The following is a 113,117-nucleotide window of genomic DNA, read 5'->3' on the forward strand; positions in this document are numbered from 1 at the left end:
GGCCCCCCCCCCCCCCCCCCCCCCCCCCCGGGGGGGGGGGGGGGTTTTGGGGGGGGGGGGGGGGGGGGGGGCGGGGGGGGGGGGGCGGGCCCCCCCCCCCCCCCCAGGAACAGCACCCCCCACCCACCCGCACAGAACCCCCGCCCCCCCCTCACAGCAGCGGTATCGCCTCACCCAAGCCCCCCACCCCCCACCCCGCCAACGGCTGAAACCCCTGATGCCCGCACTCCCCGAAAACAGCCACCGGCCCCCCGCCGGACAACGCCGCCAGCTTCCACAGCCCGGGCCGCCCCACCGCCCCCCGGACGACCGGAAGCGCCACTCCCGCCTTCCCCTCGACCAGTTGCCACCCCTCACCCACCGGCACCGGCACCACCCCCTCCAACGTCACCGGCACGGACTCCAGCCACGGGTCCTCCCGCAGCGCCCGCCCGTACGCCTCGACCGCCTCCGTCACCCCGCCGCCCCGCGGCAGCGCACCCCCCGCGTGCGGAGCCCCGAACCGCTCGCCGAGCGTGGCCCTCAACTGCCCCGCCCCGCCGTGCGGCAGCACCTCCGCGTCGACGGCCAGCCCGACGGGCAGCGCGATCTCGGGCGCCCGTCCCGCCGCCCCGAAGGACAGCACCAGCACGGTGCGGCCCGTGCCCTGCCCGTGCAGCCAGATCCGGCGCGTGGTGACCTTCCCGTCGGACTGGTCGTACTGGGCGAGGACCAGCCAGCTGTCGTGCACCGCGGGGCCGGCCGGTGCGGACGGCAGGCCGACCCTCGTCCGTACCGTCGTCGCCAGTTCGGCGGGCAGCCGGTCGCGGCCCAGCCACGCCCCGTCGAGCAGGTGCAACAGCGCGCACTCCTCCAGCAGGCGCGACGGCCAGCCGGGACCCGAGGCCGGTATCGACCCCAACTCCCGCACCCGCGCGGCCAGTGCGGGGGCCTGGGCGTCCACCATGCGGGCCGCCGTCTCCTCCCAGTACCCGTACCCCTCGCGCTCCGCCGAGGCCAGGCCCTCCCGCAGCAGGTCGGCGAGGCGCTGCTCCAGCTCGGATGCGCCCGACGCGATCCGGGCCGCCCGGCGTTCGGCCCGGCGGCGGGCCGCCTCCGGGTCGGCGGTCTTCTCCGCAGGGGACTCTCCCGTCTCCGCGGACGTCTCCCCCTTCTGCGCCCCGGCCCGCTCCCGGCGGCCCCGGAGCCACTCCCCGGCCCACTCGGCGGGCTCCGCCCCCGCCGTCACGACCGGGTCCTCGGCCGCCCAGAGCAGCAGCAGCCCCAGCGCGTGCTTGCAGGGGAACTTCCGGCTCGGGCAACTGCACGTGGAGGCCGCGCCCGCGCCCGCCAGGTCCACCGCCGTCCGGTACGGCCTGCTGCCGCTGCCCTTGCACAGTCCCCACAGCGCACCCGCGCCGTCGCACCCCGCCTCCGACCACGGCCCGGCCGTGCCGAGCCTGCTTCCCGCTTTGCGTGAGGCGGCGTCAGGAGCCAGTGCCAGCACCTGATCCGCCGTCCAGCGCACCCCCAGCTGATTCATGTCTCCGACGGTAGAGGCCACCACTGACAATCGCTCTGACCTGCGGTCCCGCCCAAGATCCGCTTGACTTTACCTTCTCTTTGCGATTGGGTGCGGGCTCCTGCTCCATCGATCCGGGGGACCTCTCGATGAACCGCACCACCCGCACCGCCCTGTGTACCGCCGCCGTCACCGGCCTCGTCTTCGGCCTCGGCGCCTGCTCCGAGGTGAAGGAGGCGGCCAAGTCCGCCGCCTCCGAGGGCTCGGAGAAGGCCGTCGACCAGGTCGACAAGAGCATCAACGAGACCTACGAGGTCACCTACGAGGTCACGGGCAAGGACATCGAGTCCATCGAGTTCCACGCGGGCGGCGGCACCGCGATGCAGCCCAAGCTGGAGTCGGCCAAGAAGCCCGCCTCGCCGTGGACCAAGACGGTCACGCTGAAGGGGATCATGCCGGCGGCCGTCAACCCGATCTCCGTGACCGGCGTCGCCGACCTGAAGTGCAAGGTCACCTACCAGGGCAAGGTCATCGCCGAGGCGGCGGGCGAGAAGGCCATGGCGGGCGGCTGCGTCGCCGCGTCGCCGATCGCGAAGTAGCCCGCCGGGGCCGCCAATTGGGCCCCTGACCTGCGCAGACGCTTGATTGTCAGTGGCATGGTGCACCGTGGGAACCACATCCGGGAAATCTGGAGGGGGATTCCATGACCACGCCTGCCACCGACCTGAATTCCGCCGCGGGGGCGGACTCCGCCGAGGCCCTGCGGCCGCACGCGGAGGACGCGTTCGCGCACGAACTCAAGGCGCTGGCCGCGGCCGACGACCGGCCGCGGCCCGCCCGCTGGAAGCTCTCGCCGTGGGCCGTCGCCACCTACCTGCTCGGCGGCATGCTGCCCGACGGCACGGTGATCACCCCGAAGTACGTCGGCCCGCGCCGCATCGTCGAGGTCGCCGTCACCACGCTCGCCACCGACCGCGCCCTGCTCCTCCTCGGCGTCCCCGGCACCGCCAAGACCTGGGTCTCCGAGCACCTGGCCGCCGCCGTCAGCGGCGACTCCACCCTCCTCGTCCAGGGCACGGCGGGCACCCCCGAGGAAGCCATCCGCTACGGGTGGAACTACGCGCAGTTGCTCGCCCACGGGCCCAGCCGCGACGCCCTCGTGCCCAGCCCCGTCATGCGGGCCATGGCCGACGGCATGACCGCCCGCGTCGAGGAGCTGACCCGCATCCCGGCGGACGTCCAGGACACCCTGATCACGATCCTGTCCGAGAAGACCCTGCCGATACCCGAGCTGGGCCAGGAGTGCCAGGCCGTCTCCGGCTTCAACCTCATCGCCACCGCCAACGACCGCGACCGGGGCGTCAACGACCTCTCCAGCGCGCTCCGCCGCCGGTTCAACACGGTCGTGCTGCCGCTGCCCGCCACGGCCGAGGACGAGGTCGACATCGTCTCCCGGCGCGTCGACCAGCTGGGCCGCTCCCTCGACCTGCCGGGCGGCGCGGACGCCATCGACGAGATCCGCCGCGTCGTCACCGTCTTCCGCGAGCTGCGCTCCGGGGTCACCGCCGACGGCCGCACGAAGCTCAAGTCGCCCTCCGGGACGCTCTCCACGGCCGAGGCGATCTCCGTCGTCACGAGCGGCCTCGCCCTCGCCGCCCACTTCGGCGACGGCGTGCTGCGCTCCGGCGACGTCGCCGCCGGAATCCTCGGCGCGGTCGTCCGCGACCCGGCGGCCGACCGTGTCATCTGGCAGGAGTACCTGGAGGCGGTCGTCCGCGAGCGCGACGGCTGGAAGGACTTCTACCGCGCCTGCCGCGAGGTGACTGCATGACGATCACCATGTCCCCGCCGGGCCTCGACCCGGCCGCCCCAGTCCCGCAGGCCAACACCCCCGTCCCGCGCGGGCCCTGGCTGCTCGGGGTGCGGCACCACGGGCCCGGGTCGGCACGGGCCGTGCGGGCCGCGCTCGACGCGGCGCGGCCCCGGGCCGTACTGATCGAGGGGCCGCCGGAGGCCGACACACTGCTGCCGCTCGCCGCCGACCCGCAGATGCGGCCGCCCGTCGCCCTGCTCGCACACGTCACGGACGACCCCGGGCGGGCGGCGTTCTGGCCGTTCGCCGAGTTCTCCCCGGAATGGGTCGCGGTCCGGTGGGCGCTGGCCAACGGGGCGGAGGTCCGCTTCATCGACCTCCCCGCCGCACACTCCCTGGCGGTACGGGAGGAGAGCACCGCCCTCGCCGAGGGGGACGCCCCGGCCCCCGCATCCGCCGACGCCGGCGCCGACCCCGCATCCGCCGACATCGACCCCGGCGACGGCCCCGCGCCCGCCGACGTCGACGCCCTCGCCGTCGACCCGCTGGCCGTGCTCGCCGAGGCCGCCGGGTACGACGACCCCGAGCGCTGGTGGGAGGACGTCGTCGAGCACCGCGGCGACCGGGGGGCGGACCCGTTCGCCCCCTTCGACGCGCTCGCCGACGCCATGGGGGCACTGAGGGAGGAGTACGGGCACGGGGGGCACGCCCGCGACCTGGTGCGCGAGGCGCACATGCGCATCCAACTCCGTGCCGCGAAGAAGGAGTTCGGCGAGGAGGTCGCCGTCGTCTGCGGCGCCTGGCACGTCCCCGCGCTCGCCGGGAGGCCGCCCACGCTCACCGCCGACCGCGCCCTCCTCAAGGGCCTGCCCAAGGTGAAGGCCGAGCTGACCTGGGTGCCCTGGACGCACCGCAGGCTCGCCCGGCACAGCGGATACGGGGCGGGCATCGACTCGCCGGGCTGGTACGGGCACCTGTTCGGCGCGCCGGACCGCCCCGTCGCACGCTGGATGACCAAGGTCGCGGGCCTGCTGCGGGGCGAGGACCGCCTCGTCTCCTCGGCCCACGTGATCGAGGCCGTCCGGCTCGCCGAGACCCTCGCCGTGATGCGCGGCCGCCCGCTGGCCGGGCTCACCGAGACGACCGACGCGATCCGGGCCGTGATGTGCGACGGCTCCGACGTGCCGCTCTCGCTCGTGCAGGACCGGCTGATCGTCGGAGACGTCCTCGGCGAGGTCCCGGACAGCGCCCCCGTCGTCCCCCTGCAACGTGACCTCACCCGCCGGCAGCGCACCCTGCGGATGAAACCGGAGGCGGCGGAACGGGAGTTGGAGCTCGACCTCCGCAAGGACAACGACGCCGCCCGCAGCCGCCTCCTGCACCGGCTGCGCCTGCTCGGCGTCGGCTGGGGCGAACCGGCCGAGTTCCGGGGCAGCACCGGCACCTTCCGCGAGGGCTGGCGGCTGCGCTGGGAGCCCGAACTGTCGGTGAAGGTCGCCGAGGCCGGTATCTGGGGCACCACGGTCCTGGCCGCCGCCACCGCCAAAGCGGAATCCGAGGCCGTGTCCGCCACCGCGCTCTCCGCCGTCACCGCCCTCGCCGAACAGTGCCTGCTGGCCGAACTGCCCGACGCCCTCCCGGTGGTGATGAGCGCCCTCGCCGACCGCGCCGCCCTGGACAGCGACGTCGGCCACCTCGCCCAGGCCCTCCCCGCCCTCGCCCGCACCCTGCGCTACGGCGACGTGCGCTCCACCGACACCGCCGCCCTCGCCGAGGTCGCCGCCGGCCTCTCGATGCGGATCTGCGTCGGACTGCCCCCGGCCTGCACCGGCCTGGACGACGACGGCGCCACCGGGATGCGCCGCCACGTCGACGCCGTGCACACCTCCATCGCCCTGCTGACCCGGCCGTCCGGTACCACGGGGGACACCGCCGACCCCCACGACCTGTCCGGCCGCTGGGCCAGGGTCCTGCGCACCCTCGCCGACCGGGACACCGTCGCGGGCGTCGTCCGGGGCCGGGCGGTACGCCTCCTCCTGGACGACGGACGCCTCGACGAGGACGACGCGGCCCGCCTGATGGGCCTGGCCCTCTCGCCCGGCACCCCGCCCGGCGACGCCGCCACCTGGATCGAGGGCTTCGTCGGCGGCGCGTCCGGCTCCGGCATGCTCCTGGTCCACGACGAGCGCCTCCTCGGCCTGGTCGACGCCTGGCTCACCGGCGTCGCGCCGGACGCCTTCACCGACGTACTGCCGCTGCTGCGGCGCACGTTCGCGGCGTACGAACCAGGAGTGCGCCGCACCCTCGGCGAACTGGTCAGGCGCGGTCCGACCCCACCCGGCGGCACCCCGTCCGCGCCCGGCGGCCCGGCCGCCGAAGCCGGTGCCCCCGGCTTCGGCCCCAGCCTCGACCAGGCCCGCGCCGACGCCGTACTCCCGCTGCTGCACCTGCTCCTGGGCACACCACCCGCACCACCCGCACCATCCGCACAGGCGCACCATGACCCCACGGAGGTGACCCCCCGATGACCACGACCACGACAACAACCGCGACAACAACCACGGACCCGACCCGCACGGCGGCCGAGGAGCGGCTGCGCCGCTGGCGGCTGGTGCTCGGCGGGGACTCCGCCGACGGCACGGGCCACCAGCTCACCGGCCAGGACGCCGGCATGGACGGCGCCCTCACCGCCCTCTACGGCGGAGAGAAGTCCAGCGGCAGCCCCCGCAACGGGCGGAACACCGACCGCTCCGCCGGGCTCGGCGCCTCCGCGCCCTCCGTCGCCCGCTGGCTCGGCGACATCCGGACGTACTTCCCCACCTCCGTCGTCCAGGTCATGCAGCGCGACGCCATCGAGCGGCTCGGGCTCTCCGCGCTGCTCCTGGAGCCGGAGATGCTGGACGCCGTCGAGGCCGACGTCCACCTCGTCGGCACCCTGCTCTCCCTCAACAAGGCCATGCCGGAGACAACCAAGGAGACCGCCCGCGCCGTCGTCCGCAAGGTCGTCGAGGACCTGGAGAAGCGCCTCGCCACCCGCACCCGGGCCACCCTCACCGGCGCCCTCGACCGCAGCGCCCGCATCCACCGGCCCCGGCACCGCGACATCGACTGGGACCGCACGATCCGCGCCAACCTGAAGAACTACCTGCCCGAGCAGGGCACGATCGTCCCCGAGCGGCTCATCGGCTACGGACGCGCCTCCCAGTCCGTGAAGAAGGAGGTCGTGCTCTGCATCGACCAGTCCGGGTCGATGGCCGCGTCCGTCGTCTACGCCTCGGTCTTCGGCGCGGTGCTCGCCTCGATGCGCTCCATCCAGACCCGGCTCGTCGTGTTCGACACGGCGGTCGTCGACCTCACCGACCAGCTGGACGACCCCGTCGACGTCCTGTTCGGCACCCAGCTCGGCGGGGGCACCGACATCAACCGGGCCCTCGCCTACTGCCAGTCGCAGATCACCCGGCCCGCCGACACCGTCGTGGTGCTGATCAGCGACCTGTACGAGGGAGGCATCCGCAACGAGATGCTCAAGCGGGTCGCCGCGATGAAGGCCTCCGGCGTGCAGTTCGTCACCCTGCTCGCGCTCTCCGACGAGGGAGCCCCGGCCTACGACCGCGACCACGCGGCCGCACTGGCCGCCCTCGGCGCCCCCGCCTTCGCCTGCACCCCGGACCTCTTCCCGGAGGTCATGGCCGCCGCGATCGAGAAGAGGCCGCTCCCGATACCGGATGCGGGCTGACCTGGGCCGCCCTGTATCCGGCCGGGGGTCCGGGGGGTGTCCCCCGGGAGATGCAGCCCGGAGGTCATGACGGCGGCGATCGAGAAACGCCCCCTCCCGATACCGGACCCCGCATGATCGGACACTCAGTGACACCGATCATGGCCGCGGACGGCACTCTGTGACAGGTATCACCGTTCAGGTGTGACCTGCGATTTAGGGACCAACGTCCCTCGGGGATAACCTGCGAGACGGACATGCCGCGTACCGGACACCGTGTACGCCTCCCTTGTGACAGCGCCGTCACGTTGCCTTCGCGGCACGCCCATCGCATTGAACGCAACGCGATCACCAGAACCCGCGATCTTCAGAAAAGGGACGGACGCGCGTGGACCTGTTCGAGTACCAGGCGAGGGACCTCTTCGCCAAGCACGGTGTACCGGTGCTGGCCGGTGAAGTCATCGACACGCCTGAGGCGGCGCGCGAAGCCACCGAGCGACTGGGCGGCAAGTCGGTCGTCAAGGCGCAGGTGAAGGTCGGCGGCCGCGGCAAGGCCGGTGGCGTCAAGCTGGCCGGCGACGCCGACGAGGCGGTGGCCCGCGCCACCGACATCCTCGGCATGGACATCAAGGGCCACACGGTCCACAAGGTGATGATCGCCGAGCTGTCCCCCGAGATCGAGGCCGAGTACTACGTCTCGTACCTCCTCGACCGCACCAACCGCACCTTCCTGGCCATGGCCTCGGTGCAGGGCGGCATGGACATCGAGGAGGTCGCGGAGAAGACCCCCGAGGCCCTCGCGAAGGTCCCGGTCAACGCCGTGGACGGCGTCGACATCGAGAAGGCCCGCGAGATCGTGGCCCTGGCGAAGTTCCCGGCCGACGTGGCCGAGGGCGTCGCCGAGGCCCTGGTCACCCTGTGGGACACCTTCGTCGCCGAGGACGCCCTCCTCGTCGAGGTGAACCCGCTGGTCAAGACCAAGGACGGGCGCATCCTGGCGCTGGACGGCAAGGTCTCGCTGGACGAGAACGCCGACTTCCGCCAGCCCGACCACGAGGCGCTCGAGGACAAGGCCGCGGCCAACCCCCTCGAAGCCGCCGCGAAGGCCAAGAACCTCAACTACGTCAAGCTCGACGGCGAGGTCGGCATCATCGGCAACGGCGCGGGTCTCGTCATGAGCACCCTGGACGTCGTCGCGTACGCCGGTGAGAACCACGGCAACGTGAAGCCCGCCAACTTCCTCGACATCGGTGGCGGCGCCTCCGCCGAGGTCATGGCGAACGGCCTGGAGATCATCCTCGGCGACCCGGACGTCAAGTCCGTGTTCGTCAACGTCTTCGGTGGCATCACCGCCTGTGACGAGGTCGCCAACGGCATCGTCCAGGCCCTGGAGCTGCTGAAGAGCAAGGGCGAGGCTGTCACCAAGCCCCTCGTTGTCCGTCTCGACGGCAACAACGCCGAGCTGGGTCGCAAGATCCTCTCGGACGCCAACCACCCGCTGGTCCAGCGCGTGGACACCATGGACGGTGCGGCCGACAAGGCCGCCGAGCTCGCCGCAGCTGCGAAGTAAGGAAGAGGGACTCCAAACACCATGGCTATCTTCCTCACCAAGGACAGCAAGGTCATCGTCCAGGGCATGACCGGTGCCACGGGCATGAAGCACACCAAGCTCATGCTGGCCGACGGCACCAACATCGTCGGTGGCGTGAACCCGCGCAAGGCCGGCACGACCGTCGACTTCGACGGCACCGAGGTCCCCGTCTTCGGCTCCGTCGCCGAGGCCATGGAGAAGACCGGCGCCGACGTGTCCGTCCTCTTCGTGCCGCCGGCGTTCGCCAAGGCCGCCGTCGTCGAGGCGATCGACGCGGAGATCCCCCTCGCCGTCGTCATCACCGAGGGCATCGCCGTCCACGACTCGGCCGCCTTCTGGGCGTACGCGACGGCCAAGGGCAACAAGACCCGCATCATCGGCCCGAACTGCCCCGGTCTCATCACCCCGGGCCAGTCCAACGCCGGCATCATCCCGGGCGACATCACCAAGCCCGGCAAGATCGGCCTGGTCTCGAAGTCCGGCACGCTGACGTACCAGATGATGTACGAGCTCCGTGACATCGGCTTCACCTCCGCCGTCGGCATCGGTGGCGACCCGGTCATCGGCACCACGCACATCGACGCCCTCGCGGCGTTCGAGGCGGACCCGGAGACCGAGCTCATCGTCATGATCGGCGAGATCGGCGGCGACGCCGAGGAGCGTGCGGCCGACTACATCGCGAAGAACGTGACCAAGCCGGTCGTCGGCTACGTCGCGGGCTTCACCGCCCCCGAGGGCAAGACGATGGGTCACGCCGGCGCGATCGTGTCGGGTTCGTCCGGCACCGCCCAGGCGAAGAAGGAGGCCCTTGAGGCCGCCGGCGTCAAGGTCGGCAAGACGCCGACCGAGACGGCGAAGCTGGCGCGCGCGATCCTCGCGGGCTGATCACAGCTTCTGATACGTCGAAGGCCCGCACCCCGGACTCGGGGTGCGGGCCTTCGCGCTGCCCGGGGCGTGGGTCTCAGCGGCCCTGCGGGAGCAGGCGCTGCGGGCCGCTCTCCGGCACGGAGCGGAGCTTGGCGCGGAGCTGCTTGTCGTGCGCGTCCAGGCGCTGGGGGCCGTTGTTCGCCGGCACGCCGCCGACCCGCTCGCCCGACGGGAGCGGGGCCTCGTACCGGGTCGGGGCCGTGGCCAGGGTGAAGCTCGTCGCGCCGATGATCAGCGTGGTGAACGCGATGGCCGCCCGCGTCCAGAACCGGGTCTTGCGCTCGCTCCGGCTGCGCATCTCGCTGCCCGTCGGCAGGGCGTCCACCGGCTGGGCCGAGGCCAGGGTGATGAGACGTTCCTGCACCAGGGCGGACTGCTCGGCGGGGGTGCGGGCCTCGGCCAGTTCCGGGAGCTTCTGGGCGACGACCGTACGGGCGTGCTCCAGGCGGTTGGCGGCGGCCGGGGTGGTGGCCTCGGTCTCGGCGGCGGTCTCGGGGAGGTCGAGGCCGAGGCCGTCGTAGAGGACGAGGGTGCGGCGGTAGGGGGGCGGGAGCTGGAGGAGGGCTTCGAGGAGCGGCTCCTGCGGGGCCGGGGCGTCCGCCGTCTCCGCCGTCTCCGGGGGCTGCGGGGGGTCGATGTGCTTGTGGGACGGGCGGAGGCGCTGCCACGGGGACATCGCGTACTCGTACGCCGCCGCGCGGACCCAGCCCGCCGGGTCGCCGTCCGTGGCGACCTCGGGCCAGCGCTGCCAGGCGAGGTGGAAGGCGCGCTCCACGGACTCGTGGGAGAGGCGGTGGCGGCCGGTGAGGAGGTAGGCCTGGCGGAGGAGGGAGGGGGCGGTGTGGGAGTAGAGGTGGTCGAAGGCTTCGGCGGGGGAGGCGGCTGTGGCTGTGACGGTGGCTTCGGAGGGTGCCTCGGTCGTGGCCTCCGCCGGGGTGGGGGCCTTTTCGGGTGCGGTACGGGGACGGAGACGCTTCTGGGGAGCGGTGGGCTTGGCTGCACCGGGCGCGGGGGGTGTCGGGGCGGGCCGGGGGGTGCGGGGCTTTGCGGGGCGGGTGGGTGTGGCGGTGCGGCGGGCCGGGGCGGGGGCGGGCTGGGCCTGGGCGGCAGCGGGCTGAGCCGGGGTCGGGGGTTCGGCTCTGCCGGGCTGGGCCGGAGTGGGGGGTTCGGCTCTGCCGGGGGCCGCCCCCTTGCCCGCCCGTTCCGCCCCCGGGGGGCGGCCCCGCCGCCCAAGGGGGCTGCCGGTGGAGGGGGTGCCGTCCCGCTGCCCAAGGGGGCTGCCGGAATCGGGGCGGTTGGGCTTGGTGAGGGGGTTGCCGGAGTCGGGGCGGTTCGGCCCGGTGAGAGGGCTGGTGGAATCTGGGCTGGCCGGGGTGGTGGCCGGAGGTGTGGGCGTGGTCGCGGGGGAGGTGCGGACCGGGGTGGCTTGGCCGGTGGTGGTGAGTTCGGTGGTGATGGTGGCGAGGAGGCGGGCGTAGAGGTCGCGTTTGCGGCCGCGGGGGGAGGTGCGGCCGAGTTCCCAGGAGCGGACCGTTTCGCGGGTGACGCCCACGATCTCCGCCACCTGCGCCTGTGACAGCGCCTTCGCCTCGCGCAGTCTGCGGCGTTCCTTCGGGGACGGCAGGTCGACCGAGGGGGTCGCCGGGGCGGTCCCGGTGTTCCTGGTCATCGACGGACCACCCTCCCCGGAGTTCCCGTGACAGCACGGCGGGCGAAAAAGTACATAAACGTATATTGGGCGACACGTCGGCCATTCGCCCGTTACGCGAAGATGGCGCGTGTCGTGGGCAGCATGGCCGCGTGAACCCGAATCCGGTGACCGAGCAGCCGCTGCCGCACCCCCCGCAGCAGGAGCAGCAGCACGAGAAGCAGTACGAGAAGCACGAGCGGCACGAACAGCACGAGGTGCAGGGCGGGGCGGTCGGGCGGCGCGCCGTCCGGGCCGCGTGCGTGGTGCGGGGCGGGCTGGCCGCCGGGCTGGGGCTCGGGGCGTTCGCGGTGCTGGTCATGGTGCTGTGGATCAGCTCGCCGTACCCGGACGCGGGGGCCGGGGCCGCGCTGCACGTCGCCGCCGGGCTCTGGCTGCTCGCGCACGGCGCGGACCTCGTCCGTACCGACACGCTCGGCACGCTGGGCGGTGTCGCCGCGCCCGTCGGGCTGACCCCGCTGCTGTGCTCCGTACTGCCCCTGTGGCTGGCCCACCGCACCGCGCGGGACGCGTGCGAGGAGGACGAGGACGGCGAGGAGGGCGAGGAGCCGCGTGACGCCGCCTCCGGGTGGGAGGCGTTCGGGGGCGTGACGCTCGGATATCTGCTGGTGGGAGCGCTGGCGGCGCTGTACGCCGCCGGTGGCCCGCTGCCCGCGACGGCCGGGAGCGTGGCGCTGCATCTGCCGCTCGTGGTGGGGATCGCCGCCGCAGCCGGGGTGTGGACCGCGTTCGGGCGCCCGCACGGGCCGCTGCCGCACTGGGTCCCGGCAGGCGTGCGGCGCGGACTCTCGCGCCCCCGGTTCGCCGTGGCGGCGCGCGCGGCGGGCGCGGGAACGGCGGTGCTCGTGGGCGGCGGGGCGCTCGTCGTCGGTATCTCGCTGGGGTGGCACGCGGACCTGGCCCAAGAGTCGTTCGTACGGCTCGCGGGGGAGTGGTCGGGGCGCTTCGGGGTGCTGCTGCTGGCGCTCGCGCTGGTCCCGAACGCGGCGCTGTGGGGCGCCTGTTACGGGATCGGGGCGGGCTTCGAGGTCGGCGCGGGCGCGACGGTGAGCCCGTTGGGCGCGGTGGGCGCGAGTGCGGCCCCGCCCTTCCCGCTGCTGGCCGCGCTGCCCGGCGAGGGGCGCGGGACGGCCCTCAACTGGGCGGCGGCGGGCGTGCCGTTGGCCGCCGCCGTGGTGGTGGCCTTGATGGTCGTACGGGTGGCCGCGCCCGCCTATGCGGTACGGGAGGAGGCCTGGGGGAGGCGGCGGACGGCCGGGGTGGTGGTCCTGGCGGGAGTGGCGTGCGGGGCGCTGACGGCGGTGCTCGCGGCGGCGTCGGGCGGGCCGCTCGGCGTTGAACGGCTGGCCGTGTTCGGGCCGGTGGGGTGGGTGGCGGGCCTGGGCGCACTGGGGTGGGTGGTGCTGGTGGGGGTGCCGGTGGCCCTGGGAGTGAGGGCGTGGCGGGTGCGGGAGAGGCAGGGGTGGCGGAGATTGCCGGTCCCCGCGGGGCGAGGGCGGAGAGCTCCGGTGCAGGCGCCTCCCGCGCATGTGCCTCCTGTACAGGCAGCTCCCGTACAAGCAGCTCCCGTACAAGCGACTCCCGTACAAGCGACTCCCGTACAGGCAGCTCCCGTACAGGCAGCTCCCGTACAGGCAACTCCCGTACCGGAAGCGTCTCTTCCCGCGACCCCGTCGCACGTGCCGGAGCCCGCAGTGGCTCCGCCGCCGCCTCCGGTCGTGCCGCCCGGGCAGGGTTCCTGGCACGACAGTGGTGCGCGGGAAGTGCGGTGGGCGGCGTTGCGGGAGGGGTCCGGGGGGCTCATGGCGGAGGTGTGGGAAGAGGGGGAGGGGTTCCCGCCTTCGGCCGGTGACGGCCACTCCCCGCCCCTTCCCTGAACCCTGCGGGGGGTTGCCGTACACACCGCGAAGCGGTGCACACCGCGCCCCCCGCGCACGGGTGTTACTCCTTCACCCCGAAGACCGGCACCAGCGACTTCGGCAGTTCCTCGTTGCAGGAGACCTGGGCCGACTTCGTCAGGGAGTCCGCCACGCACGTGTAGTAGTCCCGGTACACCATCTGCACCGTGAACGTCGCCACCACGATCGCCAGCGCCAGCCCCGCCGTCACCAGGCCGCTCACCGCCGCCGTCGTCTGCGGACGCGTACTGGTCGCGGGGTCCACCTTCGCCCGGTTGCGCAGCGAACTGATGCCCCAGTACAGGGCCAGCGCGCCCAGCAGCAGTGCGATCTCCCGCTGGGTGAACACCGCGAAGAAGAACGCCCACATGCCCGCGAGCAGCGCGTACCGCGCCCGCCGCTGGACCGGGTCCGTCGGGTCCCAGCGCAGACCCGAACCCGGGCCGCCGTCCTGGCCGTCCGGCCCGTTCTGACCGCGCCCGGGGGACGGCGGGCCGCCGAAGCCGCCGTCGCCGCGGCCCGGCTGACGGTTGCTCCACTGACCGCCCCAGCCGCCCGAGCCCGAAGACGCACCCGACCCCGAGCCCGAGGACGAGTCCTCCGAAGACCCCGCGGGCTTGCGCGGCTGCCACGGCTTGTCCGGCGTCCCCTCCGGCGGCGGCGCGAACGGATTGTCGTCCTGGGCCGAGGGGGCCGAGGGGGCCGAAGGGGCCGATGGCGTCGATGGGGCCGAGGGCGTGGCAGGAGACGTGCCCGGCGCGGCGCCCGTCTCCCCGCCGCCCTTGCGCTCCCGCAGCAGGAGCCCCCCGCCGGCCGAGGGCTGCGGCAGCGGGAACGGGAACGGGTGGCGGCTCGGGGCCGCGTCGCGGCGTCGGTCCGTCATCTGGTGAACGTCTTCCCCTCGGACCTTCCGTCGCCCCCCGGAGCGTTGTGCCCCGTGGTGCGGAAGGTCGTGTGTCGTGTGGTGCTCCGCCCGGCGGCGGTCCGGCGCGACGCCGGGGCCCGTGACGGGATGCGAGTCCTGCCCTGACGCTACCTGGCGCCGGTGCACCCGTCCCGTGGGGGCGGGCCGGTGTGCCGGTATCGTTGCTGACGTTCGGCGCCTTCGTAGGGTTCCCCGTATAGCGGGCTGCGATTCCTTCGTACGACCCCACAAAGCCCGTTCGATCCCCAGAACCCGCACGTGCCGCGAGAAAGAGACCCGCCGTGGCCTCCCTGCCCCCCTCCGCACCTCCCCTCCCGCACCCCTCCGGACGCCCCGCCCGTCTGGTGGTCCTGGTCTCCGGCTCCGGTACGAACCTCCAAGCGCTGCTCGACGTCATCGAGGCGGTCCCGAACTACGGAGCGGAGATCGTCGCGGTCGGCGCTGACCGGGAGAACATCGTCGGCCTGGAGCGGGCCCGGGGCGCGGGCATCCCCACCTTCGTCTGCCGGGTCAAGGACCACGGGACGCGCGAGGAGTGGGACGCGGCGCTGACGGACGCGACCGCCTCCTACGAGCCGGACCTGGTCGTCTCGGCCGGGTTCATGAAGATCGTGGGCAAGGAGTTCCTGGCCCGGTTCGGCGGGCGGGTGGTCAACACGCACCCCGCCCTGCTGCCCAGTTTTCCCGGTGCGCACGGCGTCCGTGACGCTCTGGCGTACGGCGCGAAGGTCACCGGGTGCACCGTCCACTTCGTCGACGACGGCGTCGACACCGGCCCGATCATCGCCCAGGGCGTGGTCGAGGTCCGGGACGAAGACGACGAAGCCGCTCTGCACGAGCGGATCAAGGAAGTCGAGCGCCTGCTGCTCGTCGAGGTCGTGGGGCGTCTCGCCCGCAACGGCTACCGCATAGAGGGACGAAAGGTTCATGTCGGTGAACTCCGCTAACCCGGCCAACTCCAACTCCATCAACAAGAAGCCCATCAAGCGCGCTCTTGTCAGCGTCTACGACAAGACCGGTCTGGAGGAGCTGGCCCAGGGCCTGCACGAGGCCGGCGTCGAGCTGGTGTCGACCGGCTCCACCGCCGCGAAGATCGCCGCCGCCGGTGTCCCGGTCACCCGGGTCGAGGAGCTGACCGGCTTCCCCGAGTGCCTGGACGGCCGGGTCAAGACCCTGCACCCGCGCGTGCACGCGGGCATCCTGGCGGACCTGCGCCTGGAGGACCACCGCAACCAGCTCGCCGAGCTGGGCGTCGAGCCCTTCGACCTCGTCGTCGTGAACCTCTACCCGTTCACGCAGACCGTCGCCTCGGGCGCGAGCCCCGACGAGTGCGTCGAGCAGATCGACATCGGCGGCCCGTCCATGGTCCGCGCCGCCGCCAAGAACCACCCCTCGGTCGCGGTCGTCACCAGCCCCGAGCGGTACGCGGACGTCCTCGCGGCGGCCAAGGACGGCGGCTTCGACCTGCGTGCCCGCAAGCGCCTGGCGGCCGAGGCCTTCCAGCACACCGCTGCGTACGACGTGGCCGTGGCCGCCTGGTTCGCCGACGACTACGCGGCCGCCGACGACAGCGGCTTCCCGGACTTCATCGGCCAGACCTACACCCGCAAGAACGTCCTGCGCTACGGCGAGAACCCGCACCAGGGCGCCGCCCGCTACGTCGACGGCACCGGCGGCCTCGCCGAGGCGGAGCAGCTGCACGGCAAGGAGATGTCGTACAACAACTTCACCGACACCGACGCCGCCCGCCGTGCCGCGTACGACCACGCCGAGCCCTGCGTCGCGATCATCAAGCACGCCAACCCGTGCGGCATCGCCATCGGTGACGACGTCGCCGAGGCCCACCGCAAGGCCCACGCCTGCGACCCGCTCTCCGCGTTCGGCGGCGTGATCGCCGTCAACCGTCCGGTGAGCGTCGCGATGGCCGAGCAGGTCGCGGAGATCTTCACCGAGGTCATCGTCGCCCCGGCGTACGAGGACGGGGCCGTCGAGGTCCTGGCCCGCAAGAAGAACATCCGCGTGCTGCGCTGCGAGGGCGCGCCCTCCGCGAAGGTCGAGGTCAAGCCGATCGACGGCGGCGCCCTCCTCCAGGTCACCGACCGCCTCCAGGCCGACGGCGACGACCCGAAGAACTGGACGCTGGCCACCGGCGAGGCCCTGTCCGAGGACGAGCTGAAGGAACTCTCCTTCGCCTGGAAGGCCTCCCGCGCCGTCAAGTCGAACGCCATCCTGCTCGCCAAGGACGGCGCGTCCGTCGGCGTCGGCATGGGCCAGGTCAACCGCGTCGACTCCGCGAAGCTCGCGGTCGAGCGGGCGGGCGAGGAGCGGGCCCGCGGCTCGTACGCCGCGTCCGACGCGTTCTTCCCCTTCCCCGACGGCCTGGAGATCCTGCTCGACGCGGGGGTCAAGGCCGTGGTCCAGCCCGGCGGTTCGGTCCGCGACGAGCTGGTCGTGGAGGCCGCGAAGAAGGTGGGCGTGACCATGTACTTCACGGGCACGCGCCACTTCTTCCACTGATACGAGAAGAAGGCCGCCGACTCCCCCCGGCCGGGGGGAGTCGGCGGCCTTCGCCGTGCAGCAGCGATGCCTACTTCTTGATGACGATGGTGCCGCCGGCGCGGTCGTGCCAGCCCTGGAGCTTGCCCGAGTTGTCGAAGAAGGGGGAGAGGTAGACCAGCAGCGTGCCGAGGCCGCAGAAGAGCGAACCGACCATCGGGATGATGTAGCGGATGAAGCCCGCACCCAGGCCGGGGGCCTGACCGGTGTTCTCCTTGACGACCTTGACGCCCAGGACCATCTTGCCGAGCGTGGCGCCCCAGATGGAGACCATCAGCCATTCGTAGAGCAGGGCGATGAGCGCGAACAGGGCGATTGCGCCGAAGAAGCCCGCCAGGATGCCGACGCTGGCGTTGGCGTTGTCGTTCATGCAGGAGCTGTAGTTCGCGGCCATCGGGTCGCAGTCCTGGATGGACGACGAGGCGCCGACGAGGCTCGCCATGCCGATTGCGGTGAAGATCGCGTAGAGGATGCCGTACGCGACGGCGTCCAGCGCACGTGCGCCCAGGCGGCGGCCCATCGTGGCCAGTTCGACGGTGCCCAGGCCCGCGACGTTGATGTAGCCGTTGTTGGCCTGGAGGGTGCCGCCCGGCTGCTGGGGCGGGTAGCCGTAGCCCTGCTGCGGCGGAACGCCCTGCGGGGCCTGCTGCGGGTAGCCGTAACCGGGCTGGCCCTGGGGCTGCTGGGGGTAGCCGTAACCGGGCTGACCCTGCGGCGGCTGCTGCGGCTGGCCCTGCGGCTGGCCGTACGGGTTGTTGGGGTCGCCGAAGCTCACGTGCGATTCCTCCGTTGTCGTGCTGGGGACGGTGCGGTCCGGGCGGAGGAACGTGTGTGGATACGAGCGGTTTGCCCCCCTGCGCTACCGCGAACTGCGCGCCACATCGTCGTATTAGCGACTTGTTTTTGTCCAGCCGATAGAGAGAGGTGTTGTGCAAGTGCAACGTTTGATTCCAGCCGGTGACAATCCCGGTGACCAAGGGCACCCCGGCCGGAACGGGCACTGATTGGAACCTCTTCCCCGCATCCGCGAGGATGGGGGCATGACCGCCCAGATTCTCGACGGCAAGGCCACCGCAGCCGCGATCAAGTCCGAACTCACCGGCCGCGTGGCGGCCCTGAAGAGCCGGGGAATCACTCCCGGGCTCGGCACCCTGCTGGTCGGCGACGACCCCGGCTCGAAGTGGTACGTCGCGGGCAAGCACCGCGACTGCGCCCAGGTCGGCATCGCCTCCATCCAGCGCGAACTGCCCGAGACCGCCACCCAGGAGGAGATCGAGGCCGTCGTACGGGAGCTCAACGAGGACCCCGCCTGCACCGGCTACATCGTCCAACTCCCGCTTCCCCGGGGCATCGACACCAACCGGGTCCTGGAGCTGATGGACCCGGCCAAGGACGCCGACGGCCTGCACCCGATGAGCCTGGGCCGCCTCGTCATCGGCGAGACGGGCCCGCTGCCCTGCACCCCGTACGGCATCGTGCAGCTGCTGCGCCACCACAACGTCGAGATCAAGGGCGCCCACGTGGTCGTCGTCGGCCGGGGCATCACCATCGGCCGTCCGATGCCGCTGGTCCTCACCCGCAAGTCCGAGAACGCCACGGTCACCCAGTGCCACACCGGCACCAGGGACCTCTCCCACCACCTGCGCCAGGCCGACATCATCGTGGCCGCCGCCGGTGTCCCGCACCTGATCAAGCCCGAGGACGTCAAGCCGGGTGCGGCGATCCTGGACGTCGGCGTCAGCCGCGACGAGAACGGCAAGATCGTCGGCGACGTGCACCCCGGTGTCGCCGAGGTCGCGGGCTGGGTCGCCCCCAACCCGGGTGGCGTGGGCCCGATGACCCGTGCCCAGCTGCTGGTCAACGTCGTTGAGGCGGCCGAGCGCGCAGCCGGTGTCGACGCGGGCTGAGCCGGAACCGTACGGGACGAAGAGGGAGCGAAGCCATGGGCGGGCAGGCCGACGACCACAACGAGCCGAACGGCAAGGCCGCACCGGCCGGGACGGCTCGGCCCGAGGATGAGGCGACCGGGCCCGCCGGGTCCGAACCCGAGCCCGCAGAGACCGGGACCACGGCCGGGACCGGGCCCGGCGAGCCCGGCGAGCCCGCGGCCAAGGGCGTCGTCAGCGCTCCCGGCCCCGAGGGCCCGGTGCGCACCACCCGGCGCTTCCCGCTCCTGACCCGGGACACCGCCCGCCCCGAGGGCGGCGGCCGGGCCGCCGACGGGGACGCCCCGGCGCCGGTGCGGCAGTGGCCGCTGATCACGGTGCTGGGCCTGACCGGGATCGGGCTGCTGCTGGTCGCCGTCGACGCGTTCGACATGGGCTTCCGGCTGGGCACGGTGCTGATCGGGGTCGCGCTGGTGACCGGGGCGGTCTTCCGCTGGGTGCTGCCGAGCGTGGGCATGCTGGCGGTCCGCTCCCGGTTCACGGACATCGTGACGTACGGACTCCTGGGCGTGGTGATCATGCTGCTGGCGATGATGACGCAGCCCGACCCGTGGCTGAAGGTGCCGATCCTGGAGGAAGCGGTGCGCTTCACGGTGCGCTGATCCCTGCACGCACACGACGGTGGCCCGTTCCTCCCCCCGAGGAACGGGCCACCGTCGTGTGTGTGCGCTCAGCGGCAGCTCGGGCTGTTGCGGATGTTGATCGCGTACGGCTTCCAGCCCGCCCGGACGCCGTACACCCGGCGCGGCTTCGCGCACTCCCAGTGCTTGCCGGTGCCGTTGTGGCGCATGAGGTAGATGCGGGCGCCGTCGTCGTAGCGGGAGTTGACGATGACGTTCGCGGACCGGGCGCGGGAGCCGAGCTGCTGGTAGCCCCCGTCCTTGTACGCGGCCTTGTAGGTGTTGCCCCGGTAGAAGCAGACGCGCGGCCAGGCGCAGCGCCGGGCCTGGGCCTGGACGCCGGCGGTGTTCACGGTGGTGACGGCCGCGGCCGCCTTCGCCGGCGTGGCCGCCGCCGCGGTCCCCGTCCCGGCGGCGAAGAGCCCGCCGAGGGTCAGTGCGGCGGTGGCCAGCGCGACGGCGCGTTCGGGAGCGTGCATGGTGGTGTTCCTCCCCGTTGTCGTACGGTCCGCTCCGGTTCGGGGCGGGGTACGGGACCGACTGTGCGCCGCCGTTTCCGGTCGCCGCCACAGCCCCGCGCCCGTACGGGAAGGCGTGGGACGTCCCACGCCGTGGCCTGCGGTTTCGCCCCGTCCCACGAGGCGTCGCGGGGACGGTGGGGACGCCGGGGGAGCGCCGGAAGGTGGCCAAAAGACGTTCCGCCGTCACCGGGGCGGGGAACCCGTGCGGGGGGCCCTCGCATCATGAGGAGGGACTGCCGGGGGTAGGACTCCCCGGGTCGGGGGTCCGGGGTCCGCCCCGGAAGAGTGGACACGCGTACGGGGTGAAGCATGGCGCGCTGGAAGACACTGCCGCCTCAGCTGGGCGAACGCGACCGTCAACTGGTCGTCCAGCTGCGGAGGCTGAAGGACCACAGCGGCCTGAGCCTGGCCGCCCTGGAGACGAAGACGGGCAGCAGCCGCTCCTCCTGGGAGCGCTACCTCAACGGCCGCACCCCGCCGCCGAGAGAGGCGGTCGAGGAAATGGCCCGGGTCTGCGGCAGCGACCCCACCCGCCTCCTCGTCCTGTACGACGTCGCCGCCCGCGACCGGGGCGGTGCCCCCGGCGACGGGCCGCGCCGGCACCCGGACGTGGAGCCGCAGGAACCGCCCCGCCCCGTCCGCCGCCCGCGCCCCCTCCTGCTGGTGGCCGCCGGGTGCGCCCTCCTGGTCGCCTTCGCCGCCGGGTACGCGGTCGCGTCGGTCACCGGCGAGGACCCCTATACGTACGAGGAGGGCCGGACGTACCCCTGCGCGGACGCCCGCAAGGACGGCGGCCGGTACGCCGGGCACAGCGTCACCCGGGAGAGCCTGCTGATGCCCAACACCCGGGGCCGGGACGTGGTCGAGGCACAGTGCCTGCTGAAGCGGCACGGCTTCGACGCGGGCGCGGTCGACGGACTCTACGGCCCGGCCGCCAAGGACGCCGCCCGTGCCTTCCAGCGCGGGCACGGGCTGGTGCCCGACGGCCTGGTCGGCGAGAACACCTGGCGGGAGCTGCGCCGATGAGGAGTGAAGAAGCGGCACCGGTTCCGGGCGGGGACCGTGCCCAGCTGGCGGCGGAATTGCGCGAGTTGAGGGTCGGTACGGGGCTGAGCCTGGCGGCGCTGGCCGGGCGCACCCCGTACAGCAAGTCCTCCTGGGAGCGTTATCTCAACGGCAAGAAGCCGGTGCCGAGGCAGGCCGTGGAGGCGCTGTGCACGGTCGCGGGCGAGCCGCCCGCCCGGCTGCTGGCCCTGTGGGAGCTGGCGGACGCCTCCTGGAGCGGCCGCTCGGCGGCGCAGGAGGCGTCCGTGCCCGAGGAGCCGGTGCACGGGGCCGGCCGTGCGCCCGACACCGTACGGACGAAGAAGTGGCGGCCGTACGCCCTGCTGGCCGGCGGGGCGCTGGTCGGGGCGGCGGCCGCGGTGGCCGGGGTCGTGGCGCTCGGGGCGGGCGGTGCACCCGGTGCCGGGGCGTCGCCGCAGGCGAGCCGGGCGAACGCGGTGGAGGCGGGGTGCCTGGGCGCGCAGTGCGTGGGGCGCACGCCCAAGGGGATGGGGTGCGGGCAGTCGGGGGCGGCGAATTCGCTGGTGGACCGCACCGCGAAGGGCGGGCAGCGGCTGGAGATCCGGTACAGCAGCGTGTGCCGGTCGGTGTGGGTGCGGGCGTCGTTCCTGAAGGTGGGGGACCGGGTCGCGCTCTATCCGGCGCTGGCCGACGAGACCGACGTACAGGACGAAACACCAGCAACCACCCCAAAGGTCATGCGGGCGGAGGCCGTCGATGTGGGGGATGCCACAGATTGGGTCGTCACGCCGATGCTTGCGCCGCGTGATCCGTCCGGTGTGCGCGCCTGCCTGGAGCCCAGGTCGGGGGGTGCGCCGGAGTGTTTCACCGGCTGATCCGGGAAAGATCGACATGCACAACTGGAGGGAACCATTCCGATGTTGGGCGTCGTCTTGAGATCCGGTGTCCCGAGAGGGATCACCGAAAAGATCTTGTTTCGGGGGAAGATGTTGCACAACAGTTGAAGAACGGACTTGTCTGGACATAGTGGACCGTCACGCGGGAAGGCCAGGGCTCAGGCAATCCGCACACAGCATCGATGGGACACTGGTACGGGCGATCGGAACGGGAGCGCGCAATGGGGTGCGCCGGAGTTCCGATTTGCTCCCGTGCGCTCCCGCCCCAGGAACTGACATCCTGGCTCTGCGCATCCCTCTGGGTACGCCAGGATCGAAGGGGCAAGAGCAGGGGGCTGGAACAAGAGCGCGGGGCACATCAGGAACGTACGGGGGGACAAGGGGGAAGCTATGCCTCGTTGGAAAGCGCTGCCGGAGGGACTCGACCCGCAGGTCAGGGAGTTCGCGAACCAGCTGCGTCGACTCGTCGACCGCAGCGGTCTGAGCGTGGCCGCGGTCGCGGACCGCACCGGGTACAGCAAGACGTCCTGGGAGCGCTATCTCAATGGACGGCTGCTCGCACCCAAGGGCGCGGTCGTCGCGCTCTCCGAGGTGACCGGGACCAATCCCGTGCACCTCACCACCATGTGGGAGCTCGCGGAGCGTGCCTGGAGCCGCTCCGAGATGCGCCACGACATGACGATGGAGGCCATCCGGATCTCCCAGGCGCGGGCCGCCCTGGGTGAGTTCGGCGCGCCCGTCGCCCAGAACGCCAAGTCGCGCAAGGCGGGCACCACCTCGCTCCCGCCCGGGCAGCCGGCGCCCCGCCGCCTCCCGGACCCGTCGCTGACCGACACCGGTCAGCAGCGCCGGGCCGCCCGCCCGAACACCGACGCGTTCGACATGACGACGAACCTGAAGATCCCGAGCGAGCTCAAGGCGCGCACCGGGGCCGTTCCGTCGGCGCGCCCCGGCCAGGGCCCCTCGGCCTCCGCGCGCACCGCGCCGAGCCGTCCCGCCCCGGGCCGCCCGGAGTCCGAGCGCGGCTACGCGAGCGACTTCGAGCGCGGCTTCAGCCAGGGCCAGAGCTACAACAGCCCGTCGGCGTCCTCCTCGTCCTCGTCCTCTTCGGCGTCTTCCGCTTCGGGCGGTTACGACCGTCCCGCCGGGCCGCCCGGTTCCGCGCGTCCCGGACCGCCGCCGCCGAACTCGGCGCCGGACCGCCAGCGCCAGCGCCGCAAGCTGACGATGTTCCTGGCGGGCGTCGTCGGCGCGCTGCTGGTCATCGTGGCCGCGGTGCTGCTGACCGGCGGCGACGACGAGAAGGACAAGAAGCCGACCGCGGGCAACCCCCCGGCGACCTCGGAGTCCAAGTCGAAGGCGCCGAAGCTGCCCGCGGGCGTGAAGTGCAACGGCAAGGCCTGCGACGGCAAGGACCCCGAGCAGATGGGCTGCGGCGGCGAGTACGCCGTCACGTCCGCGCGCGGCACGGTCGGCGCAGCCCGCATCGAGGTCCGCTACAGCAAGACCTGCGGTGCGGCCTGGGCCCGTATCACCGGTGCGGGCGGCGGCGACAAGGTGACGGTCTCCTCCGACACCTCGGCGGCCGGCCGCAACGGCCTGGTCGGCGCGACCGCCACCGACGCCTACACGGCGATGGTCGAGGCGGCCACGGCGGACGAGGCGCGGGCCTGCGCGACGCTGAAGAGCGGCAAGAAGGGCTGCACGACGGCCGGATAGAAGAATCTTGAAACCGGGGTGCATGCCCGCCGCCGATCAGGGCAGGCGGATGTCACCCCCCACGGGTGACGCCACCCGAGACGGCCGTTCGCGCTTCCCCCCCCCTCTGCGCGGACGGCCGTCGGCGTTCCCCCTGTCGTGGGTGTGCGCAATGAGGGTGTACGTAATGAGGGCGTACGCAAGGGGGGTGTGCGCGACAGGGTGTGCGCCGTCCCACACGGACCCGGGGGTTCGGCCCGCCCGGGGCGCGATAGCCTGGCGCCGGACATCTCTCCACATCGAGATATCCCGCACACAAGGGGCAGGGACCCCCGCCACTTCGCTTGTCTTACGGAGATCGCCATGACCCGCACTCCCGTGAATGTCACCGTCACCGGCGCGGCCGGACAGATCGGCTACGCGCTGCTCTTCCGCATCGCCTCCGGTCACCTGCTCGGCCAGGACGTGCCGGTCAAGCTGCGTCTCCTGGAGATCCCGCAGGGCCTGAAGGCCGCTGAGGGCACCGCCATGGAGCTCGACGACTGCGCCTTCCCGCTGCTCCAGGGCATCGAGATCACGGACGACCCGAACGTCGGCTTCGACGGCGCCAACGTCGCCCTCCTCGTCGGCGCCCGCCCCCGCACCAAGGGCATGGAGCGCGGCGACCTGCTCTCGGCCAACGGCGGCATCTTCAAGCCGCAGGGCAAGGCCATCAACGACAACGCCGCGGACGACATCCGCGTCCTGGTCGTCGGCAACCCGGCCAACACCAACGCGCTCATCGCGCAGGCCGCCGCCCCGGACGTCCCGGCGGAGCGCTTCACCGCGATGACCCGCCTGGACCACAACCGCGCGCTCTCGCAGCTCTCGAAGAAGACCGGCACCCCGGTCTCCGAGCTGAAGAAGCTCACGATCTGGGGCAACCACTCGGCCACCCAGTACCCGGACATCTTCCACGCGGAGGTCGCGGGGAAGAACGCCGCCGAGGTCGTCAACGACGAGCAGTGGCTGGCCGACACCTTCATCCCGACCGTCGCCAAGCGCGGCGCGGCGATCATCGAGGCCCGTGGCGCGTCCTCGGCCGCCTCGGCCGCCAACGCCGCCATCGACCACGTGTACACGTGGGTCAACGGCACGGCCGCCGGCGACTGGACCTCGATGGGCATCCCCTCGGACGGCTCCTACGGCGTCCCCGAGGGCCTCATCTCGTCCTTCCCCGTCACCTGCAAGGACGGCAAGTACGAGATCGTCCAGGGCCTGGAGATCAACGACTTCTCCCGCACGCGGATCGACGCGTCGGTCCAGGAGCTCAAGGAAGAGCGCGACGCGGTGCGCGAGCTCGGCCTGATCTGACTCCCTTTGGTCTGATCCGCTTCACGCAAAGCCCCCGGCAGTTCGACTGCCGGGGGCTTTTGCATGCCCAAAACCGTTGTGCACCTACTCTCAAATGTAGTACTTCTTATACATGAGCGAGCAGGTGCACAACAGATTGGCCGTCGTGCGGGCCGAGCGGAAAGTCTCCCGCCAGGCCCTCGCCGAAGCGGTCGGCGTCCACTACCAGACCATCGGCTACATCGAGCGCGGGCAGTACAACCCCAGCCTCGACCTGGCCCTGAGGGTCGCGGCGTTCTTCGAGCTGCCGGTGGAGGCGCTGTTCTCGCTGGAGCCGTTCGGCTCGCTCACGGAAGAGATCTACGGGAGGAAGGCACAGCCATGAACACCGCCACGCCGACGCGCTACGACCGCCGCATGCAGGCCCTGATGAACGACCCGAAGACGCACGTCCTGCACGCCACCAAGGGCCGCCGCCGCGCCGCCGTCGCCGCGCACATCGCGCTGACCGGTGCCTTCGTCGCCTGCCTCACGGTGCTGTACGCCGCCGACCAACTGTGGGCGGCCTTCGCGCTGCTGGCCCTGCTCGTGCCGTACGTCGTCACCACCGGCATCCTCAACGCCGCCACCCGCGGCCTGGTCGAGCTGCGCAGCCGGGTCCTGGACGAGCGCCAGCTCGCCGAGCGGGAGCGGGCCCGCGCCGTCGCGCACCGGATGACCGGCGCGCTGATCCTGGGCGCGGCCGTCGGCCTGTGGCTGGCCGCGTGGTGCACGGACGGCCAACTGACCCGGGCGTACGCCGCCCCGCTGCTCGGCGGCGTGTTCGTGCTGCACTGGCTGATGCCGCTGTGGGTGGCGGCCCTCCAGGTCAAGGACGTGCCGGTCGAGGACCTGGAAGCCGACCTGTACTAGAAAGAACCATCCCCCCGGACCCGTGACCGAGGGTTACGGGAGGCCCCCCTGCCGCCCTACGATGTTCCCCCTTCCCCACGGCACCACCTTGGGAAGACGGGGGACACCGATGACGTACACACGCGGCGGAGACCCTTCTCGGCTCACCGGCAGACCGCCGGTCGATCCGGCCGTCAGCGAGGCGTCCCGCCTGCTCTGCGCGGGGACATACCTGGACGGCGCGTACCGCGACGCGGTCCTGGACGAGCTGTACATCCACGAGGAACGCATTCCCGCACCCTCCTACGGCTTCGACGCGACCCGCGTCCTCGCACACGCCCTGCGCGCCCGGAGGTTCGAACTCGCCTGGGCCTGGGGCATGTTGGCGCTCTGGGTGCTGGCCTTCCCGCTCACCGGCGGCCTTGTCCTGCTGCTCCTGATCCCCTTCCTGACCCTCGCGGTCGCCCGGTGGATCAGGGGCCGGGCGCCCAACCCGCCGTGGCCCCGGCGCCTGCTCGCCTTCCTGGTGCGGCTGTACGGGCGCCTGGTGCTGGCCCTGTCCCTGTTCGGCCTGGTGCTGACGGCGGCGTCCGGCGCGCAGTGGTCGGCGGACCTGGTCCGTTGGGTGGTGAACGCGCTGCTGCCGGACGTGATCGCCACGGTGCCCCCGACGGGGAGCGTCGGCGGCGGGGCGGGCCGGGCCTGGGGCGTGCTGGCCGTGTTCGCGCTGATCGCGGCGGCGGTGGGGCTCCAGCGCGGGCAGTTCGCGCGGGTCATGGCGGGCGAGCTGTCGCCGCGCAGGTTCGCGGACCGTGCGGCGGACCCGGCGGAGCAGTCGACCGGGGTGCGGTTCGCGCGGCTGCGGCGGCGGATCGCGGTCGAGCAGCACTCGCCGCTGATCATGTACCGGTCCGGCGACCCGTTCTGCGGCGCCGGGTACTCCTTCCAGCCGTGGGCGCTCGCGGTGGAGCTGAAGCCCCGCAAGGACCGCAAGGAGCCGCCGGAGACGGTCTCCAACACGGAGGTGCTGCGGCGGGTGTGGCCGCTGGTGGCGGAGCTGCGCGTCCCCTCCGGCGAACCGGTGCGGGCGGCGGCGGTGCGCGACCGGCTGCGGGAGCTGGTGCTCGACGAGTGCGTGTTCCTGCCGGTCACCGGGCTGCCGAGGCGTGAGCTGGCACCGTACGGCCACCCCGACTACGAGCGGCACCGGGCGGGTTCGGTCGAGGAGGGCGGCGAGACGCGCCGGCACTTCCTGCGGATCCGGGTGGGCGGCTGGAACGAGGAGGTCGTCACCACGGTGTTCGTACGGGTGCACACGCAGGGCGGGATGCTGATGCTGGAGGTCGCCCCGCACGTGCTGCTGCCGGTACGGAGGCTGTTCCAGGAGGCGGACCGGATCGCGCACCAGTACCGGCACAACAGCTGGTTCGGCAAGGCCGTCTGGGCGTGCGCACACACCCCCGCCTCGCCCGGGGTGGCGCTGGTCTCGCTGTGGCGGGGCGCGGTCGGCGTGTGGAAGCTGCTCACCGGCGGCCACGGCGGCGCGATGCCGGACGGACCGTCGTACTCCGTACGGGAGTTGGCCTCGGACGGCGATGCGTCGCTCTTCCAGGAGATGGACTTCGACCGCTACCTCAAGAGCATCCAGGACCGGGTGGCGGGCGGGGTGAAGGCGGCGCTGCGGGACGCGGGCTGGCAGACGGAGGAGTTCGCGCAGCAGGTGGTCAACGTGGTCAACAAGTCGCTGCACATCGGCTCCGTGCACAACAGCGCGTTCGCCGTCGGCGACGACAACAGGATCAGCAACCAGGGCGACAAGGGGGGCGGCGGCCATGGCACGTCGGCAGGCACAGGATGACGACGCGGGCAGGGAGACGGGCCCGGGGCGCAGCGAGATCAGCTTCGGGACGGTCTCGGACAGCGCGTTCGCGATCGGCGACCACAACAAGGTGAGCAGCACGCACCACGGGTCCACCGACGTCGCCCCGCGCGACGAGCAGCAGGCCGAACTCCTCCTCGCGGTACGGAACCTGCGGGAGGACCTCGCGCGTTGTACGCGTACGGGACCCGTGGAGGTGCTCGACGCCGAACTCGTCGCCACCGAGGACGACATCACCGCCACGGGTGAGGCCGCCCCCTCCCGGCTGGCCCGGCTGCGTGCGGCGCTGACCACCGCCGAGGGCGTGACCGCGATGCTCGCCTCCGGTGCGGCCGTCGGGCAGGCGGTCGGCGGGCTCCTGGGGGGCTGAGCGGTGTCACCCGCCAAGGGCCGCGACGATTCGTTCTGGAACGAGGAGACGCAGAGCTGGGACACCCGGGGACAGGGCCGCGGCCAGGACCGCAGAGGACGCACGGAGCCGCCGGTGGCCCCGCCGTCGCCGCCGCCCGTGCCGCCCTCGCCCGCACCGCCTGCGCCGCCCTCGTACGTGTCGGAGCCCGAGGCCTCCGCTCCTCCCGGCCCGTACCCACCGAGGCCGTACTCCCCGGAGCCCGAGGCGCCCGCACCCTCGGACCCGTACGTCCCGGACTCCTACACCCCGGACGCGTACACCCCGGACCCGTACGCCGCCGATCCGCATCGCGATCCGCATCGTGATCCGACCCCCCTGTACCCGTACCGGGAGCCGTCGCCGGAGGGGTCGTCCTTGCCGCCGCTCCCCCCGTCGTCCCCCGGCGGGACGCGGGGCCTGCCGGTCGGGCCCGCCGGGTTCGGGCGGGGCCGGGGACAGCGGGTGCGGCTCTGGGCGCTGGTGGTGGTGCTCGGGCTGGTGGTCGGCGGGGGCACGGCCTGGCTCCTGCAACGGGACACGGACAAGTCCCCCGTGGTGACCGCCAGTCTGAGCGGCCGGCCCGCCTCCGCGAGCGGTGCGCCGTCCGACGTGCCGCCCCCGTCCGCCCCGGAGACCGCCGGGGCCACGGACGAAGCGACCGGGAGCACCGGGAGCACCGGGACCTCCGCCGGTACCGAGGTGCCTGCCGAACCCACCGCCCCCGCCGACCCGGCACTGCCCGCCGGGTTCGTCCGGGTCGAGGACAGTACGGGTGTGGTCCTCGCCGTGCCCGAGGACTGGCGGCGCAGCGAGCGTGGGCTGAAGGTCGTCTTCTACACGCCGCCCAACGAGCCTCCTGCGTCGGAAGCACAGCGCTACCTCCAGTTCTGGCCGGTCCTGGAGCCGGGCTACGACTCCATGGACGCCCTCCGCCGGACCGTCAAGGACCACCAGGGCTCCAGGAACTACCAACAGCTCTTCCTGGGTGCCAAGGCCGATCCCCGCCTGGCCGAGAGTGCCGAGCTGGTCTACACGTACGAGCGGGACAACGGCGTGCGCGCGCGGGTGGTGGAGCGTGCGTTCCGCGCCCCCGACGGTCAGCTCTACGCGTTCCTGGTCTTCTCCCCGGCCGACGAGGCCCAGGAGCAGTACCGCGTCCTCACCGTCGCCCTGGCCCACTTCGACCTCGCCGACACGCCCTGATCGGGCCTGGCCCGCAGGGCGATCACGGACCTACCATGTCCCCCCGCTCGTAAGGGAGTTCATCGGCACGGGGCGGGGGTGGAGGGGGAGCGGGCCATGGCGCACCATGACGACCTCGCGCACACGGGTCCGGCGGAGGACGGAGCGGGGGAGCACCCTCGCTCGCCGTTCAGCACGGGCAAACCGGGCCGGCGCTTCCGCTTCACCCCGGCGAACGTACTCCTCGTCGCCCTCGGCCTGCTGATCGGCATCGGTACGGCCTGGCTGGTCCAGGACCGCCCCACCGACCCCCCTCAACCCCTCGCGGCCCCACCGAAGTCCACCCGGGCGGCCAAACCCCTCCCCCCAAACCCCAGCTCACCTCCTCCCACCCCCACCCCCACCCCCACCCGCACCGCATCCCCCACCCTCCCCGACAACTTCGCCGTGATCCGGGACGCCTCCGACGTCACCCTCGCCGTCCCCAGCGGCTGGCGGCGCGACGAGGCCGCCTCCGTCTACTACCGGTCCCCCAAGTACCCGTACAGCCGCTTCCTCCAGTTCTGGCCCCTCGCCGAGTCCCGGATGAGCGCGACCCGCGCCCTGCGCGTCACGGTCGCCACCCACCGCCACTACCCCGGCTTCGAACTCCAGGCCCTGCACCCCACCACCAAGGGCGCCGCCGAACTCGTCTACTCGTACGACAGCACCCGCACCGGCCGCCGCCTCACCCTCATCCAGCGCGTCTTCCCCACCCCCGACGGCAGGCGCTACGCCCTCGCGGTGGTCGGCCCGGCCGAGGAGTGGCCCCGCCAGCGCAACACCCTGGAGACGGCCCTGCGTTACTTCCAGCCGGTGGAGGACCGGCCGACGCCCGCTGGCTAGGGTGACGCGTCACGGCGTACGGGGGACGGGGGCGGAACATGTCGCGGGGTGAACGGCCGGCACAACTGGGCCACTACGAGGTGGACGAACTGCTCGGCGCGGGCGGCATGGGCGAGGTCTACCTCGCGCACTCGCCGTCCGGGCGGGCGGTCGCGGTCAAGGTCATCCGCCCGGACCTGGCGAACACCCCCGGCTTCCGGGAGCGTTTCGCCCGCGAGGTGCAGGCGGCGCGGCAGGTCAGCGGGGCGTTCACGGCACCGCTGCTGGACGCGGACACGGAGGCGGACACCCCGTGGATGGCGACCCAGTACGTGGCGGGGCGCACGCTCGCGGAGACGGTGAAGGAGGACGGCCCGCTGCCCGCCGACGAGGTCTGGCGGCTGGCCTCGGGCCTGTGCGAGGCGCTGCGCGACATCCACCGGGCGGGCCTGGTCCACCGGGACTTCAAGCCGGGCAACATCCTGCTCGCGGAGGACGGGCCGAGGGTCATCGACTTCGGGATCTCCCGGGTCGCCGACACGACCGCGCTCACGCAGAGCGGGCAGGTGATGGGAACACCGCCGTTCATGGCCCCGGAACAATTCCTGGACGCGAAGTCGGCGGACGCCCCGGCGGACGTCTTCGCCCTGGGCTCCGTCCTCGTGTACGCGGCCACCGGCCACGGCCCCTTCGACGCGGACACCCCGTACGCGATCGCCTGGAAGGCGGTCCACGACGCCCCGGACCTGACGGGCCTGCCCGCCACGCTCCTCCCGGTGGTGGAACCCTGCCTCACGAAGTCCCCACCCCTGCGCCCCACCCCGGAGACCCTGCTGGGCCTCCTCTCCTCCCGCCGCGAGAGACGCACTCACCGGAGCGCCGCAAGGGAAGCGGCCCGCCGCTGCACCCGGCGACGCAGGGCGGGCCTGGCAGCGGCCGCGCTGGTGACCGCCGGGGCGCTCGCCGGGGTGTGGGCGTGGGGGCCCTGGGCCCATGAGGGTCGACCCCCTGCCCAGGGGGCGGAGACCCGGAAGAAGGCACCGGCTCAGGCACCCGTCCGGCTGGCGGGGTGGAAGCCGTGGACATCATCCGTGGTGCAGACGGACTATCGGGGTCCGGACAGTCATCTGACTTGTGTGTACGAGCGGTCGTCGCTGTGGTGTTCCGGTTCAGGAGTTCTGCTGACCCGTCTCGACCCGCTGACCGGGAGGGTGCTGTGGCAGCAGAAGGGCTCCATGAGCATTGCCCCGGACGGGCCCGTTCTGGACGGGGAGAGGGTGTACGTCACCGGGGTGGCCGGGGCGGAGGAAGGGGTCGTTCACACCTGGGTGTTCAACGCGGAGTCGGGAAAGCTCATCGACCAGGGCGTCGTGTCCGGCACGGAGGGGTGCAGCCTTGCCGAGGAGTTGCTCGCCTGCCGGAAGGACGGCCGGATCCGGGCCCGGTCCTTGCAGGAATCACGTTGGATGTGGAGCGCTGCCCCCGGCTGGGAGCCCTACACCGTGCCCTTCTGGTCGGAGAGCAGCAACAATTTCCTGGTGCGACGGACCAGCGGCGCGGGACAGGTCCGACTCGGCGAGATCAGCCGTGTGGACGGGCGCTTCACGTGGACATGGGACGTTCCTCAGGGACAGAACGTGCGCTCCGTCACCGGCGACCACATCTACCTGGAGGCCACGACTCAGGGGCTGGCGACGAAGGTGACCCGGGTGGACCGGCGAACCGGTAAGGCCGCCATCGTTGAACTTGCGACCCCGGAGGAGGTGTTGACCGTCCGTGGTGATGTCCTCTACACCCGCCGCTACTCCGGGGTGATCACCGCATACGACATGAACAAGCGTGCACGCCTCTGGACCGCTGTCCTGTCGGGCGACTTCGTTTCTCAGCCGGTCGTCGAGGGCGAGTACGTGCTCTTCACCACGGACGATGCGAAGGTCGTCGCTCTGGACCGGAGGAACGGCGGCATCCGCTGGCAGTACAGGACCCCGCGACCCCCGCAGCCTGTTCGGCGTGGCAGAGACGACGGGCACTTCTCCAGGGAGGCCCCGATGCCGATCGTGCTGGGTGACATCGTGTTCGCTCCCATCACCGAATTCCGGGTGCACTCCTTCCTCATTTCTCAGGCCGAGGCCGCCGCACAGCGCTCGCACTCGTAGGCCAGCAGCTCACCCGCACCGCCGATGAACCGCCCCACCAGGAGCGGCGTGCCCGCGAGCTTCCGGCGGCAGCGGCAGCACTCGTCCTCACCGTCGGCGAGAAGGTACGTGTTCAACTCGGCGCGCGCGGCGGAGGGTTGACGACCCCCCGTGGCCAGGTGCGCCCACACCGACTTGCCCCCGCCCACACGCGGCGTGATGCCGATGCGCGCGGCAAGGGCGGCGACCAGCGGAAGCCCGCGCCCGGACAGGGCGAGCGGGTCGACGGCGAGGCCCCCGGCGGGGAGCGCGGGTGCGGCGGGGCAGTCGTCGCCGACCTCGATGAGCAGGGTGTGGGGCTGGCGCTCGACATACAGGCGGTAGCTGGGGGAGTCGGTGTGCTGCACATTCCCCACGAGCTCGCTGGTGATGAGCGCGGCGTCATCGGCGAACCGGTCCAGCTCCCAGCAGGAGAGGAGCGAGCTGAGGATGCGGCGGAGGTGGGTCAGGTGGGAGGGGTCGTAGGGGAGCGTGAGGGTGAGGTGGCTGGTGGTCATGGCAGACCTCTCGGGTCGGTCAACAGGCCGCTCGGCGAGCACAGTTGAGATTCCGTGAGGATGAGCGTGCACCTGGATCGATGCTTGGGCAAGATATTCCCCGGTGATGAATCGGTACGGGTGAACATTGACCAAACCGCTTGAGCGACAAGCCGTGGAGGGTCATCATGCGGCCATGGCTGAACGTGACATGCCGACGATGCGCAGTCGGCGCCTGGGCAATGAACTACGCAGGCTGCGGATGGAGGCGGGGCTCAAAGTCACGGATGTGGCCGAAATCCTGGAGTGCGGGCAGCCCAAGATCAGCCAGATCGAGAACGGCAAGCGGGGGATTCGTCAGCTGGACCTGACGATGTTGCTCAACGCGTTCGGCGTTGAGGACGAGGGGTACCGGGCCGGCCTCAAGCGGCTGGCCCGAGAGGTTCACAAGGTGGACTGGTGGACCTCGGAAGGACCTTTGCTTCACGACGCCTTGCGGGACTTCTTGACGCTCGAGGTCGACTCGGACGTGCTCCGCACCTATGAACCGACGCTGATTCCCGGGCTACTCCAGACCGAAGGACAGATGCGTGCCATCTTCGACACCGGTCATCTCGCACACCGGGCGGACGCCTTGGTCGAGGCGCGGTTGCGGCGGCGGGAAATACTGCTGAATCCAACGGAGTTCGACCTCCGGGTGGTGATCGACCTGCACGCCATCCAGCGGCTCCAGGGTGGGCGCGACCTGGTCGTCGAGCAGCTTGAGCACTTGCTCAGGGAGATGGAGAGGCCGAACGTGACGGTTCAGCTGTTGCCGTACGATGCGGCCGTCCGTCCCGCACAGTACGTGCCGTTCTGCCTGTTCACGTTGCGTGGTGAGCCTGCGTCAGACGTCGTCTGGTTGGAGCACCTGACCGGAGGTAGCTTGCTGGAGCAGCGTAAGGACGTACAGGTCTACGCTCGCGCATGGAACGAGCTGACGGCAGCGGCAATGACCCCATCGAGGTCGCGCCAGTACCTACAAGACGTGATCAAGGAAACTCGTACGTGAAATCCTCTTCTGCGAACTGGTTCAAGAGCAGCTACAGCGGTGGCGACAACGCGTGCGTCGAGTGTGCAACCCTCCAGCCCGTCTCGCACGCCATCGCGGTCCGGGACTCCAAGGACCCCGCTCGCGGCACGCTTCACTTCACGGCCGCCGCCTGGCGAACCTTCCTCCAGGAGCAGGCGAACGCCCCCGCCAACAAATGAGTTCTGCCCATGCCCACCCGAACCGGTCGGCCGCTCTCAGAGCGCACCAACAACACCCACCCCCGGCAGCGCCCCCGCCTCTCCAGAGTGGGACATTCAGGCGCGAAAGTGTCCCACTTCTGAGACACCCCTCCCTGCCCCTGATGGCGGAAGCCTGGATTCCGGGGACTGGATGGCCTTATGTGCGCCGAACGTATATGTCCCAGCACGGCCACCTCCCTGAAATCCACCCACCCACACCAGCAACCAGCTTGAGCACCAACCCCACGACGGCCCGCACCCGCAAAGCCCAGCCCAGCAGCCCCATTCAGGTCGGCGCACCCCCACCGGCAGCCATCAGACGCATGCACCCGCCACCACGAGCCGACACCCCACCCACACACCCGCCGCCCGGCAACGGCGTACGACAACTTCCCGGACCTTCTCCGGGGCCATTTTTCGGCCGTCCTCCGCACAACGAAACCTGCGCTGGAGGGGAGCCCGTCAAGGGTGGAGCGCATGCGACATCGGCGAAGCCGACGCGACGTAGGAGCGCCCTTGACGGGCTCCCCGTAAGCGCCACACTCCGGTCCAGAGGACGGCCCCACCAACACCCGATCCGGGCCAATCAGCCACCACCCCCCTCGCCCCCCCCCGGAGGAGGACGCACGGCTGGACACGGCGGCGGCGGAGTACCTGCGCCGCCGCACGACCGAACAGAAACGCAAGAAGGCCGCGAAGTCGAAGAGGGCCGCACAGGAGCGAGAGGGACCGACCCCGCCCGGTCCCTCAGAAAATGATCAAGTTCGGATTGCCGGACGGCCAGTCGTGGAAGCAGCCCAGTGACCGTTCCACTCCACGACAACGGGGGCACTCCCATGGCCGGCCTCTTCACCAAGCGCAACCCCAACCCCAACCTCAACGTCATCGCCCTCAGCGACCGCGACACCCTCCTCGCCCTGCTCCAGAACACCCTCGACGCCACCACCGCCGACGACACCGAGCGCCCGGGACTGGAGCGCGCCGTCGCGATCCTCACCGACGCCCCCACAGCCCCACAGGCCGAGCTCCGCGGACGCTGGGCCCGGGAACGTATCGAAGCCGCCGGAGTGAAGGTCGAGGCCGACTCCGTGCAGGCGATCAAGGCGCTGCGCAAGGCCGAACCCGGGCTCGGGCTGTACGAGGCCGTCGTCATGACGAAGGAGGCGGCGGCCCTCGACGGGGACGGGCGGTGAGCATCCGCCCCGATCAGGTCTTTTGTCCCCACGGAAAGTGACTCATGGCACTTTCGGCCACGTAAACGGCATGCTTTCGGTCCGTGGGGGGAGGGGTTCCGCCGCCAGTGCTCCTGGACTGGCAGGGACCAGCCCCCTGGTCCTTTCGGTAACGGAAGGCAAAAGCGACGTGTCGGCAGAAAAGACCATCCATGTGGGCGGGGAGTGGCGGGCAGCCCTCTCCGGCTCCACGCGCGAGATCCTCGACCCCGCGGACGCGAAGCCGTTCGCCGTGGTCGCCGAGGGCGGCGCGGAGGACGTCGACGCAGCAGTCGCCGCCGCGAGCGAGGCCTTCGCGGGCGGGCAGGGCGTCTGGCCGCAGACGCCCACCGCCGAGCGCGCCGCGCTGCTGCGCCGTGTCGCCGACCTCCTCCAGCGCGACCGCGAGGAGCTGGGGCGGCTGGAGGCGCAGGACGCCGGAAAGACCGTGGAGGAAGGGCGCGTCGACATCGACTGCGTGACCGACGCCTTCCGCTACTTCGCCGACCTGGTGATCGGGGAAGGCGCCGGGCGGGTCGTCGACGCGGGGTCGGCGGACATCCACAGCGTCGTGGTGCACGAGCCGGTCGGCGTGTGCGCGCTGATCACACCGTGGAACTACCCGCTCCTCCAGGCGAGTTGGAAGATCGCACCCGCGCTGGCCGCCGGTAACACGTTTGTGGTCAAGCCCAGTGAGATCACGCCCATGACGACCGTCGCGCTCATCGCGCTGCTGGTCGAGGCGGGCCTGCCGGAGGGTGTGGCGAACGTTGTCACCGGGCCCGGCGCCTCGGTGGGTGCGCGGATGTCCGAGCACCCGGACGTCGACCTCGTGTCGTTCACGGGGGGACTCCTCAGCGGTACGAAGGTGATGCAGGCCGCCGCCGAGACCGTCAAGAAGGTCGCACTGGAGCTGGGCGGCAAGAACCCCAACGTCGTCTTCGCGGATGCGTGCGCGACGGAGGAGGGGTTCGACACCGCCGTCGACCAGGCGCTGAACGCCGCCTTCATACACAGCGGTCAGGTCTGCTCGGCCGGATCGCGGCTCATCGTGGAGGAGTCGGTACGGGAGCGGTTCGTCGCCGAACTGGCCCGCCGGGCCGAGAAGATCCGGATCGGGCGGGGGACCGAGAAGGGCGTCGAGTGCGGACCGCTCGTGTCCGCGTCGCAGTTGGAGAAGACGGAGTACTACGTCGCTGCGGCGCTGGAGGAGGGTGCTGTGCTGCGGGCCGGTGGCTCGCGGCCCGAAGGGCCCGGCTACGAGGGCTACTTCTACCGGCCGACCGTGCTGGACGGCTGCCACCGGGAGATGCGGGTCGTCCGCGAGGAGACCTTCGGGCCGATCCTGACGGTCGAGAGCTTCGGTACGGAGGCGGAGGCGATCGCCCTCGCCAACGACACCGAGTACGGGCTCGCGGGCGGGGTCTGGTCCGCCGATCCGGGGCGGGCGCGGCGCGTCGCGGCGAAGCTGCGGCACGGGACGGTGTGGATCAACGACTTCCACCCGTATCTGCCGCAGGCGGAGTGGGGCGGCTTCGGGAAGTCCGGTGTGGGGCGGGAGCTGGGGCCGGCGGGGCTGGCCGAGTACCGGGAGTCCAAGCACATCTACCAGAACCTGAACCCCACCCCGGTCCGCTGGTTCTCGGGCTGACCCCCACTCCCGGTGACCTCCGGGACCCCGCTTTCCCCAGCCCCCTCGGGCTCGGCCCCCAGTCCCCTTGGGCGGCGGGGCCGCCCCCCCCCGGGGGCGGAACGGGCGGGCAAGGGGGCGGCCCCTCCCGCTCCCGGCCCACCCGGGTGCCGCCCCTGGCCCAGCCCCTGCGCCGGACGCGCGTCCCGAGGGGCCCCGGGCCAGGGCCCTACACCGGACGCCCGTCCAGAAGGAGGCCGGCACGTTCCGTACCGGAAAGGCAGGTCCCCAACCCCGCCCCTTCACCTAAACCCGCGGGGCAATTGCACGGTTCCCGTGCAGGCGCGTCGTGGCTGGTCGCGCAGTTCCCCGCGCCCCTGAAGGGGCACGGATGAGCAGCCCGGCACAGGACGGTCGCGCCCGCGCGGCGGAGCCGCACGTGCAACACAGCCCCGCGCCCCTGACGGGGCACGGCCCCCTACGTACCCCAACCCCATTACGCGACAGAACCTTCGCCAGAAGAGGAGCAGCACCACATGCCCGAGCCCATCCACGACTACGACTACGTCGTCATCGGCGGCGGCACCGCCGGTTCCGTGATCGCCTCCCGGCTGACCGAGGACCCCGACATCCGCGTCGCCGTCATCGAGGGCGGCCCCTCCGACGTGGACCGGCCCGACGTCCTCACCCTGCGCCGCTGGATGGGTCTCCTCGGCGGCGAGCTGGACTACGACTACCCCACCACCGAGCAGCCCCGCGGCAACTCGCACATCCGGCACAGCCGCGCCCGTGTCCTCGGCGGGTGTTCGTCCCACAACACGCTGATCGCCTTCAAGCCGCTGCCGAGCGACTGGGACGAGTGGGAGGCGAACGGCGCCGAGGGCTGGGGGTCCGCCGCCATGGACCCGTACTTCGGCAAGCTGCGCAACAACATCGTTCCGGTCGACGAGAAGGACCGCAACGCCATCGCCCGCGACTTCGTCGACGCCGCGCAGAGCGCGCTCGGCGTCCCCCGCGTCGAGGGGTTCAACCAGAAGCCCTTCGAGGACGGCGTCGGCTTCTTCGACCTCGCCTACCACCCGGAGAACAACAAGCGTTCGTCCGCGTCGGTCGCGTACCTCCACCCCTTCCTCGACCGCCCGAACCTCCACATCATGCTGGAGACCTGGGCGTACGAACTGGAGCTCGACGGCACCCGGGCGCGCGGCGTCCGGGTCCGTACGAAGGACGGCGAGGAGGTCCTCGTACGGGCCACCCGTGAAGTCCTCGTCTGCGCGGGCGCGGTGGACACCCCCCGCCTGCTGATGCACTCCGGGATAGGCCCGGCCGCCGACCTCGAGGCCCTCGGCATACCCGTCGCCGTCGACCTCCCCGGCGTCGGCGAGAACCTCCTCGACCACCCCGAGTCCGTCATCGTCTGGGAGACGAACGGGCCGATCCCCGAGAACTCGGCCATGGACTCGGACGCGGGCCTGTTCGTGAAGCGGGACCCGGAGCACGCGGGCCCCGACCTGATGTTCCACTTCTACCAAATCCCGTTCACCGACAACCCGGAGCGCCTCGGGTACGAACGCCCCGCGCACGGCGTGTCGATGACCCCCAACATCCCCAAGCCGCGCAGCCGCGGCCGCCTCTACCTCACCAGCGCCGACCCGGCCGTCAAGCCCGCCCTCGACTTCCGGTACTTCACCGACGAGGACGACTACGACGGCCGCACCCTCGTCGACGGGATCAGGATCGCCCGCGAGATCGCCGCGTCGGCTCCGCTCGCCGGATGGCTGAAGCGGGAGGTCTGCCCGGGTCCTGAGGTCACCTCCGACGAGGAGCTGAGCGCGTACGCGCGCAAGGTCGCGCACACCGTGTACCACCCGGCGGGTACCTGCAAGATGGGCGCCCCGGACGACGAACTCGCCGTGGTCACCCCCGACTTGAGGATCAAGGGACTCGACGGCATCCGCATCGCCGACGCGTCCGTCTTCCCGACCATGACCGCCGTCAACCCGATGATCGGTGTCCTGATGGTCGGCGAGAAGTGCGCAGAACTGCTGGCCGAGGCCGCTCAGCAGCAACCGACCATCTCCGGAGGTGCCGCGTAATGAGTACGACTCCCGCCACGAAGGCCGCCGAGCCCCGCAAGGACGCCGCCGAGCCCGTCTTCTCCGTACGCAACCTCTGGAAGGTCTTCGGACCCAAGGCCGACAAGGTCCCCGGCGACCCGGACCTCACCGGTCTCTCCGTCGCCGAACTGCGCGAGCGCACCGGCTGCACGGCCGCCGTCCGCGACGTGTCCTTCGACGTGAAGAAGGGCGAGGTCTTTGTTGTCATGGGGCTGTCCGGCTCCGGAAAGTCGACCCTGGTCCGCTGTCTGACCCGGCTCATCGAGCCGACCTCCGGCTCCCTCGCCATCGACGGCGAGGACGTCCTGTCCATGGACAAGAGCCGCCTGCGCGAACTGCGCCGCCACCGTGCCGCCATGGTCTTCCAGCACTTCGGCCTGCTCCCGCACCGCACCGTCCTCGACAACGTCGCGTACGGGCTCGAAGTGCAGGGCATGGGCAAGGCCGAACGGCGCGCCAAGGCCGCCGAGGTCGTCAGCAAGGTGGGTCTCGACGGGCTGGAGAGCCGCCGCCCCGGCCAGCTCTCCGGCGGCCAGCAGCAGCGCGTCGGCCTGGCCCGCGCGCTCGCCGTCGACCCCGAAGTCCTGCTCTTCGACGAGCCGTTCAGCGCCCTGGACCCCCTCATCCGGCGCGACATGCAGGAAGAGGTCATCCGCCTCCACCAGGAGGAGGGCCGCACGATGGTCTTCATCACCCACGATCTCAACGAGGCCCTGCGCCTGGGCGACCGCATCGCCCTGATGCGCGACGGCGAGATCGTCCAGCTCGGCACGCCGGAGGAGATCGTCGGCTCCCCGGCGAACGACTACGTACGGGACTTCGTCCGCGACGTCCCCCGCGAGCAGGTCCTCACCGTCGCCTCCGCGATGCGCACCCCCGAGGCGGGCGACGCCGAATCCGGCCCGGCCGTCTCCCCGGAAGCCCCCGTGTCGGAGGCGATCGAGGCCCTGGTCCGCACCGGTGAGCCCACGGCCCGTGTCATGTCCGAGGGGCGTCTGCTCGGCATCGTCGACCGCGCCTGCCTGCTGTCGGTCGTCGCCGGAACCCTGGCGGTGACTGCCTGATGAGGTACGTCAGTAGCGCCTTCCGGTTGGGTGGGGTGAGCGCGTGAGTGCCGTGACCACCACCTCCGCAACGCCGAAGTCCCGTACGCAGGAGGGTGGTTGGCGGGAGAAGATCACCCGTCGGCCCGGCCTGCTCAAGCTCGGTGTGCTTCTTGTCGTGGCCGCCGTCGCGATTCCCGTCCTGCACACCCGCTGGGCGTCCGGCAGCTGGCCCGCCCCCCTCACCGTCGACCTCACCGAACCCCTCGGCAAGGTCAGCGACTGGATCATCGACAACCGCGACGGCCACCCGCTCTTCCTCTACTTCTTCGGCCACATCTCCAACGCGGTCGTCCTCTCCGTGCGGGCCGTCTACCTCGTCCTGCTCGCCCTCGGCTGGGCCGGCACCACCGCCCTCGCCGCGCTGATCGCCTGGCGGGCGGCCGGGGTGAAGCTGGCCGCTGGGACCGCCGTGTCGCTGGCCGCCTGCGGGCTGCTCGGCATGTGGGTGCCGACGATGCAGACCCTGGCGCTGATGGCCGTCGCCGTCGCCGCGTCGGTGATCCTGGGCGCGTTCCTGGGACTTGCCGCCGGGCTTTCGGACCGTACGTTCCGCATCCTGCGGCCGGTGCTGGACACCATGCAGGTGCTCCCGGCGTTCGCGTACCTCCTGCCCGTCGTGCTGATCTTCGGCATCGGCGTCCCGGCGGCGGTCCTGGCGACCGTCGTGTACGCGGCCCCGCCGATGGCCCGCCTCACCGCGCTCGGTCTGCGCGAGGCCGACAAGGGCGTCCTCGAAGCCGTCGCGTCCCTCGGTGCGACCGCCCGGCAGCGGCTCGTCACGGCCCGCCTGCCGCTGGCCCGCAAGCAGCTCCTGCTCGGCCTCAACCAGACGATCATGATGGCGCTGTCCATGGCCGTCATCGCGTCCGTCATCGGTGCCGCCGGTCTCGGCGACCGCGTCTACCAGGCGCTCGCCTCCGTCGACGTGGGCCAGGCCCTCGCCGCCGGACTCCCCATCGTGCTGATGGCGATCGTCCTCGACCGGGTCACCGCGGCCGCCGGCTCCGGCGACCGCGAACACGGCCGGTCCTGGGTTCCCGCGCTGGTCGGCGTCGTGGCCGTCGCCGCCGTCGCGGTCGCCACCCGCCTCGCCGGGGCGCTCCTGTGGCCCGAGTCCTGGTCGGTCCAGATCGCCCCGACCGTCAACAAGGCCGTCGGCTGGATGACCGACCACCTCTACTCCGGCGTGCCCGTCGTCGGCGGCACCGCCGACTGGGCCGGCCACTTCACCTCCTGGGTCCTGGACCCGATCCGCTCGGGCCTGACCTCGCTGCCCTGGTACGCGGTCCTGCTCCTGGTCGCCGCGCTCGCCTGGCTGATCGGCACCTGGAAGTCGGCGCTCACCGCCGTGCTGGCCATGGCCGCGATCGGTGTGCTCGGCGTGTGGAAGCCGTCCATGGACACGCTGTCCCAGGTGCTCGCCGCCGTGGCCGTCACCCTGGTCATCGGCTTCGCGATCGGTATCGCCGCCTCCCGCAGCAGCCGCCTGGAGCGCGTCCTGCGCCCGGTGCTGGACGTGATGCAGACGATGCCGCAGTTCGTGTACCTGATCCCGGTCGTCGCCCTGTTCGGCGTCGGCCGCGCCCCGGCCGCCGCGGCCGCCGTCGTCTACGCGCTCCCGGCCGTCGTACGCATCACCACCCAGGGCCTCCAGCAGGTCTCCCCGGCGGCCCTGGAATCCGCCCGCTCGCTCGGCGCGACCAGCGGCCAGCAGCTCCGTCAGGTCCAACTGCCGCTCGCCCGGCCCTCGTTGCTCCTCGCCGTCAACCAGGGCGTCGTCCTGGTCCTCGCCGTCGTCATCATCGGCGGCCTGGTCGGCGGTGGCGCACTCGGCTACGACGTCGTCTTCGGCCTCGCGCAGGGCGACCTGGCCACCGGCCTCAAGGCGGGCGCGGCCATCGTCTGCCTCGGCCTGATGCTCGACCGGGTGACCCAGCCCTCGCGGGCCGCCCGCAAGGAGGACGCGTGAACATCTCTCGTCGTACGGCGTTCAAGGCGACCGCACTCGGCCTCGGGGCGTTGCTCCTCACCGGCTGCGGCGCCGCCGACATGACCCAGCAGGCGTCCCCGTACGCGAACGCGGCGGGCGCGAAGACGGTCACTCTCTCCGTCCAGTCCTGGGTCGGCGCCCAGGCGGACGTCGCCGTCGCCAAGCTCATCCTGGAACGCGAACTCGGCTACCGCGTCGACACCGTCCAGGTCGACGAGGTCCCCGCGTGGGACGCCCTGAGCCAGGGCCGCGTCGACATGATCATGGAGGACTGGGGGCACCCCGAGCAGGAACAGCGCTACGTCAAGGACAAGAAGACCATCGTCCCGGCGGGCGAGGTCGGCGTGATCGGCCACATCGGCTGGTGGGTCCCGAAGTACTTCGCCGACAAGCACCCGGACGTCACCGACTGGCGCAACCTCAACAAGTACGCGGACCAGTTCAAGACGCCGGAGAGCGGCGGCAAGGGCCAGCTCCTGGACGGCTCCCCGTCCTACGTCACCAACGACAAGCCCCTGGTCGACAACCTCAAGCTCAACTACCAGGTGGTCTTCTCGGGCTCCGAGGCCGCGCAGATCACGCAGATCCAGCGCTTCGCGAAGTCGAAGAAGCCCTTCCTCACCTACTGGTACAAGCCGCAGTGGCTGTTCGAGCAGGTGCCGATGGTGGAGGTGAAGCTGCCGAAGTACTCCGACGCGTGCGCGGCGAAGGCGCCCGAGGACATCGACTGCGAGTACCCGACGACCCCGCTCGCGAAGTACATGAACGCGAACTTCGCGAAGAAGGGCGGCAAGGCGGCCCAGTTCCTGAAGAACTTCAAGTGGAACGCCGACCAGCAGAACGCCGTGTCGCTGATGATCGCCGACCAGAAGCTCTCGCCGGACGAGGCGGCGCGCAAGTGGGTCGCGGACAACGAGTCGGTGTGGCGGGCGTGGCTCCCGAAGGAATAAGCACGCGACGTCGGGTGGGGGCCGTGGCAGGATCGCGGGATGCTGCGACTGACTGATTTCATCATCGACTGCCCGGACACGATGAAGCTGGCCGCCTTCTACTCCGAGGTGACGGGCCGCCCGGTCAAGGAGTCCTCCTCGGAGGACTGGGCGGGCATCACGTTCGGCGAGATCGAGCTGGCGTTCATCCGGGTGGACGACTATCGGGCTCCGCAGTGGCCGGACGGTGGGCACCCCAAGCAGTTCCACCTCGACTTCGAGGTGGACGACATCGAGGCCGAGCAGCGTCGCGTTCTCGACCTGGGCGCGACGCTGCGGCAGGACTTCATCGGGCCGGAGGGGTACGGCTGGCGGGTCTACACCGACCCGATCGGCCATCCCTTCTGCCTGTGCCGCAACAAGGGTGTCGTCTGGACGGACGGGGGGCCGACCTGGCCGGGACGCGACTGAGCATCCCACCCGCCACCGCCCTCTCCGGGGAGACCACCGCACCCCCATCGCGAACTGCCGCCCCGGCCCCCTCGGGCGCCCCGGCCCCCTCGGGCGCCCCGGCCCCCTCGGGCGGCGGGGCCGCCCCCCTTCCCCCTAGCCCCTTTGGGCTGCGGGGCCGCCCTCCTGCCTCTTCCCCTCGCCCCCTTGGGCGGCGGGGCCGCCCCCCGGGGGCGGGACGGGCGGGCAAGGGGGCGGCCCCTCCCGCTCCCGGCCCACCCGGGTGCCGCCCCTGGCCCAGCACCTGCGCCGGACGCGCGTCCAAAGGGGCCCGGCCCGCCCCCGTACCGGACGCGTCAGCCCGTGTCGCTCGGGCAGGAGAGGCCCCGGACCCGCCCCTTTCCCTAAAGCGCTCGCCGCGCGGCGATTGCACGGGTCCGTGCGGGTGAGTGGGTGGCTGGTCGCGCAGTTCCCCGCGCCCCTGACGGGGCGCCCAGCGCGGCGGAGTCGCACGTGCAGCACAGCCCCGCGTCCCTGGAGGGCGCGTGCGCCCCGCGTCCCGGGGGGTCAGTGCTTGATGGAGCCCGCCACATAGTGCCCCGGCACCATCCGCGTCGACACCGCGAACCTGTTCCACACATTGATCGTGTTGATCGCCGCGATCAGATGCGCCAGCTCCACCTCGTCGAAGTGCTTCGCCGCCCTCTCGTACACCTCGTCCGGCACGAACCCGTCCGTCACCACCGTGATCGCCTCGGTCAGCTCGATCGCCGCGATCTCCTTCGCCGTGTAGAAGTGCTGCGACTCCTCCCACGCCGAGAGCTGCACGATCCGCTCCACCCGCTCCCCGGCGGCCAGCGCGTCCTTGGTGTGCATGTCCAGGCAGAACGCGCAGTGGTTGATCTGCGAGGCGCGGATCTTCACCAGTTCCGCGACCACCGGGTCGAGGTGCTTGCGGGTGGCCTTCTCCAGCTGGAGCATCGCCTTGAAGACCTCGGGCGCGTGCTCGGACCAGTTCATGCGGGGGGTGTGCTCGGGGACGTTCACCGGGGTGTTCTCGTTCGTTGTCGTCATGCGTCCGACGTTACGCCCGGGACGGCCCACGGCTATGGTCCATTCCCATGGCAGATTCCTGGGCCACTTACCGGGCCGAACTCGGCAAGGACCTCCACCTCGACCTGTCCGCCCCGGGTGCCGGTTCCGGCCTGCGCACGCGCCTGCGCGACGCCCTGCGCGAAGCCGCCCGCACCGGCCGCCTGGCCCCCGGCACCCGCCTGCCCTCCTCCCGCAGCCTCGCCGCCGACCTGGGCATCGCCCGCAACACCGTCGCCGACGCCTACGCGGAACTCGTCGCCGAGGGCTGGCTCACCGCCCGCCAGGGCTCCGGCACCCGCATCGCCGGACGCGCCCGCCCCGCCGTCCCGCGCAAGCAGCCCCTTTCCGCGCGGTCGGCCCCGGCGCGTACCACTCCCGCCTTCAACCTGATGCCCGGCGCCCCCGACGTCTCCACCTTCCCCCGCGCCGACTGGCTGAAGGCCTCCCGCAAGGCCCTGACCGCCGCCCCCAACGAGGCCTTCGGTTACGGGGACCCCCGCGGCCGCATCGAGCTGCGCACCGTCCTCGCCGACTACCTGGCCCGCGCCCGCGGCGTGCACGCCGACCCCGAACGCCTCGTCATCCGTTCCGGTTACGTCAACGCGCTGACCTTCCTGGCCGCCGCCCTGCGCCACCGCTCGCCCACGACCAAGGCGGTCGCCACCGAGTCGTACGGACTGCCCTTCCACCGCGACTGCTTCACCGCGGCGGGCCTGCGCACCCCCGCCCTCGGCCTCGACGAACTCGGCTCCCGGACCGATGAGCTGACGGGGCTGTCCGGTGTGGGCGCGGCGCTGCTCACCGCCGCCCACCAGTTCCCCACCGGCGTCGCCCTGCACCCCGACCGGCGGGCCGCCGCCGTCGACTGGGCGCGCGGCACCGGCGGGCTGATCCTCGAAGACGACTACGACGGCGAGTTCCGCTACGACCGCCAGCCCGTCGGCGCCCTCCAGGGCCTCGACCCGGACCGCGTGGTCTACCTCGGCACCACCAGCAAGGCCCTCGCCCCCGGCCTGCGCCTGTCCTGGGCGGTCCTCACCCCCGACCTCCTCCCGCACCTCTCCCCGTACGACAACACCTCCAGCGCGCTGGAACAGCTCACCCTCGCCGAGTTCCTCTCCTCCGGGGCGTACGACCGGCACGTCCGCGCCAAGCGGCTGCGCTACCGGCGTCGGCGTGACGACCTGGTGGCGGCGCTGGCCGCGCACGCCCCGCACGTCCGCGTCAGCGGAATCGCGGCGGGCCTGCACGCCATCCTGGAACTCCCCGAGGGCACGGAACGCGCGGTGCTGCGCGCCGCCCACTGGCAGGGCCTCGCCCTGGAGGGCCTCTCCACCTACCGCCACCCCCGGGCCCCCGGCACCCCCCGCGACGGCCTGATCGTCGCCTACGCCACCCCACCGGACAGCGCCTGGCCCGGCGCCCTGGAAGCCCTGGTCCGGGCGTTGGGGTGAGTCGGGGTGAGCCTCCGCGCAGCCCACAACAGCGACCGGCCCCCGCCCCGCGCGGCAGCACCGCACGGGCCCGGGGGCCGGAAAAGCCGGTCAGTCGACCGGAACGGTCACCTCAGGGCCTCCTCCATCAGGAGCTTCCCGCTCCGACTGGCCCGAAGCAGCCGTTTCACCGCCGCCGAGGCGGCCGCCAGAATCAGCCTCCGGCCGCCCCGCCGCCAGGCGAGCAGCGCGTTCAGGAAGCCGGAGTCGCAGAACGTCACCCGTGACGCGTCGACCACCAGTCGGGTGTGCCCGAACGCCGCCGCCGACGTGAGCAGCGCGCTCAGCGGGGCAGCCGTGAAGTGGTCGATCTCGCCCTGCACGGCGATGCTCAGGGTGCTGCCCTCGGCGCGGCACGCGGCCACGACGCCGGGCAGCGGACGCCTGGTGACGCCACGGCCGGTACGGATCGGGATCGGCAGTATGTGAGAGGGGCTTGCAGTGGTGTTCACGCCGTCTGCAACGAGGCCCGGCCCCCGGGGGCACCGTCGCGGCCCGAGGATCACCCGGCCGCGCGAAAGAAACGCACCGGGGGTGAAGGGGAGGCGACGGGGAAGAGAAGCCCCGGCCGGACGGGGGAGACCGGCCGGGGCGGCATGGGGAGGCGGGGTGAAGATCCCGCACATAGGTGAAGGGTAAACCATCCTGGAGTTTCCGTATCACCCCCCACCCTCACCGGGGCAAAACCCCCCGGTCCGGGCTCTGGCGTTCCTCACGGGCCCGCAGCCCTCTAGTGTGTCGACGGTCCAGAGTCAGTTCAGGTGGAGAGCGAACGCGGGGGAGTGGGCCGGGCATGGCAGCGGCAGGGCGACGGCGACGACTGAGGTCCAGCACGGTGGTGCTCGGCGGCATGGGAATGCTCGCCCTCACCCTCACCTCCTGCGGCGACGAACCGGACCGGCGCTGCGTCGACCCGGTCACCCAGGAAGAGCTGCCCAGCTACGAGTGCGACGACGACGATGACGGCGGCAGCAGCAGCGGCAGTAGCGGCAGCTCCTCCGCCCACCACGGCGCCTACTACTACGGCGGCAACGTCAGCAACAAGCGCGTCTCCGGCGGCAGCTTCGACAAGCAGGCCGTCGACCGGGGCGGCTTCGGCTGCTCCGGCTCCGGCGGCGGCTGACCCTCCGCCCCTCCCCGCCGCCCCGCACCGCGCCCCCGCCGAAGGCCCCGCCATGAAGCGCCACACCACCACCCCCCGCCCCGACTGGCAGCGCATCGTCGAGGAGCAGGGCGTCATCTACCCCCTGACCCGCTACCCCGACGACACCCTCCGCCCGTACTGGGACGAGAGCGCCTACTACTCCTTCACCCTCCCCGAGGTCGAAGTCCTCGAAGAGGTCGTGGAGGAGCTGCACACCATGTGCCTGGCCGCCGCCGCCCACATCGTCGAGCACGACCGCTTCGCCGACCTCGGCATCACCGACCCCAAGCTGGCCCGGCTGATCACCGAGTCCTGGCAGCGCCGCGCCGAACTCCCCTCCCTCTACGGCCGCTTCGACCTCCGCTACGACGGCACCGGCCCGGCGAAGATGCTGGAGTACAACGCCGACACCCCCACCTCCCTGGTCGAGGCCGCGAGCCCGCAGTGGTTCTGGATGGAGGAGCTGTTCCCCGGTGCCGACCAGTGGAACTCCCTGCACGAACGCCTGGTCGACGCCTGGAAGCGGCAGTCGGCGCTCCTGCCGCCCGGCCCCCTGCACTTCGCCCACTCCGACGGCGACGAGCTCGGCGAGGACCTGATGACCGTCGCCTACCTGCGCGAGACCGCCGAACAGGCCGGCATCCGCACCGAGGCGATCTCCGTCGAACGGATCGGCTGGGATCGCCTCTCCCGCCGCTTCGTCGACGAGAAACTCCGCTTCATCCGCAGCTGCTTCAAGCTCTACCCGTGGGAGTGGCTGGCCACCGACCGCTTCGGCCCGCACGTGCTGTCCACCCTCGACAACGGCGGCGGCACCGGCACCACCTGCTGGATCGAACCCGCCTGGAAGATGCTCCTGTCCAACAAGGCCCTCCTCGCCGTCCTCTGGGAGCTCTACCCCGGCCACCCCAACCTGCTCGCCGCCTACCTCGACGGCCCCCGCGAGCTGGCGGACACGAAGGGGTACGTCGCCAAGCCCCTCCTCGGCCGCGAGGGCGCCGGAGTCACCGTCCACGCCCCCGGCTCCGAGCCGCCCGCGCCCACCGAAGAGGCCGTCTGCTACCAGGAGTTGGCCCCGCTGCCCGACTTCGACGGCAACCGCACCGTGCTCGGCGCCTGGGTGATCGAGGACGAGGCGGCGGGGCTCGGCATCCGGGAGTCCGCGGGGCTGGTCACGGACGAGTACGCCCGCTTCCTGCCCCACGTCATCCTCTAACGACCCCGGTCGTCACACCTCCAGCACGGCCCGGAGCTGGTCCAGCCCCCAGTCCAGTTCCTCCTTGCTGATCACCAGCGGCGGGGCGATCCGGATCGTCGACCCGTGGGTGTCCTTCACCAGCACCCCCCGCTCCATCAACTGCTCGGAGATCTCCCGGCCGGTGCCGCGCGCCGGGTCGATGTCCACCCCGGCCCACAGCCCGCGCCCGCGCACCGCCCGCACCGCGCCCTGGCCGACCAGCAGGTTCAGCTCGCTGTGCAGATGGTCGCCCAGCTCGGCGGCCCGCTGCTGGAACTCGCCGCCGCGCAGCATCGCGATCACTTCCAGCGCCACCGCGCAGGCCAGGGGATTCCCGCCGAACGTCGACCCGTGCTCGCCCGCCTTGAACACCCCCAGCACCTCGGCCGACGACACCACCGCCGACACCGGCACCACCCCGCCGCCGAGCGCCTTGCCCAGCACGTACATGTCGGGCACCACGCCCTCGTGCTCACAGGCGAAGGTCTTCCCGGTCCGGCCCAGACCCGACTGGATCTCGTCCGCGATGAACAACACGTTCCGCGCGGTCGTCAACTCCCGCACCCCCGCCAGATATCCGGGCGGCGGCACCAGCACCCCCGCCTCGCCCTGGATGGGCTCCAGCAGCACCGCCACCGTGTCGTCGGTGACCGCCGCGGCCAGCGCCTCCAGGTCCCCGTACGGCACGACGTCAAAGCCGGGGGTGTACGGCCCGTAGTCCGCCCGGGCCTCCGGGTCCGTGGAGAAGCTGACGATCGTCGTCGTACGGCCGTGGAAGTTGTCCGAGGCCACGATGATCCTGGCCCGCCCGTCCGGTACGCCCTTGACCCGGTAGCCCCACTTGCGGGCGGTCTTCACGGCCGTCTCCACGGCCTCCGCCCCCGTGTTCATCGGCAGCACCATCTCCATGCCGCACAGGGCCGCCAACTCGTCGCAGAACGCGGCGAACCGGTCGTGGTAGAAGGCCCGCGAGGTCAGCGTCACTCTCTCCAGCTGCGCCTTCGCCGCGTCGATCAACCGGCGGTTGCCGTGCCCGAAGTTGAGCGCCGAGTACCCGGCGAGCATGTCGAGGAAGCGGCGGCCCTCGACGTCGGTCATCCAGGCGCCCTCGGCCGAGGCGACGACGACGGGGAGCGGGTGGTAGTTGTGCGCGCTGTGCGCCTCCGCCGATGCGATGGCCTCCGCGGTGGTGGCCGTGGCGTCCGTGGTGGCGTCGGTGGTGTTCGTGGTGGCCTCCGTTGTCGACACGGGAACTCCGATCGTCAGGTGCGGGATACGGCCGTCCTGCGCAAGGTGCGGACGGCGCCCCTTTCTATCGTCGGTCACGGGGAGGGCGCGGAAACCTTGCCGCCCGGAGCACATCTTCCGCCCGAACCGCCGTTCACAGGTCGATGAGTTGACCCCGCTGCCCCGGCGGGTCCGCCTCCCTCGATCCGCCCTCCCGGTCCGTGCGCCACCGCAGGAACAGCGCCGCCGCCAGGGCCCCGGCGGTCAGTCCGGGTAGCGACCACCACCAGTTGTCCGTTGCGTGCCTCACCCCGGGGGCCGCGACGGGCGACGGGACGGGCGACGGCACCTCGTCCGTGACCCCGGGGGCGCGGGCCGCACGGTCCAGCTCGGCACGCCGCTCGTACCAGGAAGGGGGCGGCCCGTGCGTCGGCCACGAGGGCACCACGGCCTCCTCGGTGGGGGGTGCCGTCAGCCCCCACCGCTTCAACAGGGCCGACAGGGGCTTCGGGTCGCCCGCCCTGTGCCAGGAACCCTCGTTGTCCGTCGGGCCGTCGGAGGCGGTGTGTATCCACACGGTCCGGCCGTCGTCCCGCACGTACACCTGCTGGGTGCGCCAGGCGACGGTGTCGTTGACCAGCCAGGTCACATTGATCTCGTCGGCATCCATCCCCACCTCCAGCGGAGGCCTCTCCGCCCGCCCGGCCTGCTTCGCGGGCGGCGGCTCCAGCAGTTCCAGCAGATACCGGTAGTCCAGGTCGGAGGCATACCGGGCGGCGGTCTTCCCGTTGACCGGACAGGCCAGCAGTACGCTCGTCGGGCCCCCGGCCTGCGCCGCCGTGCTCTGCGCCCAGGCCAGGCCCAACACCACGAGCAGCAGGGCCAGCCGGTGCAGAGGCCGGTGCGGGGGTCGGTGCGGAGGGCGGTGCAGAGCGCGAAGCCGGTGCCGGATGCGTCGCATGAGTGCCATGAGTGCCATGAGTCCCCCCAGCCGTCCAGGTGTCTTGCTCCGTTGCCTCTGATACACCGCCCGGACCGCCCGGGTTCCCCCTCCCGCCGGGTCAGTTTCCGACCGGCCCGTTCCCGGCGGACGCGGCGACCCGGACCGCCCTCGCCCTCGGGGCGACCCCCTCCAGCCGCATGGTCAGCGTGTCGTCCGGCTGCCAGACCAGGGTCGGCGCCGCCGTCCTGACCACCGGGGCGAACGGCTGCCCGGCCGCGTCCTGGAGCCGCAGCGTCAGCCGGTGCGGCACCGGGAACCAGAGCGCCGTGTTCCTCCCGACCTCCGTCCACTCCGGCTCCCCGGAAACGGTCTTGTAGAACAGCGGGTCCAGCGCCGCCCGGAACACGTCCAGCCGCACCGGCCCACCGCCCGCACCACCCCCACCGCCCCCGCCCGCCCAGCACACCGACAGCACCCGCCCGTCCGCCGACACCGAAGCCCCGCCCGGCCTCCCGAGCGCCTCCGGCAGCCGCACCGCGAACCCCGCCCGCCGCTCGGCCGCCGCGAGCGTCAGCGCACCCGGGCAGCCCGGCACCGGGTCCGGGGACGGTGTCGCCCGCCCCGGTTCGTACCGCACCCGGACCCCGCCGAAGCCGAACCAGTCCGCCACCGCCGCCCGCACCGGCGGGGTCAGCGCCAGCACCACCAGCAGCCCGGACAGCCCCGCCGCCAGCGCCCGCCACCGCCGCCGCAGCCACGCCCGCAGCCGGGTCCGGCGTGACACCGGAGGAGGAGGCGTCGGCGCGGGCGCCGGGACGCCCTCCGCGAGCAACTGCGCCAGCACCCGCTCGGCCATCGAATCCCCGACGCCCTCCGGCACCCGGATCGCCTGCCCCAACTCCCGCAGCTCGTCAGGCAGTTCGCCGCCCGCGCCCACGCACTCCACCCCCTTCCCGCAGCTCGTCCGCCAGCTCCGCAGGCAGCATCCGCTCCAGCTTGCGCAGCCCCCGGTTCAGCCGGGACTTCACCGTCCCCCTCGGCCAGCCCAGGGCCTGCGCGGTCTCCGCCTCGTCCAGCTCCAGCAGGTACCGGCACGTGATCACCTGCCGGTGCTCCTCGCTCAGCTCCGCCAGCGCGGCGGCCAGCACCGACTGCCGCTCGCGCCGCACCGCGGCCACCGCCGGGTCCGCCGACTCCGGTATCAGCGGGAGGGGCCCGGTCAGTGCGGCCTCCCGGCCCACGGCGGAGCGCAGCCGGGACGCCGCCCGCACTGTGTTCCTGGTCTCATTGACCACGATCCGTATCAGCCACGGCCGGAAGGCCGAACCCTCCCGGAAGCCGCCCAGCGCCTGGTACGCCTTCACCCAGGCCGTCTGCACCACGTCCTCGGCGTCCGCCCCCGCCCCGAGCGCCACGGCCGCCCGCAGCGCGGTGCCCGTGTGGGCCCGCACCAGCTCCGCGTACGCCTCGGTCTCCCCGGACAGCACGCGTGCGATCACCGCGGCTTCATCGACGACGACGCCGCCCCCTCTCAGGGTCCCCTCCAGCGTTCTCACGTACGTGATACACCGGAGGCGGTCCTTCGGTTCCCCACCTGAGAGCATCCCGTTGCGCACCTGAGAGAATGATGAACATGGCCTCTCGACCCCGTGTGCTCTCCGGCATCCAGCCCACCGCAGGCTCGTTCCACCTCGGCAACTACCTCGGCGCCGTGCGCCAGTGGGTGGCTCTGCAAGAGACGCACGACGCCTTCTACATGGTCGTGGACCTGCACGCGATCACGATCCCGCAGGACCCCGCCGAGCTGCGCGCCAACACCCGCCTGGCCGCCGCCCAGCTGCTGGCCGCGGGCCTGGACCCGGACCGCTGCACCCTCTTCATCCAGAGCCACGTGCCCGAGCACGCCCAGCTCGGCTGGGTGATGAACTGCCTCACCGGCTTCGGCGAGGCCTCCCGGATGACCCAGTTCAAGGACAAGTCCGCCAAGCAGGGCTCCGACCGCACCACCGTCGGCCTCTTCACCTACCCGGTCCTCCAGGTCGCCGACATCCTGCTCTACCAGGCCCACCAGGTCCCCGTCGGCGAGGACCAGCGCCAGCACATCGAGCTGACCCGCGACCTCGCGGAGCGCTTCAACGCGCGCCTCGGCGAGACCTTCACCGTCCCGGAGCCGTACATCCTCAAGGAGACGGCGAAGATCTACGACCTCCAGGACCCCAGCATCAAGATGAGCAAGTCGGCGTCCACGCCGAAGGGCCTCATCAACCTCCTGGACGAGCCGAAGACCACCGCGAAGAAGGTCAAGAGCGCGGTCACCGACACCGACACGGTGATCCGCTTCGACCCCGTCGAGAAGCCCGGCGTCTCCAACCTCCTCACCATCTCCTCCACCCTCACCGGCAAGTCCGTCGCCGAGCTGGAGAAGGAGTACGAGGGCAAGATGTACGGCGCGCTCAAGACGGACCTCGCCGAGCAGATGGTGGAGTTCGTGACCCCCTTCAGGGAGCGCACCCAGGCCTACCTGGACGACCCGGAGACCCTGGACGCGATCCTCGCCAAGGGCGCCGAGAAGGCCCGCGCGGTCGCCGCCGAGACCCTCGCCCAGGCCTACGACCGGATCGGCTTCCTGCCCGCCAAGCACTGACCCGTACGGCGTGCAGCGGTGGCGGACGCACGTCCCGCAGGCCCCGGACCTTGGACTCTGGCCCCGAGGCCCCTGCGCCCGCCACACTGCACTGCGACAGCTTCATCCACCCACCCGCAGTGACGACGAGGAGAACGACGTGGGGACCGTAACGCTCGGCGTTTCGATCGCGGTCCCGGAGCCGTACGGCAGCCTGCTCCAGGAGCGGCGCGCGGCCTTCGGGGACCCTGCCGCACACGGCATCCCTACCCACGTCACGCTGCTGCCGCCGACGGAGATCGACGCGGATCTCCTGCCGGCGGTCGAGGCGCACCTGGCGGCGGTCGCCGCGTCCGTGCAGCCGTTCCCGATGCGCCTCGCGGGCACGGGCACCTTCCGGCCGCTGTCGCCGGTGGTCTTCGTGAAGGTCGTCGAGGGCGCGTCCGCGTGCGCGTGGCTGCAGAAGCGGGTACGGGACGCTTCGGGGCCGCTGGTGCGTGAGCTCCAGTTCCCGTACCACCCGCACGTGACGGTCGCCCACGGGATCGCGGAGGAGGGCATGGACCGGGCGTACGAGGAGCTCTCCACGTACGCCGCCGAGTGGTCCTGCGAATCCTTCGCCCTGTACGAGCAGGGGGCCGACGGGGTGTGGCGCAAGCTGTGCGACTACGCGTTCGGGGGCGGGGCGCAGGGCGATCTGCCGCCGCAGGGGCTGCCGTACGACGCGCCCGCGCTGCACTGAGTGCGGGGTCCGTGCGGGTGCGGCGGCGGTGAGCGGGGGGTTTCCGCGCGGGCCCGTTGTGGCTGGTCGCGCCCACGCGGCGGAGCCGCACATTGACACAGCCCCGCGCCCCTGGGGTGTTCCCCCCGCCCGGCGACGTAGCAGTTCACGCCCGTGAGCGCGCCCTTACACCGGCAGGCGTCGGAACAAGGGCCTCGGGACGTGGCGCAGGGCCGACATCACCGCGCGCAGCGCTCCCGGTACCCACACCACCTCCGCGCGCCTGCGCAGGCCCGCCTCGATGGCCTCGGCAACGGCCTCCGGCGTCGTCGCGAGCGGCGCTTCCTCCATGCCCTCCGTCATCTTCGTCCGTACGAATCCGGGGCGTACGACCATGACGTGCACCCCCGTCCCGTGCAGCGCGTCCCCCAGACCCTGCGTGAACGCGTCCAGGCCCGCCTTGCTGGAGCCGTAGATGAAGTTCGCCCGGCGGGCCCGCTCGCCCGCGACCGAGGACAGCACGACCAGCGAGCCGTGGCCCTGGCCCTGGAGGGCGTTCGCGCAGACCAGGCCCGCCGAGACCGCGCCCGTGTAGTTCGTCTGGGCGACCCGGACGGCGGCCATCGGCTCGGCCTCGTCGCGGGCCTGGTCGCCGAGCAGCCCGAAGGCGATCAGCACCATGTCGATGTCGCCCTCCGCGAAGACCTTGCCCAGCACCTCCTCGTGCGAGGCGCTGTCCAGGGCGTCGAAGGCCAGCGTGCGGACCTCCGCCCCCAGGTCGCGGAGCTGGCCCGCCGCCGCGTCCAGGGCGGGCGAGGGGCGGCCCGCCAGCCACACCGTGCGGGTGCGGCGGGCGACCAGGCGGCGGGCGGTGGCGAGCCCGATCTCGGACGTGCCGCCGAGGACGAGCAGGGACTGCGGGGTGCCGAAGGCGTCCTTCATGAGCGTGAACTCCAGGGGGTCAGAGGGAGAGGCGGCGGGAGAGGTCCGAGGTGAAGACCCCGTGCGGGTCGAGCTGGGCGCGCAGGGCCCGGAAGTCGGCCAGCTTCGGGTACATCGCGGCGAGCGTCTCGGGACGCACCCGTGAGTCCTTCGCCAGGTAGAGGCGCCCGTCGGCGGCACAGACCTCCGCGTCGAGCTCGTCCAGGAAGGCGCCCAGGCGGGGCATGTTCGCCGGGATGTCCAGGGCGAGCGTCCAGCCGGGCACCGGGAAGGACAGCCACCCCGGGTCGCCGTCGCCGAACCGCTTGAGGACGGCCAGGAAGGACGGGCAGCCGCGCCGGGAGATCCGGCCGACGATCCGGCGCAGGGCCTCCTCCTGCCCGTACGGGACGACGAACTGGTACTGGACGAAGCCGCTGCGGCCGTAGATCCGGTTCCAGTGCGGAACACCGTCCAGGGGGTGGAAGAAGGTCGAGATCTTCTGGAGCTCGCCGACCCGGGAGCGCGGGGCCCGCCGGTACCAGAGCTCGTTGAAGAGGCCGACGGACCTGCGGCCCAGCAGCCCCTCGGGCACGAAGGACGGTGCGCCCGGGAACTGTCCGGGGCGGAAGGCCAGCGGGTGGCGGCGGGCGCGCGCGGGCAGCACGTCCAGCGGGGCGTGGTCGCCCCGGGTGAGGACGGCGCGGCCCATGGCGGCCCCGCGGGCGAGGAGGTCGATCCAGGCGACGGAGTACCGGTAGAGGTGGTCGGTCTCGGTGAGGCGGGTCATCAGGTCGTCGAGGTCGGTGGCGCGCTCGGTGTCCACCGACATCAACGAGGTCTCCACGGGCAGCAGTTGGACCGTCGCGGAGAGGATGACACCGGTCAGCCCCATGCCCCCGGCGGTCGCGTCGAAGAGGTCGGTGCCGGGGAGGACCTCGCGCACCTCGCCGTCCGCGAGCAGCAGGCGGAGCGAGCGCACGTGCCGGGAGAAGCCCCCCGACACATGGTGGTTCTTGCCGTGGATGTCCGCGCCGATCGCCCCGCCGACGGTGACGTAGCGGGTGCCCGGGGTCACCGGCACGAACCAGCCGAGCGGCAGCAGCACTTCCATCAGCCGGTGCAGGCTCACCCCGGCGTCGCACACCACGACCCCCGCGTCCGCGTCGACGCTGCGGATGCGGTCCAGGCCCGTCATGTCCAGGACCGAGCCGCCCGCGTTCTGCGCGGCGTCGCCGTACGCCCGGCCCAGCCCCCGGGCGATCGAGCCGCGCGTCCCGCAGCTTCGTACCGCCGCCGCTGCCTCCTCGTACGTCCGCGGACGCACCACCAGGGCGGTCGTCGGGGCGGTGCGGCCCCAGCCGGTCACGGAGGCGAAGGAGTCGGCGTCGAGGTCGGCGGGGAGCGTGGTGTTGTCAGCCATGGGCGTGACCGTATCGCCCCATACACGGGTAATTGCTGAGAACTGCGACGTTTCGGCGGAATGGGTGGTTGATCGAGTGTCATAACGAAATGTCATGAATATTGGCATTTTCCCGACAAGAGTCTCCCCTGATGTGCGCCCCTCCGGGCCACGCACACCGAAATCCCAAGGGAAGACAGATGCGAGAAGTGGACCACCGTCTGCTGTCCGCGATGCGCGACTGCGGTGCGGACCCCAAGGTGGCCGCAGCCGCCCGAGCCCTCTCCTTCAGTGGTGAGCACGGCGCGCTGTGGCTGGCGGCCGGACTGCTCGGCGCGGCCGCCGACTGCGAGCGGCGCGGCGCGTGGCTGCGCGGTACGGCACTGATCGGCGCGGCCCACCTGGCGAGCATGGGCGTCAAGCGCGTCGTGCGCCGCCCCCGCCCCCAACTCCCCGACCGCCGGCCCCTGGTGAAGACCCTGGGCCGGCACTCCTTCCCCAGCTCGCACGCCACCTCCGCCGCCGCGGCCGCGGTCGCCCTCGGCACGCTCGGCCCCTTCGGCCGGCAGGTCGTCCCGCCGCTGGCCGCCGCGATGTGCGTCTCCCGGCTGGTCGTCGGCGTGCACTACCCGAGCGACGTCGCCGCCGGTGCGGCCCTCGGCGGGATCACCGCGGGCCTCGGCGCGACGTGGCTCCGGCGCAGGGAGGCCTCCCGTGTCTGACCGCACCGTCATCCCCCTGCTGGAGAAGCAGCAGGACCGCCGCGCCACCACCCCCGGCGGCCCCACCCTCCCGCCGCAGCGCGGCACCCTGCGCCCGCTCGGCCTCCCGCTGGGCCTGCTGCGCACCGCCCGCCCCCGCCAGTGGATCAAGAACAGCCTGGTGGTGGCCGCCCCCGCCGCCGCGGGCCAGCTCTTCTCCGTCCACTCCGCCGTCCAACTGGGCATCGTCTTCGCCCTGTTCACGGCCGCCGCGTCCGCCGTCTACCTGATCAACGACGCCCTCGACGCCGAGGCCGACCGCGCCCACCCCACCAAGTGCCGCCGCCCCGTCGCCGCCGGCCAGGTCCCCGTCTCCGTCGCGCACGCCACCGGGGCGCTGCTGGCGATCCTCGCGCCGACCGCCGCCGCCTTCCTCTGCAACCCGCTCACCGCGGGCCTGCTCACCGGCTACGTCGTGATGCAGATGGCGTACTGCCTGCGCCTCAAGCACGTCCTGGTCATCGACCTCGTCGTCGTCACCACCGGCTTCCTGATGCGCGCCATGATCGGCGGCATCGCGCTCGGCATCCCGCTGTCCCGCTGGTTCCTCATCACCACCGGCTTCGGCGCCCTGTTCATGGTCGCCGCCAAGCGCTACTCCGAAGCCGCCCAGATGGCCGACAGCCCCCTCAAGGGCAAGACCCGCGCCCTGCTCAGCGAATACACCACCGGCTACCTGCGCTTCGTCTGGCAGCTCGCCGCAGGCGTCACCCTGCTCGGCTACTGCCTGTGGGCCATGGAACGCGGCGGCGCCACCGACGGCGGCATCCTCCCCTGGCGCGAACTCTCCATGATCGCCTACATCGTCGGCATCCTCCGCTACGCCGTCTTCGCCGACCGCGGCACCGCCGGAGCCCCCGAGGACGTCGTCCTGCGCGACCGCGGCCTGCTCCTGATCGGCCTGGTCTGGATGGCGATGTACGCGCTGGCGGTCGCCGACCTGTGAGCGCCCGAAAGCCGAACCTCTCCGAGCTCGGCTCCTTCGCCGCCGTCGGCGTCTGCGCCTACCTCGCCGACCTCGCCCTCTTCGTCTGGCTGCGCGGCCCCCTCGACTGGGCCCCGCTCTCCGCGAAGGCCGTCGCCTTCCTCGCCGGATGCACCGTCGCGTACGCCGGGAACGCCCTGGGCACGTACAAGAACCAGACGGCGCAGGTCTCGCGCCTGCGCCAGTACGGCGTCTTCTTCGCCGTCAACGTGGCGGGCGCCCTGGTCCAGTTGCTCTGCCTGGCGGTCTCGCACTACGGCCTCGGCCTGACCTCGCCGCGCGCCGACACCGTCTCCGGTTCACTCGTCGGCATGGCGCTGGCGACCTGCCTGCGGTTTTGGGGTACCCGCACATTGGTTTTCCGTAACTGAGAGCAGGCGGGTACACAAAGATCATGGACTGGCTGAAGAACCTCCCGGTGATCGGGCCCTGGATCACGCGTCTGATGGGCACCCACATCTGGCGCACGTACGAGACCCTGGACCGGGCGAAGTGGAGCAGGCTCGCCGCGGCGATCACCTTCATCAGCTTCCTCGCGCTGTTCCCGCTGATCACGGTGGGCGCGGCGATCAGCGCGGCGGTGCTCAGCAAGGACCAGGTCGCCGAGATCAAGAAGAGCATCGCCGAGCAGGTCCCCGGCATCTCCGACCAGCTGAACATCGACGCCCTGATCGACAACGCCGGAACCGTCGGCCTCGTCGCCGGTGCGCTCCTGCTGTTCACCGGCATCGGCTGGGTCGGCTCGATGCGCGAATGCCTGCGCGCCGTGTGGGACCTGGAGGACGTCGACGAGGGCAACCCGATCCTGCGCAAGGCCAAGGACGCCGTGGTCCTCGCGGGCCTCGGCCTCGCCGGGCTCGGCTCGATGGTCGCCTCCACCGTCGGGTCGTCCGCGGTCGGCTGGACCGCCCGCGCCGTGGGCATCCCGGAGGACGGCGCGGGCGGTGTCCTGCTGCGGATCGCCGCCCTCGCGGTCGCCGTCGCGGCGGACTTCCTGCTCCTGCTGTACGTACTGACCCTGCTGCCCGGCGTGCAGCCGGAGCGCCGCCGGCTCCTGGTCGCGGCGCTCATCGGCGCGGTCGGCTTCGAGCTCCTGAAGATGCTGCTGGGCGGCTACATGAGCGGAGTCGCCTCCAAGAGCATGTACGGGGCCTTCGGCGTCCCCGTCGCCCTGCTGCTGTGGATCAACTTCACCGCGAAGCTGATGCTGTGCTGCGCCGCCTGGACGGCGGCGCCCCACGCGGACGGCCCCGCCAGGAGCGGAGTCGAGGACGCTACTCCTGGCGGCGACGCGCCAGCGCCGGAACCGGCCACCTCCGGTTGACCAGGAACACCGCACCGGCCAGCACCATCAGCGCCCCGCCCGCCACCGCGAGCGCGATCCCGACCCCGCTGGAGGAGTCCTCGGCGGCGGCCAGTTGGGTCGGCGCCTGCGTCTGCTTGGCCTTCGGGGCCGGGGGTGCGGGCTTCGCGGCGCTGGTGTCGACGTTCTTCGGCGCGACCAGCTCACCGACCGGCTTGATCTTCGCGGCCGCCGCCTGGAAGCCCCAGTCGAACAGCTTGGCCGTCTCCTTGTAGACCGCCTGGCTCTCGTCGGACTGCGGGTTCATCACGGTGACCAGCAGGACCCGGTCGTTGCGCTGGGCGACACCGGTGAAGGTCGCCCCGGCGTGACTGGTGTTGCCGTTCTTGACGCCCGCGATGCCCGGGTACCGGGCGACGCCGTCCGCGCCGGTCATCAGCCGGTTGGTGTTCTGGATCTCGAAGGACTCCCGTTGGCCGCCGGGCTTCTCCTCGTCGGGGAACTTGGCGGTCGCCGTCGCCGCGTACTCCCGGAAGTCCTTCTTCTGCATGCCGGACCGGGCGATGAGGGTCAGGTCGTACGCACTCGACACCTGCCGCGGCGCGTCGTAGCCGTCCGGGGAGACGACCGTGGTGTCGACGGCCTGGAGGTCGTGGGCGTGCGCGTTCATGTCGGCGACGGTCTTGGGGACGCCGCCGTTCAGGGCGGACAGCACGTGCACCGCGTCGTTGCCGGAGTTCAGGAACACCCCGAGCCACAGGTCGCGCACCGAGTACGAGGAGTTCTCCTTGATCCCGACCGTGCTGCTGCCCTCGCCCACGTCCGCCAGGTCCGCGGGCTTCACCTTGTAGACCTGCTCCTTGGGGAGCTTCGGCAGCACCGTGTCCGCGAAGAGCATCTTCAGGGTCGAGGCCGGGGCAAGCCGCCAGTGCGCGTTGTGCGAGGCCAGCACCTCGCCGCTCTCCGCGTCCGCGACGATCCAGGACCGGCCGGACAGCCCCTGGGGCAGCACCGGCACCCCGGGACCGAGGTTGACCTGGGTGCCTGCCTTGCCCAGCCGCTCGCCGCCGACCGAGGACATCCGGGCCGGGGGCTTCGGCTTGTCGTCGGACTTCGGGTCCGGGGCGGCATGGGCCGCCGGAGCGAGGAGCAGCGTGGGGGCCAGCAGGGCGGCGGAGGCGACCGCGACGGCGGTCCTTTTCACGGCAGACACGGACGTGAACGTACAGGGCGCGTCTGTGGATACGGTCACCGCGTGCCGGACCCGCCGCAAGCTCCGCCGGGACAGCCCAGCACCCCGCGCTCGGCGGGAGGCGACCGACGGCAATACTGGACCCATGAAGCTCAACCGCACCCTCTCCTGGTTCCTGCTCGCCTTCGGGGTGTGGAGCTGGTTCATCTGGATCACTTTCGTCAAGAATCTCGTCGCGGACGGGAGCGGTCTCGCCTTCGACGACGCGGGTGACCCGACGGCGTACTTCTGGGTCCACCTGCTGCTCGCCGTGACGTCCTTCCTTCTGGGGACGGGCATCGGCGTGATCGGGTTCCGCTCGGTGCGGGCACTGCGGCGGGAAAGCGCCACCGGCGCCTAGGGCTCACCGGCGCACAGGGCTCACCGGCACACGGCGCTCACCGGTGCGCCGGGCTCAGCCGAACACCCGCACGTCCGCCGTGTCGTAGCCCGGCAGGTCGCCGCGCCCCTGCTCGACGCTGCCCGGGACGACGACGGCCGGGGAGGGGCGGCGCAGCAGGACGACGCCCCGGGACTCGTACGCGACGACGTATCCGGCCTTCCGGAGCAGCAGCAGCCGGTCCTTCTGCGCCTGTGCGTCGGGGAACGGGAACGCCTTCTTCGTCGTGTCCAGCAGCACCCATTCCGCATGGCGCGGCAGGACGTCCAGGATCATCACCCGGGTGCGCCGGGTCAGGCGCGGGGCGAGATTGTTGTCGGCCTCGACGGTCACTCCGTCGGGTATTTTCCGTACGGCCGTGAGTGCGGCCTCCTGATGGGCGTCACGCTGCCAGTGGCTGGGCAGCACGATGTGCCAGGAACCGGATATCAGCACGCCGAAGAGGGTGATTCCGGCGGCGAACACCGCAGCGCCTTTTGCCGCTCTCTCCGCCCTTCTCCGCTCCCACCGGCGGGCGATCCTCCCCGTCGTCTCGACCGACGCGGCGACCAGGATCGGCCAGACGAAAGCACCGTAGTGGTGCAGGGCCTGCCAGTGGTTCCCGTTGTCCGAGAAGAGCCGCTCGGCGAGCAGCGGCAGCGCGCACAGGGTGAGCGCGGAACGCAGCGGCAGGAAGAGCAGCGACCCGAAGGTCCACAGCAGGAGCAGCGCCTTCGCCGACGGGGTGAGCGCCGCCCGCAGGGTGTCCAGGGGATGCAGGACCACATGCACGAGGGCCTCGCTCGCGCTCGCGCCCAGCTCGCTGTACTGCCAGTAGAACTGTGCGTCCCCGCCCATCCACGGCACGAACAGGACGATCGCCGCCAGCGAGGCGAACGGTCCGAGCACCAGCAGCACCCCGCCCGTCCGCACCCCGCGCCGGTCCCCGGCCCGCCGCGACCGCAGCGCGAGCACCGCGCCGAAGATCCCGACGGACAGCCCGAGGTCCTCCTTCGTCAGGCACAGCAGCAGGGCGACCACCACCGCCTGCCCGTACGCCCGTGCCCTCGCCCGCTCGAAGAGGAGCAGGAACAGCGGTACGGCGAAGGCGACTTCGTGGAATCCGGCACGGCTCGCGTAGAGGAGGGCGGCCCCGCATCCGTACACCAGGCAGAAGGCGAGGGTGAGGCGGGACAGGGCGCGAGGGGCGAGTGCGGAGCCGCATTCCCTGCGGACCAGACGCGCCACGACCGGCACGCCCGCGCCGAACAGCAGGGACTGTACGAGGAGGAGTGTGCGGGGGTCGTCCCACACCCAGTAGAAGGGGGCGGCGAGCGCGAGTATCGGCGAGAAGTGATCCCCCAGCAGGGAGAATTCGGGGGGGAATCCGTGGTGCACGCTCTTGATGAGTGAGCGGGGCAGTTCGAAACGGGAATAGGCCCTTATTCCCTGGTCGAACAACCCCAGGTCGAATCCGCCGAGTTGGAGCTGCCGGAAGCGCTGGAGGCCGATCAGCAGGCAGACGACGGCACAGGCGGCGGCGACGGCCGCGACCCGTATTCGCTCCCGCTGCCGCCCGGCGGGCACCGCCTCGTCGGGGCGCACCGAAGGGCGGAGTGTGAACGTGGTCAAGGTGCGGTCCCATGATCGCGCGGTGGCAGGAGAAGCCGATTCTTCCCCATGCGCCTCAGGGATGTCCTGACCTTTCGCGCCGATGCGCGGGACCTGGGACGCACCGGGCGGGCGCGGCCGTCAGTTCAGCAGGAGCGCCGCCTGCCAGGACAGTTCGCCGTGCGGGGCCCGGGGGGCCCGCGCATGGTGCAGGGCGAGGGCCGCGCCCGCCGCGCCGTCGAGGAACCCCGGGCGGTGCACGGGTGTGCCCTCGCCCGGGGCCGCCGCGGGCCAGAGGTAGGGGTGCGCCGGGTCGGCCGCGGCGGCGAGGGCGTCCGTCAGGCGGGGGAGGAGCGGGGTCAGTTCGCCGCCGCCGGGCTCCTGGGACATGAGGGTGACGATCGTGGTGAGCCCGGCCAGACCGTGGCAGAGGGTGGGGTCCGGGAAGTCGTCGCGCGCGCAGGCGGCGGCGACCGAGGCCACCGCCTCCTCGTTCCAGCGCGGTTCCTTCAGCGCCAGCGACGCCAGTTGGAGGGCGCGGGCGACTCCCGGGGTCCCGTAGCACCAGCCGGTACGGGCCTCGGCCAGCACGGGAGCGGAACCCGACGCGGCCGCCAGCTCCGCGTCCAGCGGCACGATGTTGGGCCAGCCGGTGCCCGACGGGCTGCGGCGGGCGAGCAGCCACTCGGCGACGGTACGGATCGCCTGCTCCTGGCCGGGCACCCGCACCCCCGCCCGGTGCGCGAGGGAGAGCAGGGCGAGCGGGCCGGGGACGCCGTGCGCGAGGCCGACGTTGAAGTGCCCGCCGGGGACCCCTTCGGGTTCGCTGAACAGGACCGGGTCGGCGGTCCACCAGCCGGGCACCTTCTCGCCGCCCGGCGCGGTGACCGGGCGGGTGAGCGCGACGAGGTGGGCCAGTACGCGTTCGGTGGTCCCCCGGTGGCCGGGCCCCGCCGCCAGGAGGAGCCTGCCGAGCCCGGACAGGCCCGCCACCACGTCGTACCCGAGCATGTGGGCCCCGGCGGTCCCCGCCGCCACCCGGTCGGTGTCCTCCGCGACCAGCCGGAGGGCGAGCCGGGCGACCTCGCCGTCCAGTCTGGTGAGCAGGGATGCGTACTCGCCGGGGCGGGTGACGGCCGTACGGGCGGCGAACGCGACGGCGGGCAGCCCCGCGTACAGACCCTCGCGGGCGGGGCGCCGCACCGAGGTGACCGCCGCCTTCAGATGGGCGTGCGCGGCCTGCGCGTGGCCGGGGTCGGTGTGCGCGAGCGCCGCGAAGAGCAGCGCGACTCCGGCGTGGCCGTCCGCGAGGGACTGGGGGTGCCACAGGGACCGGGTCTCGGCCGTCCCGGCGGTCTGTGCGGCGGTGACCTGCGCGGCGAGGGCGGCCGGGTCGGCGAGGCGGGTGGCGAGCAGGGAGACGTGGGTGTCGGTCATGCGGGGTTCCCTTCTCGGCGGGCCTGCGCCCGCTCGCGGTCGAGCTGTGCCTGCACGGCGCCCCGGACCACCGCCAGGGTCTGCGCCTCGGCCGTGCGGTTCGTGCCGAGACGCCGGTTGCAGTGCATGTGCAGGAGGGAGGCGAGCACCGCGTCCGGGGACACGGACAGCTCGCCCCGGCCCTCGGCGGCCCGGACGCGGCCCCCGAAGCGCTCGGCCGCCGCTTCGTGGGCGTCGTCCGCGTGAGGAGGTGCCGCAAGGAGCGCCAGTGCCTCCTTCCTGCGTGCCGCGAACGCCGTGTGGTGCCGCTCCCGCTTGGGGTGGACGCGGGTGAACCAGCGCCGCCAGTCCCCGCCGTACCCCCGGTGGAAGGCCGAGGTCAGGGCGGCCACGTCGAGTGCGGTGGACAGGACGCGGTCGTCCGCCGGGGTGCGCAGGCGTTCCAGTACGAGTCGGCTGTCCGCGTGGAAGACCTCCTCGGCCGCGCTCAGCAGGGCCGGGCCGCCGTAGCGTTCGGTCTCGGGGGCGTAGCTGTCGAGCCGCAGCCCCCGGGCGAGCCCCGCCGTCCCCAACTCCGCGGCCAGGTCGTGGAGTCGGGGCAGCAGGACACCGTTGAGCAGGGCCGCGTCGCCGTGCAGCCGCAGCCGCAGATGCGGGTCCGGGTCGGCGTACCGGATGAAGAACCACCGGTCGACGCCGCCCGGCCCGGCGGGCAGCGCGGTGAGGAAGCGGGCCAGCGGACCGGCCAGCAGCTCGTCCTGGCGCTCGGCGGAGGCGTACAGCGTCGCGTACAGCCAGGGCCCCCCGGGCGGGATCTCGCCGGTGCCGCGCCGGGCGGCCACCGGCGGCGGGGTGCGCCGGGCACGTACGGCGTCCGAGGGCCGGGGGAGAGGTGTCAGGGTCACGACGGCCTCCGCCTCGTGGGCGCCCTGCGGACCGTGCAGCCAGCCGCCGTCGGGGTCCTGGCCGCACGGCGGTTCGTGCACCACGGCCACCTTCTTCCGCTCGCACTCGCGGCGCAGGATCTCGCGGTGGGCGGGGACGGTGAGGTTGAGCGGGATGCGGTGGTCGCCGAGGACGAGCTGTACGTGGTCGGGCACGTCCCACAGCTCCCGCCACGCCTCCAGCGACGGGCCGTCCGACTCCAGCCGCCAGCGGGCGGGGGCGAGCACGGTCCGGCCGACGCGCACGGCGGGCAGGAACGGCAGGTCCTCCGCCGCACCCCACTCCCACAGTCGCCACTGCCGGTGGCCGAACGCCGCGGCCTCGACGAGGAAGCGCACCGTGTTCGGTGCGGTCAGCTCCCGGTTGAGCACGTGCAGCGCCGATGGGGCCAGCTCGCGGCCCAGCGAGACCGACCAGATGCCGAAGCCCTCGGAGTCCGCGCAGACGGTCAGGTCGTCCAGACCGAGGTCGGTCGTGCCCGGCACGGCGGGCCCGGGGTGCACGCCGACGACCAGACGTCCGTCCAGCCAGGTCGGCACCTGGGCGACGTTGGCGTGCCGGTGCTGGGACGCCTGGTGGTGGACCTGTACCGGCAGCCGCCCGGTGTCCTCGCGGGCGGCGCGCACGGTCTGCCGCATCGCCTCGGTCTGCGCGGCGTCGAAGAGGTGGGCGAACCGGCCCATGAGGCCGCCGGAGGCGGTGGCCGCGCCGTTCACCACGAGGGTGAAGTCGCCCCGGTCCAGGTCGGCGGCCGAGGCGGCGGCGACCTGCACGACGAGTTCGAGCGCGGGCGGGCGCACGCCCGCCGCCGCGTCGTCCCCGTCCCCGGGCGTGCCGCGGTCGGCCGCTTCGAGCCTGCTCAGCATCCGTTCGTCCAGTACGACCTCGCGCGCGCCCCGGGCCTGCGCCTCGGCGGCCAGCCCGAGCAGCAGCCGCTGCCGTACGGCCCCCAGGGGTGCGGGTGCCGGGGCGGGGCGGTGGCTGGGCGGCAGCCGGTAGCCGGCCGGGGCGCCCAGCCCGATGTCGGGGTCGAGCAGCTCCTTCACGGGGACGTGGCGTCCGAGACCGTACCGCTCGACGAAGTCCCGGTGGTACGCGGTGAGCCGGCCCCGGCCCGGGAGCGCGAGGCGCCACAGGGCGGTGGCGGCGTGCTCCAGCTCGCGGGCCACCTCGCGGGACAGCTCGACGGTGCCCTCCAGGCGCAGATCCACCTGCACGGCGTGCCCGCCGGTGTCCCCGGCGGTCTCCAGCACCTCGCGCCAGGCGCCGTGCCCCTCCCCGAGCGGTGTACGGACGTAGGCGTCGAGGCTCGCGCGCAGTGCGGCGGTGCGCCGCGCGGCCGGGCCGTCGGCGGGCAGCAGCGCCTCGACGTGGGCCAGCGGATCGGGTGCGTCCAGCGGCGGGTGCAGCGGGGTGAGCAGCACCCCGGCGCCGATGAGCCGGCCGACGAGGCGGGCCACGGCCCCCTCGGGCGCCGTGGGGAAGAGCCCCTCGGTCCGCCGGATCAGCTCCTCGCACGGCACGGGCCGGGCGGCGGCCTCCCGCAGGGCCTGCACCACGGCGGTGTGGCGCAGGGTGCGGGAGGTGGGGGGACTCCCGCCGGGCGGGGCGGCACCCGGGCCGGGGTCGGCGGGCGCGAAGGGCAGGACCAGCCGGTCACCGCGTACGAAGCACAGGCTGTTGGCCACAACGGTCAGCCGCCGGTGGATCTCCGGGTCGCGTTCCCACGCGGTGACGAGCCGGGCCAGCAGACCCGCGTCGAGGCGGGCGGCCCGGTGCCCGCCGCCGGTGAGTTCGCCCTTGGTCGCGGCGCCGAAGGAGCCCCACAGGACGCCCGCGAGCAGTCCGAAGGGGGTGGGCCGGGACGCGGCCCTGAGCAGGTAGCGGGTCACCGCCCGATGGGCCTTGCGCAGGTCGGAGGCGCTGAGCGGAGCCCCGGCGAGCAGGGCTTCGACGGTGCGGGCGAGCGAGGGGCTGGAGACCTCCAGGGCTTCCCGGAAGCGGGTGTCGGCGACCAGCTCCAGGAGCTGGGAGCGGAGTTCGCCGGGGGAGTCCTGCCAGGTGGCGCGGGCTCTGCGGCGGGCCAGGAGCGGTGTCCTGATCAGCACGCCGTCCGCGCAGCGGAACACCGGTTCAGTGCTTCGGCCATGCGGTGTCGGCACCGTTCCCCCTTTACTAAAGACTTACTAATGCCGGAAGGAATGCATACGGGAATCCCCGGCCTTCAGGAATGGCGTCACCATACCCAGTACACCCCCCACCCGGAACCCCTTGACCTTGCGCGCCGGCCGCCCATAGATTCCGAACCAGTCGCTCAACCGGAGCGATTCGATCGGTTTAGCAGGTTCCATTGGAGGGAATTCGTATGCCCGAAAGCACGAGTCAGGACCTCTTCGACATCGACCTCACCGAGACCTCCATCCAGGACGTCGCCCAGGACGGGTCGGCGCTCGCGATCTCCGGCGAGGAGTCCTGTTTCCGCACGTGCACGACCTGCTCGCTGTGCTGACGGCAGCCGCCTGAGGGCCGGTTCCGGCGGCACTCGGGCCGCCGGAACCGGCCCGGTGGTGCGTCCTTTCCCGAGGCCCCGAAGGGGCGATCCCGTAAAAGCGCCGCATAAGTGCAATATAAGCGCCGGGTAAGTCTCGCGTGAACACCGGCGGAAATCCTTAAGCCCTTCCGATGTGAAGTACCGGAATCGAGTGAGGGTATTCGCAGCCTTCTCCGGCGGCATGGCGACCCGCTATTGGTGTTACCGTCCGGTATTCCGTCGGTAAGGCGATCCGGACCCTTCGCATCCGACGCCGCGAAAGACAATTGCCCTCCGCGCCACTTTCCCGACGGATTCGGGCCACCTCGCGCCCGCCGCCGCGCCGGTCCCGGCACCCGGCCGGGCCCAAGATCGCGGGCACGGGTATTTTGGGGGCCCTGTCCGGCGCGTGGTGAGGGTCGTCGTGGTCGTTGTCTTCGTGCTGGTCCTGCTTCTGCTGCTGGGCGCGGTGCACTGGTACGTCTGGAAGCGCCTGGTCCGCGACACCGCGCCGCCGGGTGCGCGGGGGCGGCGCATCCGCCGCACCGGCGCGGCGGCCCTCGCGGTCCTCCCGCTGCTCTCCGTCTCCGCCTTCGTCTCCGGGCGCGTCGGCCTGCCCTTCTGGCTCCAGCAGACCCTGGCCTGGCCGGGCTACCTGTGGCTGGCGGTCCTCCTCTACCTGACGCTGGCCCTCCTGGCGACGGAGGCGGTGCGCCCCTTCCTGCTCCGCCGCACCCGGCGGGCCCCCGACCCGGAGACGGCCCCGGCCACCCCGGCCCCGGCGGAGCCCGTCCCGGCCGCCGCCACCCCGGCGGAGCCCGTCCCGGCCACCCCGGCCCCGGCGGAGCCCGTCCCCGCCGCCCCGGTCCCGGTGGAGCCCACCGCGCCCCCGACCCGCCGCCTCTTCGTGTCCCGCACCCTCGCCGCCACCGCGTCGGCCGCCGCCCTGGGCGCCGTCGCGTACGGCACCCACTCCGTCCTCCAGGGCCCCCGCATCACCCACGTCACCGTCCCCCTGCGCAACCTCCCCCGCGCCGCCCACCACTTCCGCATCGCCGTCGTCAGCGACATCCACCTCGGCCCGATCCTGGGCCGCGCCCACACCCAGCGCATCGTCGACGCGATCAACTCCACCCAGCCCGACCTGATCGCCGTCGTCGGCGACCTGGTCGACGGCACCGTCGAGGACCTCGGCCCCGCCGCCGAACCCCTGCGCCAACTCCGCGCCCGGCACGGCCAGTTCTTCGTCACCGGCAACCACGAGTACTACGCGGGCGTCACCCCCTGGCTCACCCACGTCCGCGAACTCGGCCTGCACCCCCTGGAGAACGCCCGCGTCGAGATCGCGGGCTTCGACCTCGCCGGGGTCAACGACGTCGGCGGCGAAGCCTTCGGCCAGGGCCCGGACTTCGGGCGCGCCCTCGGCGACCGCGACCGCTCCCGCGCCTCCGTCCTCCTCGCCCACCAGCCCGTCCAGATCCACGAGGCGGTACGCCACGCGGTGGGCCTCCAGCTCTCCGGCCACACCCACGGCGGCCAGCTCTGGCCCGGCAACCTCGTCGCCGCCCTGGCCAACCCCACCGTCGCGGGCCTGGAGAAGTACGGCGACACCCAGCTCTACGTCACCCGGGGCGCGGGCGCCTGGGGACCCCCGGTCCGGGTCGGCGCCCGCTCCGACATCACGGTCGTCCGCCTCGCCTCCCCCGACGCCTGAGCACCGGACCCCCGGATTTCCCGCACTCCCCGCACTTTCCGAACGCCCGACTCCGTACATGCCCCGACACGACGAGTTGTCCCGTATCTGTGACCACTTGCGAAAAATTCGCCCCTTCCGTCACTCAAATTCGTGTGATTAGGTGAAGGAATCGTGGGGTAGGGCATGGTGGGTTTCTGCCTGCCCCTGGGTGGGGGTAGTGCGAGGAGAGCAAGACAATGCGGTTGATGGGTTCCGTGCGCCTGCGTGTCGGGGCGACGGTCGTGGTCGTTGCAGCCGCGGCGGTCGGGGGATGGATGATCCTCCCCTCGGACGACGACCAGGGTCCCGCGATCAGGATCGGCACGACGGACGCGACGTCGTCGCTGGACCCGGCCTACGCGTACGACGCCGGTTCCTGGGCCCTCTACAGCAACGTCTTCCAGTCGCTGCTCACCCTCAAGACCGGCTCGGTGACGCCGACTCCGGACGCGGCCAAGAGCTGCGGATTCGTCGCGGGCAAGCTGACGACGTACCAGTGCGAGCTGAGGACCGACCTCACCTTCTCCAACGGCAAGCAGATCACCCCGGCGGACGTGAAGTTCAGCTTCGACCGCATCCTGCGCAACGAGATGGACATCGGCCCGCGTTCGCTGCTCGCCACGCTGAAGTCGGTGACGGTGGACGGGCAGAAGATCTCGTTCAACCTGCTGTCCGGCGACTCCACCTTCCCCTTCAAGATCGCCTCCGGTGCCGGGTCCATCGTGGACAGCACCAAGTACGCGCTGACCACGGAGCGCAAGGGCTCTGCCGTCGACGGCTCGGGACCGTACACGATGGCGGAGTTCACCAGCGGCGAGATCGCCCGGCTTCGCCCCAACCCCGCCTACAAGGGGGCGGTGGCCAAGTCCGGCCGCCCGGTCGACGTGCAGTACTACGAGAAGTCGACGGACCTCCAGAACGCCTGGGAGGCCAAGGAGATCGACCTCACCTACCGCCAGCTCCCGCCGGCGATGCTCGCCCAGCTCAAGCCGGGCGAGGCCAACGTGCGCATCAGTGAGGCCGACGCCACCGAGACCCGCAACATGGTCTTCAACGTGCGCAAGGCGTCGCCGTTCCAGGACGTGAACGTGCGCCGGGCCGTCGCCCAGCTCATCGACCGGCCCAAGCTGGCGCAGGACGTCTTCCACAACACGGTCGAGCCGCTGTACGACGCCATCCCCAAGGGCATCATCGGCCACAGCACCCCCTTCTTCGACGTCGCCTCCAAGCCGAGCGTGAAGAAGGCGAAGGCGGCGCTGGAGGAGGCGGGCGTGCAGACCCCGGTCGCCTTCACGCTCGGCTACTACTCCAGCGACTCGTCCGAGGCCGAGGCCGAGGAGCTGAAGAAGCAGTTGCAGCAGGGCGGCCTGTTCTCGGTCAAGCTGGTGAAGAAGGCCAACTGGAAGGTGTTCCAGAAGGACTACAAGGCCGCCAAGTTCGATGCGTACAACGTCGGTTGGGTCGCCGACTTCCCGGACCCGGACAACTACAGCCAGCCCCTCGTCGGCAAGGACAACTCCAACGCGAGCGCCTACGAGAACGCCGAGATCGAGCGGCTGATCACCAAGACGCAGTCCGTCTCCGACCGGGGCGCCACGGTCGAGGACTTCAAGAAGATGCACACGATCGTCGCCAAGGACGTCCCGCTGGTCCCGCTCTGGCAGACCAAGGACTACATCCTCAGCAACGGCAAGGTCGGCGGGGCCGAGTACCTGTCCGACGGCACGGGCGTCTGGCGCCTGTGGGAGCTGAACTGGCTGTAGCGGCCGCTGCGTTACGAAGAGGGCCCCGGCCCCCGGTGATGTTCACCGGGGGTCGGGGCCCTTCTCGTACGGCCGGAGATCAGTAGCGGCGCGTGATCAGCGCACGCTTCACTTCCTGGATCGCCTTCGTGACCTCGATGCCGCGCGGGCACGCGTCCGTGCAGTTGAACGTGGTGCGGCAACGCCACACGCCGTCCTTGTCGTTGAGGATTTCGAGGCGCTGCTCGCCACCCTCGTCACGGCTGTCGAAGATGAAGCGGTGCGCGTTGACGATCGCCGCCGGGCCGAAGTACTGGCCGTCGTTCCAGAACACCGGGCACGAGGACGTGCACGCGGCGCACAGGATGCACTTGGTGGTGTCGTCGAAGCGCTCGCGGTCCTCGGCGGACTGCAGGCGCTCGCGGGTCGGCTCGTTGCCCTTGGTGATCAGGAAGGGCATCACGTCGCGGTAGGCCTGGAAGAACGGGTCCATGTCCACGACCAGGTCCTTGAGGACCGTCAGGCCCTTGATGGCCTCGACCGTGATCGGCTTGTGCGGGTTGATGTCCTTGATCAGCGTCTTGCAGGCGAGCCTGTTCTTGCCGTTGATCCGCATGGCGTCCGAACCGCAGATGCCGTGCGCGCAGGAGCGGCGGAAGGTGAGCGTGCCGTCCTGGTCCCACTTGATCTTGTGAAGGGCGTCGAGGACCCGCTCCTTGGGGTCCATCTCCACCTCGAAGTCCTGCCACTCCGCGTCCTCGGAGATCTCCGGGTTGAAGCGGCGGATGCGGAAGGTGACCGTGATGTACGGAGAGTCGGCGAAGCCCGCCTCGGGCTTGCCCGCGGCCTCCGCCTTGTCCATCGTCGGGGTAGCCATCAGTACTTACGCTCCATCGGCTGGTAGCGGGTCTGGACGACCGGCTTGTAGTCGAGCCGGATCGACTCGGTGCCGTCGGCCGCGACCTCGCGGTACGCCATGGTGTGGCGCATGAAGTTGACGTCGTCGCGGGTGGGGAAGTCCTCGCGGTAGTGACCGCCGCGGGACTCCTTGCGCGCCAGGGCCGAGACGGCCATGACCTCGGCCAGGTCGAGCAGGTTGCCCAGCTCGATGGCCTCCAGGAGGTCGGTGTTGAAGCGCTTGCCCTTGTCCTGGATGGACACGTTCAGGTAGCGCTCGCGCAGCTCGGCGATCTTCTCGACGGCCGTCTTGATCGTCTGCTCGGTGCGGAACACCATGACATTGGCGTCCATGGTCTCCTGCAGCTCCGTGCGGAGCGCGGCCACGCGCTCGGTGCCGGTGGAGTTGCGCAGCCGCTCGACCTGGTCGACGACGAGCTGGGCCGGGTTCTCCGGCAGCTCGACGAACTCGCTCCGGTGGCTGTACTCGGCGGCCGCGATGCCCGCACGACGCCCGAAGACGTTGATGTCGAGCAGCGAGTTCGTGCCGAGACGGTTGGCGCCGTGCACCGAGACGCAGGCGACCTCACCGGCGGCGTACAGGCCCGGGACGACGGTGGTGTTGTCCCGCAGGACCTCACCCTCGACGTTGGTCGGGATGCCGCCCATGGCGTAGTGCGCGGTCGGCTGGATCGGGATCGGGTCCGTGTACGGCTCGATGCCCAGGTACGTCCGCGCGAACTCGGTGATGTCCGGGAGCTTGGCGTCGAGCTGCTCCGGCGGGAGGTGCGTGAGGTCGAGGTAGACGTGGTCGCCCTCGGGACCGCAGCCGCGGCCCTCACGGATCTCCGTGTAGATGGAGCGGGACACGACGTCACGGGACGCGAGGTCCTTCATGACCGGCGCGTACTTCTCCATGAAGCGCTCGCCGTCCTTGTTGCGGAGGATGCCGCCCTCACCGCGGGCGCCCTCCGTCAGCAGGATGCCCATGCGCCAGATGCCCGTCGGGTGGAACTGGAAGAACTCCATGTCCTCCAGCGGCAGCCCGCGGCGGTAGCACGCGGCCTGGCCGTCACCGGTCAGGGTGTGCGCGTTGGAGGTCACCTTGAAGAACTTGCCGGTGCCGCCCGAGGCGTAGATGACCGACTTGGCCTGGAAGACGTGGATCTCGCCGGTGGCCAGCTCGTACGCGATGACACCCGCGGACTTCTTGACCCCGTCCTCCTCCACGATGAGCTGATCGAGGACGTAGAACTCGTTGAAGAACTCCACACCCTCCTTGATGCAGTTCTGGTAGAGGGTCTGGAGGATCATGTGGCCGGTGCGGTCGCCCGAGTAGCAGGCCCGGCGGACGGGGGCCTCGCCGTGGTTGCGGGAGTGACCGCCGAACCGGCGCTGGTCGATCTCGCCCGCGGGCGTACGGCCGAACGGCAGGCCCATCTTCTCCAGGTCGAGGACCGCGTCGATGGCCTCCTTCGCCAGGATCTCGGCGGCGTCCTGGTCGACCAGGTAGTCGCCGCCCTTGATCGTGTCGAAGGTGTGCCACTCCCAGTTGTCCTCCTCCACGTTCGCCAGCGCGGCGGCCATGCCGCCCTGCGCGGCACCCGTGTGGGAACGCGTCGGGTAGAGCTTCGTCAGGACGGCGGTGCGGCTGCGCTTGGTCGACTCGATGGCCGCGCGCATGCCCGCGCCACCGGCGCCGACGATGACGGTGTCGTACTTGTGAATCTTCATCTTGATTGCCTCAGCCCCGGGCCTAGCGGATGTTCGGGTCGAAGGTGAAGATCACCAGCGTGCCCAGAAGGACGGTGAACACCGTGGCGGTGTACAGCAGGTTCTTCAGCCAGAAGCGCGTGGTCGGCTTCTCCGCGTAGTCGTTGATGACGGTACGCAGGCCGTTGGCGCCGTGCAGCATCGCCAGCCACAGCATGACGAGGTCCCAGGCCTGCCAGAACGGCGAGGCCCAGCGGCCGGCCACGAAGGCGAAGCCGATCTTGGAGACGCCGCCGTCGAGCACCAGCTGGATCAGCAGGTGGCCGAGGACGAGGACGACGAGCACGATGCCCGACAGGCGCATGAACAGCCAGCCGTACAGCTCGAAGTTCGTGCGGGTCGTACGCGGGGTCTTCGAGGTGCGCTTGCGCGGGGGCTCGATGACGGGTGCCGGGTGGTCGGCGTCGTACAGGCTCACGCCCTCGACGGGGCCGACGCCTGCGGAAGAGGTCTCAGCGGACATGTTCTGACTCAGCTCCCGAAGACTTCGCGTACGGCGTGGCCGAGGACGGGGGCGAGCGCCATGACCATCAGCACGATCCAGACGCCCAGCACGGTCCAGAGCATCTGCTTCTGGTAGCGGGGGCCCTTGGACCAGAAGTCCACGGCGATGACCCGAAGGCCGTTCAGCGCGTGGAACAGGATGGCGGCGACAAGGCCGTACTCAAGGCAAGCCACGAGCGGGGTCTTGTAGGTGGCCACGACATCGTCGTACGCCTCGGGAGAGACGCGGACGAGAGCGGTGTCGAGGACGTGTACGAACAGGAAGAAGAAGATGAGGACGCCGGTGACTCGATGAGCCACCCATGACCACATGCCTTCCCGGCCGCGATACAGCGTTCCAGCCGGCACGGAAATACCCTCCGGGAGCGGGGATTGGGGTCGGCCGGCTTGGTTTGTCGGTCAGACCCGGCCGGGTACGGTCCACCGGCCCCGGTCATCGTAGCGACGAGTTGTCGGTTCCCTCGCCCGGGGGCCTCCGGTGTGATCAAACAGGCAGTCAAACGGCCACGGACGGGCTATCGGGACCGGCCGCCGCCCCGTCGTGCCCGACCTGTGCCTCCTGTACGGTCCGGGCGAGCCGCCCGCGGGCCAGCCGCCGGAGCTCGTCGGCGGCCACCGCCCGCTCCTCGTCCCGCTCGTTGCCCAGCCGGAAGCGGATTCCGGCCAGCACCTGGTCGAGCTGCTCGCCCGGCGCCCAGCCGTCCAGGCAGATCACGAAGGCGTGCCCGAAGCGGCTCTCGTACGCCGCGTGCGCGGCCCGCAGCGCGGTGATCGCGGCGGGCGGCGTGTCGGCGGCCGGACGGGCCGGGACCTCGCAGGCCAGGGCGTCGGCGATCTCCGCGACGGACAGGTCGTAGGAGGCTTCGTCGGCGGCGGCGAGGAGGGCGTCCAGATCGGGGTAGGGGCGGTGTGCGGCCAGCCGCTGGGCCCACCGGCGGCTGCGGCAGCAGGTGAGCAGCGCGGCCTCGGCCGTGTGCGCGGGGGCCGTGTTGAACCGTTCCAGGGGTGACAGATGTGCCGGGCCGCCACGGCCGCTCGTTGTAAGGAAGACGGAGGGGTGCAGCGTGACTCCTTGAGGCGGGCGGCGGCCGACGGCGGCTGGCCTGATCGGTCCGGATCGGGTCCTGTGGCGGGGGGCGGTAAACGCTAGCGAGGACAGTAAGGAAGTGTCCGACGAATGCGCGAATTTCATCCGAACGGGAGGGTTTATGCGCGCGCGGTAGACGTTTCAGGCCCCGGAGGCTCGTACTTTCGGGGTGGTTGGGTGCGATATGTGGCACAAGTGAAAGTTGGGCACGGATGAGCAATTCCCGAGAGCCGCAGGAACCGGAGTCACGCGCGCACGGTACGGGCGCGCACCGGGCCGGTGCACACCGCGCCGTGCGCCGGGCGCCGCGCGGTGCGCTGGTGACCGGGGCGGTCGTGACGATCGCCGTGGCGACGACGGTCACCGTCGCCGCCTGGCCGCAGTCGCCGGAGCGGGCCGAGAAGTCTCCCGCCGCGTCCGGCACGACCACCCCGAAGACGGTGGAGGCCGACGCCAAGCCGCCCGCCCCGCCGACCCCGGCCGCTTCCCCCACCCGCCCGGTGAGCGGCCCGCCCCGCACCATCCCCTTCGTACGGAACGTGCAGGCGGCCCGGGGCACCGGCTGGCGGCCCGCCGCCACCACCCGGGTCGTCGTGGCCGCGGGCAGCGAGAAGGCCCTGGCCGACGAGGGCAGGCTGCTCGCGGGAGAGCTGAAGAAGCCGTACACGCAGGGCGTCGCCGCCCGGCCCGGCGACGTCGAGCTGGCGATGCCCGCCGGGGGGTCGCCGGGCGCGCCCGAGTCGTACACCGTGACTACCTCCGGCGGGACGGTCCGCATCACCGGCGGCGACGAGGCGGGCGTCTTCTACGGCACCCGTACCCTCAAGCAGGCCGTGCGCTCCGGCGGCGGGCTCGCGGAGGGCGTGCTGAAGGACGCCCCGGCCAAGCCCAGGCGCGGGTTCGCGCTGGACACCGCCCGCAAGCACTTCGACGCGGCGTGGATCGAGGACCGCATCCGCGAGATGGGCGACCTCAAGCTGAACGAGTTCGGCCTGCACTTCTCCGACGACCAGGGCTTCCGCATCGAGTCCACCTCGCACCCCGAGATCGTCTCCCGGGACCGCCTCACCAAGGCCGAGGTCCGCCGCATCGTCGCCCTCGCCGCCTCCCGGCACATCCGGGTGATCCCCGAGATCGACTCGCCGGGGCACCTGGGCGCGGTCATCGCGGCCCACCCCGAGCTCCAGCTGCGCAGCACCTCCGGGAAGGCCTCGCGGGGCGCGGTCGACATCGCGAACCCCAAGGCGGCGAAGATCGTCGACGAGCTGCTGGCCGAGTACGCAGACCTCTTCCCCGGCGCGTACTGGCACCTGGGCGGCGACGAGTACCGGGCGCTGACCGTCTCCGACCCGGAGGCGACGTATCCGCAGCTCACCCGGGCCGCGCGGGCCAAGCACGGCCCCCGGGCCCGGGTCCAGGACCTGGCCACGAGCTGGCTGAACGACCGGGCGGCGGCGGTGCAGAAGAAGGGCAAGTCGGACATCCGGGCGTGGAACGACGGCTACTTCGAGGGCGGGATCGTCGACGCCCCGAAGTCCCGCGAGGTCGCGTACTGGACGGGCAAGGAGATCGGCGCCCGCAAGCCCCTGGAGTATCTCCAGGAGGGCCGCAAGGTCCTGAACGTCAACGACGAGTACCTCTACTACGTGCTCGGCGAGCCCAACACCTTCAGCTACCCGACCGGCCGCCGCATCTACGACGAGTGGACCCCGCGCGTCCTGCGCCACAGCGACACCGTCCCGGCCCGCTACGACGCGCAGATCACCGGCGGGCAGCTCGCGGTCTGGTGCGACTTCCACAACGCGCAGACGCAGGCACAGGTCGCCAGGGGCGTCCGGCTGCCGCTGCGGGCGGTCGCCCAGAAGCTCTGGGACCCGAGGAAGCCGTCGCTGGACTGGGAGGGCTTCAAGGGGCTGGCGGGGGAGGTGGGGTAGTCCGGATCGCGGCCTTCCGCTCGTCGCGGACGCCCCGGAAGCTGTCGCCGCCGTCCTCGCGGTCCGCTTCGTACGGAAGCCGACCCGCATGCAGGACGCCAGGGCGGGAAGCGGGATTCCGGTCGGATGCGGGATGTGATTCAGGCCGCAGTCCCGCTCCGATGGCCATGACCCCCCGTCATGTGGGCACAATGTGCCAGGACTGTGGTGGATACGTGCGCAACTGGCCGTTCCGGCAAAGTCCGGGTGAGGCTTGAGCCTCTTGAGGTCAACGCGTGGGGGGAGTGGGAAACATGGGTTTCTGGGGTTACTTCGTCGTAGGGAAGAACGCCGGGCCGCTCTCGGAACTGGATGCATTGGCCGAGGTCAGACAGGATCTGGCGCTCTACGACGAGCGCGTGGGCGGCTGGCAGGTCTGGGAGCGTCCGAGCGAGCCCGAGGTCGGGGACATGGGCGCGCTGGCGCGCGGAGTGTGCCGGGACACCGGGGCGCCGGCGCTGTTCGCCTTTGTGATGGGCAGCGACTGCGTGGTCATCGAGGCGGCGTCGCCCGAGGGCGGTTCGTGGTTCGCATGCCTGGGCCGGGAGGCGATGGCCGAGTACCTGAAGGCGGACGGGCTGCTCCTGGAGGACCTGTTCCTGTCGGCGGAGGACGCCGCCGAGAAGGCCGTGGCCTGGGCCGCGGAAGCGGGGAAGACCGTCGAACTGGAGCCGCTGACCACGGTCCTGAAGGCGGAGGCCGACCCACTGGCCGAGGAACTCTTCGGGTACTTCCTGGACGTACTGGGGCTCGAACGCCGGCAGTGACGTTCCGCCACGCGTGACGCGTGACGCGTCGAGTGGTGCGACATGTGAAGCGACATGTGAAGCGACATGTGAGGTGACGTTTCCTCACCAGGGGTCCGCCCTCCACCGCTGCCGAGCGGCGGAGGGCGGACCCCTGCGCGTGGAAGCCGCCGGTGTGACGCAATGCGTCCCCCGCACGCAGAAGGAAGCAGAGGGTCCGTGCCGGACGGGCCGAGGAGGACGCGTGAGCCTGCCGACGGTCGAACTGACCGACCGGATCTCCCGTGCCGACGAACGCGCACTCGCCGTCAGCGCGCTCGCCTGCCTGGACCGCTGCCTGCCGCTCCTGGAGTACGTGGACGGGGTCGCCGTCGACGCGGACGCCGCCCTGCGCCCGCTCTGGGAGGCCGCCGAGGGCGGCGAGGAGTGGCTCGGCCGTCTCCGCCAGGCGGCGGCCCTCGTCGTACGGGCCGTGACGCAGGCGGAGTCCGCGCCGGTGACGCACGCGGAGTCGGCGCCGGTGGAGGTGCTGCGCCGGGCGGCCGCCGTGCCGCGCGTGTATGCGGCGGACGAGCTGCGGACCTGGGCCGGGGAGTGCTCGGCGGCGGCCCTGGCCGTGCACCGGCACTTGGACGGCGACCGCGACGGCGGACCGCTGGCCACCGGTGAACTGCGCCGCCAGGAACGCCTGCTGGACCTGCTCGCCGGGGACGGCGACGGGCTGCGGGCGGCCTTCGTCCAGTCGACGGAGGGCAAGCGGGTCCTGCGGGCGGCGGCGGCACGCAGGGCGCGGCGGGGCTGAACCCGTCCCGCGCGATGGCCGGAAGGGCGACCGGAGTCGCCACCCCCCACAGGAGTGACCCCGGCCGCCAATCCGTACGGGCTGTGCGACGAGCCCGTACCCCCTACTGCGCCGCCGGTGCGTTTTCTGTCACACCTCGGTAAGTCAGCAGGTCGTTGCAGGTTGTACAAGTCATGGACTTATCGCCCGTCGGCGTCGTAGCGTGCACATTCGCGCTGGGGCGGGTGCAAGTGGTGCACGTGGTGCACGCGGTGCAGCCCGGGGGACCGGCACCACTGGGGACAGCCAGCATCGACTGGGGACAGGTTGAGATAGTGCTGGGGGACGACGCGGAGCTGACCGCCGCGGTGCTCGCGGCACAGGACGGGAACGAGCAGGCGTTCCGGACTGTGTACCGCGCCGTGCATCCACGGCTGTTGGGCTACATACGCACACTGGTCGGCGAACCGGACGCGGAGGACGTCGCGTCCGAGGCCTGGCTCCAGATAGCCCGTGACCTGGACCGTTTCCACGGGGACGCGGACCGGTTCCGGGGCTGGGCCGCGCGCATCGGGCGCAACCGGGCGCTCGACCACATCCGGATGCGGGGCCGCCGCCCCGCCGTGGGCGGCGACGACACCGAACTCGCCGACGAGCCCGCCGCCTCCGACACGGCGGGCGAGGCGATGGAGTCCCTCACCACCGACCGCACCATGGCGCTCATCGCGCAGCTCCCGCAGGACCAGGCGGAGGCCGTCGTGCTGCGCGTGGTCGTCGGCCTGGACGCGAAGAGCGCCGCGAAGACGCTGGGCAAGCGGCCGGGCGCCGTCCGCACGGCCGCCCACCGGGGCCTCAAGCGGCTGGCCGAGCTGCTGGGCGGCGCGGGCGAGGAACCCGGCTGGGGCGACGGTCCGGCGGACGGGCTGCTGGACGTGGTCCCGCCGCAGCGCGACAGGCGGCACGCGGGGGCCGCGGAGGCGGCGGGTGTCGGGGCGATGGTGCAGGGCCCGGGTGTGACGCATTCACACGCGCGGACGCAGAGGAAAACGTGATGGCCGACGAGCGCTACGAGTGGCTTGACGAAGCGGCGGCGGAACGACTGCTGCGCGGCGAGCCGGACGAGAACGCGTCGCACGCGGGCGCGGGGGAGCAGCCCGGCGGGCGGTCGGGCGACGGTTCCGCTTCCGCCGCTTCCGCCGCTTCCGGTACTGGTGCTTCCTCCGGTACGGGGAAGACTTCCGCCGGTTCGGGTGCGGCCCCTTCCGGTGCGGGGGCGGCGGAACTCGCGGCCGCGCTGGACGGCTTGCGCTCCGGGGCGGGCGTTTCGGGCTCCGCTCCGGGCTCCGCTTCGGGCAGCGGCTCCGGCACGGGTTCCGCCTCCGGCACGGGCTCCCCTTCCGTTACGGGCCCCGGTGCACGGGAGCTGCCGGGGGAGGCGGCCGCGCTGGCGGCGTTCCGGCAGTCGCGGTGTGTGGTCTCCGCCCGGCGGCGCGCCCGGTGGGGGCGGCCGCTGCGGCTGGGCCTGGTCACGGTGGTGGCGGCGGGCGCCCTGGGCGGGGTCGCGGTGGCCGCGGGCACGGGAGTGCTGCCCGGCCCCTTCCTGTTCGGGCACGCGGAACCCGATCCCGCCTCCTCGGTATCGGTGGCGAGCCCCGACTCCGAGGAGCACGAGATCGATCCGGAATCCATCGAGAGCCGCCAACCGGAACGCTCGTCCCCACCTGAGCAACCCACCGGCGGCACCCCTTCACCCCCCGCCGGAGGCGCCTCGTCGGGCGGAAAGCAGACCGGCGGGGGCGGCACAGGCCAGGACCGCGACGGCTCCTCCGACCCCGCGGACGGCTCGCAGGACACCAGCCGCGACACCGCGTCCGGAGGGTCGGCCTCCGACCCCTCGGGCGATCAGGAACCCGATACCTCCCAGGGGTCGGGCGACAAGGGAAATGCGGCCAAGGGGTGGCAGCAGCGCACCGTGAAGGCGTGCCGCGACTACCGGGCCGACCGGATTCCGGACCACATGAAGCAGTACCTGGAGACCCAGGCCAAGGGCTCCGACGGCATCAGCCGCTTCTGCGACCGCATCCTCGGCGGCAAGAACGACGGCAAGGGCGACGGCGCCGCTCCTCCGCTGCCGGGCGGTGACGGCAACCAGGGCCCCGGCAACGGAAACGGCAACGGAAACGGAACCGGCTCCGGAGGCGGAAGCGGAACCGGCGGCAAGGGCGAGAGCGAGGACAACGGGGGCCGGGGCAACAGCTCCTGGGGCGGCAAGGGCAACCACCGCACCGGCGCGAAGAACGCGAACCGCGCCCCCGCGAGCGCCCCCGCGAGCGGCCTCACCCCGGCCCGCCGCACGGCGTCCACAGCCTCCGCGGACCGTCCGCTCTCCCCGGTGTGACGTTTTCCGGACCGGTGACGCTGTAGGGAATGTGCCGACTGGTCATCGGCCGCGCACGAGCCGGGGTTCCCCCCGTACCTGCGGCTCTGCGCACCTGGCGCGGGCGGGATTCGTTCCCCCGATCCCGTCCGCGCCTCTTTCCGTCCGTGTGCGTACGGACGCACGGATGTACGGACGTGCGTGCGGGCCTGTGTTGACAGGCCCCGACCCGACGACCTGTAATGAGCGGCGTGCAGCGCGGTCCCGGCCACAGAGCAGTGGGCAGGCCGGTGACCGAGCCAGCACCTTTCCCGCAAAGGGCCAACGCGATGAGCCGAGACTCCGCACCCTTCCGCAGCACCTGACACCCGACGAGCGCCTGACGCCGTTCGGTGTCCGCGTTCGTACCCGTTCGTACCCGTTCGTCCTGCCTTCTCCTCCGCGCCGCCGCACGAGCGTGCCCGTCGACCGGGCCGGGCCTGCCGCGGAGACACCCACACCTGTTTCAGGAGATGTCGACACCGCATGAGCTTCAACCACTGGGTCATCGAAGAGTTCCGCGCCCACGGCGGACAGGTGGGCGGCCCCTTCGAGGGCGGTGACCTGCTCCTCCTCACCACCACCGGCGCGAAGTCCGGCACCCCGCACACCGTCCCGCTCGGCTACGCCCGCACCGAGGACGGCGAACTCCTCGTCACCGGCTCGAACCTGGGCGCCGACGCCCACCCCGCCTGGTACCACAACCTCCTCGCCCACCCCGCCGTCGAGGTGGAGGTCGGCACCACGTCCTTCGCCGCGGTCGCCGTCCCGGCCGAGGGTGCGCGCCGCGACCGTCTCTTCGCGAGGATCGTGCGTACGTCCTCCGGGTACGCCGACTACCAGGCGCAGACCACCCGCACCCTCCCCGTGGTCGTCCTCCAGCGCACCGAGTACGGCCCCGAGGGCGGCGACGGCCCGCACCCGGCCCGCACTGTCGGGGACAAACTCCTGGAGATCCACGGGTGGCTGCGCGGCCAGCTCGCCCGTGTCCGCGCCGACGCCGAGGCCCACTTCGCCGAGGCCGCCGGTGCCCCGGGCGCGCCGACCCTGCCCGGCCTCGGCCTCCAGATCCGCCAGCACTGCCTGGCCTTCTGCGAGACCCTCGACTTCCACCACCGCAGCGAGGACGCGGCGGTCTTCCCGCAGATCGAGCACCATCACCCGCACCTGGCGGACGCGCTCGCCCGACTGCGGGAGGAGCACCGGAAGGTGGCGGCGCTGAAGTCCGCGATCGCCTCCCTGGTGGCCGAGTTCAGGACCGCCGACCCGGCCGTCTTCCTCACCGAACTCACCCGTATGTCCGCGGAGTTGACCGCCCACATGGACTACGAGGAGTCGGTGGTCCTGCCCCTCCTGTCCGGCATCCCGCTCCCGCCGCCGCCCCCGGCTACCGCCTAGCCGGAACGTCCGCCTCGGCGAACTGGGCGACGTACGCGTCCAGTTCGCCGCCCGCGCCCCCGCTCCCCGCCCACCCCAGGTACCCGTCCGGCCGTACGAGGAAGAGTCCGTCCCCGTACGCCGCCGGCCCCGGGACGCGCACGGTGCGCAGCCATTCCCGCTGGTGCGGGGCCGGGTCCTGCTCCGCCGCCGCCCCCACGGCCACCAGCGTGAAGTGCGGTCCCCGGTAGGCGTCGAACAGCCGCTCGCCGCCCGCGAGCAGGGCGTCCGGCGCGCGGTCGCCCGCCACCAGCACCCCGGCGGCACCGGCCGACAGTGGTCCGCCCCGGTAGCCGAGCCCCAACTGCTGGGTGGCCGCGCCGCGTTGCTGCTCCCCGCGGTGCACCTTCGTGCTGAGGCCGAGCATGTGCCCCGCGACGGGGCGCCGCTCCTGCTCGTACGTGTCGAGGAGGGCGGGATCGGCCCCGTACCGCAGCACCTGACCGAGCTTCCACCCGAGGTTGTACGCGTCCTGCACGGAGGTGTTGAGCCCCTGGCCGCCCGCCGGGGAGTGGACGTGAGCGGCGTCCCCGGCGAGGAAGACGCGCCCGTCGCAAAAGCGCTCGGCGAGGGCGGCACGCGGGCGGAAGTCGGAGGTCCAGAGCACATCGGTGACGTCCTCCGGATTCAAGTGGCTCCGTACGCCGACGAGTTGACGCACCCCGTCGGGCGAGGCGTCGGGCGTGGCGCTCTCGTCCGCGTACTGCGCCATCAGCTGGAAGTCGTCCGTGCCGGGCAGTGGGCACAGCGCGAGGAGGCCGTCCTTCGACTGCGGGAAGAAGTGCCAGTTGTCACGGTCGAGGGCCTCGGGGCGGACGCGGACGTCGGCGACGAGCATGGGGGCGGGGTCGACGGTCTCGCCGTCCATGCGGATGCCGAGCGCGCCGCGTACGGTGCTGCGACCGCCGTCGGCGGCGACCAGATAGGCGGCGCGGATGCGGCGGCCGTCGTGGAGGCGGACGGTGACCCCGTCGTCGTCCTGTGCCAACTCGGCCACGGCGGAGTCGAATTGGACCTCGCCGCCCAGCTCCGCGAGCCGCGCGTGCAGGATCTCCTGCGTCCGCCACTGGGGGATCATCCGGGGCCGCCCCGCGTACGGCTCGGCCTCGGTGCGCTCGGTCGGCTCGAACATGTCGTACGGGCCGAGACGGGAGCCGTCCGCGTTCCAGGCCATGCCGACGGGGGCGGGACCGCTCGCCGCGAGGACGGCCCCGACGACCCCGAGGTCGTCGAAGACCTCCAGGGTGCGCGGCTGGAGGCCCTTGCCGCGCGACCCCGGGAAGAGGCGGCCGGCACGCTCGACGACCAGGGCGTCGACCCCGCGCCGGGCGAGGTCGCAGGCGAGGGCGAGGCCGGTGGGACCGGCGCCGACGATCAGCACGGAGGTCTCGGCCTCGGCGCACCCGGAGGTTTCCTTAACGCTGTTAAGTTCCATGTTCGCCAGCGTGCGCTTAACACTGTTAAATTGTCAAGGTGGCTACGACGAAACTGGACCGGAAACTGGTCGCCGAGACGGCCCTGCGCCTGCTGAACGACGTGGGCCTGGAGGGCCTGACCCTGCGCCTCATCGCCAAGGAACTGGACGTCAAGGCCCCCGCCCTCTACTGGCACTTCACGAACAAGCAGGCGCTGCTCGACGAGATGGCCACCGAGATGCTGCGCCGCATGACCGCCGACTTCATGGGCCACACGGACGGCCTGACCTGGGACGAAGCCCTGTCCCTCGCCATGCGCGGCCTACGCACCCACCTGCTGCGCTACCGCGACGGCGCGAAGGTCTACAGCGGCACGCACTTCACGGACCTGACGTACGCGGCCCCGATGGAGGCCCACCTGCGCGCCCTGGTCGCCGGGGGCTTCACCCCTGCCGGGGCGGCCCGGGCCTGGTTCACGGCGTACGGCTACACCATCGGCTACGTCATCGAGGAACAGTCGATGGGCCCGCTCCCGGGGGCGGACTCGGGCGGCTACGACCTCGCCGCGCGCGGGGAACGGCTTGCGCAGTACCCGCTGGCGGCCCAGTCGGGCCCGGTGATCTTCGCAGGCGCGGACGAGGGCTTCGAGCTGGGGCTGCGGGCGGTGGTGGCGGGCATCGGGGCGGTCCTGCGGTAGGGCGAGAGCCACGCGGGTGCCGAAGTCAGGGGGCATCGGCATGGAGCCGTCCGTCGATCAGCTCCTCGACGGCGACCCCGAGCGCTGAAGCCGCCTCACCGCTTCACCCGTCCGCGCACGGCCAGCACCGCGAAGCCCAGCAGGACGGGTTCGGCCAGGCGGGAGGCCATTTCCGTGTACGTGCCGACGGTGGTCAGCCCCTGCCCCGAGGAGCGGAACACCACCGAGTTCACGACCACGCGCAGGCTCTTCTCGAAGCGGGACGTGGTGAGGCGTTCGGGGAGGGCGGTGGTGGGGTTCATGGGTGGCGGAGTGTCCGTGGTGAGGCGGACGTCCCGGCCGGAGGCGGAGATCGTGCCCGTGGAGACGGGGTGGGGGTCCTCCGTCGGCAGGCCCCACAGCATCATCGCCAGCAGCGTCCCCGTCATGGCCAGCAACAGCCAGCTCATCGCGCGGGCCGCGCGCAGGCCGTAGCCGGACAGGGCCCAGTAGGCGTGGAGCAGACCGCGTTCGGCGCGGGGGACCGAGCGGTCGTGGCGGCGCATCTCCATTTCGCCGTAGTAGAAGTCGGCTGCCCCGGGCTCGTTCTTGCTGTCCTCGAAGGACTTGCGGAGCTGGCGGTAGACGGCGGCGAGGTGGGACGGCCCGGCGTATTCGAAGTTCGGGTCGGGCCCGCGGAACTGCCATCCCCGTACCCCGGTCAGCTGCTGTGCCCGCCAGTGGTGCTCCTCGACCAGGGTGCGGCGCGGTGTGAAGCGGCGAGGGAGGCCGAACCGCCAATGCGTCCCCGCCGGTACGCCGTTGAAGGAGCACACCCCTTCCAGTCGCAACTGCTCCAGGTGGATCGTCCCGGTGAAGCGGCAGCGGGAGAGGTTGATGTCGGAGAGGACCAGGTGGGCGGCGTCCACGCCCCGCAGGGAGGTCAGCCACACGGTGGGGAATCCGCGATTGCCCAGGAAGCTGTCGTCCATCGGTGCCGAACCGGGTGCGGCGAAGGGGGCTCTGGAACAGGAGACGGCCACGGGGTACTCGAACACGGCGTGCTCGAAGTCGGCCCTGGCGAACCGGAGCCGGATGGTCGCCGACGACATCCAGTGCGCCCGCTGGCACGACACCCGGGGTGCGGCGATCGCCAGCGTCAGGGGTGAGCGGAACACCGCGCCCGAGAAGTCGACGGTTCCCCGGGAGATGATCGGGCCCAGCTCGGTCGACTGCTCGAAGGTCGCCGACCGGAAGGCGACGCCGCGCGCGAAGGACGTCGCGTGGAAGAGGGCGTCGCCCGTGAAGGCGGTCTCGTTGAAGCGGGCCTCGGCCGTGAAGCCGGCCCGGACGAAGCGGGCCTCGCGGGCGAAGGCTGCTCCTTCGAAGTCCGCGACACCGCCGAAGGCCGCCTGGCTGAAGCGCGCGTCGTGCGAGAAGGTGGCCGCGCCGAACCGGGCGACGTTCTGGAAGCGGGCCCCACCGAACACGGCCTCGTGCGTGAACGTCGCCGCATCGAAGTGGGCGTCGCCCCAGAAGGTGGCCGCAGGGAACCAGGCCGGGCCCCTGAAGACGGCCGAGTCGAATCGCACGAGGTCGGCGAAGTAGGCCCCGCCGAACAGGGCGTCCGCCGCGAAGTTCACCGAATGGAACGAGGCGCTCGTCTCGGCGCCTGCGCCGCGCTTCGTGAACCGGGCCCCCTCGAACCCCGCCTCGCCCGCGAAGGCGGCCCGGTCGAACTGCGCCTCCCCGCTGAAGGTCGCCCCGTCGAACCAGGCACCCCCGCCGAAGTCCACCGCCCCGAACCAGGCGTCCCCCGTGAAGACCGCCCCCTCGAACCGGGCGTCCCCCAGCCGGGGCCGCTCCCGCTCCGGATCGTCCAGTGCCCTCAGCACGGTGGCGAGGAGCTGGGTGTCGAAGGGCGTCCCGCGGTGGTCGACGGGGTCCCCGGGGCGGAGGCCGTCCAGGTACGCGGTGCATTCCTCGGCGGGCAGGTGGGCCAGGCATCCTTCACTCCCGCCGACCCTGATGCCCCGGCATCCCACGGGGTCGCCGCCGCCAAGGTCGGCTCCGTGTCCGCAGTGCGGCCAGTCGGGCGGGTCCGCAGGGTTGGGGGCCATGACTGGAGGACGGTGGAGCGGGGCAACGCGGTTGCGCCGAAGGGTTGTTGGGCCCCCTCACGGACGAGGGGGGAGCCGTGCACGCCCGGAACGGGGGCAAGCGCGTCTGGTTCGGGCTCAAGGAATGCAGGGAATGGGCCGGGGAGTCGGGGCAACCCGAGCCAGGAGGGCGTTGCGCGCGCGGGAGAGGTGACGGGACGTGGTGGTGCGCAGGAGGATCCGGAGCGCGGGGGGCGAGGTCCGGTGATGCTGCTCAAGCGGGCCTACCGCACCGCCCAGCCCCTCTTCCCGCTGCTGGCGATGTCGCTGCTGGTGCAGACGGCCTGGCAGCTCGGGCCCGACGTGCTGTGGGGGAAGGTCCTGGTGTCCTTGGGCGTGTTCGGGGTGGTCGCGCTCTTCCTCTGGTGGCGGTGGGGTGGCGAGGGGCCGCCGCTGGACCCCGACGAGATCAAACGGCGGTTCCGGCGCGAGACGGCGGCGACCGGTGAGTGGGTGCGGCTGGTGATTCCCGTACGGGCCGTGGAGAAGGGGCTTCCGGCCGGGGGCCACTACCTCGCCTTCACCGACCGTACGGTCACGGCCTTCACGTACGCGCGCTCCTCCGACACCTTCACCCGCCTCTGGCGCGCGGACCGGGACGTGGTGGCCCTGCACGGCAGGTACGTGGTGGTCACGCAGGACGGGGCGACCGAGCGGCGGGCACTGGTGCCCTTCCCGCTGCGCGGAGACGTGGAGTACTGGGAACGGACCGGCTGAACCGCCGAACAGGGGGAAGAATGACAGTTCGACTGAGACGGTGCGGAAGGGCGATGCGGAGTGGCGGTACGGACAGTGACCCGCGTCGCGGCGGGAGCTGCTGCGGCGGCGGCGCTGGCCGGGATGGTGCTGGGTGACGAGTCCGTGGTCATCCGGGTGGGCGAGGGGGTGTTCGCGTGCGGTGCGCTGCTGTTCGTGCTGCTGCCGTCGCGGGCGCTGCTGCGCACCGGGCGCCCGGTGATCGTCAAGGCGTCGTCGGGTGAGGGGGCGGTTGCTCCGGGCCTCGTCGGCCGGCGGACGAGCCGGGTGCTGTACGTCCTTGCCATCGTCGTCGCGCTGTTCAACGCGGCGCTGAGCGGGCTCACCGGGGACTACGGGGGGATGTGCTTCCCGAGTGCGATGGCGCTGTTCTTCCTGGCGTCGATGCTGCTCGGCACGGACATGTACCGCGCGCAGCGCGCCGCCGTTGCCCCGGCCTGAGTCTGGGCAGCGGCAACCGGCCGGTCCTGGTCACCCGAGCTCTACTCATAGCGAGTCTGTCTCTGGGGCAATTCCCCAGTACCTGGTTACTGCGGAACTGGATGTGGCGATCGCCCCGTGTTCTTCACCGATGGTACGGAGCTCGCTCGTGCCCCTTCAGGGGCGCGGGGAACTGCGCGCCCAGCCACGACGCACTCGCACGGCACCGAGACCCAACACCCCCTGCACGGAACCTGCTCCCCCTTGCCCCGCGGGTTTAGGTGAAGGGGTGGGGCTGGGGATCCCCTTGCCCCGGCGGGGCGGGGCTGCGCGTGCCCGGCGACGGGAGGCGGCCCGGGGCCCGGGCGGTGACGCGTACCCGGTGGCGGGGGTGGGCCAAGGGGCGGCACCCGGGTGGGCCGGGAGCGGGAGGGGCCGCCCCCTTGCCCGCCCGTTCCGCCCCCGGGGGGCGGCCCCGCCGCCCAAGGGGACGAGGGAGGTGGAGGGCGGCCCGCTGCCCAGGGGGGTGGCTGAGGTGGGCGAGCGCCGGAAGGCGAGCGTGTGTTCAAGGTGGCGGCCGTGCGGAAGGCGGACCTTGAGCGGTACGCGGTGCGGGCGGCCCGGGTCTGACGGTCCCCGGTGGGCGCGGGGCGGCCGTCATGGGGTGACGCTCACCACCCCCGCTTCCGGGCGGGGCAGGGAGTCCAGGGCCTGTATCAGCGGGATGTGCAGGACGAGGGCGATGAGGGCGATGACGAGGTGCCGACGGGGGACGTGGGTGGCCATGGGGGACTCCCTTCACTGGTGGGGTCGGGCTGGGGGCCAGTGATGCGAAGGTAGGCCGGAGACGGGGTACGGGGCGTCACCCCGTGGGCCCAAGTCCCGTGTAGTACCTGGGTACCAGGGGGGCGAGACCAGGGCCCCCGTGGCCCGCACGCGCCCGGCGGCGACACCCCGCACCCGCCAACGGTGTCACCCCCGCACGCGCCCGGCGGCGACGCCCCGCACTCGCCCAGCGGCCCGCCCCGCCCCGACGCCCCCGCACGGGAACCCTGCGATTGCCCCCGCACCACGCGGCCCCGACCCACCGGTACGGCATGACGTTGACCTCACGCCCCCTCACACCCGGGCGCCCGGGGAGGCGAATCCCGTGTTCCGGTTCCTCACCCGACGCAGCGTCCAGCTCACCGCCCTCGTCGTCGTCCTGCGCCGCCTCGTCCGCGACGCCCTCCCCTTCAACTGGCCCGCCCCCGGCGCCCCTCGCACCGTTTCGGCATCAAGCCGTGAGGCGCGCAGACCGGGACGTCACGCCGCGAGCCGTCACGCCGTGAGCCTGCGGACCCTGCGCGCCACCCTCCGCACCGTCGGACTGCGCGGTACGAACGCCAGCCGCCGCGGCAGTCCGCCCGGCAGCCCCAGCGCCGTCAGCCGCCGCCGCTTGAAGTAGCGGCGGGTGCGCGGGGACAGCCCCGAGCGCAGGAAGCGTTCCGCGTCCGCCCGCCGCCCGGCGAGGACCTGCGGCTGCATCGCGTACCCCACCGCCGCGACCAGGGGCGAGGCCGCGGGCGACGGCGTCGGGGCTCCCTCCAGGTCCGGCAGGAGGGCGTCCGCCAACGTCACCGGAATGCGGTTGCTGTTCTCGTACGGAGTGAGCCGCTCCAGCAGCACGTCCGTCCCCACCCGCGCCACCGGAATCCCGTACAGCGCCCGCGCCGTGAACAGCGCCGTGGAGAAGCACCCCACCACCAGCGCCGGCCGCAGCCGCCGGAAGAGGACCTCCGCGAGGAGCGGCGAGTCGAAGACCGTCAGGTCCGCGCCCAGCGAGGCCGCCTCCTCCTCCAGCCGGCGCGACCAGCCCACCGGCGCCGCCGGGTGCGGCTTGAAGACCACCCGCCGGTGCCCGCGCGCCACCGCCCCCCGCAGCATCCGCACGTGCAGGGCCTCTTCCTCGGCCGCCGTGAGGATGTCCAGCGCGCAGAGGTACTGCCCGAGCAGGAGCGCCGGCGCAGGCGCCTCCACCAAGTCGTCGTCCACGTAAGGGAGTTCGGCCAGCACCTCCAAGAACGCCTCCGTCGGCACCACCTCCCCCCGCACCCCGAACTCACTCAGCAGCAGCGGCCGCAGCCCCGGCACCAGATCCAGGTGCAGCAGCCGCCGCACCCGCCCCCCGACCAGCGGGTCCAGCTTGTTGCGGGTGGGCCCGTAGCTCATCAGCCCGTCCGCGTACACCTCGATCGGCGCGTCCGGGAAGAGCTGCGCCACCGCCTGCGCGGGCGCCACCTGGATCGACTCCAGGACGAGGGAGACCGCACACCCCTCCAGCTCCCACTCGCGCCTCAGCTGCCGCTCCCACAGCGGCACATCGTCCGGGCGCGGCGTCCACCCGGACGGATGCAGCGGTGCGATCGTCGCGTTCCAGTCCCGTACGTCGTCGAAGCGCGTCCGCAGCAGCGCGAAGCCCGGCGCCTCGGTGAAGGGGGGAGTGACCTCGGGGGTCGCCGCGTTGTTGCTGGTCAGCAGGATGCGGCGGTCGGCGGGCGGGAAGCAGCCGCTGTCCAGGGCGGCGGCCAGGGTCGCCGTACCGTACAGGGTCGACGCCAGGAAGATCTGAACGATCACGCCGCCGCCCCCAGCCCCAGCCCCCGCCGCAGCCGCCGCAGCCGGGTCGCCCGGTCCACGTCCATCGCGTTCAGGGCCTCCGCCAGAATTCCCTGCGGCATTCTCCGCAGTGCCGCCGCGCTCATCGCCCGCAATTTCCTCGCCACCGCCGGTTCGAACCTTTTCGAGTCGTCCGCACTTCCCAAATGGTGGGAAATGATCGCGCAGTACGTGCGCACTGCTTTCGGGAGCAGCGCCCGCGCATCCGCGTCCCGCGCCGTTTCTTCCAACACCTGGTCGAATGCGCGGATGAAGTCGAGTTGTCGTACGTCCCCGATCTGGGTCAGCGAGGACGCGATGCCGCGCCGGTAGAAGACCCCGAGCAGCCCCACCACCCCGAAGGACTCCGCCTCCCGGTGCAGCCGCCAGATCCACGGCCGGTCCTCCGCCGTGCGCAGCCCGTCCGTGAAGTGGAGCAGCCCCCGGTCCAGGAGCCGACGGTGGTAGACGCCCGCCCAGGCGTACGCGTAGTCCACCGACGTCGAGCGGTCGGCGGGCAGGATCGCCTCCCTCGGCGACACCGACTCCCCGCGCCGCCCGTGCGGAACGCGCTGCACCACCCGGGTCCGCCCCGTGCACTGCACATGGTCCGTACGGACGAAGTCACACCCCAACTCCTCTACAGCGGCGACGAGTTGAGCCAGATATCCCGGGGCCAGCCAGTCGTCCCCGTCCAGGAACGTCAGGTACTCGCCGCGTGCCGCGTCCAGGCCCGTGTTGCGGGCCGTCGCCAGCCCGCCGTTGCGCTCGTGTCTGAGCAGCACCGCCCCCGGAAGATCACGCTCCGCCCGGGCCAGCAGCTCCGGGGTCGCGTCCGTCGAGCAGTCGTCGACGAGAAGGAATTCGAAGTCCTCGCGCACGTTCGCACGCAGACTTCGCAGGGCATCGGGGGCGTATGTCTGCACGTTGTAGAACGGCACGACGACGGAGAGCTTGACCACAGCCGGGACATTAGGGCGCGGGGGCGGATGCCGGATGAACCGGCCGTGTCCGGGCGGTGAAGCGCGCGGGTATTCGCCCCCGAATTCGGGGTGCGTAACGCCTCGTCGGCTCCTGTTAACCCTTTGTTGCGGCCGAGTTGGGCCGCCCAGTGGAACCACTCCCTAACTTGTCCGTCGTGCCCACGCTTACGAGTGCAACATTCACCGGCACGGCAAGTGCGAGGAATTCCCTGCGAGTTGCCGTCATCGCGGATTCGGACACCCGTTGGAAATGGGGTGCGCTGACGGCGCGCCGCATTGCGCAGGGGAGTGCGGACGCGGAACTGAGCGGCTTCCTGCTCCGGGGCCGCGCCACCCCGACGGCCCGTCAGCTCTCCGAGGTCGGAGCCGAGCTGGGCGAACCGCGCGAGGTCACCGGGGCGGAATTCCTGGCACAGGTCGAGCGGGGACCGTACGACGTGGTCGTCCTCGCCCTCGTCGGCGGCTCCGTGCAGGCGCTGCTGCACGGCATGGCCCGGCTGTGGCCCGGCCCGCAGCACCGGCCGGTGCTCGTCACCGGCTATGTGGGCGTCGTCTACGAGAAGCTCGCCGACGGGCTGCTCCTGCGCCACGGCGCGGACATCGTCCTCGCCAACTCCCCGTACGACGAACGCCGGTTCAAGCAGGTGTACGAGGGGGTGGGCGCCGACGCGTCCGCCGTGACCCGCGCCGCGCTGCCCTTCCTCGGCGGCGCGCCCTACGCCGGGGTCGCCGACGCGGTGGTGTTCGCCGCGCAGCCCTCCGTGCCCGAGCGGCGCGCCGACCGGGCGTACCTGCTGCGGCGGCTGGTGCAGCACGCACGGCTGCACCCGGGCCGCGAAGTCGTCCTCAAGCTGCGCAGCAAGCCGGGCGAGCACACCACCCACATCGAGGAACTTCCCTACCAGCGGCTCGTACGGGACCTCGATCCGCCCGCCAACCTCCGCCTCGCGTACGGGCACATGGGCGAGGTGCTGGACCGGGCCGGGCTGCTCGTCACCGTCAGCTCCACCGCCGCGCTGGAGTCCCTGCACCGGGGCATCCCCACCGCGATCCTCACCGACCTGGGCGTCCGCGAGCCGCTCGGCAACCACCACTTCCTCGGCTCCGGGTGCCTGACCTCCTGGGACGCCCTGGACGCGGGCCACCGGCCGCAGGCGTCGGGGGAGTGGCTGCGGGAGCAGGGGGTGCTCGCCGAGGGCGATCCGTACGAGGACGTACGGCTGCGGATCGACGGCCTCCTCGCCCGGCCGGTGCTCCCGCCCGTCTCCCCGTACTACAGCCCCGCCACCGCCACCGGCTACCTCCCCGGCATCCTCGCCCGCCACCGCCTCGACGAGGCCCCGCGCGCAGAGGTGTCCCGGGCACGCCGGCTGGTCCGGGAGGCGGCGCGGGGGGCGTACCGGCACGGGGTGCAGCGGGTCGCACCGGTCATTCGACGCATGGGAGAGCTGTGATGGGCGGTCCTGACCGTAGGGTGCTGGCCGTGATCCCCGCCCGGGGCGGCTCCAAGGGAGTGCCGGGCAAGAACCTGGCCGAGGTGGGGGGAGTGCCGCTGGTCGTACGGGCGGTACGGGCCTGCCTCGCGGCGCGGCACGTCACCGAGGTGGTGGTCTCCACGGACTCCGAGGAGATCGCGGCGGTGGCCCTGGCCGCCGGGGCGGAAGTGGTGATCAGGCCCGCCTCCCTCTCCGGCGACACGGCGTCCAGCGAGGCGGCGGTGCTGCACGCGCTGGACGCCCAGGCGGAGGGGGAGGGGGCGGACGTGGTCCTCCTGGTCCAGTGCACCTCGCCCTTCGTGACGCCGGAGGACGTGGACGGCGTCGCCGCGGCGGTCCTCGCGGGAGCGGACAGCGCGCTGACGGTGTCCGCCTTCCACGGCTTCGTGTGGCGGGAGGAGGCGCCTCCCGCTGCCGCCGACCGTCCCGGGCCCGCCCGTTGTGCCCCCGGCACCGGCGTCAACCACGACAAGGCAACCCGGCCGAGGCGCCAGGACCGGCCCCAGGACTTCCTGGAGACCGGGGCCGCCTACGCCATGGACGTACCCGGCTTCCGCGCCCACCGGCACCGCTTCTTCGGGCGCACCGAGGTGGTCCGTACCGACCCCGCCCGGGTCCTCGAAATCGACGACCCGCACGACCTGGCCCGCGCCCGCGCCCTCGCACCGCTCCTCGACCCGCCCCGGCACCCGACCCTCGCCGACGTCGACGCCCTCGTCATGGACTTCGACGGCACCCAGACCGACGACCGGGTCTGGATCGACGCCGACGGGCGGGAAGTGGTGTCCGTGCACCGCGGGGACGGCCTCGGCATCGCCGCCCTGCGCACCCACGGCCTGCCCCTGCTCACCCTCTCCACCGAGGTCAACCCCGTCGTCGCCGCCCGCGCCCGCAAGCTCCGCATCCCCGTCCTGCACGGCATCGAGCGCAAGGACGTCGCGCTCAAGGAGTGGTGCGAGCAACGGGCGATCGACCCCTCCCGGGTCCTCTACGTCGGCAACGACGTCAACGACCTCCCCTGCTTCTCCCTCGTCGGCTGGCCCGTCGCCGTGGCCGACGCCCACGACCACGTGCGGGCCGCCGCCCGCACCGTGACCACCACCCCCGGCGGCCGCGGAGCGATCCGCGAAATCGCCGCCTGGCTCCTTGGCCCGAGCCTCAGCAACCCGACCAACACCCCGAACACCCCGACCCACATCCCCAACATCCCCAACACCCCCAACACCCCGTAAGGACCCCGCACATGAGCAACACCACCCGCCTGCGCACCCTCGGCACGAAGACCGCAGGCCCCGGCCACCCCGTCTACATCACCGGCGAGATCGGCATCAACCACAACGGCGACCTCGACAAGGCCCTCGCCCTCATCGACGCCGCCGCCGAGGCCGGCTGCGACGCCGTCAAGTTCCAGAAGCGCACCCCCGAGATCTGCACCCCGCGCGACCAGTGGGACATCGAGCGCGACACCCCCTGGGGCCGCATGACGTACATCGACTACCGCCACCGCGTGGAGTTCGGCGAGGACGACTACCGGGCCATCGACGCCCACTGCAAGAAGCGCGGCATCGACTGGTTCGCCTCCCCGTGGGACACCGAGGCCGTCGCCTTCCTGGAGAAGTTCGACGTCCCCGCCCACAAGGTGGCCTCCGCCTCCCTCACCGACGACGAACTCCTGCGCGAGCTGCGCGCCACCGGCCGCACCGTCATCCTCTCCACCGGCATGTCCACCCCGGCCCAGATCCGGCACGCCGTCGAGGTCCTCGGCAGCGCCAACATCCTGCTCTGCCACGCCACCTCCACGTACCCCGCCGTCGCCGACGAGCTGAACCTCCGCGTCATCCACACCCTCCAGGCCGAGTACCCCAACGTCCCCATCGGTTACAGCGGCCACGAGACCGGCCTGCAGACCACCCTCGCCGCCGTCGCCCTCGGCGCCGCCTTCGTCGAGCGGCACATCACCCTCGACCGCGCCATGTGGGGCTCCGACCAGGCCGCCTCCGTCGAGCCCGGCGGCCTCACCCGCCTCGTGCGCGACATCCGCACCATCGAGGCCTCCCTCGGCGACGGCGTCAAGAAGGTGTACGAGTCCGAGCTCGCCCCCATGCGCAAGCTCCGCCGCGTCGCAGGCGTCGTCGCGGAAGCCGACCACCAGCCCGCAGGAGTCTGACGGCCATGACCCCCCTTTCCGGCGCCCCGAGCACCCTCGCCTTCGTCGAGAGCCCCGTCCAGCTGCTCAACGTCCTGGAGTGGGTCCACACCCAGGCGGTCACCGAGCCGTACGACCTGACGATCGTCGTCCTCTCGCCCCGCGACCCCATGTCCCGCGGCCAGCTCCGCCGGATGGCCGAGCTGGCCCGCGGCGAGGGCTGCGCGGTGCGCTGGGAGGACGCCCGCGAGGGGGCCGGGGCGCCGCTGCGCACCGTCGCAGGGCTCGCCCCCGCCCTGCGACGGGCCCGCACGGTCGTCATCGGCGACCCCTTCTCCCGGTACGTCCAGCTCCTCCTCACCCTCGTCAAGGCCCCGAACCTGGTGGTCGTCGACGACGGCACCGCCACCATGGAGTTCGCCGGACAGCTCGCCCGCGGCGAGCGCCTGGTGCGCTGGCACCGGCGCGGCACCGGCGGCGGGGCGCGCGAACTCCTCCTCGCCCCCGTCACCACCTCGGCACGCCGCCGCCTCGCCCCCGGCCCCCGGCGCACGGTGGAGCTCTTCACCGCGATGCCCGTCACCGAGGCCCTGCCCGGCATCACCGTCACCGCCAACGAGCTGGCCTGGACCCGCGCCCGGTTCGGCCCGCCCCGCATCACCCGCACCGCCGACATGGTCGGCACCTCGCTGGTGGAGACCGGGGTCGTCGACCTGGAGCACTACATCGGCGCGGTCCGCTCCCTCACCCTGGACCACGGCGCGACGCGCTACTTCGCCCACCGCCGCGAGAACACCGACAAGCTCCACCGGCTCGCCCGGGAGACCGGCCTGGAGATCGTCCGCCCCGATCTGCCCCTCGAACTCATCGCCCGCAGAGGCCCGATCGGGCGTACGATCCTGAGCTTCCCCTCCACGGTCGTACACACGCTCCCCAGGGCACTCGTGGGGACGGACGTGAAAGTCGCGGTCTGTGACGTTGATCCCGGATGGCTGGCGGCGGACGCCTCGCCCCGTGCCCGGGGTTTCCTCGCCGGGGTCACCGGGACCGCCCGTGACGTGCGGAAACTCCGTGTACTGCCCGCGACGTAACCTCGCTTCATACCCGTCTTACATCCTGGACACACCTCTGTCATGCAAATTTCTTACGCCTATCGGGCTGAACTTTTGTTGATGGGTAGGCAGTTGGGGGTCGGTTGCGCCTACCGTTGACGGGGTGAACCAGTTGATCTCCCTCGTGTCCGAAGCCGGTCCCGACGCCGGAGACGATCTGCCCGGCACGCTGCCCGACGCGCTGCGTGCCGAACTGATCGCCTTCCGCCGGGACTTGCACATGCACCCCGAGCTCGGCAACCAGGAGTTCCGCACCACCGCCGCCATCAAGGCGCGCCTGGAGAAGGCGGGCCTGAAGCCGCGCGTGCTCCCTGGAGGCACCGGGCTCATCTGCGACATCGGCGAGTGGGACGGCGTGACGCCGATGCTCGCGATGCGGGCGGACATCGACGCGCTGCCCATTCCGGACGCCAAGGTGGGCGTGGCCTACCGCTCCACCGTCCCGGACCGGGCGCACGCCTGCGGGCACGACGTGCACACCACCGTCGTCCTCGGCGCGGGCCTGGTCCTCGCCGAACTGGACCGCAGGGGTCAACTTCCGCGTGCGGTACGTCTGCTGTTCCAGCCCGCGGAGGAAGTGCTGCCGGGCGGGGCCGCCGACGCCATCAAGGCGGGCGTCCTCAAGGGCGTCGGCCGCATGATCGCCGTGCACTGCGACCCCAAGGTCGACGCGGGGCGTATCGGCCTCCGGGTGGGCCCCATCACCTCTGCCTGCGACCGGCTGGAAATCGCTCTTGACGGACCCGGTGGACACACGGCCCGCCCGCACCTGACCACGGACCTCGTGACGGCCGTGGCGAAGGTGGCCACCGAGGTCCCCGCCGTCATCTCGCGCCGCGTCGACGCCCGCTCGGGGCTCTCCGTCACCTGGGGCCGCATCGAGTCCGGCCACGCCTGCAACGTCATCCCGATGCACGCCGAACTGTCCGGCACGGTCCGCTGCCTGGACCTGGACACCTGGCGCGAGGCCCCCGACCTCATCCACGCCGCCGTCGCCGACATCGCCGACCTGCACGGCGCGAAGTCCCAGATCAACTACATCCGGGGCGTCCCGCCGGTCGTCAACGACGGCACGGTCGTCGAGCTCCTCGTCAACGCCATGGCCGCACGGCTCGGCCCGTACTCCATCGAGGACACCGAGCAGAGCCTCGGCGGCGAGGACTTCTCCTGGTACCTCGAACACGTACCCGGCGCGATGGCCCGCCTCGGCGTCCGCACCCCCGGCGACACCGTCAAGCGCGACCTGCACCGGGGCGACTTCGACGTGGACGAGAGCGCGATCACCGTCGGCGTCGAACTCTTCACGGCTGCCGCACTGATGGACGCGAAGGGCTAGCGCGCAGGGCGATCCGGCCCTAGCTTCGTAGACAGCGGGGGCGTCCGCGGTGACCGAAAGGTGCCGCAGACGCCCTTTGTGCATTCCTCCAATGCGGTTCGCTATGTCCGTTGTGAGTATGTACATTGCTTATGTACGACACACCCTGGTGAATCGAACGCGCGACGATCCGGTAACGACTCATGAACGGGTCTTTAACCGGCATCTACGCGCGTTACGATCGCCGCGAAACCAGCGCCGGACAGAGGCGCTTCGGTCAGGTTGAAGGAGCGTCCCGTGCGCCGGGTATCCAAGATCGCTGCTGCGAGCATCGCCACTGCGGCCCTCGCTTTCACCGCCACCGCGTGTGGCGAGTCGTCCACCGGGAGCTCCACCGGCTCCGGTGAGGGCGGCGGCAAGCTCAAGATAGGCATGGCCTACGACGTCGGCGGCCGTGGCGACAACTCGTTCAACGACTCCGCGGCCCGCGGCCTGGACAAGGCCAAGAAGGACCTCGGCGCCGAGACCAAGGAGCTCACCGCCAAGACCGGTGAGACCCCGGCCGACCGCGAGCAGCGCCTGGCCTCCCTGGCCGAGGGCGGCTTCAACCCCGTCGTCGCCGTCGGTTACGCCTACCAGGACGCCCTGGTCAAGGTCGCCAAGAAGCACCCGAAGGTCACCTTCGGCCTGGTCGACTCGGTCGCCGACGCGAAGAACATCAACAGCATCGTCTTCACCGAGGAGCAGGGCTCCTACCTGGCGGGCGTCGCGGCCGCGACCAAGTCCAAGGACGGCAAGATCGGCTTCATCGGCGGCGTCGACATCCCGCTGATCAAGAAGTTCGCGGCCGGTTTCCAGCAGGGCGTCAAGGACACCAAGCCCTCCGCCTCGGTGGCCATCCAGTACCTCTCCTCCGGCTCGGACATGTCCGGCTTCGGCAGCCCCGACAAGGGCAAGGCCGCCGCCAAGGGCATGCTCGACAAGGGCACCGACGTGATCTTCGCCGCCGCGGGCGGCTCGGGCGCCGGCGCGATCGAGGCCGTCGCGGGCGTCAAGGGCTCCTGGGCGATCGGCGTCGACTCCGACCAGGCGCAGGACCCGTCGCTGTCGAAGTACAAGGATTCGATCCTCACCTCCGTCGTGAAGAACGTCGACGCCGGTGTCTTCGAGCTCGCCAAGTCCGTCAAGGACGGCAAGCCGAAGACGGGCACCTCGACCTTCTCCCTCGCGGAGAACGGCGTCACCCTCACCACCACGGGTGACCACCTGAAGGACATCCAGGGCAAGCTGGACGAGGCGAAGAAGAAGATCGTGGACGGCACCATCAAGGTCAAGTCCACCCTCTGAGCCACCGCTTGAGGACGGGGCCCGAAGAGTTGCTCACGCGGCTCTTCGGGCCCCGATTCCTGTGCCCGGCCCGGCCCCACCCCCGCCGACAACCGGAACCGGCCCTGCCCCGCTTCACTTTTGAGCAAGGCTGCTTCACAATTCGGCGTAGCTACGCGCGTAGCACGCGCGGTGCGCGGTAGTTTTCCGCCACACCCCTTCACGCCGTCCAGCGCCCCTCGTACGTACGTACCCCTCGCCTCAGCTTCTTCGCCTCCTGCCTAGGAGAGTGCGCCATCAAAGCGTCCAGCAGTCCCCACGCCGCCTCCCGAGCCGCCGACAGCACGCCCGCTGTGGAGCTGCACGGCATCACCAAGCGGTTCCCCGGTGTCGTCGCCAACCACGACATCGCCATCACCGTGCGCCGCGGCACCGTCCACGCCCTCGTCGGCGAGAACGGTGCGGGCAAGTCCACCCTGATGAAGATCCTCTACGGGATGCAGAAGCCGGACGAGGGCACCATCGCCATCGACGGCGAGCAGGTGTCCTTCAACAGCCCCGGCGACGCCATCGCCCGCGGCATCGGCATGGTGCACCAGCACTTCATGCTCGCGGACTACCTCACCGTCCTCGAAAACGTGGTGCTCGGCTCGGAGAAGCTGTACGGCATCGGCGACAGGGCCCGCGCCAAGATCAAGGAGATCTCCGACGCGTACGGCCTGAACGTGCGGCCCGACGCCGTCGTCGAGGACCTCGGCGTGGCCGACCGCCAGCGCATCGAGATCCTCAAGGTCCTCTACCGGGGCGCCCGCACCCTGATCCTCGACGAGCCCACGGCCGTCCTGGTCCCCCAGGAAGTGGAAGCGCTCTTCGAGAACCTGCGCGGCCTCAAGGCCGAGGGCCTCACCGTCATCTTCATCTCGCACAAGCTGGGCGAAGTCCTCTCCGTCGCCGACGACATCACCGTCATCCGGCGCGGCACCACCGTCGGCACCGCCGACCCGGCGAACACCACGCCCAAGCAGCTCGCCGAGCTGATGGTCGGCAGCGAGCTGCCCTCCCCGGAGACCCGCGAGTCGACCGTCACCACGACGCCGATGCTCACCGTCTCCGACCTGAAGCTGAGCGCCGTCGACCCGGACGGCGTCGCCCGCTCGGTCCTCGACGACATCGCCTTCACCATCCACAAGGGCGAGGTCCTGGGCATCGCCGGCGTCGAGGGCAACGGCCAGGCCGAACTGGTCGAGGCCATCATGGGCATGCGCACCCCGGACGCGGGCGCCGTCACCCTCGACGGCACCGACATCTCCACCACCCCCACCCGCAAGCGGCGCGAGGGCGGCATCGGGTACATCCCCGAGGACCGCCACAAGCACGGCCTCCTCCTGGAGTCCCCGCTGTGGGAGAACCGCATCCTGGGCCACGTCACCGAGAAGCCCAACAGCAGCAAGGGCATCCTCGACCCCAAGGCCGCCCGCGCCGACACCCAGCGCATCGTGCGCGAGTACGACGTCCGCACCCCGGGCATCGACGTCACCGCGGCCTCCCTCTCCGGCGGCAACCAGCAGAAGCTGATCGTCGGCCGCGAGATGAGCCACCACCCGAAGCTGCTCATCGCCGCCCACCCCACCCGCGGAGTGGACGTCGGCGCGCAGGCGCAGATCTGGGACCAGATCCGCGAGGCCCGCCGCGACGGCCTGGCCGTCCTGCTCATCTCGGCCGACCTGGACGAGCTGATCGGCCTCTCCGACACCCTGCGGGTCATGTACCGCGGCCGTCTGGTCGCCGACGCCGACCCCGCCACCGTCACCCCCGAGGAGCTGGGCTCCGCCATGACCGGCGCGGCCACCGGCCACCTGGAGGCCTCCGCCGAGGACCTGGCACAGGCCCAGGCCGAGGCCGCCGCAGGGCGCGCCCAGGACACCCCCGACACCCACCCCCGGACTGGGGGAGAGGACCGATGAAGAAGTTCGACAAGGAGCGCCTGCTCCTGGGACTCGCGGCCCCGCTGCTCGCGATCGTGGCCGCGTTCCTGGTCACCGCCGTGGTGCTGCTCGCCACCGGCAAGGAGCCGTTCAGCGCCTTCGGGATCATGTTCGACTACGGCGTCAAGTCCGACAGCCAGGTCTACATCCTGAACAAGGCCACCACGTACTACCTGGCAGGTCTGGCGGTCGCCGTCGGCTTCCGGATGAACCTCTTCAACATCGGCGTCGACGGCCAGTACCGCCTCGCGGCCTTCTTCGCCGCGGCGCTCGGCGGCGCGCTCACGCTCCCCGGCATCGTCCAGATCCCCCTCATCATCCTCACCGCGATGATCGTCGGCGCGATGTGGGCGGGCATCGCCGGTGTCCTGAAGGTCACCCGCGGCGTCTCCGAGGTCGTCTCGACGATCATGCTGAACATGATCGCCACCGCGATCATCGGCTACCTCCTCCAGCAGGGCCGCCTCGGCCACCTGGACAGCGCGGGCACCAAGGTGGCGACCAAGCCCCTCCCCGAGTCCTCGCACTTCTTCTCGATCCCGACCCAGCCCGACGCCGACCCCATCTGGGGCTTCATCGTGATCGCCGCGATCGCGGGCATCGCCTACTGGTTCATCCTGTCCCGCACCCGCTTCGGCTTCGACCTGCGCACGGTCGGCGCCTCGGAGTCCGCGGCCGACGCGAGCGGCGTCAACGTCAAGAAGATGGTCGTCACCTCGATGATCATCTCCGGTGTCGTGGCGGGCCTGGTCGGCATGCCGACCCTCCTCAACGACTCCTACGAGTACGGCGGCGACTTCCCGACCGGCATCGGCTTCACCGGCATCGCCATCGCCCTCCTCGGCCGCAACCACCCGGTCGGCATCGCGCTCGGCGCCATCCTCTGGGGCTTCCTGGAGCGGGGCACCGGCAAGCTCGAATTCGAGGGCTACGACAAGGAGATCGTCGGCGTGATCCAGGGCGTCATCGTCCTGTGCGTCGTCATCGCGTACGAAGTGGTCCGCCGCTACGGCCTCAAGCGCCAGCAGCGCCAGGTCGGCGCCAAGCTGGCCGCCCAGGCCAACAACTCCCAGAAGCAGGAGGTGTCGGCGTGAGTACGGCGACTTCCACCCCGGCACCGAAGAAGCAGGGCCCGGTGAAGGCGGCGGCGTCCCGCCTCACCTTCCCGATGGTCCTCCTGATCATCGCGGGCGCACTCGTCGCCCTGTCCGCGGTGCGTGCCATCACCGGCGCGCAGGACATCACCGCCGCCGGCCAGATCGGCGCGGCGCTGTCGATGGCCGTCCCGATCGGCCTGGCCGGTCTCGGCGGCCTGTGGGCGGAGCGCGCGGGCGTCGTCAACATCGGCCTCGAAGGCATGATGATCCTGGGCACCTTCTTCGGCGCCTGGGCGGGCTGGCAGACCAGCCCCTGGATCGGTGTCCTCGCGGGCGTCGTCGGCGGCATGCTCGGCGGTCTGCTGCACGCGATCGCCACCGTCACCTTCGGTGTCGACCACATCATCTCCGGCATCGCGATCAACATCCTGGCGCTCGGCTTCACCACGTACTTCGCGAAGCTGTGGTTCAACAGCGGCGAGGCCCTGGCCAAGGGCGGCAGCCCGAAGCAGTCCCCGCCCGCCGAGGACATCGGCACGGTGACCGTCCCCGGCGTCTCCGACTGGCTGTCCTCGATCGAGAAGCACCACTGGTTCTTCGTCTCGGACCTCGCGGGCGTCCTCGGCGGCCTGGTCACGAAGGTCTCCCTCCTCACCGTCGTCGCCGTCCTCCTCTTCGCCCTCACCTTCTGGGTCCTGTGGAAGACGTCCTTCGGCCTGCGCCTGCGCTCCTGCGGCGAGAACCCGATCGCGGCGGAGTCCCTCGGCGTCAACGTCTACAAGTACAAGTACATCGCCGTGATCGTCTCGGGCGGCATGGCGGGCCTCGGCGGCGCCTTCCTCTCCCTGGTCACGTCCCACATCTACAACGAGGGCCAGACCGGCGGCCGGGGCTACATCGGCCTCGCCGCCATGATCTTCGGCAACTGGCGTCCGGGCGGCCTCGCCATGGGCGCGGGCCTGTTCGGCTTCGCCGACGCGCTCCAGCTCCGCAACGGCGGCTCCTCCGTCCACGCGCTGCTGCTGCTCCTCGTCGTCCTCCTGGTGGGCCTGGCCCTGTGGAAGGCGTACAAGAAGGCGTACATCGCGGCCGCCATCTCCGCCGTCATCGCGGCGGGCATGCTGGTCTGGTACCTCGGTACGGACACGGTCCCGACCGAGTTCGTGAGCGCCACCCCGTACGTCGTGACGCTCCTCGTCCTCTCCCTGTCGGCGCAGAGGCTGCGGATGCCGAAGGCGGACGGCATGCGCTACCGCAAGGGCCAGGGCAAGTGACGCCCGCCGACACCGTCGACTGGGAGTCGCTGCGGAAGGAGGCCCGGGACGCGATGTCCCGGGCGTACGTCCCGTACTCGAAGTACCCGGTCGGCGCGGCGGCCCTGGTGGACGACGGCCGCACGGTCTCCGGCTGCAACGTGGAGAACGCGTCGTACGGGCTGTCGCTGTGCGCCGAGTGCGGCCTCGTCTCCGCCCTGCACGCGTCGGGCGGCGGCCGGCTCACCCACTTCACGTGCGTGGACGGCCGGGGCGCCGTGCTGATGCCGTGCGGGCGCTGCCGCCAGCTGCTGTACGAGTTCGGCGGCCCGGAACTCCTCCTGGAGACCTCCACGGGGGTCCGCACCCTCGGCGAGATGCTGCCGGACGCCTTCGGGCCCCAGCACCTGGCCTGACCGGAACGATCTCCCTCCGAACCCCCCGATCCGCTCAGCGGGCCGGGGGGTTCGGCATGTCGACACGTTCGACGCCCGTTACTTGACCAGGTGGAAACCCGGATGCTGGAGCCAGGCCGCCAGGAACTCCACGTCACCGACGTGCCGGAACCACCGCCCACCGCCGCCGGTGTCGTACGAGACCTCCGCGACTCTTCCCGGCAGGGAGGCGACCAGGGCTCTCGCCCGCTCCAGCAACTCCTCGGTGCCCGTCTCGTCGCGTGGGGTGGGATGGCTCAGGACGCCGTCGAAGTCGATCAACGCGTTGAGGCGTTCGGCGAATGCGAGCGCCAGGTGACCGAGTGCTCGGTGGTTCGCCGGGCCCGAGCGGCCCGCGCCGAGCACCAGCCCCTGTGCGGGGGGCTGTGAGAAGGCCGAGTAGTCCTCGTCCGCTGCTGGTAGATCCTCGTCCTCCGACAGGAAGAACACGCCAAGGTCGTTGGGGTCCTCCGTAGGGAGACCCAGCGCCGAGCCGTCCCGCAGCCAGAAGTCCAGGTCGCTGCCGATTTTGGTCTCGACCGGCTCGCAGAAGTTTTCCAGCCACGGGGTCACATCGGCCCGGATGTCTCCGAAATCGCGTGGTTCGAAGAGCCACAGCCCGACCGCCGGTCCTGCCATGGTCCCCTCCGGGGAGTTGTGGTCCAGTGCCGTTGCCGTACGGACCCGGTTCTAGCAGGTCGGGTCGGGGCCGGGAGGGGGTGGTCCTCGGGGCGGGGAGGAGCACCCCCTCTGGCGGCGTTAGCGGGGGGCTTCTTGGGGGAGCCCGGCGATGAAGGTTGTCCAGGCTTCGGCGCGGACGATGAAGGCGGGGCCGTGGGGGAGCTTGGAGTCGCGGATGGCCATGGCGTGGGGGAGGTGGGAGCCTTCGACGCAGTTGCCGCCCTGGTTGTCGCTGTAGCTGGACTTGAACCAGGCCATGTCGCGTACGGCTTCGGCGCAGAGGCGGGCGCCTTCGACGCAGGCGCCGCCCTGGTCGTTGCTGTAGCTGGACTTGAACCAGTCGGCGCCGCTCAGGGTTCCCGCGTTGGTGATCGTCACGTTCTGTGCTCCTCGATTGCTGTCCTGATCAAGTTCAGGGATTCCTGCGGCCCTGCGGCGAGGGCGCTGAGATCCGCGAACGCGTCCTCGTACCGCTCGATGGCGTCATCCTGGCGGATCACCCACGCTGCCGCGAGGTTCTCCAGGTATACAAGCGGCTTGAGGGCTGCACGTTCCGGAAAGTGGAGCACGAAGAAAGTGCCGTTCATGCCGGGGTGTACGCCCGCTGCGTAGGGCACGACCTGTACCCGGACATTGGGGCGAGACTCCACCAAGTGGACGATGTGGGCCAGTTGCTCGCGCATCAGGCCTGGCGATCCGATCACCCGGCGCAGCACCGCCTCGTTGAGGATCGCCGTGTACTTGAGCGGCGACTTCTTGCGGTGCAGCACTTCCTGTCGGGTGGTGCGGATGGTCACCAGTTTGTCCACGTCGTACGGCGACATCCCTGCGTGCGCCCGCTTGTAGATTGCGCGGATGTACGCCTCGGTCTGGAGCAGTCCGGGGACGAACTCGGCCTCGTACGTCTGGAGAACGGTCGCCGTCGACTCCAGCCCGAAGAACGCCTTGGCCCCGGGCTGGATGACTGGGCGGTACTCGGCCGACTGCCACCAGTCCTTCTTGGTCTTGGTGACGGCCGCGTACCCGACGAGCTTTGCGCGTAGTTCCGGGTCCGCCCCGTAGATCTCGCAGAGGGCCATGATTTCGGCTGGTTCGACCGACGAGTTCTCCCCGGCCTCTAGGCGGGAGAGCTTGGACGGGCTCCAAATGAGCTTCTTGCACACCTGGCGGGCGGTGAGGTCCAGGGCTATCCGCAGGGCGCGGAGTTCGTTGCCGAGCTGAAGACGGCACAGGGTGGGCGTACCCGCCTCCACGTCTGTGATCATCTGCTGTCCCCTCTGCGTTGTGTTCAGTCTGAAGGGGAACGTTCCGCTGGTGCAAGGAACGTTCTGCGAATTCGTGGAACGTCGCGGAGCTTGGCGTGAACTACCGCTCTGACCTGGGGAGTTGACGCGCGGATTTGAGTGGTGGAATTCCTCGGACTCCGTTCCACGGTAGCGGCCCGGCTGTCACGCTTACCTCAAGTCGCCTGAATGGGGCGGTCATTGTGCGGGCCCATTCGGCCCTTGCCGCCGCACCCGTCACATCCGTAACTCGGACATCGAGCGGGTGAGGGCGATGAGTGAACCGGAATGGAAAGGATGCGGAAATGAAGGCGTGGAGCGTGAGTGATCTCGGTGAGGAAGGTGCGGAGGAAATCCCCCGGGCCCTCATGACCCTTTGAGTGTCCCGGGACTCGGGGCGGACTTGGTCGGCCGAGACGGTGGTGCGGGAGGGGGACCCGGTGGTCATTCTGGACAACCCGGTGCGCTTCCCGGACTGCCTGTGCGTTCGGTGTCTCGCGGGGCGTACACGTCCGGCGCGTGCGATGCGGCCGGCCGTCTGATGCGTTGTGCGGGGCGGGTTGAACTCCCGGACTGTCTGGTGGAGTTGGTTTCGGAGCGGTGTGGTGGGTTGCTTGGTGATGGGTGGGTGCGGTGTGACCTGGTCGTGCATGAGCAGGGGGAGCACTTCGGGCTCATCGACTCGCTGCACCGGGGGTGGGCGCTGTGGGCCACGTGGGCGGAAGGGGTGGAGGGAGGGGAGGGGGCGGTGGAGTTGGTGGAGGTGGGCGACTGTGAGGCGGTTGGTCCCGCGCCTGGGGGTGACGGGTGCTGTCTGTTCGTCGGGCACGAGGGGCGGCATACCTGGGAGTCGTCGGAGTGCGGTGGGGCTGGGGCTGGGGCGGGATCGGTGACGCGCCCTGTGGGGTGAGGGGAGGGCGGTGGTTGATTGGCCCGGGTCGGGTGGTGGTGGGGGCGGTGTCCGGTGGGCCCGGATCGCGGGTGCGGGTGAGATCCCGGAGTGGGGTGGGGCCGGGTCGGGTGTTGGTGGGGGCGGTGTTGGAGTGGGCCCGGATCGGGTGTTGGTGGGGCCGTCCTCTGGACCGGAGTGTGGCGCTTCCGGGGAGCCCGTCAAGGGCGCTCCTACGTCGCGTCGGCTTCGCCGATTTCGCTTCGCTTCACCCTTGACAGACTCCCCTCCAGCGCAGGTTTCGTTTTGCGGAGGACGGCCGAAAAATGGCCCCGGGGAAGGTCCGGGGAGTGGCCGTGCGCCGTTGCCGGGCGGCGGGTGTGTGGGTGGGGGCTCCGGGAAACGGCCGAGGTCGTACGTATCCCCGTCGGTGAGTGGGTGGGGTGTCGGCTCGTGGTGGCGGGAGCGTGCGTCTGATGGCTGCCGGTGGGGGTGCGCCGACCTCAATGGGGCTGCTGGTGTGGGCTTTGCGGGTGCGGGCCGCCGTAGGGCCAGTGCTCAAGCTGGTTGCTGATGTGAGTGGGTGGATTCCAGGGAAGTAGCCGTGCTGGGACATATACGTTCGACGCACACAACGCCATCCAGCCCCCGGAATGCTGGCTTCCGCTGTCCCTGATGCCTGGAGGGAGCGGACATCTATCGGTACCGGGACAGACGGGCGGTGGGTGATGGCGGCGGAGGCGGTAGGGGTGTCTCAGAAGTGGGACACTTTGGGGCCAATCTGTCCTACTTCTGGTAGTCCCCCCCGCGAGGCCGCTTGTAGGTCGGTCTTTGCTTCCGTCTACGTGGAGGAGGTGAGCTGGTCGCGTACCCATCTGGGATCGGGGTTGGTGTGTGGTTGGCCCGTCACGATGATGGTGGGCACGGTTTCGTTGCCGTCGTTGACTGCCCTCACCGCTGCGGCTCCTGCCGGGTCGCGCCAGATGTTGACCCAGTGCAACTGTCCCGCGCTGCGGCCCAGTTGGATGCGTAGTCGCATGCAGTATGTGCAGCCAGGTCGCCAGAAGACGATCGGGCGGCCGTCGATCGCGCTGAGGCGTTGTGCCTCCTGCGTGTTGATCGAACTCGGAAAGAGGAAGGGGGAGTTCACCCAGGCGAGCGCCAGGAACGCCAGCAGCAGTGCTGTGGCTGTACCGGGGCCCCCTGTGATCAGCTGCCCGGCCGCGATGGCTGAGCCGCTGAGGACGAGCAATATCGGTAAGGTCCAAGCACGCATCATGGTGAAGCAGGCTACCGATGAGTCGAGATGCTGCTCGCAACAGTCCGCTCGCCGGGGCATTCGACTTCACATTCCGCCTGTGGGAGTGGATACGGCTCGAGCGGCTTCCTTTCCGGCCCCAGGGCTCCCGCTCCTGGGCCAGTAGTCACGTAGTCACGGACCCACCCACGCGTCCGTACTGCGGCGAGCGTCATGCGGAACCGTCGATGAGTATGACCGTGGACCGCGTACGAGAGATCGCCGAAGTCGCCCTCACTTCCGTGCCCCTCCGCGCTCCCTCGATGGCGTCCCGCCAAGTGGTGTAGCCGATCAGCAGGGCGGAATGCGTGGGTAGTTGCCCCGATCGACCTCGCCGGAGGCCGTTGGGCCTCGCCGGGCCAGGACAGGCCGCAACGGCCGGGCCCGCCGTCGAAAGGGACCGCGCGCCGGTCCCGTACCAGAGGTGGTACGCCTTGATCGCCTACAGGCACGAGAGGGGGCGCGACCCGACAGCGAGTGGGTGTCTCGGAAGGAGGGCGCTCTTGCGCGCCTTCCGAGCCTGCCCGCAGGTGGCTTCCCGCGAAGCGGTGCAGCGGGACAGGCGAGCGGAATGCTGGGGTGGTGGTGCTCGTCGCCTTCGTTAGGGGCGATGGGGGCACTCGGCCAGGACTGGCCGGTATGGCTGGATCCGCGTGCGGAAGAGGTCGCCCGTCGGTCCCGGACTGCACGGCCCCTCGCGAACCGGTCCCCACGACCGCTCGTGCGGCTATGACGGTGCAGGGTGAGGGCCGTAGGTTCGTGTGGTCGAGGCTGAAGGTGGAAGGGGTTGGGGCGCATGATCGAGAGCCAGATCACGATCAAGCTCACGAGCGATCAGGCATTGGTGTTGTCGGACTGGCTGGAGAAGCTCCAGATGACGGATCTCAGTCGTGTCATCGACGATCCGGCAGTGTGGTCACCGATCCATCGAATTGCCGGAACGTTGGACAAGGCGCTTCCCGAGCTGTTCGCGGCGGACTGTGCCCAGCGGCTTGAGGCGGCTCGCCAGCGCCTCCGAAGCTGTTGATATCACCCCGGGTCATGCGCTCAACAAGGAGACGCAGTCATGCCAACCCTGAATGCCGGTCGCCCCGTTGCACGGCGACGAAAGGGCAATGGTGATAGCTGACCTGCGGCCCGGGTTGGGCTGCTGCCAGGTGGATGTCGGCGTTCCGGCATGACCCCGAAACGGTCATTGGCGGCTCGTCAGAGATAGTCGTGCCCCGAGATGTCTGCCGGACGTCGGCGTCGTACCAATTCCAGCGCCTTCCGGACTGACCAACCGGCACAGGATCAACCACAGCAGTGACCGGCATCTGAATCGAGCACTGCACACGATCACGCTGATCAGGATGTGGGCCGGATCCGGCGACGAGGACTTATGCCGCTCGCCGCGTGGCCGAGGGCAAGACCTCCCGGGACGCGCAGCGTTGTCTCAAACGGACCGCCTGCCGCCAGATCTTCAAACTCCTCAAACACCCGAACCAGAGGACGCCCGAAAACCTCGAAGATCTCCCCTCAACTGCTCGACGCGATACACCAGCCTCGGAGGGAGGATCCCAGAAGTAGGACACTTCCGCGCCAATGTGTCCCACTTCTGAGACACCCCTACCGTCTCCGCCGCCATCACCCACCGCCCGTCTGTCCCGGTACCGATAGATGTCCGCTCCCTCCAGGCATCAGGGACAGCGGAAGCCAGCATTCCGGGGGCTGGATGGCGTTGTGTGCGTCGAACGTATATGTCCCAGCACGGCCACCTCTCTGGAATCCACGCACTCACATCAGCCACCAGCTTGAGCACCAGCCCAACGGCGGCCCGCACCCGCGAAGCCCAGGCCGGCAGCCCCATTGAGGTCGGCGCACCCCCACCGGCAGCCATCAGACGCACGCTCCCGCCACCACGAGCCGACACCCCACCCACCGGCAGACACGACAACGAACAACTCGGACCCTTTCCCGGAGCCCCCACCCACACACCCGCCGCCCGGCAACGGCGGGCGGCCACTCCCCGGACCTTCTCCGGGGCCATTTTTCGGCCGTCCTCCGCAAAAGGAAACCTGCGCTGGAGGGGAGCCCGTCAAGGGTGAAGCGAAGCGAAATCGGCGAAGCCGACGCGACAAAGGAGCGCCCTTGACGGGCTCCCCGTAAGCGCCACACTCCGGTCCAGAGGACGGCCCCACCAACACCCGATCCGGGCCAATCGGACACCGCCCCACCAACACCCGATCCGGGCCCGCCCCCACCCCCACTCCAGCCTCCAGCCTCCGGCTTGCGGCTTGCTGCCCAGCGCCACCCCTCCCCCGGTCCGAGACCGAACGGGCGTTCTCCCGCCGCACCGCTACGACACTCGGCCCCGGGTGTCGGTCCGCCCCGGGCCGGGCCCGTCACCCCACCATGACCCCCATGCGCCCCCTCCTCCTCACCGCCACCCTCCTCGCCCTCCCTCTCCCCCTCCCCCTCACCCACGCCCCCGCGGCACCCACCACCCCCGCCGAGCAATCCTTCTGCGCGCCCCAGCAAACCGCCCACACCACCTTCGACCTCTGCACCAGCACCGACGGCAACGCCCTCCGCGTCTGGATCGCCCGGCCCGCCTGCACGGCGGCCCCCGGCCCGTGCCGCATCACCGGGCTGTGGACCCTCCACCCAACCTCCGAGCGCACCCAGGTGTACGCCTCCCTCGGCCGCGCCGAGGCCCAGCGCTACCCGGGCCCCGGAACGTACGACATCGAGGCCCAGGTCGACATCGAGACGGGCCACGGCCACCACACCCAGCACCAGCTCACCCAGGGCATGCGCTACACCCGCCCCGACTCCGGTCCCCGCCTCACCCTCACCACCGACCACCGCGGCAGCACCCTCGCCCTCACCGTCCGCAACAGCGGTCCGGCCGCCGCCCGCGACGTACGTCTGACCATCGACAACGACCGGTACGGACAGGGAGCCACCCCCACCCCGGAGCGCGTCACCACCGACCCCCATTGCCCCCGCGCCAACAAGGCCCTCGCCACCTGCTCACTCGGCACGATCGCCCCCGGCGGGTCCGTCACCGTCCCCCTGCGGGCCGACCTCGCGGAAGCGGCGAAGGTCCGGCTGACCGGGGCCAACAGCGTCGGGAATCTGTCCCGCCAGCTCTAACCCAGCCCTGGCCCAACCCTGGCCCAGCCCTGCTCCAGCCCTGCTCCAGCCCCGTGTCTACGGCCTGACCTGCACATTCATGGCCCGGTTGGCAGCCCGCACCCCGCAGGTGTCAGGATTGCCCCCATGACGATCCAGACGTACTTCGACATCACCATCGACGACCAGCCCGCTGGCCGCATCACCTTCAACCTCTTCGACGACGTCACCCCGAAGACGGCCGAGAACTTCCGCGCGCTGTGCACGGGCGAGAAGGGCTTCGGCTACGCCGGTTCCTCCTTCCACCGCGTCATCCCGGACTTCATGCTCCAGGGCGGCGACTTCACGCGCGGCGACGGCACCGGCGGCAAGTCCATCTACGGCGAGAAGTTCGCTGACGAGAACTTCCAGCTGAAGCACACCAAGCCGGGCCAGCTGTCGATGGCCAACGCGGGCCCGAACACCAACGGCTCGCAGTTCTTCATCACCACGATCGTCACCGGCTGGCTCGACGGCAAGCACGTCGTGTTCGGCGAGGTCGCGGACGAGGAGAGCATGAAGCTCGTCCAGAAGATCGAGTCGCTGGGCTCGCAGTCCGGCCGCACCCAGGCGAAGATCACCATCGCCTCCTCCGGCCAGCTCTAAGCAGCTGCCCCTGCCACCCGTACGGCAGGAACGCTTCACCTCGAAGCCCGGCGCGCACCCTTGGGTGCCGCCGGGCTTCGGCGCGTACGGACCCGGGTTCCCGGCTACGGGTTGTGGAAGGTGACCTCGGGGTTCGCGGCCGTCGGGCCGTCGAGCAACGGGGTCGGCCTCCCCTTGAGGTGGCGGTCGAAGAACGCCGCCACGTAGTCCCGGGTGATCTCGCCCGACCGCTTCCCGGGGAGGGGGGCGGTCGGGTCGACGACGCCGATCTGGCCGCCGAGGACCGGCACGTCGTTGAAGGAGAAGTGGCCGGTCCCGGCGACCGTCAGCCAGCGCTTCCAGCCGTCCATCGCCGACCACGCCTCGCCCCACTTGCCCTTCCCGCCGGGGCGGTGCGTGGCGTCCGTGCCGAGGAGGAGGAAGGGGCGGCCCTTCAGCCCGGCCCCGGGGGGCGTGTCGAAGAAGGCGCCGTCGAGGTTCGCGCCCGCCCCGATGCGCGGGTCGGCCGCCATCGCCGCCGCCGCGCCGTTGCCGCCGATGGAGTGGCCCGCCATGCCGATCCGGCGGCGGTCGACGAGGTGGGCGAACGGGCTCCGCCGGTCGAGCAGGCGGTCCAGCACGAACGACGCGTCGGCGGCCCGTACCGACACCACCTGCGCGGCCGACGCCTTGACCAGCTCCAGTGTCCGGCCGCCGGGGAACCGGGTCCCGAAGGACTCGTACGCATGGTCCATGGCCGCGACGACATACCCCCGGCTCGCCAGCTCCTCCGCGAGGAGGGTGAGGGTGGCGCGGTGGAGGCCGTAGCCGGGCGAGAGGAGGACCAGCGGGTGCTTGCCGGGCAACGGGCGGGCGTCGGGGCGGGAGTTGGTGCGGGTGCCCGCGAGGAGACCGGCGGGGAATTCCTCGGCGCGACGCATGCCCTCCAGGAGGAGCTGGGCCTCCCCCTGTGTCATGTACGGGGAGGTGGCGCGGGTGCCCTTCCGGGCGGCGGGGTAGTGGACGGAGACCATCAGCTCGCGGGGGCCCGCCGTAGGCAGCCAGGGGTCGGTACGGGCCCGGTCCACGAGGTGCAGTTCCTTCCGGCCGACGGCGAACTTGCCGGTGGGGGCGGGGAGTTCGAGCCGCACCGAGGCGGACACTTCGGCACGAGGCCCGGCCGGCTCGGCGGCGAGGGCCGTACCCGCCCCGGCGAGGGGAGCGGTGACGGCGAGGGCGATCAGGGCTGCTGCGGAGGCGGCGAGACGCCGGTTTCGGTTCATGGGGCGAACGTACGGACCGGACCACCCCCGACACCCCTGCCGAAAGTCATGCTCCGCCCCCGCCTTTCCTCCGGGATCTCCCGGGGCCTTCCGGGGCCTTGCGCGGTCGAAGTGCCTTGTCCCACCAGGCGGTTGGCGAAGGTGGAGAGGGTGTACGTGCCGATCCCGAGGACGACTTCGAGGGCATTGCGCTGCGTGTACCCGTGCGCGTAGAACGCTTTCAGCCCGGCGTCGTCGACCTCGCCGCGACCGTCCAGCACGGCGCACGTGAAGAGACGTATGGCCTCCAAGGCCGGTTCCTCCAGGGGTCGTTGCTCCGAAAGCGCCGCGACGACCCCCTCCCCCACCCCCAGCTTCTCCAGCTTCCCGGCGTGCATCCGTACGCACAGCCCGCACTC

The 113,117-nt window shown here is 71.7% G+C and carries 101 protein-coding genes (1 of these 101 cut by a window edge); 67 read left to right on the forward strand and 34 right to left on the reverse strand.

Annotated features, from left to right (window positions below):
* Window positions 1-151: 151 nt before the first annotated feature.
* Window positions 152-1,522, reverse strand: coding sequence for an SWIM zinc finger family protein (locus tag ACIO3O_RS05530; protein ID WP_401742268.1), 1,371 nt, complete (start codon window positions 1,520-1,522; stop codon window positions 152-154).
* 128 nt (window positions 1,523-1,650) lie between these two features.
* Here ACIO3O_RS05530 and ACIO3O_RS05535 point away from each other — a divergent pair, with 128 nt between their 5' ends.
* From ACIO3O_RS05535 to sucD, 6 genes are all read left to right on the forward strand, one after another.
* Window positions 1,651-2,100 (forward strand): hypothetical protein, encoded by a 450-nt coding sequence (locus ACIO3O_RS05535; protein ID WP_401742270.1) that lies wholly within the window; start codon window positions 1,651-1,653, stop codon window positions 2,098-2,100.
* Between the two features lie 104 nt (window positions 2,101-2,204).
* Window positions 2,205-3,332 (forward strand): AAA family ATPase, encoded by a 1,128-nt coding sequence (locus tag ACIO3O_RS05540; RefSeq protein ID WP_401742273.1) that lies wholly within the window; start codon window positions 2,205-2,207, stop codon window positions 3,330-3,332.
* Window positions 3,333-3,340: 8 nt separating this feature from the next.
* The gene (locus ACIO3O_RS05545) at window positions 3,341-5,842 is read left to right on the forward strand and encodes a DUF5682 family protein (RefSeq protein ID WP_401743375.1); all 2,502 of its coding nucleotides are present in this window, start codon (window positions 3,341-3,343) and stop codon (window positions 5,840-5,842) included.
* Entirely contained in the window at window positions 5,839-7,050 is a 1,212-nt protein-coding gene (locus ACIO3O_RS05550; protein WP_401742274.1) for a VWA domain-containing protein, read from the forward strand. The genes ACIO3O_RS05545 and ACIO3O_RS05550 overlap by 4 nt, the downstream gene beginning before the upstream one ends.
* A 367-nt stretch (window positions 7,051-7,417) precedes the next feature.
* Complete coding sequence (sucC, locus tag ACIO3O_RS05555; RefSeq protein ID WP_401742275.1) at window positions 7,418-8,599, forward strand: ADP-forming succinate--CoA ligase subunit beta; 1,182 nt, start codon at window positions 7,418-7,420, stop codon at window positions 8,597-8,599.
* A 21-nt stretch (window positions 8,600-8,620) separates the two neighbouring features.
* Window positions 8,621-9,505, forward strand: coding sequence for a succinate--CoA ligase subunit alpha (gene sucD, locus ACIO3O_RS05560; RefSeq protein ID WP_189821015.1), 885 nt, complete (start codon window positions 8,621-8,623; stop codon window positions 9,503-9,505).
* A gap of 76 nt (window positions 9,506-9,581) precedes the next feature.
* On the opposite strand, the gene ACIO3O_RS05565 is transcribed toward sucD, so the two are convergent.
* A complete protein-coding gene (locus tag ACIO3O_RS05565) occupies window positions 9,582-11,216 on the reverse strand; it encodes a sigma factor-like helix-turn-helix DNA-binding protein (RefSeq protein WP_401742278.1) in 1,635 nt (544 codons plus the stop codon).
* Window positions 11,217-11,347: 131 nt separating this feature from the next.
* Here ACIO3O_RS05565 and ACIO3O_RS05570 point away from each other — a divergent pair, with 131 nt between their 5' ends.
* A complete protein-coding gene (locus tag ACIO3O_RS05570) occupies window positions 11,348-13,132 on the forward strand; it encodes a DUF6350 family protein (RefSeq protein ID WP_401742280.1) in 1,785 nt (594 codons plus the stop codon).
* Between the two features lie 64 nt (window positions 13,133-13,196).
* Here ACIO3O_RS05570 and ACIO3O_RS05575 read toward each other — a convergent pair whose 3' ends face one another.
* Entirely contained in the window at window positions 13,197-14,036 is an 840-nt protein-coding gene (locus ACIO3O_RS05575) for a hypothetical protein (protein ID WP_401742281.1), read from the reverse strand.
* 323 nt (window positions 14,037-14,359) lie between these two features.
* Between ACIO3O_RS05575 and purN the strand changes: the two genes are divergently transcribed.
* Window positions 14,360-15,025: a phosphoribosylglycinamide formyltransferase gene (gene purN, locus ACIO3O_RS05580; protein WP_401742283.1), complete on the forward strand. Its 666-nt coding sequence runs from the start codon at window positions 14,360-14,362 to the stop codon at window positions 15,023-15,025.
* Window positions 15,006-16,595, forward strand: a complete 1,590-nt coding sequence (gene purH / locus ACIO3O_RS05585) for a bifunctional phosphoribosylaminoimidazolecarboxamide formyltransferase/IMP cyclohydrolase (protein WP_401742285.1) — start codon at window positions 15,006-15,008, stop codon at window positions 16,593-16,595. Before purN ends, purH begins: the two co-directional genes overlap by 20 nt.
* 70 nt (window positions 16,596-16,665) lie before the next feature.
* On the opposite strand, the gene ACIO3O_RS05590 is transcribed toward purH, so the two are convergent.
* Complete coding sequence (locus tag ACIO3O_RS05590; RefSeq protein ID WP_401742287.1) at window positions 16,666-17,409, reverse strand: RDD family protein; 744 nt, start codon at window positions 17,407-17,409, stop codon at window positions 16,666-16,668.
* 265 nt (window positions 17,410-17,674) lie between these two features.
* Between ACIO3O_RS05590 and ACIO3O_RS05595 the strand changes: the two genes are divergently transcribed.
* On the forward strand, window positions 17,675-18,541 hold the full coding sequence (locus ACIO3O_RS05595; protein ID WP_401742289.1) for a bifunctional methylenetetrahydrofolate dehydrogenase/methenyltetrahydrofolate cyclohydrolase: 867 nt from the start codon (window positions 17,675-17,677) through the stop codon (window positions 18,539-18,541).
* A gap of 35 nt (window positions 18,542-18,576) precedes the next feature.
* Window positions 18,577-19,182 (forward strand): DUF3017 domain-containing protein, encoded by a 606-nt coding sequence (locus ACIO3O_RS05600; protein WP_401742291.1) that lies wholly within the window; start codon window positions 18,577-18,579, stop codon window positions 19,180-19,182.
* Window positions 19,183-19,250: 68 nt separating this feature from the next.
* Here ACIO3O_RS05600 and ACIO3O_RS05605 read toward each other — a convergent pair whose 3' ends face one another.
* The gene (locus tag ACIO3O_RS05605) at window positions 19,251-19,679 is read right to left on the reverse strand and encodes a hypothetical protein (protein ID WP_401742294.1); all 429 of its coding nucleotides are present in this window, start codon (window positions 19,677-19,679) and stop codon (window positions 19,251-19,253) included.
* 351 nt (window positions 19,680-20,030) lie between these two features.
* On the opposite strand from ACIO3O_RS05605, the gene ACIO3O_RS05610 reads away from it, so the two are divergent.
* The 11 genes from ACIO3O_RS05610 to ACIO3O_RS05660 all read left to right on the forward strand — a co-directional run bounded on the left by ACIO3O_RS05610 (window position 20,031) and on the right by ACIO3O_RS05660 (window position 32,036).
* A complete protein-coding gene (locus ACIO3O_RS05610; protein WP_401742296.1) occupies window positions 20,031-20,747 on the forward strand; it encodes a helix-turn-helix domain-containing protein in 717 nt (238 codons plus the stop codon).
* On the forward strand, window positions 20,744-21,622 hold the full coding sequence (locus ACIO3O_RS05615; RefSeq protein ID WP_401742299.1) for a helix-turn-helix domain-containing protein: 879 nt from the start codon (window positions 20,744-20,746) through the stop codon (window positions 21,620-21,622). Before ACIO3O_RS05610 ends, ACIO3O_RS05615 begins: the two co-directional genes overlap by 4 nt.
* A gap of 411 nt (window positions 21,623-22,033) precedes the next feature.
* Window positions 22,034-23,362, forward strand: a complete 1,329-nt coding sequence (locus tag ACIO3O_RS05620; RefSeq protein ID WP_401742302.1) for a helix-turn-helix domain-containing protein — start codon at window positions 22,034-22,036, stop codon at window positions 23,360-23,362.
* 342 nt (window positions 23,363-23,704) lie between these two features.
* Window positions 23,705-24,694, forward strand: a complete 990-nt coding sequence (locus ACIO3O_RS05625; RefSeq protein ID WP_401742305.1) for a malate dehydrogenase — start codon at window positions 23,705-23,707, stop codon at window positions 24,692-24,694.
* A gap of 112 nt (window positions 24,695-24,806) precedes the next feature.
* A complete protein-coding gene (locus tag ACIO3O_RS05630; protein ID WP_401742308.1) occupies window positions 24,807-25,058 on the forward strand; it encodes a helix-turn-helix transcriptional regulator in 252 nt (83 codons plus the stop codon).
* A complete protein-coding gene (locus tag ACIO3O_RS05635; protein ID WP_401742309.1) occupies window positions 25,055-25,585 on the forward strand; it encodes a hypothetical protein in 531 nt (176 codons plus the stop codon). Before ACIO3O_RS05630 ends, ACIO3O_RS05635 begins: the two co-directional genes overlap by 4 nt.
* 109 nt (window positions 25,586-25,694) lie before the next feature.
* The gene (locus ACIO3O_RS05640; protein WP_401742310.1) at window positions 25,695-27,422 is read left to right on the forward strand and encodes a hypothetical protein; all 1,728 of its coding nucleotides are present in this window, start codon (window positions 25,695-25,697) and stop codon (window positions 27,420-27,422) included.
* Window positions 27,397-27,813, forward strand: a complete 417-nt coding sequence (locus ACIO3O_RS05645) for a hypothetical protein (RefSeq protein ID WP_401742311.1) — start codon at window positions 27,397-27,399, stop codon at window positions 27,811-27,813. The genes ACIO3O_RS05640 and ACIO3O_RS05645 overlap by 26 nt, the downstream gene beginning before the upstream one ends.
* Before the next feature lie 3 nt (window positions 27,814-27,816).
* The gene (locus ACIO3O_RS05650; RefSeq protein ID WP_401742313.1) at window positions 27,817-29,037 is read left to right on the forward strand and encodes a hypothetical protein; all 1,221 of its coding nucleotides are present in this window, start codon (window positions 27,817-27,819) and stop codon (window positions 29,035-29,037) included.
* A 96-nt stretch (window positions 29,038-29,133) separates the two neighbouring features.
* Window positions 29,134-29,901, forward strand: coding sequence for a hypothetical protein (locus tag ACIO3O_RS05655; RefSeq protein ID WP_401742315.1), 768 nt, complete (start codon window positions 29,134-29,136; stop codon window positions 29,899-29,901).
* Window positions 29,902-29,939: 38 nt separating this feature from the next.
* Entirely contained in the window at window positions 29,940-32,036 is a 2,097-nt protein-coding gene (locus ACIO3O_RS05660) for a protein kinase (RefSeq protein ID WP_401742317.1), read from the forward strand.
* Here the strand turns inward: ACIO3O_RS05660 and ACIO3O_RS05665 are convergent.
* A complete protein-coding gene (locus tag ACIO3O_RS05665) occupies window positions 32,000-32,572 on the reverse strand; it encodes an ATP-binding protein (RefSeq protein ID WP_401742320.1) in 573 nt (190 codons plus the stop codon). The genes ACIO3O_RS05660 and ACIO3O_RS05665 overlap by 37 nt on opposite strands.
* A 175-nt stretch (window positions 32,573-32,747) precedes the next feature.
* On the opposite strand from ACIO3O_RS05665, the gene ACIO3O_RS05670 reads away from it, so the two are divergent.
* From ACIO3O_RS05670 to ACIO3O_RS05710, 9 genes are all read left to right on the forward strand, one after another.
* Window positions 32,748-33,602 carry a helix-turn-helix domain-containing protein gene (locus ACIO3O_RS05670; protein WP_401742323.1) on the forward strand — a complete coding sequence of 285 codons (855 nt, stop codon included), beginning with the start codon at window positions 32,748-32,750 and terminating at the stop codon, window positions 33,600-33,602.
* Window positions 33,599-33,802: a DUF397 domain-containing protein gene (locus ACIO3O_RS05675; RefSeq protein WP_401742325.1), complete on the forward strand. Its 204-nt coding sequence runs from the start codon at window positions 33,599-33,601 to the stop codon at window positions 33,800-33,802. The genes ACIO3O_RS05670 and ACIO3O_RS05675 overlap by 4 nt, the downstream gene beginning before the upstream one ends.
* 857 nt (window positions 33,803-34,659) lie before the next feature.
* On the forward strand, window positions 34,660-35,016 hold the full coding sequence (locus ACIO3O_RS05680) for a hypothetical protein (RefSeq protein ID WP_401742328.1): 357 nt from the start codon (window positions 34,660-34,662) through the stop codon (window positions 35,014-35,016).
* A gap of 169 nt (window positions 35,017-35,185) precedes the next feature.
* Window positions 35,186-36,685 carry an aldehyde dehydrogenase family protein gene (locus ACIO3O_RS05685; protein ID WP_401742329.1) on the forward strand — a complete coding sequence of 500 codons (1,500 nt, stop codon included), beginning with the start codon at window positions 35,186-35,188 and terminating at the stop codon, window positions 36,683-36,685.
* 515 nt (window positions 36,686-37,200) lie between these two features.
* Window positions 37,201-38,760, forward strand: a complete 1,560-nt coding sequence (locus ACIO3O_RS05690) for a GMC family oxidoreductase (RefSeq protein ID WP_401742331.1) — start codon at window positions 37,201-37,203, stop codon at window positions 38,758-38,760.
* On the forward strand, window positions 38,760-39,845 hold the full coding sequence (locus ACIO3O_RS05695; protein WP_401742332.1) for a glycine betaine/L-proline ABC transporter ATP-binding protein: 1,086 nt from the start codon (window positions 38,760-38,762) through the stop codon (window positions 39,843-39,845). The genes ACIO3O_RS05690 and ACIO3O_RS05695 overlap by 1 nt, the downstream gene beginning before the upstream one ends.
* A 130-nt stretch (window positions 39,846-39,975) precedes the next feature.
* The gene (locus ACIO3O_RS05700; RefSeq protein WP_401743376.1) at window positions 39,976-41,856 is read left to right on the forward strand and encodes an ABC transporter permease; all 1,881 of its coding nucleotides are present in this window, start codon (window positions 39,976-39,978) and stop codon (window positions 41,854-41,856) included.
* An 80-nt stretch (window positions 41,857-41,936) separates the two neighbouring features.
* Window positions 41,937-42,827: an ABC transporter substrate-binding protein gene (locus ACIO3O_RS05705; protein WP_401743378.1), complete on the forward strand. Its 891-nt coding sequence runs from the start codon at window positions 41,937-41,939 to the stop codon at window positions 42,825-42,827.
* A 39-nt stretch (window positions 42,828-42,866) separates the two neighbouring features.
* Window positions 42,867-43,277, forward strand: a complete 411-nt coding sequence (locus ACIO3O_RS05710; RefSeq protein WP_401742334.1) for a VOC family protein — start codon at window positions 42,867-42,869, stop codon at window positions 43,275-43,277.
* Window positions 43,278-43,823: 546 nt separating this feature from the next.
* Here the strand turns inward: ACIO3O_RS05710 and ACIO3O_RS05715 are convergent.
* Complete coding sequence (locus tag ACIO3O_RS05715) at window positions 43,824-44,330, reverse strand: carboxymuconolactone decarboxylase family protein (protein WP_401742335.1); 507 nt, start codon at window positions 44,328-44,330, stop codon at window positions 43,824-43,826.
* Between the two features lie 47 nt (window positions 44,331-44,377).
* Here ACIO3O_RS05715 and ACIO3O_RS05720 point away from each other — a divergent pair, with 47 nt between their 5' ends.
* Window positions 44,378-45,805, forward strand: coding sequence for a PLP-dependent aminotransferase family protein (locus ACIO3O_RS05720; RefSeq protein ID WP_401742338.1), 1,428 nt, complete (start codon window positions 44,378-44,380; stop codon window positions 45,803-45,805).
* A 107-nt stretch (window positions 45,806-45,912) separates the two neighbouring features.
* Here the strand turns inward: ACIO3O_RS05720 and ACIO3O_RS05725 are convergent, their stop codons facing one another.
* On the reverse strand, window positions 45,913-46,296 hold the full coding sequence (locus ACIO3O_RS05725) for an STAS domain-containing protein (protein WP_401742341.1): 384 nt from the start codon (window positions 46,294-46,296) through the stop codon (window positions 45,913-45,915).
* Window positions 46,297-46,637: 341 nt separating this feature from the next.
* Here ACIO3O_RS05725 and ACIO3O_RS05730 point away from each other — a divergent pair, with 341 nt between their 5' ends.
* A complete protein-coding gene (locus ACIO3O_RS05730) occupies window positions 46,638-46,967 on the forward strand; it encodes a hypothetical protein (RefSeq protein WP_401742343.1) in 330 nt (109 codons plus the stop codon).
* 52 nt (window positions 46,968-47,019) lie between these two features.
* Complete coding sequence (locus tag ACIO3O_RS05735; protein WP_401742346.1) at window positions 47,020-48,204, forward strand: glutathionylspermidine synthase family protein; 1,185 nt, start codon at window positions 47,020-47,022, stop codon at window positions 48,202-48,204.
* A gap of 12 nt (window positions 48,205-48,216) precedes the next feature.
* On the opposite strand, the gene rocD is transcribed toward ACIO3O_RS05735, so the two are convergent.
* From rocD to ACIO3O_RS05755, 4 genes are all read right to left on the reverse strand, one after another.
* Window positions 48,217-49,473 carry an ornithine--oxo-acid transaminase gene (gene rocD / locus ACIO3O_RS05740; protein WP_401742349.1) on the reverse strand — a complete coding sequence of 419 codons (1,257 nt, stop codon included), beginning with the start codon at window positions 49,471-49,473 and terminating at the stop codon, window positions 48,217-48,219.
* 133 nt (window positions 49,474-49,606) lie between these two features.
* Entirely contained in the window at window positions 49,607-50,422 is an 816-nt protein-coding gene (locus tag ACIO3O_RS05745; protein ID WP_401742351.1) for a hypothetical protein, read from the reverse strand.
* 91 nt (window positions 50,423-50,513) lie between these two features.
* The gene (locus ACIO3O_RS05750; RefSeq protein WP_401742354.1) at window positions 50,514-51,332 is read right to left on the reverse strand and encodes a hypothetical protein; all 819 of its coding nucleotides are present in this window, start codon (window positions 51,330-51,332) and stop codon (window positions 50,514-50,516) included.
* A complete protein-coding gene (locus ACIO3O_RS05755; RefSeq protein ID WP_401742356.1) occupies window positions 51,307-51,999 on the reverse strand; it encodes an RNA polymerase sigma factor in 693 nt (230 codons plus the stop codon). The genes ACIO3O_RS05750 and ACIO3O_RS05755 overlap by 26 nt, the downstream gene beginning before the upstream one ends.
* Window positions 52,000-52,028: 29 nt before the next feature.
* Here ACIO3O_RS05755 and trpS point away from each other — a divergent pair, with 29 nt between their 5' ends.
* On the forward strand, window positions 52,029-53,039 hold the full coding sequence (trpS, locus tag ACIO3O_RS05760; protein ID WP_401742358.1) for a tryptophan--tRNA ligase: 1,011 nt from the start codon (window positions 52,029-52,031) through the stop codon (window positions 53,037-53,039).
* A gap of 139 nt (window positions 53,040-53,178) precedes the next feature.
* Complete coding sequence (locus ACIO3O_RS05765) at window positions 53,179-53,760, forward strand: 2'-5' RNA ligase family protein (protein ID WP_401742361.1); 582 nt, start codon at window positions 53,179-53,181, stop codon at window positions 53,758-53,760.
* 165 nt (window positions 53,761-53,925) lie between these two features.
* On the opposite strand, the gene ACIO3O_RS05770 is transcribed toward ACIO3O_RS05765, so the two are convergent.
* Together ACIO3O_RS05770 and ACIO3O_RS05775 are read right to left on the reverse strand one after the other, a co-directional pair.
* Complete coding sequence (locus ACIO3O_RS05770; protein ID WP_401742363.1) at window positions 53,926-54,681, reverse strand: decaprenylphospho-beta-D-erythro-pentofuranosid-2-ulose 2-reductase; 756 nt, start codon at window positions 54,679-54,681, stop codon at window positions 53,926-53,928.
* 19 nt (window positions 54,682-54,700) lie between these two features.
* Window positions 54,701-56,083: an FAD-binding protein gene (locus ACIO3O_RS05775; protein ID WP_401742364.1), complete on the reverse strand. Its 1,383-nt coding sequence runs from the start codon at window positions 56,081-56,083 to the stop codon at window positions 54,701-54,703.
* A 179-nt stretch (window positions 56,084-56,262) separates the two neighbouring features.
* On the opposite strand from ACIO3O_RS05775, the gene ACIO3O_RS05780 reads away from it, so the two are divergent.
* From ACIO3O_RS05780 to ACIO3O_RS05795, 4 genes are read left to right on the forward strand one after another with little or no spacing between them, the layout of a single operon-like run.
* The gene (locus ACIO3O_RS05780; RefSeq protein ID WP_401742366.1) at window positions 56,263-56,784 is read left to right on the forward strand and encodes a phosphatase PAP2 family protein; all 522 of its coding nucleotides are present in this window, start codon (window positions 56,263-56,265) and stop codon (window positions 56,782-56,784) included.
* Window positions 56,777-57,769 (forward strand): decaprenyl-phosphate phosphoribosyltransferase, encoded by a 993-nt coding sequence (locus tag ACIO3O_RS05785; protein WP_401742369.1) that lies wholly within the window; start codon window positions 56,777-56,779, stop codon window positions 57,767-57,769. Before ACIO3O_RS05780 ends, ACIO3O_RS05785 begins: the two co-directional genes overlap by 8 nt.
* Entirely contained in the window at window positions 57,766-58,179 is a 414-nt protein-coding gene (locus ACIO3O_RS05790; RefSeq protein WP_401742372.1) for a GtrA family protein, read from the forward strand. The genes ACIO3O_RS05785 and ACIO3O_RS05790 overlap by 4 nt, the downstream gene beginning before the upstream one ends.
* Before the next feature lie 23 nt (window positions 58,180-58,202).
* A complete protein-coding gene (locus ACIO3O_RS05795; protein WP_401742375.1) occupies window positions 58,203-59,132 on the forward strand; it encodes a YihY/virulence factor BrkB family protein in 930 nt (309 codons plus the stop codon).
* Here the strand turns inward: ACIO3O_RS05795 and ACIO3O_RS05800 are convergent.
* Window positions 59,083-60,324: a D-alanyl-D-alanine carboxypeptidase family protein gene (locus ACIO3O_RS05800; protein ID WP_401742378.1), complete on the reverse strand. Its 1,242-nt coding sequence runs from the start codon at window positions 60,322-60,324 to the stop codon at window positions 59,083-59,085. The two genes, ACIO3O_RS05795 and ACIO3O_RS05800, sit on opposite strands and share 50 nt — an antisense overlap.
* Window positions 60,325-60,448: 124 nt before the next feature.
* Between ACIO3O_RS05800 and ACIO3O_RS05805 the strand changes: the two genes are divergently transcribed.
* Entirely contained in the window at window positions 60,449-60,703 is a 255-nt protein-coding gene (locus ACIO3O_RS05805; protein ID WP_401742380.1) for an SCO4848 family membrane protein, read from the forward strand.
* A 54-nt stretch (window positions 60,704-60,757) separates the two neighbouring features.
* Here ACIO3O_RS05805 and ACIO3O_RS05810 read toward each other — a convergent pair whose 3' ends face one another.
* From ACIO3O_RS05810 to ACIO3O_RS05820, 3 genes are all read right to left on the reverse strand, one after another.
* On the reverse strand, window positions 60,758-62,353 hold the full coding sequence (locus ACIO3O_RS05810) for a DUF2079 domain-containing protein (protein ID WP_401742383.1): 1,596 nt from the start codon (window positions 62,351-62,353) through the stop codon (window positions 60,758-60,760).
* Window positions 62,354-62,473: 120 nt separating this feature from the next.
* Complete coding sequence (locus tag ACIO3O_RS05815; protein ID WP_401742386.1) at window positions 62,474-63,769, reverse strand: lanthionine synthetase C family protein; 1,296 nt, start codon at window positions 63,767-63,769, stop codon at window positions 62,474-62,476.
* Window positions 63,766-66,876 carry a lantibiotic dehydratase gene (locus tag ACIO3O_RS05820; RefSeq protein ID WP_401742388.1) on the reverse strand — a complete coding sequence of 1,037 codons (3,111 nt, stop codon included), beginning with the start codon at window positions 66,874-66,876 and terminating at the stop codon, window positions 63,766-63,768. The genes ACIO3O_RS05815 and ACIO3O_RS05820 overlap by 4 nt, the downstream gene beginning before the upstream one ends.
* Window positions 66,877-67,079: 203 nt before the next feature.
* Between ACIO3O_RS05820 and ACIO3O_RS05825 the strand changes: the two genes are divergently transcribed.
* The 3 genes from ACIO3O_RS05825 (at window position 67,080) to ACIO3O_RS05835 (ending at window position 70,742) form a co-directional block, all read left to right on the forward strand.
* A complete protein-coding gene (locus tag ACIO3O_RS05825; RefSeq protein ID WP_401742391.1) occupies window positions 67,080-67,223 on the forward strand; it encodes a hypothetical protein in 144 nt (47 codons plus the stop codon).
* Between the two features lie 445 nt (window positions 67,224-67,668).
* Entirely contained in the window at window positions 67,669-68,958 is a 1,290-nt protein-coding gene (locus tag ACIO3O_RS05830) for a metallophosphoesterase (RefSeq protein ID WP_401742393.1), read from the forward strand.
* 227 nt (window positions 68,959-69,185) lie between these two features.
* The gene (locus tag ACIO3O_RS05835) at window positions 69,186-70,742 is read left to right on the forward strand and encodes an ABC transporter substrate-binding protein (RefSeq protein WP_401742396.1); all 1,557 of its coding nucleotides are present in this window, start codon (window positions 69,186-69,188) and stop codon (window positions 70,740-70,742) included.
* A 79-nt stretch (window positions 70,743-70,821) separates the two neighbouring features.
* Here the strand turns inward: ACIO3O_RS05835 and ACIO3O_RS05840 are convergent, their stop codons facing one another.
* From ACIO3O_RS05840 to ACIO3O_RS05860, 5 genes are all read right to left on the reverse strand, one after another.
* Window positions 70,822-71,598, reverse strand: a complete 777-nt coding sequence (locus tag ACIO3O_RS05840) for a succinate dehydrogenase iron-sulfur subunit (RefSeq protein ID WP_401742398.1) — start codon at window positions 71,596-71,598, stop codon at window positions 70,822-70,824.
* The gene (sdhA, locus tag ACIO3O_RS05845) at window positions 71,598-73,352 is read right to left on the reverse strand and encodes a succinate dehydrogenase flavoprotein subunit (protein WP_401742401.1); all 1,755 of its coding nucleotides are present in this window, start codon (window positions 73,350-73,352) and stop codon (window positions 71,598-71,600) included. Before sdhA ends, ACIO3O_RS05840 begins: the two co-directional genes overlap by 1 nt.
* A gap of 22 nt (window positions 73,353-73,374) precedes the next feature.
* Complete coding sequence (locus ACIO3O_RS05850; protein WP_401742404.1) at window positions 73,375-73,854, reverse strand: succinate dehydrogenase hydrophobic membrane anchor subunit; 480 nt, start codon at window positions 73,852-73,854, stop codon at window positions 73,375-73,377.
* Between the two features lie 8 nt (window positions 73,855-73,862).
* Complete coding sequence (gene sdhC / locus ACIO3O_RS05855) at window positions 73,863-74,243, reverse strand: succinate dehydrogenase, cytochrome b556 subunit (RefSeq protein WP_401742407.1); 381 nt, start codon at window positions 74,241-74,243, stop codon at window positions 73,863-73,865.
* A 148-nt stretch (window positions 74,244-74,391) separates the two neighbouring features.
* Window positions 74,392-75,003, reverse strand: coding sequence for a 2-oxo-4-hydroxy-4-carboxy-5-ureidoimidazoline decarboxylase (locus ACIO3O_RS05860; protein ID WP_401743379.1), 612 nt, complete (start codon window positions 75,001-75,003; stop codon window positions 74,392-74,394).
* A gap of 191 nt (window positions 75,004-75,194) precedes the next feature.
* Here ACIO3O_RS05860 and ACIO3O_RS05865 point away from each other — a divergent pair, with 191 nt between their 5' ends.
* The 6 genes from ACIO3O_RS05865 (at window position 75,195) to ACIO3O_RS05890 (ending at window position 82,296) form a co-directional block, all read left to right on the forward strand.
* Window positions 75,195-76,916, forward strand: coding sequence for a glycoside hydrolase family 20 protein (locus tag ACIO3O_RS05865; protein ID WP_401742409.1), 1,722 nt, complete (start codon window positions 75,195-75,197; stop codon window positions 76,914-76,916).
* 293 nt (window positions 76,917-77,209) lie between these two features.
* Window positions 77,210-77,722: a hypothetical protein gene (locus ACIO3O_RS05870; protein WP_401742411.1), complete on the forward strand. Its 513-nt coding sequence runs from the start codon at window positions 77,210-77,212 to the stop codon at window positions 77,720-77,722.
* A gap of 229 nt (window positions 77,723-77,951) precedes the next feature.
* Window positions 77,952-78,503 (forward strand): hypothetical protein, encoded by a 552-nt coding sequence (locus tag ACIO3O_RS05875; RefSeq protein WP_401743381.1) that lies wholly within the window; start codon window positions 77,952-77,954, stop codon window positions 78,501-78,503.
* A 314-nt stretch (window positions 78,504-78,817) separates the two neighbouring features.
* The gene (locus tag ACIO3O_RS05880; RefSeq protein ID WP_401742414.1) at window positions 78,818-79,534 is read left to right on the forward strand and encodes an RNA polymerase sigma factor; all 717 of its coding nucleotides are present in this window, start codon (window positions 78,818-78,820) and stop codon (window positions 79,532-79,534) included.
* Window positions 79,534-80,880, forward strand: a complete 1,347-nt coding sequence (locus ACIO3O_RS05885; protein WP_401742417.1) for a hypothetical protein — start codon at window positions 79,534-79,536, stop codon at window positions 80,878-80,880. The genes ACIO3O_RS05880 and ACIO3O_RS05885 overlap by 1 nt, the downstream gene beginning before the upstream one ends.
* Before the next feature lie 504 nt (window positions 80,881-81,384).
* The gene (locus ACIO3O_RS05890; RefSeq protein ID WP_401742418.1) at window positions 81,385-82,296 is read left to right on the forward strand and encodes a nitroreductase/quinone reductase family protein; all 912 of its coding nucleotides are present in this window, start codon (window positions 81,385-81,387) and stop codon (window positions 82,294-82,296) included.
* On the opposite strand, the gene ACIO3O_RS05895 is transcribed toward ACIO3O_RS05890, so the two are convergent.
* A complete protein-coding gene (locus tag ACIO3O_RS05895; RefSeq protein ID WP_401742420.1) occupies window positions 82,286-83,770 on the reverse strand; it encodes an FAD-dependent monooxygenase in 1,485 nt (494 codons plus the stop codon). The genes ACIO3O_RS05890 and ACIO3O_RS05895 overlap by 11 nt on opposite strands.
* 29 nt (window positions 83,771-83,799) lie before the next feature.
* Between ACIO3O_RS05895 and ACIO3O_RS05900 the strand changes: the two genes are divergently transcribed.
* Entirely contained in the window at window positions 83,800-84,447 is a 648-nt protein-coding gene (locus tag ACIO3O_RS05900; protein ID WP_401743383.1) for a TetR/AcrR family transcriptional regulator C-terminal domain-containing protein, read from the forward strand.
* Window positions 84,448-84,542: 95 nt separating this feature from the next.
* Here the strand turns inward: ACIO3O_RS05900 and ACIO3O_RS05905 are convergent, their stop codons facing one another.
* Complete coding sequence (locus ACIO3O_RS05905; protein ID WP_401742422.1) at window positions 84,543-86,546, reverse strand: pentapeptide repeat-containing protein; 2,004 nt, start codon at window positions 86,544-86,546, stop codon at window positions 84,543-84,545.
* Between the two features lie 246 nt (window positions 86,547-86,792).
* Here ACIO3O_RS05905 and ACIO3O_RS05910 point away from each other — a divergent pair, with 246 nt between their 5' ends.
* The gene (locus ACIO3O_RS05910; RefSeq protein ID WP_401742425.1) at window positions 86,793-87,302 is read left to right on the forward strand and encodes a hypothetical protein; all 510 of its coding nucleotides are present in this window, start codon (window positions 86,793-86,795) and stop codon (window positions 87,300-87,302) included.
* Window positions 87,303-87,362: 60 nt separating this feature from the next.
* Complete coding sequence (locus ACIO3O_RS05915; RefSeq protein ID WP_401742427.1) at window positions 87,363-87,782, forward strand: hypothetical protein; 420 nt, start codon at window positions 87,363-87,365, stop codon at window positions 87,780-87,782.
* 636 nt (window positions 87,783-88,418) lie between these two features.
* On the opposite strand, the gene ACIO3O_RS05920 is transcribed toward ACIO3O_RS05915, so the two are convergent.
* The 3 genes from ACIO3O_RS05920 to ACIO3O_RS05930 all read right to left on the reverse strand — a co-directional run bounded on the left by ACIO3O_RS05920 (window position 88,419) and on the right by ACIO3O_RS05930 (window position 91,360).
* The gene (locus ACIO3O_RS05920) at window positions 88,419-88,547 is read right to left on the reverse strand and encodes a hypothetical protein (protein WP_401742428.1); all 129 of its coding nucleotides are present in this window, start codon (window positions 88,545-88,547) and stop codon (window positions 88,419-88,421) included.
* 534 nt (window positions 88,548-89,081) lie between these two features.
* On the reverse strand, window positions 89,082-90,380 hold the full coding sequence (locus ACIO3O_RS05925) for an alpha-2,8-polysialyltransferase family protein (RefSeq protein ID WP_401742431.1): 1,299 nt from the start codon (window positions 90,378-90,380) through the stop codon (window positions 89,082-89,084).
* On the reverse strand, window positions 90,377-91,360 hold the full coding sequence (locus ACIO3O_RS05930; protein ID WP_401742433.1) for a glycosyltransferase family 2 protein: 984 nt from the start codon (window positions 91,358-91,360) through the stop codon (window positions 90,377-90,379). The genes ACIO3O_RS05925 and ACIO3O_RS05930 overlap by 4 nt, the downstream gene beginning before the upstream one ends.
* A gap of 176 nt (window positions 91,361-91,536) precedes the next feature.
* Between ACIO3O_RS05930 and ACIO3O_RS05935 the strand changes: the two genes are divergently transcribed.
* The 10 genes from ACIO3O_RS05935 (at window position 91,537) to ACIO3O_RS05980 (ending at window position 103,527) form a co-directional block, all read left to right on the forward strand.
* A complete protein-coding gene (locus ACIO3O_RS05935; RefSeq protein ID WP_401742436.1) occupies window positions 91,537-92,835 on the forward strand; it encodes a DUF6716 putative glycosyltransferase in 1,299 nt (432 codons plus the stop codon).
* Window positions 92,835-94,109, forward strand: a complete 1,275-nt coding sequence (locus ACIO3O_RS05940) for a cytidylyltransferase domain-containing protein (protein WP_401742438.1) — start codon at window positions 92,835-92,837, stop codon at window positions 94,107-94,109. The genes ACIO3O_RS05935 and ACIO3O_RS05940 overlap by 1 nt, the downstream gene beginning before the upstream one ends.
* A gap of 11 nt (window positions 94,110-94,120) precedes the next feature.
* On the forward strand, window positions 94,121-95,044 hold the full coding sequence (locus ACIO3O_RS05945) for an N-acetylneuraminate synthase family protein (RefSeq protein ID WP_401742441.1): 924 nt from the start codon (window positions 94,121-94,123) through the stop codon (window positions 95,042-95,044).
* Window positions 95,045-95,049: 5 nt separating this feature from the next.
* Window positions 95,050-96,114, forward strand: a complete 1,065-nt coding sequence (locus ACIO3O_RS05950) for a hypothetical protein (RefSeq protein WP_401742443.1) — start codon at window positions 95,050-95,052, stop codon at window positions 96,112-96,114.
* Between the two features lie 133 nt (window positions 96,115-96,247).
* Entirely contained in the window at window positions 96,248-97,471 is a 1,224-nt protein-coding gene (locus ACIO3O_RS05955; RefSeq protein ID WP_401743384.1) for a M20 family metallopeptidase, read from the forward strand.
* A 276-nt stretch (window positions 97,472-97,747) separates the two neighbouring features.
* Entirely contained in the window at window positions 97,748-98,797 is a 1,050-nt protein-coding gene (locus tag ACIO3O_RS05960) for a BMP family protein (RefSeq protein ID WP_401742446.1), read from the forward strand.
* Window positions 98,798-99,072: 275 nt separating this feature from the next.
* Window positions 99,073-100,740 carry an ABC transporter ATP-binding protein gene (locus ACIO3O_RS05965; RefSeq protein ID WP_401743387.1) on the forward strand — a complete coding sequence of 556 codons (1,668 nt, stop codon included), beginning with the start codon at window positions 99,073-99,075 and terminating at the stop codon, window positions 100,738-100,740.
* A complete protein-coding gene (locus ACIO3O_RS05970; RefSeq protein ID WP_401742448.1) occupies window positions 100,737-101,855 on the forward strand; it encodes an ABC transporter permease in 1,119 nt (372 codons plus the stop codon). Before ACIO3O_RS05965 ends, ACIO3O_RS05970 begins: the two co-directional genes overlap by 4 nt.
* The gene (locus tag ACIO3O_RS05975; protein WP_401742449.1) at window positions 101,852-103,132 is read left to right on the forward strand and encodes an ABC transporter permease; all 1,281 of its coding nucleotides are present in this window, start codon (window positions 101,852-101,854) and stop codon (window positions 103,130-103,132) included. The genes ACIO3O_RS05970 and ACIO3O_RS05975 overlap by 4 nt, the downstream gene beginning before the upstream one ends.
* Window positions 103,129-103,527, forward strand: a complete 399-nt coding sequence (locus ACIO3O_RS05980; protein WP_401742452.1) for a cytidine deaminase — start codon at window positions 103,129-103,131, stop codon at window positions 103,525-103,527. The genes ACIO3O_RS05975 and ACIO3O_RS05980 overlap by 4 nt, the downstream gene beginning before the upstream one ends.
* 78 nt (window positions 103,528-103,605) lie before the next feature.
* Here the strand turns inward: ACIO3O_RS05980 and ACIO3O_RS05985 are convergent, their stop codons facing one another.
* From ACIO3O_RS05985 to ACIO3O_RS06000, 4 genes are all read right to left on the reverse strand, one after another.
* Window positions 103,606-104,184: a DUF6368 family protein gene (locus tag ACIO3O_RS05985; RefSeq protein WP_401742454.1), complete on the reverse strand. Its 579-nt coding sequence runs from the start codon at window positions 104,182-104,184 to the stop codon at window positions 103,606-103,608.
* Window positions 104,185-104,304: 120 nt separating this feature from the next.
* Window positions 104,305-104,604 carry a DUF397 domain-containing protein gene (locus tag ACIO3O_RS05990; RefSeq protein WP_401742456.1) on the reverse strand — a complete coding sequence of 100 codons (300 nt, stop codon included), beginning with the start codon at window positions 104,602-104,604 and terminating at the stop codon, window positions 104,305-104,307.
* A complete protein-coding gene (locus ACIO3O_RS05995) occupies window positions 104,601-105,491 on the reverse strand; it encodes a helix-turn-helix domain-containing protein (RefSeq protein ID WP_401742457.1) in 891 nt (296 codons plus the stop codon). Before ACIO3O_RS05995 ends, ACIO3O_RS05990 begins: the two co-directional genes overlap by 4 nt.
* Window positions 105,492-107,239: 1,748 nt before the next feature.
* A complete protein-coding gene (locus ACIO3O_RS06000; RefSeq protein WP_401742460.1) occupies window positions 107,240-107,677 on the reverse strand; it encodes a glutaredoxin domain-containing protein in 438 nt (145 codons plus the stop codon).
* Window positions 107,678-108,491: 814 nt separating this feature from the next.
* Between ACIO3O_RS06000 and ACIO3O_RS06005 the strand changes: the two genes are divergently transcribed.
* From ACIO3O_RS06005 to ACIO3O_RS06020, 4 genes are all read left to right on the forward strand, one after another.
* On the forward strand, window positions 108,492-108,722 hold the full coding sequence (locus tag ACIO3O_RS06005; protein WP_401742462.1) for a hypothetical protein: 231 nt from the start codon (window positions 108,492-108,494) through the stop codon (window positions 108,720-108,722).
* Between the two features lie 265 nt (window positions 108,723-108,987).
* A complete protein-coding gene (locus ACIO3O_RS06010; protein ID WP_401743389.1) occupies window positions 108,988-109,296 on the forward strand; it encodes a hypothetical protein in 309 nt (102 codons plus the stop codon).
* Window positions 109,297-110,098: 802 nt separating this feature from the next.
* Complete coding sequence (locus ACIO3O_RS06015; RefSeq protein WP_401742465.1) at window positions 110,099-110,833, forward strand: hypothetical protein; 735 nt, start codon at window positions 110,099-110,101, stop codon at window positions 110,831-110,833.
* Between the two features lie 126 nt (window positions 110,834-110,959).
* On the forward strand, window positions 110,960-111,457 hold the full coding sequence (locus ACIO3O_RS06020) for a peptidylprolyl isomerase (RefSeq protein ID WP_401742468.1): 498 nt from the start codon (window positions 110,960-110,962) through the stop codon (window positions 111,455-111,457).
* 104 nt (window positions 111,458-111,561) lie between these two features.
* Here ACIO3O_RS06020 and ACIO3O_RS06025 read toward each other — a convergent pair whose 3' ends face one another.
* Entirely contained in the window at window positions 111,562-112,719 is a 1,158-nt protein-coding gene (locus ACIO3O_RS06025; protein WP_401742471.1) for an alpha/beta hydrolase family protein, read from the reverse strand.
* Window positions 112,716-113,117 carry the 3' portion of a carboxymuconolactone decarboxylase family protein gene (locus ACIO3O_RS06030; RefSeq protein WP_401742473.1) on the reverse strand. The gene runs 222 nt beyond the window's last position, so only the last 402 of its 624 coding nucleotides appear in the window; its start codon lies beyond the right edge, outside the window; its stop codon occupies window positions 112,716-112,718. Before ACIO3O_RS06030 ends, ACIO3O_RS06025 begins: the two co-directional genes overlap by 4 nt.

The sequence above is a fragment of the Streptomyces sp. NPDC087440 genome (genome assembly GCF_044744005.1).
GTDB lineage: Bacteria > Actinomycetota > Actinomycetes > Streptomycetales > Streptomycetaceae > Streptomyces.

What these genes read in the sequence shown, in the direction of transcription:
- ACIO3O_RS05540 (WP_401742273.1), top strand. Translation starts at nt 2,205, where the DNA reads ATGACCACGCCTGCCACCGACCTGAATTCCGCCGCGGGGGCGGACTCC.
- sucD (WP_189821015.1), top strand. Translation starts at nt 8,621, where the DNA reads ATGGCTATCTTCCTCACCAAGGACAGCAAGGTCATCGTCCAGGGCATG.
- ACIO3O_RS05950 (WP_401742443.1), top strand. Translation starts at nt 95,050, where the DNA reads ATGACCCCCCTTTCCGGCGCCCCGAGCACCCTCGCCTTCGTCGAGAGC.
- ACIO3O_RS05640 (WP_401742310.1), top strand. Translation starts at nt 25,695, where the DNA reads ATGACGTACACACGCGGCGGAGACCCTTCTCGGCTCACCGGCAGACCG.
- ACIO3O_RS05995 (WP_401742457.1), bottom strand. Translation starts at nt 105,491, where the DNA reads ATGATCACAGACGTGGAGGCGGGTACGCCCACCCTGTGCCGTCTTCAG.
- ACIO3O_RS05630 (WP_401742308.1), top strand. Translation starts at nt 24,807, where the DNA reads ATGAGCGAGCAGGTGCACAACAGATTGGCCGTCGTGCGGGCCGAGCGG.
- ACIO3O_RS05665 (WP_401742320.1), bottom strand. Translation starts at nt 32,572, where the DNA reads ATGACCACCAGCCACCTCACCCTCACGCTCCCCTACGACCCCTCCCAC.
- ACIO3O_RS06020 (WP_401742468.1), top strand. Translation starts at nt 110,960, where the DNA reads ATGACGATCCAGACGTACTTCGACATCACCATCGACGACCAGCCCGCT.
- ACIO3O_RS05645 (WP_401742311.1), top strand. Translation starts at nt 27,397, where the DNA reads ATGGCACGTCGGCAGGCACAGGATGACGACGCGGGCAGGGAGACGGGC.
- ACIO3O_RS05625 (WP_401742305.1), top strand. Translation starts at nt 23,705, where the DNA reads ATGACCCGCACTCCCGTGAATGTCACCGTCACCGGCGCGGCCGGACAG.
- ACIO3O_RS05910 (WP_401742425.1), top strand. Translation starts at nt 86,793, where the DNA reads ATGCTGCTCAAGCGGGCCTACCGCACCGCCCAGCCCCTCTTCCCGCTG.
- ACIO3O_RS05985 (WP_401742454.1), bottom strand. Translation starts at nt 104,184, where the DNA reads ATGGCAGGACCGGCGGTCGGGCTGTGGCTCTTCGAACCACGCGATTTC.
- ACIO3O_RS05825 (WP_401742391.1), top strand. Translation starts at nt 67,080, where the DNA reads ATGCCCGAAAGCACGAGTCAGGACCTCTTCGACATCGACCTCACCGAG.
- ACIO3O_RS05730 (WP_401742343.1), top strand. Translation starts at nt 46,638, where the DNA reads ATGGCAGCGGCAGGGCGACGGCGACGACTGAGGTCCAGCACGGTGGTG.
- ACIO3O_RS05745 (WP_401742351.1), bottom strand. Translation starts at nt 50,422, where the DNA reads ATGGCACTCATGCGACGCATCCGGCACCGGCTTCGCGCTCTGCACCGC.
- ACIO3O_RS05970 (WP_401742448.1), top strand. Translation starts at nt 100,737, where the DNA reads ATGAAGAAGTTCGACAAGGAGCGCCTGCTCCTGGGACTCGCGGCCCCG.
- ACIO3O_RS05535 (WP_401742270.1), top strand. Translation starts at nt 1,651, where the DNA reads ATGAACCGCACCACCCGCACCGCCCTGTGTACCGCCGCCGTCACCGGC.
- ACIO3O_RS05780 (WP_401742366.1), top strand. Translation starts at nt 56,263, where the DNA reads ATGCGAGAAGTGGACCACCGTCTGCTGTCCGCGATGCGCGACTGCGGT.
- ACIO3O_RS05680 (WP_401742328.1), top strand. Translation starts at nt 34,660, where the DNA reads ATGGCCGGCCTCTTCACCAAGCGCAACCCCAACCCCAACCTCAACGTC.
- ACIO3O_RS05850 (WP_401742404.1), bottom strand. Translation starts at nt 73,854, where the DNA reads ATGTCCGCTGAGACCTCTTCCGCAGGCGTCGGCCCCGTCGAGGGCGTG.
- ACIO3O_RS05755 (WP_401742356.1), bottom strand. Translation starts at nt 51,999, where the DNA reads ATGCTCTCAGGTGGGGAACCGAAGGACCGCCTCCGGTGTATCACGTAC.
- ACIO3O_RS05615 (WP_401742299.1), top strand. Translation starts at nt 20,744, where the DNA reads ATGAGGAGTGAAGAAGCGGCACCGGTTCCGGGCGGGGACCGTGCCCAG.
- ACIO3O_RS05695 (WP_401742332.1), top strand. Translation starts at nt 38,760, where the DNA reads ATGAGTACGACTCCCGCCACGAAGGCCGCCGAGCCCCGCAAGGACGCC.
- ACIO3O_RS06000 (WP_401742460.1), bottom strand. Translation starts at nt 107,677, where the DNA reads ATGATGCGTGCTTGGACCTTACCGATATTGCTCGTCCTCAGCGGCTCA.
- ACIO3O_RS05945 (WP_401742441.1), top strand. Translation starts at nt 94,121, where the DNA reads ATGAGCAACACCACCCGCCTGCGCACCCTCGGCACGAAGACCGCAGGC.
- ACIO3O_RS05605 (WP_401742294.1), bottom strand. Translation starts at nt 19,679, where the DNA reads ATGCACGCTCCCGAACGCGCCGTCGCGCTGGCCACCGCCGCACTGACC.
- ACIO3O_RS05565 (WP_401742278.1), bottom strand. Translation starts at nt 11,216, where the DNA reads ATGACCAGGAACACCGGGACCGCCCCGGCGACCCCCTCGGTCGACCTG.
- ACIO3O_RS05690 (WP_401742331.1), top strand. Translation starts at nt 37,201, where the DNA reads ATGCCCGAGCCCATCCACGACTACGACTACGTCGTCATCGGCGGCGGC.
- ACIO3O_RS05920 (WP_401742428.1), bottom strand. Translation starts at nt 88,547, where the DNA reads ATGGCCACCCACGTCCCCCGTCGGCACCTCGTCATCGCCCTCATCGCC.
- ACIO3O_RS05655 (WP_401742315.1), top strand. Translation starts at nt 29,134, where the DNA reads ATGGCGCACCATGACGACCTCGCGCACACGGGTCCGGCGGAGGACGGA.
- ACIO3O_RS05530 (WP_401742268.1), bottom strand. Translation starts at nt 1,522, where the DNA reads ATGAATCAGCTGGGGGTGCGCTGGACGGCGGATCAGGTGCTGGCACTG.
- ACIO3O_RS06015 (WP_401742465.1), top strand. Translation starts at nt 110,099, where the DNA reads ATGCGCCCCCTCCTCCTCACCGCCACCCTCCTCGCCCTCCCTCTCCCC.
- ACIO3O_RS06005 (WP_401742462.1), top strand. Translation starts at nt 108,492, where the DNA reads ATGATCGAGAGCCAGATCACGATCAAGCTCACGAGCGATCAGGCATTG.
- ACIO3O_RS05735 (WP_401742346.1), top strand. Translation starts at nt 47,020, where the DNA reads ATGAAGCGCCACACCACCACCCCCCGCCCCGACTGGCAGCGCATCGTC.
- ACIO3O_RS05550 (WP_401742274.1), top strand. Translation starts at nt 5,839, where the DNA reads ATGACCACGACCACGACAACAACCGCGACAACAACCACGGACCCGACC.
- ACIO3O_RS05940 (WP_401742438.1), top strand. Translation starts at nt 92,835, where the DNA reads ATGGGCGGTCCTGACCGTAGGGTGCTGGCCGTGATCCCCGCCCGGGGC.
- ACIO3O_RS05610 (WP_401742296.1), top strand. Translation starts at nt 20,031, where the DNA reads ATGGCGCGCTGGAAGACACTGCCGCCTCAGCTGGGCGAACGCGACCGT.
- ACIO3O_RS05840 (WP_401742398.1), bottom strand. Translation starts at nt 71,598, where the DNA reads ATGGCTACCCCGACGATGGACAAGGCGGAGGCCGCGGGCAAGCCCGAG.
- ACIO3O_RS05620 (WP_401742302.1), top strand. Translation starts at nt 22,034, where the DNA reads ATGCCTCGTTGGAAAGCGCTGCCGGAGGGACTCGACCCGCAGGTCAGG.
- ACIO3O_RS05890 (WP_401742418.1), top strand. Translation starts at nt 81,385, where the DNA reads ATGAGCTTCAACCACTGGGTCATCGAAGAGTTCCGCGCCCACGGCGGA.
- ACIO3O_RS05885 (WP_401742417.1), top strand. Translation starts at nt 79,534, where the DNA reads ATGGCCGACGAGCGCTACGAGTGGCTTGACGAAGCGGCGGCGGAACGA.
- ACIO3O_RS05670 (WP_401742323.1), top strand. Translation starts at nt 32,748, where the DNA reads ATGGCTGAACGTGACATGCCGACGATGCGCAGTCGGCGCCTGGGCAAT.
- ACIO3O_RS05865 (WP_401742409.1), top strand. Translation starts at nt 75,195, where the DNA reads ATGAGCAATTCCCGAGAGCCGCAGGAACCGGAGTCACGCGCGCACGGT.
- ACIO3O_RS05795 (WP_401742375.1), top strand. Translation starts at nt 58,203, where the DNA reads ATGGACTGGCTGAAGAACCTCCCGGTGATCGGGCCCTGGATCACGCGT.
- ACIO3O_RS05720 (WP_401742338.1), top strand. Translation starts at nt 44,378, where the DNA reads ATGGCAGATTCCTGGGCCACTTACCGGGCCGAACTCGGCAAGGACCTC.
- ACIO3O_RS05710 (WP_401742334.1), top strand. Translation starts at nt 42,867, where the DNA reads ATGCTGCGACTGACTGATTTCATCATCGACTGCCCGGACACGATGAAG.
- ACIO3O_RS05775 (WP_401742364.1), bottom strand. Translation starts at nt 56,083, where the DNA reads ATGGCTGACAACACCACGCTCCCCGCCGACCTCGACGCCGACTCCTTC.
- ACIO3O_RS05660 (WP_401742317.1), top strand. Translation starts at nt 29,940, where the DNA reads ATGTCGCGGGGTGAACGGCCGGCACAACTGGGCCACTACGAGGTGGAC.
- ACIO3O_RS05805 (WP_401742380.1), top strand. Translation starts at nt 60,449, where the DNA reads ATGAAGCTCAACCGCACCCTCTCCTGGTTCCTGCTCGCCTTCGGGGTG.
- ACIO3O_RS05575 (WP_401742281.1), bottom strand. Translation starts at nt 14,036, where the DNA reads ATGACGGACCGACGCCGCGACGCGGCCCCGAGCCGCCACCCGTTCCCG.
- purH (WP_401742285.1), top strand. Translation starts at nt 15,006, where the DNA reads ATGTCGGTGAACTCCGCTAACCCGGCCAACTCCAACTCCATCAACAAG.
- ACIO3O_RS05595 (WP_401742289.1), top strand. Translation starts at nt 17,675, where the DNA reads ATGACCGCCCAGATTCTCGACGGCAAGGCCACCGCAGCCGCGATCAAG.
- ACIO3O_RS06025 (WP_401742471.1), bottom strand. Translation starts at nt 112,719, where the DNA reads ATGAACCGAAACCGGCGTCTCGCCGCCTCCGCAGCAGCCCTGATCGCC.
- ACIO3O_RS05545 (WP_401743375.1), top strand. Translation starts at nt 3,341, where the DNA reads ATGTCCCCGCCGGGCCTCGACCCGGCCGCCCCAGTCCCGCAGGCCAAC.
- ACIO3O_RS05600 (WP_401742291.1), top strand. Translation starts at nt 18,577, where the DNA reads ATGGGCGGGCAGGCCGACGACCACAACGAGCCGAACGGCAAGGCCGCA.
- ACIO3O_RS05815 (WP_401742386.1), bottom strand. Translation starts at nt 63,769, where the DNA reads ATGACCGACACCCACGTCTCCCTGCTCGCCACCCGCCTCGCCGACCCG.
- ACIO3O_RS05905 (WP_401742422.1), bottom strand. Translation starts at nt 86,546, where the DNA reads ATGGCCCCCAACCCTGCGGACCCGCCCGACTGGCCGCACTGCGGACAC.
- ACIO3O_RS05635 (WP_401742309.1), top strand. Translation starts at nt 25,055, where the DNA reads ATGAACACCGCCACGCCGACGCGCTACGACCGCCGCATGCAGGCCCTG.
- sdhA (WP_401742401.1), bottom strand. Translation starts at nt 73,352, where the DNA reads ATGAAGATTCACAAGTACGACACCGTCATCGTCGGCGCCGGTGGCGCG.
- ACIO3O_RS05870 (WP_401742411.1), top strand. Translation starts at nt 77,210, where the DNA reads ATGGGTTTCTGGGGTTACTTCGTCGTAGGGAAGAACGCCGGGCCGCTC.
- ACIO3O_RS05770 (WP_401742363.1), bottom strand. Translation starts at nt 54,681, where the DNA reads ATGAAGGACGCCTTCGGCACCCCGCAGTCCCTGCTCGTCCTCGGCGGC.
- ACIO3O_RS05715 (WP_401742335.1), bottom strand. Translation starts at nt 44,330, where the DNA reads ATGACGACAACGAACGAGAACACCCCGGTGAACGTCCCCGAGCACACC.
- ACIO3O_RS05835 (WP_401742396.1), top strand. Translation starts at nt 69,186, where the DNA reads ATGGGTTCCGTGCGCCTGCGTGTCGGGGCGACGGTCGTGGTCGTTGCA.
- ACIO3O_RS05705 (WP_401743378.1), top strand. Translation starts at nt 41,937, where the DNA reads ATGACCCAGCAGGCGTCCCCGTACGCGAACGCGGCGGGCGCGAAGACG.
- trpS (WP_401742358.1), top strand. Translation starts at nt 52,029, where the DNA reads ATGGCCTCTCGACCCCGTGTGCTCTCCGGCATCCAGCCCACCGCAGGC.
- ACIO3O_RS05895 (WP_401742420.1), bottom strand. Translation starts at nt 83,770, where the DNA reads ATGGAACTTAACAGCGTTAAGGAAACCTCCGGGTGCGCCGAGGCCGAG.